The 115,343-nt window shown below is 40.4% G+C and carries 103 protein-coding genes, 2 tRNA genes and 1 riboswitch (1 of these 106 running past the window's edge); of the genes, 21 read left to right on the plus strand and 84 right to left on the minus strand.

All coding sequences use genetic code 11. The annotated features are described in order from the left end of the window. Window positions 1-832: 832 nt before the first annotated feature. A complete protein-coding gene (locus BLS16_RS10130) occupies window positions 833-1,708 on the plus strand; it encodes a hypothetical protein (protein ID WP_092332895.1) in 876 nt (291 codons plus the stop codon). Between the two features lie 1,292 nt (window positions 1,709-3,000). On the opposite strand, the gene BLS16_RS10135 is transcribed toward BLS16_RS10130, so the two are convergent. The 3 genes from BLS16_RS10135 to BLS16_RS10150 all read right to left on the minus strand — a co-directional run bounded on the left by BLS16_RS10135 (window position 3,001) and on the right by BLS16_RS10150 (window position 5,487). Further along, window positions 3,001-3,606, minus strand: a complete 606-nt coding sequence (locus tag BLS16_RS10135; protein ID WP_092332897.1) for a hypothetical protein — start codon at window positions 3,604-3,606, stop codon at window positions 3,001-3,003. A gap of 45 nt (window positions 3,607-3,651) precedes the next feature. Continuing rightward, window positions 3,652-4,146, minus strand: coding sequence for a hypothetical protein (locus BLS16_RS10140; RefSeq protein ID WP_176786127.1), 495 nt, complete (start codon window positions 4,144-4,146; stop codon window positions 3,652-3,654). Between the two features lie 459 nt (window positions 4,147-4,605). Next, entirely contained in the window at window positions 4,606-5,487 is an 882-nt protein-coding gene (locus BLS16_RS10150) for a VOC family protein (RefSeq protein WP_092332901.1), read from the minus strand. Between the two features lie 149 nt (window positions 5,488-5,636). Between BLS16_RS10150 and BLS16_RS10155 the strand changes: the two genes are divergently transcribed. Continuing rightward, window positions 5,637-6,098, plus strand: coding sequence for a hypothetical protein (locus tag BLS16_RS10155; protein ID WP_242876253.1), 462 nt, complete (start codon window positions 5,637-5,639; stop codon window positions 6,096-6,098). A gap of 50 nt (window positions 6,099-6,148) precedes the next feature. Then, the gene (locus BLS16_RS10160) at window positions 6,149-7,318 is read left to right on the plus strand and encodes an iron-containing alcohol dehydrogenase (protein ID WP_092332905.1); all 1,170 of its coding nucleotides are present in this window, start codon (window positions 6,149-6,151) and stop codon (window positions 7,316-7,318) included. Window positions 7,319-7,426: 108 nt separating this feature from the next. On the opposite strand, the gene BLS16_RS10165 is transcribed toward BLS16_RS10160, so the two are convergent. From BLS16_RS10165 to BLS16_RS10190, 6 genes are all read right to left on the minus strand, one after another. After that, complete coding sequence (locus BLS16_RS10165; RefSeq protein ID WP_092332907.1) at window positions 7,427-7,900, minus strand: potassium channel family protein; 474 nt, start codon at window positions 7,898-7,900, stop codon at window positions 7,427-7,429. Window positions 7,901-8,060: 160 nt separating this feature from the next. Further along, entirely contained in the window at window positions 8,061-9,140 is a 1,080-nt protein-coding gene (locus tag BLS16_RS10170) for a sensor histidine kinase (protein WP_092332909.1), read from the minus strand. Then, window positions 9,137-9,811 carry a response regulator transcription factor gene (locus tag BLS16_RS10175; RefSeq protein ID WP_092332911.1) on the minus strand — a complete coding sequence of 225 codons (675 nt, stop codon included), beginning with the start codon at window positions 9,809-9,811 and terminating at the stop codon, window positions 9,137-9,139. Before BLS16_RS10175 ends, BLS16_RS10170 begins: the two co-directional genes overlap by 4 nt. Window positions 9,812-9,884: 73 nt before the next feature. Then, window positions 9,885-11,057, minus strand: a complete 1,173-nt coding sequence (locus BLS16_RS10180) for an ABC transporter permease (protein ID WP_092332913.1) — start codon at window positions 11,055-11,057, stop codon at window positions 9,885-9,887. Beyond that, entirely contained in the window at window positions 11,058-11,741 is a 684-nt protein-coding gene (locus BLS16_RS10185; RefSeq protein ID WP_092332915.1) for an ABC transporter ATP-binding protein, read from the minus strand. Then, complete coding sequence (locus BLS16_RS10190; protein WP_092332917.1) at window positions 11,741-12,619, minus strand: efflux RND transporter periplasmic adaptor subunit; 879 nt, start codon at window positions 12,617-12,619, stop codon at window positions 11,741-11,743. Before BLS16_RS10190 ends, BLS16_RS10185 begins: the two co-directional genes overlap by 1 nt. Before the next feature lie 871 nt (window positions 12,620-13,490). Here BLS16_RS10190 and BLS16_RS10195 point away from each other — a divergent pair. Further along, on the plus strand, window positions 13,491-15,545 hold the full coding sequence (locus tag BLS16_RS10195) for a heterodisulfide reductase-related iron-sulfur binding cluster (RefSeq protein ID WP_092332919.1): 2,055 nt from the start codon (window positions 13,491-13,493) through the stop codon (window positions 15,543-15,545). 53 nt (window positions 15,546-15,598) lie between these two features. Next, window positions 15,599-16,009, plus strand: a complete 411-nt coding sequence (locus BLS16_RS10200) for a hypothetical protein (RefSeq protein WP_092332921.1) — start codon at window positions 15,599-15,601, stop codon at window positions 16,007-16,009. 80 nt (window positions 16,010-16,089) lie between these two features. Here BLS16_RS10200 and BLS16_RS10205 read toward each other — a convergent pair whose 3' ends face one another. The 3 genes from BLS16_RS10205 to BLS16_RS10220 form a co-directional block, all read right to left on the minus strand. Continuing rightward, window positions 16,090-16,665, minus strand: coding sequence for an NADPH-dependent FMN reductase (locus tag BLS16_RS10205; protein WP_092332923.1), 576 nt, complete (start codon window positions 16,663-16,665; stop codon window positions 16,090-16,092). A 598-nt stretch (window positions 16,666-17,263) separates the two neighbouring features. After that, entirely contained in the window at window positions 17,264-18,280 is a 1,017-nt protein-coding gene (locus tag BLS16_RS10215; protein ID WP_092332927.1) for a D-alanyl-D-alanine carboxypeptidase family protein, read from the minus strand. Between the two features lie 125 nt (window positions 18,281-18,405). Then, window positions 18,406-19,212 carry a M23 family metallopeptidase gene (locus BLS16_RS10220; RefSeq protein WP_092332929.1) on the minus strand — a complete coding sequence of 269 codons (807 nt, stop codon included), beginning with the start codon at window positions 19,210-19,212 and terminating at the stop codon, window positions 18,406-18,408. A 113-nt stretch (window positions 19,213-19,325) separates the two neighbouring features. Here BLS16_RS10220 and lexA point away from each other — a divergent pair, with 113 nt between their 5' ends. Beyond that, the gene (gene lexA, locus BLS16_RS10225; RefSeq protein WP_092332931.1) at window positions 19,326-19,940 is read left to right on the plus strand and encodes a transcriptional repressor LexA; all 615 of its coding nucleotides are present in this window, start codon (window positions 19,326-19,328) and stop codon (window positions 19,938-19,940) included. Between the two features lie 188 nt (window positions 19,941-20,128). Here the strand turns inward: lexA and BLS16_RS10230 are convergent, their stop codons facing one another. From BLS16_RS10230 to BLS16_RS10315, 18 genes are all read right to left on the minus strand, one after another. After that, the gene (locus tag BLS16_RS10230) at window positions 20,129-21,235 is read right to left on the minus strand and encodes a D-alanine--D-alanine ligase family protein (protein WP_092332933.1); all 1,107 of its coding nucleotides are present in this window, start codon (window positions 21,233-21,235) and stop codon (window positions 20,129-20,131) included. Between the two features lie 106 nt (window positions 21,236-21,341). Beyond that, window positions 21,342-21,887 carry a signal peptidase I gene (lepB, locus tag BLS16_RS10235; RefSeq protein WP_014903294.1) on the minus strand — a complete coding sequence of 182 codons (546 nt, stop codon included), beginning with the start codon at window positions 21,885-21,887 and terminating at the stop codon, window positions 21,342-21,344. A gap of 63 nt (window positions 21,888-21,950) precedes the next feature. After that, window positions 21,951-23,216 (minus strand): methionine gamma-lyase family protein, encoded by a 1,266-nt coding sequence (locus tag BLS16_RS10240; RefSeq protein ID WP_092332935.1) that lies wholly within the window; start codon window positions 23,214-23,216, stop codon window positions 21,951-21,953. Window positions 23,217-23,246: 30 nt separating this feature from the next. Further along, window positions 23,247-24,854, minus strand: coding sequence for a GTPase HflX (gene hflX / locus BLS16_RS10245; RefSeq protein WP_092333102.1), 1,608 nt, complete (start codon window positions 24,852-24,854; stop codon window positions 23,247-23,249). 49 nt (window positions 24,855-24,903) lie between these two features. Beyond that, the gene (locus tag BLS16_RS10250) at window positions 24,904-25,905 is read right to left on the minus strand and encodes an AAA family ATPase (protein ID WP_092332937.1); all 1,002 of its coding nucleotides are present in this window, start codon (window positions 25,903-25,905) and stop codon (window positions 24,904-24,906) included. 71 nt (window positions 25,906-25,976) lie between these two features. Continuing rightward, window positions 25,977-27,800, minus strand: a complete 1,824-nt coding sequence (gene typA, locus BLS16_RS10255) for a translational GTPase TypA (protein WP_034601876.1) — start codon at window positions 27,798-27,800, stop codon at window positions 25,977-25,979. A gap of 181 nt (window positions 27,801-27,981) precedes the next feature. After that, the gene (gene hfq, locus BLS16_RS10260; RefSeq protein ID WP_034601878.1) at window positions 27,982-28,239 is read right to left on the minus strand and encodes an RNA chaperone Hfq; all 258 of its coding nucleotides are present in this window, start codon (window positions 28,237-28,239) and stop codon (window positions 27,982-27,984) included. Window positions 28,240-28,276: 37 nt separating this feature from the next. Further along, window positions 28,277-29,218 carry a tRNA (adenosine(37)-N6)-dimethylallyltransferase MiaA gene (gene miaA / locus BLS16_RS10265; protein WP_092332939.1) on the minus strand — a complete coding sequence of 314 codons (942 nt, stop codon included), beginning with the start codon at window positions 29,216-29,218 and terminating at the stop codon, window positions 28,277-28,279. Between the two features lie 552 nt (window positions 29,219-29,770). Further along, entirely contained in the window at window positions 29,771-31,759 is a 1,989-nt protein-coding gene (gene mutL / locus BLS16_RS10275; RefSeq protein ID WP_092332943.1) for a DNA mismatch repair endonuclease MutL, read from the minus strand. Continuing rightward, window positions 31,756-33,090: a histone deacetylase family protein gene (locus BLS16_RS10280; RefSeq protein WP_092332945.1), complete on the minus strand. Its 1,335-nt coding sequence runs from the start codon at window positions 33,088-33,090 to the stop codon at window positions 31,756-31,758. The genes mutL and BLS16_RS10280 overlap by 4 nt, the downstream gene beginning before the upstream one ends. Next, window positions 33,087-34,754, minus strand: a complete 1,668-nt coding sequence (locus tag BLS16_RS10285; RefSeq protein WP_092332947.1) for a hydantoinase/oxoprolinase family protein — start codon at window positions 34,752-34,754, stop codon at window positions 33,087-33,089. Before BLS16_RS10285 ends, BLS16_RS10280 begins: the two co-directional genes overlap by 4 nt. A gap of 223 nt (window positions 34,755-34,977) precedes the next feature. Then, entirely contained in the window at window positions 34,978-37,530 is a 2,553-nt protein-coding gene (gene mutS / locus BLS16_RS10290) for a DNA mismatch repair protein MutS (protein WP_092332949.1), read from the minus strand. 145 nt (window positions 37,531-37,675) lie between these two features. Further along, the gene (locus BLS16_RS10295) at window positions 37,676-38,104 is read right to left on the minus strand and encodes a YlbF/YmcA family competence regulator (protein ID WP_092332951.1); all 429 of its coding nucleotides are present in this window, start codon (window positions 38,102-38,104) and stop codon (window positions 37,676-37,678) included. A gap of 76 nt (window positions 38,105-38,180) precedes the next feature. Then, window positions 38,181-39,515, minus strand: coding sequence for a tRNA (N6-isopentenyl adenosine(37)-C2)-methylthiotransferase MiaB (gene miaB, locus BLS16_RS10300; protein ID WP_092332953.1), 1,335 nt, complete (start codon window positions 39,513-39,515; stop codon window positions 38,181-38,183). A gap of 143 nt (window positions 39,516-39,658) precedes the next feature. Continuing rightward, window positions 39,659-40,921 (minus strand): D-alanyl-D-alanine carboxypeptidase family protein, encoded by a 1,263-nt coding sequence (locus tag BLS16_RS10305; protein ID WP_092332955.1) that lies wholly within the window; start codon window positions 40,919-40,921, stop codon window positions 39,659-39,661. 143 nt (window positions 40,922-41,064) lie between these two features. After that, the gene (locus BLS16_RS10310; protein ID WP_092332957.1) at window positions 41,065-41,928 is read right to left on the minus strand and encodes a DegV family protein; all 864 of its coding nucleotides are present in this window, start codon (window positions 41,926-41,928) and stop codon (window positions 41,065-41,067) included. 165 nt (window positions 41,929-42,093) lie between these two features. Then, the gene (locus tag BLS16_RS24555; protein ID WP_014903309.1) at window positions 42,094-42,216 is read right to left on the minus strand and encodes a hypothetical protein; all 123 of its coding nucleotides are present in this window, start codon (window positions 42,214-42,216) and stop codon (window positions 42,094-42,096) included. Window positions 42,217-42,764: 548 nt separating this feature from the next. After that, window positions 42,765-43,181: an acyl-CoA thioesterase gene (locus BLS16_RS10315; protein ID WP_092332959.1), complete on the minus strand. Its 417-nt coding sequence runs from the start codon at window positions 43,179-43,181 to the stop codon at window positions 42,765-42,767. Between the two features lie 212 nt (window positions 43,182-43,393). Here BLS16_RS10315 and BLS16_RS10320 point away from each other — a divergent pair, with 212 nt between their 5' ends. Both BLS16_RS10320 and BLS16_RS10325 read left to right on the plus strand, forming a co-directional pair. Further along, window positions 43,394-43,588 carry a DUF896 domain-containing protein gene (locus BLS16_RS10320; protein WP_242876254.1) on the plus strand — a complete coding sequence of 65 codons (195 nt, stop codon included), beginning with the start codon at window positions 43,394-43,396 and terminating at the stop codon, window positions 43,586-43,588. A gap of 168 nt (window positions 43,589-43,756) precedes the next feature. Then, window positions 43,757-44,044: a hypothetical protein gene (locus tag BLS16_RS10325; protein ID WP_092332963.1), complete on the plus strand. Its 288-nt coding sequence runs from the start codon at window positions 43,757-43,759 to the stop codon at window positions 44,042-44,044. A gap of 131 nt (window positions 44,045-44,175) precedes the next feature. Here BLS16_RS10325 and pyk read toward each other — a convergent pair whose 3' ends face one another. The 7 genes from pyk to BLS16_RS24560 form a co-directional block, all read right to left on the minus strand. Further along, the gene (pyk, locus tag BLS16_RS10330; RefSeq protein ID WP_092332965.1) at window positions 44,176-45,906 is read right to left on the minus strand and encodes a pyruvate kinase; all 1,731 of its coding nucleotides are present in this window, start codon (window positions 45,904-45,906) and stop codon (window positions 44,176-44,178) included. Between the two features lie 16 nt (window positions 45,907-45,922). Then, window positions 45,923-46,933, minus strand: a complete 1,011-nt coding sequence (gene gap / locus BLS16_RS10335) for a type I glyceraldehyde-3-phosphate dehydrogenase (protein WP_092332967.1) — start codon at window positions 46,931-46,933, stop codon at window positions 45,923-45,925. Window positions 46,934-47,559: 626 nt separating this feature from the next. Then, window positions 47,560-49,602, minus strand: coding sequence for a heterodisulfide reductase-related iron-sulfur binding cluster (locus BLS16_RS10340; RefSeq protein WP_092332969.1), 2,043 nt, complete (start codon window positions 49,600-49,602; stop codon window positions 47,560-47,562). A gap of 69 nt (window positions 49,603-49,671) precedes the next feature. Next, window positions 49,672-50,661: an electron transfer flavoprotein subunit alpha/FixB family protein gene (locus tag BLS16_RS10345; RefSeq protein WP_092332971.1), complete on the minus strand. Its 990-nt coding sequence runs from the start codon at window positions 50,659-50,661 to the stop codon at window positions 49,672-49,674. Between the two features lie 13 nt (window positions 50,662-50,674). Next, entirely contained in the window at window positions 50,675-51,442 is a 768-nt protein-coding gene (locus BLS16_RS10350; RefSeq protein ID WP_092332973.1) for an electron transfer flavoprotein subunit beta/FixA family protein, read from the minus strand. A gap of 26 nt (window positions 51,443-51,468) precedes the next feature. Beyond that, window positions 51,469-51,618, minus strand: coding sequence for a hypothetical protein (locus tag BLS16_RS23575; RefSeq protein WP_176786128.1), 150 nt, complete (start codon window positions 51,616-51,618; stop codon window positions 51,469-51,471). A 528-nt stretch (window positions 51,619-52,146) separates the two neighbouring features. Then, on the minus strand, window positions 52,147-52,275 hold the full coding sequence (locus BLS16_RS24560; RefSeq protein WP_282433732.1) for a hypothetical protein: 129 nt from the start codon (window positions 52,273-52,275) through the stop codon (window positions 52,147-52,149). Between the two features lie 193 nt (window positions 52,276-52,468). Here BLS16_RS24560 and BLS16_RS10355 point away from each other — a divergent pair, with 193 nt between their 5' ends. After that, window positions 52,469-53,185 carry a Crp/Fnr family transcriptional regulator gene (locus tag BLS16_RS10355; protein WP_092332975.1) on the plus strand — a complete coding sequence of 239 codons (717 nt, stop codon included), beginning with the start codon at window positions 52,469-52,471 and terminating at the stop codon, window positions 53,183-53,185. Here BLS16_RS10355 and BLS16_RS10360 read toward each other — a convergent pair. The 9 genes from BLS16_RS10360 to BLS16_RS10400 form a co-directional block, all read right to left on the minus strand. After that, the gene (locus tag BLS16_RS10360; RefSeq protein ID WP_242876255.1) at window positions 53,118-53,780 is read right to left on the minus strand and encodes a 4Fe-4S dicluster domain-containing protein; all 663 of its coding nucleotides are present in this window, start codon (window positions 53,778-53,780) and stop codon (window positions 53,118-53,120) included. The genes BLS16_RS10355 and BLS16_RS10360 overlap by 68 nt on opposite strands. Window positions 53,781-53,945: 165 nt before the next feature. Then, a complete protein-coding gene (gene phoU, locus BLS16_RS10365) occupies window positions 53,946-54,605 on the minus strand; it encodes a phosphate signaling complex protein PhoU (RefSeq protein ID WP_092332977.1) in 660 nt (219 codons plus the stop codon). A 117-nt stretch (window positions 54,606-54,722) separates the two neighbouring features. Further along, window positions 54,723-55,475 (minus strand): phosphate ABC transporter ATP-binding protein PstB, encoded by a 753-nt coding sequence (pstB, locus tag BLS16_RS10370; protein WP_092332979.1) that lies wholly within the window; start codon window positions 55,473-55,475, stop codon window positions 54,723-54,725. Window positions 55,476-55,507: 32 nt separating this feature from the next. Continuing rightward, window positions 55,508-56,353, minus strand: a complete 846-nt coding sequence (gene pstA / locus BLS16_RS10375) for a phosphate ABC transporter permease PstA (protein ID WP_092332981.1) — start codon at window positions 56,351-56,353, stop codon at window positions 55,508-55,510. Next, the gene (gene pstC, locus BLS16_RS10380; RefSeq protein ID WP_092332983.1) at window positions 56,350-57,234 is read right to left on the minus strand and encodes a phosphate ABC transporter permease subunit PstC; all 885 of its coding nucleotides are present in this window, start codon (window positions 57,232-57,234) and stop codon (window positions 56,350-56,352) included. Before pstC ends, pstA begins: the two co-directional genes overlap by 4 nt. Before the next feature lie 275 nt (window positions 57,235-57,509). Beyond that, window positions 57,510-58,388 (minus strand): phosphate ABC transporter substrate-binding protein, encoded by an 879-nt coding sequence (locus BLS16_RS10385; RefSeq protein WP_092332985.1) that lies wholly within the window; start codon window positions 58,386-58,388, stop codon window positions 57,510-57,512. A 95-nt stretch (window positions 58,389-58,483) separates the two neighbouring features. Beyond that, window positions 58,484-59,176 carry a response regulator transcription factor gene (locus BLS16_RS10390; RefSeq protein ID WP_092332987.1) on the minus strand — a complete coding sequence of 231 codons (693 nt, stop codon included), beginning with the start codon at window positions 59,174-59,176 and terminating at the stop codon, window positions 58,484-58,486. 150 nt (window positions 59,177-59,326) lie between these two features. Beyond that, complete coding sequence (locus BLS16_RS10395) at window positions 59,327-60,478, minus strand: MGDG synthase family glycosyltransferase (protein ID WP_092332989.1); 1,152 nt, start codon at window positions 60,476-60,478, stop codon at window positions 59,327-59,329. 62 nt (window positions 60,479-60,540) lie between these two features. Continuing rightward, window positions 60,541-61,296, minus strand: a complete 756-nt coding sequence (locus BLS16_RS10400; RefSeq protein WP_345788525.1) for a zinc dependent phospholipase C family protein — start codon at window positions 61,294-61,296, stop codon at window positions 60,541-60,543. A gap of 348 nt (window positions 61,297-61,644) precedes the next feature. On the opposite strand from BLS16_RS10400, the gene BLS16_RS10405 reads away from it, so the two are divergent. The 3 genes from BLS16_RS10405 to BLS16_RS10415 all read left to right on the plus strand — a co-directional run bounded on the left by BLS16_RS10405 (window position 61,645) and on the right by BLS16_RS10415 (window position 66,488). Further along, window positions 61,645-63,798, plus strand: coding sequence for a GGDEF domain-containing protein (locus tag BLS16_RS10405; RefSeq protein ID WP_092332993.1), 2,154 nt, complete (start codon window positions 61,645-61,647; stop codon window positions 63,796-63,798). A 14-nt stretch (window positions 63,799-63,812) separates the two neighbouring features. Then, entirely contained in the window at window positions 63,813-65,651 is a 1,839-nt protein-coding gene (locus BLS16_RS10410) for a methyl-accepting chemotaxis protein (protein ID WP_092332995.1), read from the plus strand. A gap of 327 nt (window positions 65,652-65,978) precedes the next feature. Further along, the gene (locus BLS16_RS10415) at window positions 65,979-66,488 is read left to right on the plus strand and encodes a CarD family transcriptional regulator (RefSeq protein WP_092332997.1); all 510 of its coding nucleotides are present in this window, start codon (window positions 65,979-65,981) and stop codon (window positions 66,486-66,488) included. A 107-nt stretch (window positions 66,489-66,595) separates the two neighbouring features. Here the strand turns inward: BLS16_RS10415 and BLS16_RS10420 are convergent. The 12 genes from BLS16_RS10420 to trxB form a co-directional block, all read right to left on the minus strand. Then, a tRNA-Lys gene (locus tag BLS16_RS10420) sits at window positions 66,596-66,671 on the minus strand. Window positions 66,672-66,796: 125 nt separating this feature from the next. After that, window positions 66,797-68,191 (minus strand): dipeptidase PepV, encoded by a 1,395-nt coding sequence (gene pepV / locus BLS16_RS10425; RefSeq protein WP_092332999.1) that lies wholly within the window; start codon window positions 68,189-68,191, stop codon window positions 66,797-66,799. A 75-nt stretch (window positions 68,192-68,266) separates the two neighbouring features. Further along, window positions 68,267-70,279 carry a penicillin-binding protein gene (locus BLS16_RS10430; protein ID WP_092333000.1) on the minus strand — a complete coding sequence of 671 codons (2,013 nt, stop codon included), beginning with the start codon at window positions 70,277-70,279 and terminating at the stop codon, window positions 68,267-68,269. Between the two features lie 181 nt (window positions 70,280-70,460). Next, window positions 70,461-71,405 (minus strand): rhomboid family intramembrane serine protease, encoded by a 945-nt coding sequence (locus BLS16_RS10435; RefSeq protein ID WP_092333002.1) that lies wholly within the window; start codon window positions 71,403-71,405, stop codon window positions 70,461-70,463. 13 nt (window positions 71,406-71,418) lie between these two features. Further along, complete coding sequence (gene larC, locus BLS16_RS10440) at window positions 71,419-72,162, minus strand: nickel pincer cofactor biosynthesis protein LarC (RefSeq protein WP_092333004.1); 744 nt, start codon at window positions 72,160-72,162, stop codon at window positions 71,419-71,421. Continuing rightward, complete coding sequence (gene larB, locus BLS16_RS10445) at window positions 72,159-72,938, minus strand: nickel pincer cofactor biosynthesis protein LarB (protein WP_092333006.1); 780 nt, start codon at window positions 72,936-72,938, stop codon at window positions 72,159-72,161. The genes larC and larB overlap by 4 nt, the downstream gene beginning before the upstream one ends. A gap of 14 nt (window positions 72,939-72,952) precedes the next feature. Beyond that, a complete protein-coding gene (gene larE, locus BLS16_RS10450) occupies window positions 72,953-73,759 on the minus strand; it encodes an ATP-dependent sacrificial sulfur transferase LarE (RefSeq protein WP_092333008.1) in 807 nt (268 codons plus the stop codon). A gap of 147 nt (window positions 73,760-73,906) precedes the next feature. Then, on the minus strand, window positions 73,907-74,188 hold the full coding sequence (locus tag BLS16_RS10455) for a ferredoxin family protein (RefSeq protein ID WP_034599116.1): 282 nt from the start codon (window positions 74,186-74,188) through the stop codon (window positions 73,907-73,909). Continuing rightward, window positions 74,185-75,477, minus strand: a complete 1,293-nt coding sequence (locus BLS16_RS10460; protein ID WP_034599114.1) for an FAD-dependent oxidoreductase — start codon at window positions 75,475-75,477, stop codon at window positions 74,185-74,187. Before BLS16_RS10460 ends, BLS16_RS10455 begins: the two co-directional genes overlap by 4 nt. Before the next feature lie 12 nt (window positions 75,478-75,489). Then, entirely contained in the window at window positions 75,490-76,821 is a 1,332-nt protein-coding gene (locus BLS16_RS10465; RefSeq protein ID WP_092333010.1) for an FAD-binding protein, read from the minus strand. After that, the gene (locus tag BLS16_RS10470) at window positions 76,821-77,654 is read right to left on the minus strand and encodes an electron transfer flavoprotein subunit beta/FixA family protein (RefSeq protein ID WP_092333012.1); all 834 of its coding nucleotides are present in this window, start codon (window positions 77,652-77,654) and stop codon (window positions 76,821-76,823) included. Before BLS16_RS10470 ends, BLS16_RS10465 begins: the two co-directional genes overlap by 1 nt. A gap of 188 nt (window positions 77,655-77,842) precedes the next feature. Beyond that, the gene (trxB, locus tag BLS16_RS10475; protein WP_092333014.1) at window positions 77,843-78,757 is read right to left on the minus strand and encodes a thioredoxin-disulfide reductase; all 915 of its coding nucleotides are present in this window, start codon (window positions 78,755-78,757) and stop codon (window positions 77,843-77,845) included. 214 nt (window positions 78,758-78,971) lie between these two features. Between trxB and BLS16_RS10480 the strand changes: the two genes are divergently transcribed. Then, a complete protein-coding gene (locus BLS16_RS10480; RefSeq protein WP_092333016.1) occupies window positions 78,972-81,722 on the plus strand; it encodes a UPF0182 family membrane protein in 2,751 nt (916 codons plus the stop codon). A 114-nt stretch (window positions 81,723-81,836) separates the two neighbouring features. Here the strand turns inward: BLS16_RS10480 and BLS16_RS10485 are convergent, their stop codons facing one another. The 10 genes from BLS16_RS10485 to BLS16_RS10530 all read right to left on the minus strand — a co-directional run bounded on the left by BLS16_RS10485 (window position 81,837) and on the right by BLS16_RS10530 (window position 90,053). After that, window positions 81,837-83,102: a hypothetical protein gene (locus BLS16_RS10485; RefSeq protein ID WP_092333018.1), complete on the minus strand. Its 1,266-nt coding sequence runs from the start codon at window positions 83,100-83,102 to the stop codon at window positions 81,837-81,839. 33 nt (window positions 83,103-83,135) lie between these two features. Continuing rightward, the gene (locus BLS16_RS10490; RefSeq protein WP_014903346.1) at window positions 83,136-84,101 is read right to left on the minus strand and encodes a phosphodiester glycosidase family protein; all 966 of its coding nucleotides are present in this window, start codon (window positions 84,099-84,101) and stop codon (window positions 83,136-83,138) included. 111 nt (window positions 84,102-84,212) lie between these two features. Next, entirely contained in the window at window positions 84,213-84,494 is a 282-nt protein-coding gene (locus tag BLS16_RS10495) for a hypothetical protein (RefSeq protein WP_092333020.1), read from the minus strand. Between the two features lie 258 nt (window positions 84,495-84,752). Continuing rightward, window positions 84,753-85,166 (minus strand): OsmC family protein, encoded by a 414-nt coding sequence (locus BLS16_RS10500; protein ID WP_092333022.1) that lies wholly within the window; start codon window positions 85,164-85,166, stop codon window positions 84,753-84,755. 49 nt (window positions 85,167-85,215) lie between these two features. After that, the gene (locus BLS16_RS10505; protein WP_092333024.1) at window positions 85,216-85,872 is read right to left on the minus strand and encodes a hypothetical protein; all 657 of its coding nucleotides are present in this window, start codon (window positions 85,870-85,872) and stop codon (window positions 85,216-85,218) included. 206 nt (window positions 85,873-86,078) lie between these two features. Then, window positions 86,079-86,792, minus strand: a complete 714-nt coding sequence (locus tag BLS16_RS10510) for a hypothetical protein (RefSeq protein WP_092333027.1) — start codon at window positions 86,790-86,792, stop codon at window positions 86,079-86,081. 86 nt (window positions 86,793-86,878) lie between these two features. Then, entirely contained in the window at window positions 86,879-87,610 is a 732-nt protein-coding gene (locus tag BLS16_RS10515; RefSeq protein WP_092333029.1) for a phosphatase, read from the minus strand. Between the two features lie 147 nt (window positions 87,611-87,757). After that, a complete protein-coding gene (locus BLS16_RS10520) occupies window positions 87,758-88,336 on the minus strand; it encodes a hypothetical protein (RefSeq protein WP_092333031.1) in 579 nt (192 codons plus the stop codon). 97 nt (window positions 88,337-88,433) lie between these two features. Beyond that, on the minus strand, window positions 88,434-89,240 hold the full coding sequence (locus tag BLS16_RS10525; protein ID WP_092333033.1) for an ATP-binding protein: 807 nt from the start codon (window positions 89,238-89,240) through the stop codon (window positions 88,434-88,436). Between the two features lie 45 nt (window positions 89,241-89,285). Then, window positions 89,286-90,053: a DnaD domain-containing protein gene (locus BLS16_RS10530; RefSeq protein WP_092333035.1), complete on the minus strand. Its 768-nt coding sequence runs from the start codon at window positions 90,051-90,053 to the stop codon at window positions 89,286-89,288. Window positions 90,054-90,262: 209 nt separating this feature from the next. On the opposite strand from BLS16_RS10530, the gene BLS16_RS10535 reads away from it, so the two are divergent. Then, entirely contained in the window at window positions 90,263-90,853 is a 591-nt protein-coding gene (locus BLS16_RS10535) for an HD domain-containing protein (RefSeq protein ID WP_092333037.1), read from the plus strand. Window positions 90,854-90,863: 10 nt separating this feature from the next. Here BLS16_RS10535 and BLS16_RS10540 read toward each other — a convergent pair whose 3' ends face one another. The 13 genes from BLS16_RS10540 to BLS16_RS10600 form a co-directional block, all read right to left on the minus strand. Beyond that, on the minus strand, window positions 90,864-92,600 hold the full coding sequence (locus tag BLS16_RS10540; RefSeq protein WP_092333039.1) for an MBL fold metallo-hydrolase RNA specificity domain-containing protein: 1,737 nt from the start codon (window positions 92,598-92,600) through the stop codon (window positions 90,864-90,866). 190 nt (window positions 92,601-92,790) lie between these two features. Then, window positions 92,791-93,429 (minus strand): response regulator, encoded by a 639-nt coding sequence (locus BLS16_RS10545; RefSeq protein WP_034599086.1) that lies wholly within the window; start codon window positions 93,427-93,429, stop codon window positions 92,791-92,793. Then, window positions 93,426-94,568, minus strand: coding sequence for a sensor histidine kinase (locus tag BLS16_RS10550; RefSeq protein ID WP_092333041.1), 1,143 nt, complete (start codon window positions 94,566-94,568; stop codon window positions 93,426-93,428). Before BLS16_RS10550 ends, BLS16_RS10545 begins: the two co-directional genes overlap by 4 nt. Window positions 94,569-94,678: 110 nt before the next feature. Continuing rightward, window positions 94,679-95,443, minus strand: coding sequence for a hypothetical protein (locus BLS16_RS10555; RefSeq protein ID WP_092333043.1), 765 nt, complete (start codon window positions 95,441-95,443; stop codon window positions 94,679-94,681). Window positions 95,444-95,821: 378 nt separating this feature from the next. Then, entirely contained in the window at window positions 95,822-96,616 is a 795-nt protein-coding gene (locus BLS16_RS10560) for a methyltetrahydrofolate cobalamin methyltransferase (RefSeq protein ID WP_014903360.1), read from the minus strand. 73 nt (window positions 96,617-96,689) lie between these two features. Beyond that, a complete protein-coding gene (locus BLS16_RS10565) occupies window positions 96,690-97,652 on the minus strand; it encodes an acetyl-CoA decarbonylase/synthase complex subunit delta (RefSeq protein WP_092333045.1) in 963 nt (320 codons plus the stop codon). Window positions 97,653-97,667: 15 nt separating this feature from the next. Continuing rightward, complete coding sequence (locus tag BLS16_RS10570; protein WP_092333047.1) at window positions 97,668-98,429, minus strand: ATP-binding protein; 762 nt, start codon at window positions 98,427-98,429, stop codon at window positions 97,668-97,670. Window positions 98,430-98,450: 21 nt separating this feature from the next. Next, window positions 98,451-100,361, minus strand: a complete 1,911-nt coding sequence (locus tag BLS16_RS10575) for an ASKHA domain-containing protein (RefSeq protein WP_092333049.1) — start codon at window positions 100,359-100,361, stop codon at window positions 98,451-98,453. Between the two features lie 93 nt (window positions 100,362-100,454). Next, window positions 100,455-101,780, minus strand: a complete 1,326-nt coding sequence (gene acsC, locus BLS16_RS10580; RefSeq protein ID WP_092333051.1) for an acetyl-CoA decarbonylase/synthase complex subunit gamma — start codon at window positions 101,778-101,780, stop codon at window positions 100,455-100,457. 115 nt (window positions 101,781-101,895) lie between these two features. After that, window positions 101,896-104,076 carry an acetyl-CoA decarbonylase/synthase complex subunit alpha/beta gene (gene acsB, locus BLS16_RS10585; protein WP_092333053.1) on the minus strand — a complete coding sequence of 727 codons (2,181 nt, stop codon included), beginning with the start codon at window positions 104,074-104,076 and terminating at the stop codon, window positions 101,896-101,898. A 16-nt stretch (window positions 104,077-104,092) separates the two neighbouring features. Next, entirely contained in the window at window positions 104,093-106,111 is a 2,019-nt protein-coding gene (cooS, locus tag BLS16_RS10590; protein WP_092333055.1) for an anaerobic carbon-monoxide dehydrogenase catalytic subunit, read from the minus strand. A gap of 68 nt (window positions 106,112-106,179) precedes the next feature. Beyond that, entirely contained in the window at window positions 106,180-106,944 is a 765-nt protein-coding gene (locus BLS16_RS10595) for an ATP-binding protein (protein ID WP_092333057.1), read from the minus strand. Window positions 106,945-107,410: 466 nt separating this feature from the next. Then, window positions 107,411-108,265: a DegV family protein gene (locus BLS16_RS10600; RefSeq protein WP_092333059.1), complete on the minus strand. Its 855-nt coding sequence runs from the start codon at window positions 108,263-108,265 to the stop codon at window positions 107,411-107,413. A gap of 334 nt (window positions 108,266-108,599) precedes the next feature. Between BLS16_RS10600 and BLS16_RS10605 the strand changes: the two genes are divergently transcribed. The 7 genes from BLS16_RS10605 to BLS16_RS10635 all read left to right on the plus strand — a co-directional run bounded on the left by BLS16_RS10605 (window position 108,600) and on the right by BLS16_RS10635 (window position 114,308). Then, a tRNA-Pro gene (locus BLS16_RS10605) sits at window positions 108,600-108,676 on the plus strand. Between the two features lie 452 nt (window positions 108,677-109,128). Further along, on the plus strand, window positions 109,129-109,668 hold the full coding sequence (locus BLS16_RS10610) for a GNAT family N-acetyltransferase (protein WP_092333061.1): 540 nt from the start codon (window positions 109,129-109,131) through the stop codon (window positions 109,666-109,668). Between the two features lie 68 nt (window positions 109,669-109,736). Further along, window positions 109,737-109,850: riboswitch (FMN riboswitch) on the plus strand. Between the two features lie 136 nt (window positions 109,851-109,986). Continuing rightward, entirely contained in the window at window positions 109,987-111,105 is a 1,119-nt protein-coding gene (gene ribD, locus BLS16_RS10615) for a bifunctional diaminohydroxyphosphoribosylaminopyrimidine deaminase/5-amino-6-(5-phosphoribosylamino)uracil reductase RibD (protein WP_092333063.1), read from the plus strand. 20 nt (window positions 111,106-111,125) lie between these two features. Further along, window positions 111,126-111,779, plus strand: coding sequence for a riboflavin synthase (locus BLS16_RS10620; RefSeq protein ID WP_092333065.1), 654 nt, complete (start codon window positions 111,126-111,128; stop codon window positions 111,777-111,779). 34 nt (window positions 111,780-111,813) lie between these two features. Continuing rightward, the gene (locus BLS16_RS10625; RefSeq protein ID WP_092333067.1) at window positions 111,814-113,016 is read left to right on the plus strand and encodes a bifunctional 3,4-dihydroxy-2-butanone-4-phosphate synthase/GTP cyclohydrolase II; all 1,203 of its coding nucleotides are present in this window, start codon (window positions 111,814-111,816) and stop codon (window positions 113,014-113,016) included. Between the two features lie 66 nt (window positions 113,017-113,082). Further along, window positions 113,083-113,544, plus strand: coding sequence for a 6,7-dimethyl-8-ribityllumazine synthase (gene ribH / locus BLS16_RS10630; RefSeq protein ID WP_034599066.1), 462 nt, complete (start codon window positions 113,083-113,085; stop codon window positions 113,542-113,544). A gap of 143 nt (window positions 113,545-113,687) precedes the next feature. Beyond that, the gene (locus BLS16_RS10635; RefSeq protein WP_092333068.1) at window positions 113,688-114,308 is read left to right on the plus strand and encodes a sigma-70 family RNA polymerase sigma factor; all 621 of its coding nucleotides are present in this window, start codon (window positions 113,688-113,690) and stop codon (window positions 114,306-114,308) included. Window positions 114,309-114,369: 61 nt separating this feature from the next. Here BLS16_RS10635 and BLS16_RS10640 read toward each other — a convergent pair whose 3' ends face one another. The 3 genes from BLS16_RS10640 to BLS16_RS10650 all read right to left on the minus strand — a co-directional run. Beyond that, window positions 114,370-114,567 carry a spore coat protein gene (locus BLS16_RS10640; protein ID WP_014903375.1) on the minus strand — a complete coding sequence of 66 codons (198 nt, stop codon included), beginning with the start codon at window positions 114,565-114,567 and terminating at the stop codon, window positions 114,370-114,372. Window positions 114,568-114,584: 17 nt separating this feature from the next. Then, the gene (locus BLS16_RS10645) at window positions 114,585-114,794 is read right to left on the minus strand and encodes a hypothetical protein (protein ID WP_014903376.1); all 210 of its coding nucleotides are present in this window, start codon (window positions 114,792-114,794) and stop codon (window positions 114,585-114,587) included. Window positions 114,795-115,049: 255 nt separating this feature from the next. Then, window positions 115,050-115,343, minus strand: partial view of a UbiD family decarboxylase gene (locus BLS16_RS10650; protein WP_092333070.1) — the 3' end only. Its footprint extends 1,476 nt past the window's final position; the window shows 294 of its 1,770 coding nt (coding positions 1,477-1,770); the start codon falls outside the window, past its right edge; the stop codon is at window positions 115,050-115,052.

The following is a 115,343-nucleotide window of genomic DNA, read 5'->3' on the forward strand; positions in this document are numbered from 1 at the left end:
AAAGGTGTTTTTCCTGTCAATAAACTAAAATATTTTGTTCTAAGCTAGATAGATACAGGGTTAGAGGTAACTTTCGCTATGCGAAAGTTGAGTAATATTATTAATGGGATTAGGGACGTTTTGATGCATACAGAAAATGAGCTTAATAAGACAACTGCGACAAAATACTTAGTTGTGACAAGAGAAGATATAAATAACAGTGAGCTTGCTTCTGAAAGATTCATTAATCACTTGGATAAATTCAAGGTAACATTCTCACCATAAACTGGTACGAGGGGGCTTTACGAATCTTAATTATAGAACCCAAGGAGTAAAATAAAGGTAAATAATACATGATGGCGAAATGATTTAGATGTGTCATAAAGGTTTTTTATACGTACTAGTTCGTATAAAGTCTATTACGAGTACAATTAACGAGTTAGTTAAATACCTGTTATCGGAAAGATGAGGCAAGGCCGCCGAGTCCTGTGGCGGATTAATTTGAAAGATTGCAAACTTTATTTTATATATTTAGATAGAGGATAATACTGATGAGATTTCAACCGCTAAGACCATGGATCAATGGGTTTAATAGTGTAACCCCAGAAATATTCTATGGCCAGAAAGATCCAGATCTATCAAAAGAAGCATTTATTGCATTAGATGTATGCGTCGCGCTTTTGAAATAGATGATCGTGGTTAGAACGTTGGGATACGTCGGCAATACTTGAGTCCTTCTCAGAAATAATGGGCAGAGGACTCGTCATCCCAAATCATTTGTTAAGGTGGTGCGTTGAGTCTGGGTTATTCTTAGAAATATATAATATAGTCCAGAAAGAGAATTGAGGATAGTATGAAAAAAATTCCTAATGATGATGAGATTTACCAAACGTTTTTATCATTTCTGAATTTTTCATTTGATTTGATAAATAAGATTGATTCAACTAATGATTATCTGAAATTTGCAGTTGTTAATATTCAAATTTCATTAGAATTATTTTTGAAGTATTATTTTATGAAAAAGGGGCAAAAGGATCTAATTATTGTAAAAAAGAATGGTCAAGAAAAAGAGTTTAAGGATTTCTCAGATATATTAAACTTGTTTTTTACTCAAAACAGGTGGTCATATGGAAGCAAGAAAGAATTAAGAAAAATTCTAGATGCGAGGAATTATATTGTACACAGTGGGTTAAAAGCAGGTTGGAATTATGAATTAGCAAAGTATTTGATAAAATGCATTTTATTTATGCAAGGAACTATGCAATCAAGTTTTGATAGTAATTCAATCAAAATTCAATTACAAGAATTCCATATTTCTAAAAATAAAATATGGAAGGAAGGTGTTGAGGAATTCGTAAAACTAAAAGGTTATTATGCTCTTACATGCCCTGAATGTGATACAAGATCTTTTGTGTCATGTGAAAATTTCCGTTTTATTGATTTTTTTGATGAAGATCTCAAACATTGTTTATGTTGTTTTACATATATAGATTCTGATATGGCAAAATTTATTGATTGTTATAATTGTGGTGAAGCAAGTTATATGATTGAACCTTTAAATAAACAAGATAATGATTTTTATGTTGGGATTTGCTTGGAATGTAATACGAATACTTGGGTTAAAAAATGTAATCATTGTGGAAAGTTTTATCATCCTAGCGTAGTTAGTGGATATTCTTACAAAGGTAAATCTTATTGTTGTAAGAAATGTGCAAGTTGGCATTTTTAATTTAAATCGATTACTAATAGATGAAAATAGGGGAGTTCTGCTGGGGTGACGCCGTCCTGGTGTCTCTGGCTTCGAATGGCCTCATCCTTCCGATAATAAAGACATTTACGATACGATAAAGTCCCCAAGTCCGAAGTGGGAGGGGGTTTAACATCCTTATTTATAGGCCCCCAACCACTTTATTGCTGACTGATCAGTGTCCCATTATCTATATACCGGTTAGGCTAATAATTGGAAGTGCTAGTACACCTAGGTTTAAAGAATATTGGTAGGATAGGACTAAACCGCTGGAGCGGTGGTTTAGTCTATATAATATGTGTAGACCTAAGTTCATGCATTTCTTATACATTTGCTTTACTGTGGGGAAGAGGGGAGTCACTACATGAATTAACATTATTAATTTTATAGTTAGGTAATGGGAGTAACAAAGATTGTTTATGAAGATAGGCATTTAACGATAATTATAAAAATAGGGGAAGGGTATAAATATTAGCTGAGAAATGAATATAAAGAGGTGTAATATCATACCTTGATAAGTATTGAGAAGGATTGGAATATCCAAAACTAGCAGAGATTTGATATTAATAACCAAAAGAAAAAAGTTAGGAAGAAAAGCATTATAACAACTCTTCACTAAATAGATATTTAACGCATAGTTGAGATAGCAATAGCAGCGGTTCCAAGTAAAAAGGTTAAATCGTTTCCTTATAGATGGAATTTCAATCGGCATAAACCGTTTATAACAAAATCGTTGAGGTTTTAGCAATGGCTCAGCCATCAATAAGTAATTTGTATCCTAACGCACATACGAACCCGTGTCACCATAGATTTCGTTAATTTAGATGATACATACTGGCCAAGATCCTTAAAGCATTCTAAAGGAATCTGAAACTGTTTCTCATGAATATAGTTCTGGAGGTTAACCTTGGTTCCGATATATAGTGATTCTTAGCGAATGGATAGTGTTACTGATAAACGAAATAATCCCGATTTATTTACTGTCTGCAATAATCCGAAGAACAGGAAACTCTAGACAAAACATAACCCAATCGATTGATCTGGTTAAATATCACTCAATGGTATTATATGGATACCCCCTTGCGGTAACTTATACTCTACTTTACATAATATCTATTATAGGACCCAAAATAAAATTTCTATAACCTTATAATAATCGCGTTTGACTGATGACGAAAAACCACAAAGAACTTTAAAACAATGATTTAGTTTATAACTCTTTCACAATTCTTTTGACACAAGACCTTTAAACCATTCTAGCCTTATTACATCGATCACCTTACTGTAACATCCACAAAAGAAGCTTCATCAAATACACTTCCATACCTTTGCAAATCATTCAAATCGCTCTGTAGTACATCATTATTGTCATAAAGCTCAACAACTTCAACATCCGCTAAAGATTGTGAAGTAATAATATAGCCTTTTTCCACTTTTTCGGAATAAACCTCACCATTTTTAAATCTCACTAAGATGTTTTGTATATCAACTGGTTTCTTTTTGTCAGGTTCAATCAACCAAGTTGAATCGTTGAAGTTCCCGAATATGATTTTGCAACCATCATATTCAATAACATTGACAGTAAAACACATGCTTAGTGGCGTCTGTCCTTGTGCTTTCTTAATAATTTTCTTGTTTTCATCCAGGAAAAACAAATTCGTATATGATTGCCCCTGTCCATCGTTTTTTTCGGTTAAAACTAAAGTGCCACCCTTAAAAACCTTTTGGGCAAAAATATGAGTCTTACCTTTATTAGATGGTTCATACTTTTTATAATACGACTCCACGATCTGTCCGAGGCTACCTCGGTTATTAACTGTATCACCCTTTGAGTCAATCTGTTGCCCCACTCCGGTATTTGAGCAACCAGACACCATCATTGCAAGGACAAGCGTATCTCATTTTTTTCACGGGCACACCTCCAATTATATATAGATTATTTGACTTTCCTGGGACATAGCTCTATCCCCTGTTGCTATGACATACCCTACTTTGGCATTTGGAAAACTGCAAAACTTTACTCTTACGCTGTCTAAGGTTTTGCTGATTTGTGATGTCTTCCAAGTGGTTCCCTTATCCTCTGAATAGGTAGCCGTCAGAGGGATTCCCTTTGTACCACCATAGACAAAGGCAGTTTTTTCTGAAGTTATTACATAGCTTTTTTCCTGCAGTTTATTGAAATAAGGTCTTCCGTCTCCAACCGCTGCCAAGGTCTCTACCGAAACGGGTACTGTTTCCCATGAAATTCCTCCATTATAGCTCACATAGCAAACTTTATTTTCGATCTTGTAAGTATTTAGATCATAGTGCGAAGATAAAGATATATAATTACGCAGCCAGCCGCTGCAATTAGCTTTAATGGTTTGCTTTTCTTCTCTATCAATGCCTCGATGAACAGTACCCCTGCCATTATAATCCATATTTTCTCAATTAGAAACAAACCTAATAATGTTGCTATAGTAAATTTAAATATCGGAATTACCACCAAAAACAAGGATATGATAGCAACTGTAATTAAGGAGATGAGTCTTGTTTTAAGCGAATATTGTTTATAATATGAAAGAACAATGAAACTTATAATGATAAATAAGACGATCCATTGTAAAATCATTCGAAATTCCTCCCAGTTAAGATGCATCATTAAAATCATCCAAATAATTCACCGAAGAAAAACCAGCAGCCAGGGGGAAAAACTTCTCCCTGACTAACTGGTTTTCTCATTTCTTTTTCGAAAGACCTTTTGTTCGGGAGTGAACCTTGCCTACAAAATAAGAGAACAACCAATTTCTAAAAGAAGGATAAGTGATCTTTCGAAATAGCAGGTACTTGTCGATTTATTGGTCACATCAAGTCCTTAGGCACTGAGTACAATTGCATAATTATTTCTCGTATGCCTCAATTAATTCACTAATCTCAAACTTTTTCATTTTAAGAAAAGCCTCTGTAACCTGAGCTAGTTTTTTTACATCCTTATTCTGCATCATCTCATCCATAATAGAGGGTACAATCTGCCAAGAAAAACCGTATTTATCCTTTAGCCAACCGCATTGCTCTGCTTCAGGAACGGCTGACAGCTTATCCCAATAACAGTCTATTTCAGCTTGGGTTTCGCATTTAACAACTAATGAAATAGCCTCATTAAATGTAAAGTTATGGTCATAAGCGCTGTCCATGGCAGAAAATAATTGGTTATTCAGAGTGAAGTCGACATGCTGAATCATGTTCGGTTTATTTGGAGCTCCGTCCTCACCGTATCTAAGGATATCACCCACACTTGAGTGCTCAAATATTGTTGTGTAAAATCTGATAGCATCTTCGGCATTGCCGCACTGATCTCCGACAAACATTAGCGTTGGGGTGATTTTTTGCTTAATCTCCATATCACCCATCTGCATTATCTGCCAAGATAGACCGTATTTGTCAATTACCCATCCATACTTTTGGCTAAAGGGATATTTATCTAAGGGCATTAGAGCAGCGCCCTTTTCAATAAGTTTTCCCCATAACCCCTCCACTTCCTCGCTAGAACTACAAGCGATGAGAAATGAAACAGCCGGTGTAAATTTGAATAATGGACCGGCTGACAACAGGATAAATTCCTGTCCTGCAAGCTCAATAGTGATCATATCCACCGAGCCAGAGGGTGTGTTGTTTAATATGGTTTTGTCTTTTAGACTGGATCCTTCAAATAGTGATAGATAAAATTTTGATGCCTCATCGGCTTCTTTATCAAACCATAAGTGCGGGATAATCTTTTGCATATTAGGTCTCCCCTCAAATTAAATTTTTTTAAATTATCGTCGATCAATGATAAATATTATTCCTTGAAAAGGCAAATCTTATATGTATCAAATTTGAACACCCTAAAGGAGATAGTATGCCTAAATACTTCGCTTATCCAATATTCACCATGGTATTTGCCTTAATTTTAGTCGCTACTGTTCCAAAAAGAGAGACTAGGCGTCTTGCAATTTACGGAATCATTTTTGGAGGAATGATGGACTCGCTGGTTCACTTATTTGGCTATATCACTGGCTTGTTCTCTTGGATAAATTATGGCCCTTTTGGTTTTCTAGGCGTGCATATATTCCCTGGTATATCATGGTCAATATTTTTTATCTTATATTATTATTTTTTACCTCAACAGAAACCTTTAAATTACGTATTCGCTGGTGCAGCAATCTTTTTTGCTACTTTATATTATAATTTGCTATCTGAATTAGATATCCTATATTCTACCAGTAAATTATGGTTGCCTCTGGCTGGGTTTGCTTTTTGGTTTTCAACGGCAACCTGGGGTTTTTATAAATTAAATTCTTTTATGGAACATCACTCTTTTAGCAGGAATCAAGAGGATAAGACGAAGGAATAAATTCAAATTATTATTGCTTGATATAAGCAACGATTATGGAGGTAACTTAGTTGGAGAACACTCACAATTTCATTTTACCAAAGACGAATTTAATAGGTGTTGGGGCTATCAAAGACCTTCCCAACGAGTTATTAGCCTGGAAGCTAAGCAAAGCCCTGATTGTTACTGATAAAAACATGATAAGTCTCGGATATGTGGAGAATGTAGAAAAGATCTTAAAGAACCTATTCATTTCATATGATATATTTGATGGAATACTGCACCCCAATCCTACAGTTTCCTTCGTAGAAGATGGCTTATCTTATTTTAAGAAAGGTCTTAATGTTTTACGCAACTATAAATTGATTATTTCCATCGGCGGCGGGACCAATCATGACTGTGCTAAAGCAATAGCAATAGTAGCTACCAACGGCGGTTCAATCATTGATTATGAGGGGTATAACAAAGTGACTAAACCACCCCTACCGCAAATTTCGATCAATACAACCGCAGGGTCGGGAGCTGAATTATCTATGTTTGCCATAATCGTGGATAATTCTAGGAAGGTAAAAATGACCATCGCTTCGCCATTTTTAACCCCCTATATTACAGTCAATGATCCTATATTTATGACAACAATGCCTAAAGAAGTTACCGCCAGCTCAGGTTTTGATGTTGTTTCCCATGCTATAGAAGCTTATGTGTCTACTGAAGCCTCTCCTTTAACCGATTCTTTTGCTCTTGATGCAATACGAATAGCATTTGAGTATCTGCCGAGAGCCTACGAGAATGGCAATGACTTAGAAGCTAAGGAAAAAATGATGTATGCCAATATGATGGCTGCTATGGCCTTTAATAATGCGGGATTAGGTTATGTACATTCAATGGCTCATCAATTGGGCGGATTTTATGGTCAAACCCATGGCTGTTACAACGGGATCTTGGTGCCTTATGTATTTGAGTTTAATTCCGTGTCCATACCTAAACAAAGAATTATGAAATTATGTGAAGCCATGGGGACTAGTACCCAGGACACTTCACAAGCTATCGACATAATTATTGATTCAATTAGAAGATTGACTGCCAAAATCGAAATTCCCGGTAAATTGCGTGAGATGGGACTCAAAGAGAAGGATATTGAAACTCTCTCTCAGAACGCTATGAAAGATATAACTGCTTTTACAAATCCTAGAAAAGGGTCTGTTGAAGATTTTATAAGCCTATTTATATCCGCTTTTTAATCGAAGATCCATACTTAACAACGAAAGCGACTTGTTGGTCGCTTTTATTGTTAAGTATGGATTTTGTTTAGAAATAATCGTTAACACTACTTGGTTAGTTTACCTATATCATTTATCAGCCTCGATAAACCTTATTACAAATGCAGCCATTATGATTGTGCTTAGTATATAGCCCAAAATCATTTCGCTTGCAACAAACATTTTAGCCGTGTTGGTTATTGGATATATATCACCATAACCTGTGGTTGTAAAAGTAGTAATACTAAAATATACACTATCTATTGCCGATAGAATCATTCCGTCTTTAAATGCATGAGAAAGATCTCTGGATAGTTTATAGTAAAAATTAGCATACCCTAAAATTAAGATGATACTTAATAAGATGATTTTGGGGAAAAGTAATTTCTTGTGCTCCTTATGAATTATCTTATTAGTTAAGAAGGCTAAACTTAGAAAAAAATAGGCAACAACAATAATTACAAAATATGTAGGCAATAAATTGTAATAGAAATCTATTAGGATAATACCGAGTAAAATCAGACTTAAATAAAGAAATCTGTTAAGAATTTTATGGGATCTCAATTAAATACCTCCACTCTCTCCAATCCTGAAACTAAATCCATATTACAACTTACGGATATTTCCTTAACCCCTATGGATTCACATCCACATATATTATTATTTAATTCCACATCTTCCTAAAAATCTCCTCCCTGACCAAAAACAATTTTTCTTTTCAAACCTAACCATCCCCATTGATAAATGGTAATTCCACTGTGAATGTTGTCCCTTTCCCTATCTCACTTGTAAAATATAGTTTACCTTTCGATAAATCCACGATCTTCTTTGCTATCGCAAGTCCCAAGCCATTGCCATCTTTAGAGCGTGATTTGTCAGCTTTATAGAAACGATCAAAAATACGTTCCTTATCTTCCTCAGGTATACCTCTCCCATTATCAGCAATATCTACTCTAATGCTTTCTTCGCTTCCATAAAGATTTACTCTAAGCAAACCATTCTGATTGGAAAACTTAATGGCATTTTGAATTAGGTTAATCCATACCTGCTGAAGTAGATGTTCATCACCCAAATAAGTTGTCTTTTCGAGGTCAATATCTAAACTAATATTTTTCTCCGTCCAATCCGACTCAAGGATTAAAATACAAGACCTCAATTGTTCATCAAGGGAAAAAATAGTTGCTTGTTCTCGGATACTTTTACTATCTAACTCTGAAAGCTTCAATAAATTAGTGGACAGCAATGACAGCCTCTCACTCTCATTCACAATAATCTCACTGTACTCTTGTAATTGATCTTCGGATAGTTGACCATTTCTGATTAACTTAGCAAATCCTCTGATAGAAGTAATAGGCGTTTTAAATTCATGTGAAACATTTGAAACAAAATCTTTATGAATATGATCAATGCTCATAAGTTCTTTAGCCATTAAATTGAAATCTGAGGCTAACTGCCCAATTTCATCCTCACTCTTGACCATTACTTGAGTATCGAAATTGCCTTTGGCCACCTGTTTAGAGGCCTCAGAAATTAGCTTTATTGGTTTTATGATTTTTCTCACAGTCAGCAGAATGATAATCGTTCCAATTACTGCGCTAAGTTGAAATGCTACTCCAGTTGCCATCCTTATCCTTTGAAATTCATTGTAAAATTCTTGTCGGTCAACGGTCAGCTCTGCAAAAACGCTATTTTTCATAATTAACATTATAACGCCAAAAGTTAGGGAATTTAAAAACCACCAAATACCTAAAAAGATTAGAGTAAATTTAGTATAGATTGAGTTAAATAATAATCGTTTTTTCATTGATACTTTTCCACCTTATATCCTAGCCCTCTAATCGTAATTATTTTAAATCCCTTATATTTGTCAAATTTCTCGCGTAGCCTTTTAATATGAACATCAACCGTTCGTTCGTCTGTGTCGCTATCGAATCCCCAGATTTCATCCATTAGTTCTTGTCTTGTAAAAATCCTTTTTGGATAATTAAGCAGTTTAAACAATAAGTAAAACTCTTTTTGAGGAAGTAGGATTGCTTCACTTTTTGTTGTAACTGTTAAGGTCTCATAATCGAGGGTAATGTCCCCCACAACAATTTTATGCTCATTAGAAATCTTAGCTCGACGAAGCAAAGCAGAGACTCGCAGGAGCATTTCATCAAAATCAATAGGTTTAACCATATAATCGTCGGTTCCCACCGCAAAGCCTTTTTTCTTATCTTGAATAGTTTCCTTAGCCGTTATCATTAGAATTGGCAGATTGAATTTTAATCCCCGTAATTCTTTAGTTAGGCTATACCCGTCCATGTTAGGCATCATAATATCTAAGATTATGAGATCAATATGTTCTTTATCTAATACGTCTAAAGCCTCTAACCCGTCTGTAGCTGCAAAGACATTATATCCATCACGAAGTAAATACATCTGCATTAGCTTGCGAATACTCTCGTTGTCGTCGACAATTAGTATATTTACCATTATTCTAACCTCCCTAGCCCCCAAAACTATGTTTTAGGGGCTTAATTCTTAGGGACAGAAACCATCACATCAATTATAAACTTCGCAGTGCGTCAATAGGATTAAGTTGACTTGCTTTTCTTGCAGGCATGTATCCAAACACAATACCGACTAATCCGGAAAATCCGACCGCCAGTAGAATAGTAGCAATAGAAAGCGAAAATCCGATCCCAATTAAAGCTGCTGCAGTATAAGCTATTAAGCCACCTAGAACCAAGCCAATGAGACCACCGACTAGAGAGAGGAATATTGACTCAATAACGAATTGCAGCTGAATTCTTTTGGGTGTCGCACCTAAGGCCTTCCGCAAACCTATTTCCATCGTTCGCTCAGTAATAGACACGAGCATCATATTCATGATTCCAATACCACCCACTACAAGGGATATTGCAGCAATTCCTGCCAGAAGAAGTGACATCATGGACATCATTGATTCAAAGGATTCGATCATATCCCCCATATTGAAAATTGTATAGGCGTTATCTTTGTAGTTAAAAGCCGGATTAAGCACCCCTTTAAGATCAGTTACAGTATCATCAGCTAATGCAGTATCTTCCAAGAATACATCTAGACTCGATATATCCTTGACTCCCAAGCTTCGCATTGCCGTTGTATAGGGGATTATGACAGACTCATTATTCGATCCCATACTAAATCCACTTGAGGGATTTAATGTGCCAATTACAGTATAACTAGTACCGTTTATGACAAGGTCTTTCCCAATAGGATCGACGCCATAATAAAGTTCCTTGATGATATCACTGCCAATAATTACAACCTGATTTTTACTGTTTAAGTCGAGAATATTTATTGGCCTCCCAGTCTTAAGCAGGCTGGTATCCATGTTGAAATACACATCGTTTTTACCCTGTACTGTCACATTCTCCATGAGCTTTCCCTCATAGATAATGCCGGTCTTTCCAGAAATTGTAGGGGATACACCCTTAATATTCTCCTCCTCTGAAATGTTCAGCATATCCTCTTGATTAAGCCCTTGTTTAAGAGGAGTACCCATAACATTCACAGTGATTTTATTGGCACCCAGCTCTGTGACTTGATCGCTGATACTATTTGTTGCACCCTGGACTATGGTGATTAAAGCAATAATCGATGCTACTCCTATTACAATACCCAGCATTGTCAAAAATGAGCGCAGTTTATTTCTAACAATATTTTCATAGGACATTTTTATACTCTCAAGCAGCATCTACTGAACCTCCTGTTCCGACAAATGTCCATCGAGAATGTTGACAACTCTCTTGGCGTGACGTGCAATCCCGATGTCGTGGGTTATCATAATTATTGTTCTTCCGTCATGATTCAGTTCCTCAAAAAGCTCCATAACTTGTGCACCTGTTTTTTGATCTAAAGCACCTGTTGGTTCATCGGCCAGCAAAATTGTGGGCTCAGTTACCAAAGCCCGAGCAATGGCAACACGTTGTTGTTGCCCTCCAGATAGCTGAGTTGGTAAGTTTTTTGTCTTATCAACTAACCCTACTCGATCGAGCATGTTCAGCGAACGTTCCTTTCTTTCCGCTGAGGAGACACCAGCGTAAATCAACGGTAACTCCACATTTTGAAGAGCACTTAAGCGTGGCAGGAGCTGAAAGCTTTGAAATACAAAGCCAATTTCCTTATTTCTAATAAAGGCAAGTTCAGTTTCATCCAGGTCTTCAATATCATTGCCAGAGAGTAAATATTTTCCTGATGTTGGCATATCTAGGCAACCAATAATGTTCATCATTGTGGATTTCCCCGATCCTGACGGACCCAGTAAGGATAGAAATTCACCGGAATTTACTGTTAAGTTTACCTTACTCAACACTTCTAGCTCTTCTTCCCCCATATAGTAGCTCTTAGAGATATTTTGCATGTTCAGAACTTCCGCCATTAATCATCACCACCTGTATTATTCATCCCACCTGAAGGAAAATTCGTTCCTTCCTTAGCTGCAGTCTTGGTGTAGTAAACGGTTTCTCCACTTTCAAGGCCACTTTTTACTTCTACGACAATCCCATCATTTATGCCGGTAGTAATTTCGGCTCTAGTCTCTGTACCACTCTCATCTTTTTTAAGAACATAGGGTTTGTTATTCTCGTCGAATTGAACCGCTGTTATAGGCAATGTGACAATTCCGCTAGCTTGATTGCTTATAATCTTTACTTCTGCAGACATTCCGATTCTTACACTTTCATCGTCCGCAAGATCGATTATAGCGGTAAAGAAAGATACTCCATTAATAATCTGCCCCTCTTTAGAGATTGAGCTGATATTGCCCTTTATTTCTTTGTTTATTGCACCTAATTTAACAGTTGCTTCCTTGCCTTTCTCAATCGCAGCAAGGTCATACTCATCGACTTTCACTTTGATTTGAAGATTATCATAATCCACAACTTCTAATAGTTTTGTACCTGCCATTACTTGTGCCTTTTCTTCTATATTGATATTTACAATTTCTCCTTGAATTTTTGACTTAATCTCTTCACCTGCCGTAGTTTTAATTAAGACTGTCCCTTCTTTAACAAGGTCTCCCTCTTTCACTTTGATTTCCGAAATTTGCATCATCTTTTCAGAAGTCACAGTTTGACGATCTGTAGTTTCAACATTGCCAGTGAAGGAGTAATAGGTGGTTAGGTCGCTTGTCTGAGCAACAACGCTTTCATACGGAAGTTGCGTAGGTTCCTTAAGAAAGGTTATGCCACCTACAGTTACCGCTACCGCAATCAATCCCAGGATAATCCATTTAACTCTAGACTTTTGTTTTTTCATTTTCTATAACCTCCAATTTTTTGGCTCCATGAACCACATCTTAAGCTGGTTATATGAATTCAATATGAACTTCAGTTTTGATTAGTTCTAACTTTAAATTTTGCACTGATAATTCCAAAAATATGTAATGGAATATAAATCAAATAAACCCTCAACATGGCATTTCTGCCGATATTGAGGGTTTACTACAAATATTCATTTTGCAGCTAGTTAAAGTCAGTTCCCTTATTGCTATTGTCAGGTTGAATTCCGCTGAATCTAATTAAGGATTAAATTAGTTGTAAGTTGGTAGCTTTACTAGATGGTTAAACACATAGTAGCATAAGTGTTATAATGAATATCCATTCATTATAACACTTTAGTTTTAAATAATTAATATATTTTGAATCAATTTGCTATAAAGAGATTATATTACAAAATGCAATATATTGTAACAGATTCCATAGGATGTCTAACGATATATTGAACTACCCCTCAAATTATTGGTATTTATTTACTAATATTAAATATTACTATCTAAATTAGGTTTTTGGCGGGTAACATCCATATATTATCTTAATATCAGAGATGTTGACATAATGCAACATTAAATGTTAGTCTTTGTCTATAAGAAAAGTGGAGAGTATTATTAATAATCTTAAAAAACGAGCTAATAGCTCGGGATTTTTTTGCACAATCAAGTTAAATTATTCACTAATATTGTATTATTTACAGAAAATTTAAAATTCAATTTAGGAGGATTGCTTATGGCAAAATTATTACCATCTAACACTAGGTTTTTATTTTTTTGGGCTTCTAAAACGTCCTAAAATTATCTAGTGATTCAAAATTATCTGTAAATTGTTATAAAAATTTTTTGGGAGGGGTTTAAATGCGTTTAGGATGGCTAATAGTTTTCGCTCTAATGACTGTCTTGGCAATTCTGTCCTTTAGTAAAGCTCTTAAGAAAAAAATCGGAATTTTGAGCTTAGGTGCCAAAGATGAAAGATTCGACAACCCTAATCAACGTTTTATGAACTTTGTTAAGTTAGTACTAGGTCAAAGTAAATTAATTAATGAACCATATGGAGTTGTTCACTTTATCATCTTCTGGGGTTTTATCTTTATTTGTTTAGGTGAACTGCCTTTAATATTTGAAGGACTCTTCCCTGCTTATTCTTTCCCTATCTTGGGAACAAACCGCTATTTTTATATGATTAAAGATCTTATGACTGCCTTAGTAATCGTCGGCTTATGTTTCGGTCTAATTAGAAGATGGGTAATTAAACCTGCTCATTTATCTCGAACACCCGAAGCAGCAATTATTGTAAGCCTGATCTTTGGCGTTATTGTCACAGAATGGATAGGAAGTGGAGCAAAAGTCGCTCTCGATCCTAGCAGTAGCGTATACTCACTGGCAATTATGTATCAAAGTTTTGCCACTCTCTTTAGTGGATTAAGCACACATACTCTCGAAGTAATTGAAAGTGCTTTTTGGTGGATCCATATGCTGATTGTATTTGGTTTCCTGGTTTACATTCCAAACTCGAAGCATATGCACCTTTTAGCTGTACACCCTAACACCTATTTCTCTTCCTTAAAACCTATTGGTGGTCAAATTGAAAAAATAGACTTAGAAGATGAAGAGTTAACCGAATTAGGGGTTAACCGGATTGAAAGCTTTACTTGGAAGCAACTATTAGATAGCTTTGCTTGCGGAGAATGTGGAAGGTGCATGAATAACTGTCCAGCCAACATTTCCGGCAAACCCTTGAACCCTAAGCGTTTAATCAGCCGCCAATTAAAAGACCATCTTTTAGAAAAAGGTGCCGTCCTGAATGCTAAAGGCTTAACTTCCACCAGCGATGAAAATGCGGACGCATTAGCAGAAATTGCCGAAAATGATCCTCAAGCAGCTGAAATTCTCCAAAAATCCTTAATTGGGGATATCGTTTCCGAAGAAGAGATTTGGGCATGTACGACTTGTATGTCTTGCCAAGTACAATGTCCGGTTGCCAACGAGCATGTGAATAAGATCATTAATATGCGTCAATCTCTGGTTATGATGGATAGTAATTTCCCACAAGAGTTACAAACATCCTTCCGTAACGTCGAAAATAATGCAAACCCTTGGGGTATCGGCTATACCGAACGTGCAAATTGGGCTTCTGATTTAGATGTCAAATTAATTAGTGAACAAGAAAATGTAGACTACCTCTTCTGGGTTGGCTGTGCTGGTTCTTTTGATAGTCGTGCCCAAAAAGTAACCGTTGCTGTCTCGAAGATTCTTAAAGCTGCGGGTATTAATTTCGCAATCTTAGGAACAGAAGAAAAATGTTGCGGTGACTTTGTTCGCCGATCAGGAAACGAATATCTATTCCAGACTGCAGCAATAGAGAACGTAGAAATCTTAAATAATTACAATGTGAAAAAAATCATTACAACTTGCCCCCACTGCCTAAACACTTTGAAGAATGAGTATCCTGATTTCGGCGGTAATTATGAAGTAATCCATCATACACAATTTATCGATCAATTAATCAAGGATGGTAAATTAGTTCTCAATTCAAAAGCTGAATTTGAACCGCAAAGAATTGTCTATCACGATTCTTGTTATCTTGGTCGTTATCAGCAAGAATTTAATTCACCTCGTGCCCTTTTCAATATGGTTCCTGGTGTTGAACTGGTAGAAATGGATCGTCATCACAATAAGAGCTTCTGCTGCGGTGCCGGTGGCGGTCGGATGTGGTTAGAAGAACAAAATGATCAAAGGGTTAATAATCTCAGAGTTGAGCAGGCGCTTGATAAAAATGCGGAAGTTATCGGTGCGAATTGCCCCTTCTGTATTACAATGATGGAAGATGGCATTAAAGACAAAGTTGACACCGAAAAACAAACTGTTAAAGTCCTAGATCCTGCAGAGCTCATTGCTAAGATGATAAGCTAGCTTCAAAGATATACACTTTAGCAGGCTAAGTTTCAATCCAAGGAGGCAATTCAATGGCAGAGTGTGAAGAGTTATTGAATAGATTTACTTCAGCAGGTCAAGATCGCAGCGTCAGAGAACTACGGAGTCATGAACTTGAAGAGTATAAATCAATATATAATGACCTAGTGGCGCAGTACAATGATACCAATGGAGAAATCCCCGTTGATATGGATATTCAAGTAATTAACAAAATCTATACTCAGAATGACATGAATACAACTCCATTGGGATTGGTTAACGTAAGCTTGGAGTACTTGGCCAGAATCCTGACCTTTGCTAAAGCTCAGGGAATTCAATGGCAGCTTGAGTGTAGAAAGTGTACAGATACTCACTTCAAGAAATTATCTCATTTTGAGGTAAAAGTCGATTGTGACAGAGACGTTTTTGTGACGATGGCTGTCGAGGCAGGATTTCGGTTTTGATCTAACAAAATTATTGACTAAAGGTATCCCACTAGGGATGCCTTTTTTTCTTATTACAAACCTTCTAAACTGCTTCAGCCCTAAAATCCTTCGGCTTTAGAAGAACTTAGTTCTTGTGTTTTAGCAACCAATTTGCGCATAAGATTAGAAATGGATTTTCTTGCGATATCATCAATTAGCTTTCCATCTTGATCAAATTTTTTGCTGGCGTTAGTGATTAATACTTTGCGGCTATTGATGGTTTGGAGTTCAAGTTTGCCGCAAACTCTACGAAGATGATGTTGTACATAGCCCCCACCAAGCACTTCCAGAGACGCACTTATCATCGCCAGGGGTTTCCCTCGTAATGGTAAATCACTCCCTCGTGAAGCCCAATCTAACGCATTCTTTAACACTGGGGGTATGGAATAATTGTACTCAGGTGTAGATATGATGAATGCATCTGCTTTCACCAGTTTCTCTTTCAAATCAATAACAGCTTGAGGTAATCCTTTGGCTTCTACATCCTCGTTAAAAATAGGGATCGGCGATAGATCTACGATTTCCATAAATGCGCCTTCCGGAAGTAAGTCTGCCGCCGCTCGCAGAGCTGCTGTGTTGTATGAATTGTTTCTTAAACTTCCAGAAATACCAATGATCCTAATTGCTTTTGTCATTAAAGCACCCCCTATTAATCTTAGCCTTTGTTTAAATGCGAGAATTAAATGGTGGGAATTATATTTCTGTTTAATATATTCCAAATATTCTACACTTTATAGGCAATTCCTGCTTGGAGTAGTATAAATATTTTGATAATATAAAATAGTATAAAATAATAACAAAATTATAGGTCAGACCGTACTAACGATCTGACCTTAGATATTTCCATATTTAAAAATGACTTCTTTTTGGCGGCACATAAATTTTATATTGCAATATCTATATGAATTATCTTGTTAGTCTTATTTAACTATAAGACTAAAGTAACTGGAAAATCACTGGTTTTTTATTCTAAATACTTTTTTCTTACCATCAAGCTTGCCTCTGCTAGTCTTTACTTCTGAATTTAATAAAATATCATCTATCTCAATCTCAGCGAAATCTCCCTCTAGAGAATTAATGCATTGGCAGCAATTATCACATTGTTTAAGCGGATCAAGATCACAAAGATTGCATTCACCACATTGGGTACAACTTCGATCTTGTAAAACACATGGATCTCCCATAGTATTCAAACTACTACTCCCCCCTATTATCTTGCAAATTGTGGACTTCCTAAAATATTCCCGGACTTAAGATTAAGGAGTTCAGTTCTTTCGTTAATCCTTTTAAGGCTGCAGCAGTACGCTGCTCACTCCAAGCTTCATCGAGCAAGAGAATAGTATCTCTGTAGCGTTGCTTACTTCCTAATAAAACAACTAAGTAGTCCCCGTCGGATCTTGTTACATAAGAAACCAGACATTGCCCCGCCTCTGTTGTTGTTCCTGTTTTTAGTCCTTGGTTTCCGGGATAAATCCCAAGGAGACGATTAGTATTCTGCAAATCAGCTTCTCGTAATTTCCCTTGTCCATCCGTCCACTGAACATGGGCATTTGTCAGTTTGACAAACTTCATCAGTTCTTTATTTTCAATAAATCGAACTGCAACTTTACTTAGGTCATTAGCTGTTGTGTATTGATCAGGATCTGGCAACCCATGAGGGGTTGTAAAGTGAGTATTTTGACACCCTAAAGTTGCAGCGTACTCATTGATTTCTTGAGCAAAAGCAGGGATCGAGCCGCTAACTTTTACTGCCAGAGCTGCAGCCGCATCATTGGAACTGTTAACATATAAGGCGGTTAAAAGATTATGTACGGATATTTCATCTCCCGGCTGGAGTCCCAGATGTGAGCCTTCTACATTCACTTCTGTCCCAACTCGGACAATATCTGATTCTTTTAAGGATTTTAAAGCCACAAGCCCTGTAATAAGCTTTAGTGTGCTGGCCGGAGCACGCTGTATATCGGCATTATGGGATTTGATTACCTTACCGGTTAAGGGGTCAATAAGTACATAACTTTCGTCTTCTGTTGATAGATCTTGAGAGGAAGATCCAGTCTTTGATGGTTCAGAAGATTGAACTTTTGCATCGGTCATCAATCCTGCAGTCTGTAAATTGGCAATGGCTGGACTAAAATAACTTAATCCCATCAACAAAAAAACACTGAGCAGCATGCTAAAGATTATTAGAGTGGCTCTTCTGGTTTTTCTTTTAGTTCTAGAATTAGAAACTCGATAATCTAATTTTTTCACAATAATCCCTCTTTTAAGCTAAGGCCTACCAGTCAGGTCTTATGATATTATAACATTCCTTATCACAGCAAACATCGCTATTATAACCAATTTAGTCCAAGCTGGCAAGTTTTGTTTGCAATACCCTAACTAGGATTCTTGGTATCCTCCCATAATTGCCATACCTTTAACAATGGATAAGGATTAATCCATTGTTCATTGGGAAGTTCTATACCAAAATGAAGGTGGTCCGGAGTTGTCAGGGCATCACCGGTGTGACCCATTCCGCCAATGAAATCCCCGGCTGCAATTCTTGCCCCTTTCACAAGATCCGGAGAAATATATTGCAGATGGGCGTAGTAATAATAATTCCCATCATCTCCACGTACACCAACTCGCTCACCACCTAATCTGTTCCACCCCAGTTGTTCGATTTTTCCACTACATACACTAACTATACTTGTCCCTTCTTTTCCAAAAAGATCCGTTCCCTCATGTCTGCGAATCCCTCCTTCTCGATCTGCTCCAAAACTATCCTCATACCAAGTAGTTCCATTAATGGGGAAGGTGTATTTATAAGGTTTATAATATGAATACTTGGCTAAAATTTCACGATGTCTTTTAAGCACCTTAAGCTTATCTGAGGAAAGCTTGCCCCAATTAAGATTTGCGAAGGAAACATCGGTTTGTAGTTGAGTAATAAGTGCTTGAGCTTCTATTTCAGGAATCGTTGAACGTATAGCTATGAGATCCTCAAAAGGGATTGTCGGGGTTCTGGAATTATCCTGTACACATTGTTTTACAAGGTCGGGAGTTATTGTTGATAAATAGGGATATACATCAGAATCAATTTTTGCTGGCCGATGCAGTACCTGCCAGACAAGGAATGAAGAAAGTATCAAAATAATTAACTGGATTACTGAAATCAAACTTTTTTTTGAGCTTACTCTCATAAAATCCCCTACTCTCTTAATTATCCAAGAATTCTTAGTTATTTACGAACATTTGTTTGCACTTTTAGCGAATGAATGGTACAATATTCCTGACTAGATGGGGGTGTTTTTTTATGTACCCGGATTTATCGCCAAGACAAACGAAGATTTTGGAATTTATTAAACAGGAAATCCGTAAGAAGGGTTATCCACCTGCCGTAAGAGAAATCGGCGAAGCTGTAGGGTTGTTATCTAGCTCTACTGTTCATGGGCATCTCCAGACATTGGAGGACAAAGGATACATTCGACGTGATCCCACTAAACCACGTGCAATCGAAATTTTGGATAGTTCCAGTGAGGCCCTTGAAATGAAAAAAGTAGTCCAAGTACCTATTGTCGGCCACGTCACAGCCGGTCAGCCTATCACGGCAATTGAAAACATTGAAGGGTCCTTTCCCTTATCAGCGGATTTTGTACGCCATGACAATGTTTTTATGCTTCGCGTCAAGGGCGAAAGTATGATAGGAGCAGGAATATTAGATGGGGATTACATTATCGTTCGACAACAAAGCGAAGCACGTAATGGTGAAATTGTTGTAGCCCTAATTGGTGATGAAGCGACTGTAAAACGTTTCTTTAAGGAAAGAACTCTGATCCGACTTCAACCTGAAAACCCATCCATGGAACCGATCTACTCCCAGGATGTTTCAATCCTCGGTAAGGTCGTCGGCGTTTTTCGTACTATGTAATTACTTAACATTCCTAATATCAAAGATATGCATAAGATGTATAAGATAACATCAATTTCTATTCAACTTTAACCAGAAGAAGTACAAGAGTAAAAAAGCGTTCTCTCTTCACTGTCCTTGACAGTGAAGGAGAACGCTTTTTGCTTGCTGTGCCAGTAGAATTCTGGGAACTAAGTTTCACAGGTATATTAGTCATTCTGGGATATTTTACAGTTTTGTTTATCCTGAAAACGTTCCATACCCAAGATAATTAAGCGATCGATCAATTCAGAGTAGGGAATGCCTGTAGCTTCCCACAGTTTAGGGTACATGGAGATTTCAGTAAAACCCGGTAGAGTATTTATCTCATTAAGAAATATTTCATTTTCATCATTCACAAAGAAGTCAACCCGACTTAAGCCGCTAGCTTCAACTGCTTGGAAGGCTTGAACGGCCATAAGTTGCAATTTCTGGACGAGGTCGTCTTCCAGCGCTGCCGGAATTAGAAGACTTGAGCCAATGTTGGAGTACTTTGCTTCATACGTATAGAACTCCTGGGCCGGTAGTACTTCCCCTGGAATAGAGGCGATAGGGCTATCGTTCCCTAAGACTGAAACTTCTATTTCATGCCCGGTAATGGACTCTTCGATAACAATTTTACGGTCAAAAATGGCTGCTGTCTTTAAAGACTCTTGAAGTTCTGTGCGATCATGAGCCTTGGAGATCCCTACACTCGACCCCAGATTGGCTGGTTTAACAAAGCAAGGATACCCTAGCTGAGCTTCAATCATATTCAAATAAGTCTCAGGTTCCCTCAGAAACTCTGATCGCAGCAGAGTTACATATCGTGCCGAAGGAAGATTTCTCTCGATGAACACAGCTTTCATTCGATCTTTATCCATCCCGAGAGAAGATCCCAGAACTCCGGATCCTACATAAGGAACATTAGCCATCTCCAGTAATCCTTGAAGTGTACCGTCCTCCCCATAGGTTCCATGAAGAACCGGGAAAACCAAATCAAACTTCCCATCGTTGGGCAGAGATTGACCATTGATGGCCAAGAAATGTGGTTGAGTAGGATCGATGACTAAAGTTACCTGTAACCCCTCTGAAGTTGTCGGGAAGCCTGTTTTCAAAATTTGATCCGGTATAACCCCCCAAAACCACTGCCCTTGTTTGTTAATTCCAATCGTTTCTACATTATAGCGACTTCTGTCTATCGCTTTGTAGATCGACCATGCAGAGTTTAAGGAAACCTCATGTTCCCCTGAACGCCCACCGAACAGCAGCACCACAGTTAGTTTGTGATCATTCATTATACCCCATCCTCCCTAAATATGTAGTTTACTTTCCCAACAAGACTGTCCTCAGTTAAAAGACCAACTATAAGAGTATATGCGATAAAAAGAAAAAAGCTCCTACCTAACGGTCAAGAGCTCCAATTTGATCTAGAGGCCAATATCGAAATAGAGTTCTTCCGGTAATATTCTCTACGGGTAAAAATCCCCATTCTCTTGAATCAGCACTGTTGTTGCGATTATCTCCCATGACAAATACGGAATCGTTGGGAACAACGATTGGACCGAAATCACTGTTGGCATTATCTACCACATAGGGTTCCTCAAGTCGTTGATCGTTTACATAAGTTTTTTTACTGCGTATTTCAACCTTATCCCCTGCTAATCCAACAACTCGTTTAATATAGTCATCCGTAGCATGAGCACTCGGTGGTGGATGAAAAACAATAATATCTCCATGATTAATATGATCAAACCTCTTAAAGAAGAACTTGTCCACAATGACCCTATCTTCAAGTTGAATTGTAGGGAGCATTGAACCCGTAGGGATTTTTCGCGCTTCAATCACATAGGTGCGCAATACCCAGGAAAGCGCGAAAGCAATTAGGACAATTTCAACAAGCTCAATTAAGAATCGAAAAGAACTTTTTGGAGTCTCCGAACTTTCCATAAGTCACCTCTTTCTACTCTTCATATTAACATAAATTCATGGATGTTTAAAACCACAATTCAGCTAGCTCAGAAGTCCTTGTCGCCAAAGATTCAGAGCAGCCAAGATATTGCCCATCTGTACATAAGTGTAGGATATTCCTCCTTGCTGATAGACAACATAAGGCTCTCGCAGGGGTCCATCTGCTGAGAATTCACTGGTAGAACCTTGGATGAAAGTCCCTCCTGCCATGATGACTTGATCTTCATATCCCGGCATGCCCGAAGGAATAGGCAAGACATGAGAATCTATAGGCGAACCTTTCTGTAACCCTTGACAGAAGGCTATCATCTTTTCCCGGGAACCTAATTTTACAGCTTGAATAAGATCTGTTCGATAGCTTTCCGGTTCAGGATGTACCTCAAAGCCTAAAGCCTGCCAAAAGGCAGCAGAGAAAACGGATCCCTTTATGGACTCGGAAACCGTTAAAGGGCTAAAGAATAAGCCTTGATAAAACAAACGTTGCCATTCCAGGGTAGCTCCCATATGCTCTCCAACTCCCGGGGCTGTTAAGCGTTGTGCGCTAAGCTCAACCAAATCAGCACGTCCGGCAACATATCCGCCGGTGGGGGCTAAACTCCCGCCTAGATTTTTTATCAGTGATCCGGCCATCAAATCTACACCAATATCCCCAGGTTCTTTATCTTCCACCAGTTCACCATAACAGTTATCTACAAAAATAATTAACTGGGGATACTGGGTTCTTACGAATTCGACCAGTTCTTCCAGTTGAGCTATCAGCAAGGCGTCACGCCACGCATACCCGCGAGATCGTTGTACCATCAACATTCGGGTTTTAGGTGAAATTTTTTCTTTGATTAGTGGATATTGAAGTTTTCCTTGAGCGTCTAAGGGAATTGTGTCATGAAGAACTCCAAAGTCCATCAGGCTTCCTTGCCCTTTTCCTCTGAGGCCGATTACCTCCTCCAGAGTATCATAAGGATTCCCACTTACTGAAATAACATGGTCTCCGGGCCGCAGAACCCCAAATAAAGCTGAAGCAATAGCATGAGTACCTGAAACAAATTGTCCACGGACAAGAGCTGCTTCTGCACCTAAGATACGGGCAACGATGCGATCAAGCACTTCGCGCCCCGAGTCACCCAGCCCATAGCCTGTTGTGCCCTGCAAATGGTAGGATGCAACTCGTTCTTCTTGAAAAGCATGTAAAACTTTTTCGTGATTCTTTCGGGCAATTTCTTCTAGTCTAGGTAACTGAGCTTTGAGAGATTCATCTGCTTTTGCCACAGCCTTATTTATTATTTCTGGCCATTCAGGGTTTGAATACAAGCCATTTCCTCCTAACATGGCTCATTAACTTTAATTCAATAATGAGCTGAGAACTTTCCAAACTGGTTTCAGGGAATCCCCTCGTTTGAGGGAAATCTTAACGGGATAAGGCAGGTAGGACGTTAACTGACTCAAATCTTCCTCGCCAACTTGGTCAATTTTATTTAATAGAGTAATCATTGGCTTATCGGCACTTTCCAGCTGACTAAGAACCTCATGAACTGTTTCGGCGTGGTGTACAGCTTGAGGATGGCTTGCATCAACAATGTGAATCAAAACATCTGCTTGTTTAACTTCCTCAAGGGTCGCCATAAAGGCACGCAGAAGTTGAGTTGGCAGTTTTCGGATAAACCCAACCGTATCACTTAAGAGGATCTCTAAAGATGAGTCAATTCTAATGCTTCGTACAATAGGATCGAGGGTAGCGAATAGTTTATTCTCTCCAACCGGCAGATCAGATCGACTTCCGGCTTGTTCCATGGCTTTGGTCATAAAGGTGGTTTTACCTGCATTGGTATATCCGACTAAAGCAATGAGCGGCAGACCGCTTCGGGTTCTTTGCCGGCGTAATACATCACGCTGCTGTAGGACTAATTTTAGTTCTTTTTCCAATTGGTTAATGCGATCTCGCATCCGCCTTCGGTCTAACTCTAACTTGGTTTCCCCCGGCCCCCGGGAGCCGACTCCGGCACCTAAACGGGAGAGAGCTAACCCCTGCCCCGTCAAATGTGGCAGAAGATGTTTAAGCTGAGCCAATTCAACTTGCAATTTACCTTCACGGGACTGGGCCCTCTGGGCAAAGATATCTAAGATTAAGCCGGTTCGATCCAGCACTTTTAATCCTGTTTCAGCCTCTAAGGTTCTTAACTGGGTAGGAGAAAGTTCATCATCACAAATCAAGACATTAGCATCCGTTTCCTGTAACCGATGGATTAGCTCTTCCAGCTTGCCACTTCCAAAATAGCTGCGTGTCTGACCGTAACGTCGAAGCTGAACAAGTTGCCCTACTACATCAACTCCCGCGGTGCGGGCCAGTTCTCGCAGTTCAAGCAAATCCTCGTTGGTTTCCGACTCACTGTCTTCGAGGGCGATCAAAAAAGCCCGTTCCTTGCCTGTTTGCCTGGATTCATTCTTAGTCTTCCCTTTACTCTTGGATAGGCCAGAAAGACCGGCATAATAATCAAACTCCGTCCAATTATGAGGAGTCAAGTTAACAATATAGGGTGATTGCTCCTCCGTACGAAATGCAATCTCAATACCTGTCAGACTTCCTTGGGAAACTCCAATTGAAGCCATGCTTTCCAGCCCTAAGGATTCTAAGGCGCTGTAGTCCAAGGAACTTAGCTTATGATTACCATTTGGATGGGTGTGGATGCAGCGCAGATGTTTTCCAAGGGATCGTCCTTTTACCGGCGGAAGCGTAACTGTAGCATGACGCCCTACAGCAGAAGCCAGCAGGTTACCATTACGGGCAAGATAGACAGCTATCTCACGGTTCCAGAGTTGAGTCAGACGAACTAACTCTTTAAGGATTTCAGGATGGATAAGCTCAGAGCGTTCTGTCTTAATTTCAGATAAGTTTTTAAGTTCTTGTATCTGACTTGCCCGAATCCCGGACAAGTCTCCCGAAATGTCCATCATCACTAATACCTCGTATTCATAGACTAAAAATGTTTCTTAATAATCATCAAAGATTGTCCATGTTTATATCGATGGGTAAAATTTGGATGAGTTCTTCACGGCTTGAGCTAGGCTTTTGAAATAAGCGAACAGCTTGTTGTCGAATAGTCTTCTCTACAAGATTACGAACAAGTCGAGCATTTCCGGCATAACGGTGAGAACTTAGTAAGGTCTGCAGATGAAACCGGAGAGTATCTTCAGCAGCCAAGGTTAACTCGTATTGCCGAAATTTGAACATCATTTTTCCGATTGCTAACAATTCTTCAATAGTATAGTCCGGAAAGTCAATATGTATAGGGAAGCGTGACCTTAGCCCCGGATTAGTTTGCAGAAACCAGTCCATTTCTTGACTATAGCCGGCCAAGATCAACACAAGATTGTCTTTATTATCTTCCATTGCTTTTACTAAGGCATCAATAGCCTCTTTCCCAAAATCCTTCTCCCCGCCGCGAGCTAAGGAATAAGCCTCATCAATAAACAGAACCCCACCTAAGGCTTTCTTGAGCTGATCACGAGTTTTTTGAGCAGTATGCCCGATATATTCACCGACCAGATCTGCACGCTCACACTCAATGATATGTCCTTTTTGCAAAACTCCCATTTCTTTAAATAGTCGACCGACTATGCGAGCCACAGTTGTCTTGCCTGTACCAGGGTTCCCTTTAAAAATCATATGGAGGACAAGGGGTTCAGCAATCAGCTTTTCCTGACTCCTTCGCCTTTGAATTTCCACAAAAGCTTGCAGGTCTCGGATTAAGCGCTTAACAATGACTAAGCCGATGAATGACTCTAATTCAGCTAATATCTCAGCAACTTTTTCTTTATCTTTATCTTTTTCTTTATCCCTGTCCTTCTCTTTATCCATGGAAGAAGGATTTGTTTTACGCAATCGTCCAATTCCCACCATGTCATTGATAGAACTATGTACCTTCTCTGTTCTGGGTGGTAAAGGAGTCTGAATAACCGGAGGGACTTGGTTGTCCGGGCCAAATTTTATTTTAATTGTCAAATACAGGCACCTCCCATCTTTATTACTATACGCAAGTAAAGATGAAAGGTGTCCTAAAAAACTTATTGTTATTATTTCCCTGTTAGAGTCTTAGCATAGCGGACACGAGCGGTGTGATCAAGATATTTTTTGCGCAGCCGGACGCTTTTAGGTGTGATTTCCACGAGCTCATCGTCGTTAATAAACTCTAAGGATTGTTCTAAAGAAAATTCTATGGGTTTGTCTAAACGAAGAGCCTCATCAGCAGAACTTGTACGCATATTGGTAAGTTGCTTTTTCTTACAAACATTGACTTCAATGTCTTGCTCACGCTTATTCTCTCCAACAATCATGCCTGCATACACATGAAGACCCGGGTCAACAAACAAAGTACCGCGATCTTGAGCAGCATATAAACCGTAAGCGTTTGTCTCTCCTTCTTCAAAAGCAATTAAAGCTCCACGACTTCTTCCCGGAATGTCACCTTTATAGGGTTCATAGCCTAAGAAGATGTGGCTCATCATACCTTCACCCCGGGTTTGAGACAAAAACTCGCCCCGGAAACCGATCAGTCCTCTGGCCGGAATCTTAAATTCAACCCGTAGTTGAGTTGTTGAGAGATTAGTCATATTGGCCATCTCAGCTTTACGTTTCCCTAAGAGTTCCATTACAGCACCCAGGGCGTTTTCCTGAAGGTCGCAAATTAAGAATTCCATAGGCTCGCATTTGACCCCATCGATCATTCTATAGATAACTTCGGGTTTGGAAACTTGAAGCTCATACCCTTCTCTTCGCATGTTCTCGATTAAGATAGAAAGGTGAAGCTCACCCCGTCCCGAGACTTTAAAGCAATCCGCAGACTCTGTCTCTTCAACTCGTAAACTAACGTTGGTTTCTACCTCTTTAAAAAGACGCTCCCGGATCTTGCGAGAGGTTACAAAATGTCCTTCACGCCCGGCGAAGGGGCTGGTATTGACCATGAAGTTCATGGACAGAGTAGGTTCGTCTACTTCAATAGTTGGTAAGGCCTCCGGATTTAAGGCACAGGCCACGGTTTCTCCGATATTGGCACTGGTAAGTCCTGTAAGGGCAACGATTTCTCCGGCTGAAGCCTCTGCAACAACCTCACGCTTCAGGCCTTCAAAAATCATGACTTTCCCGACTTTAGTACGTTCAAAACTTTCATCCCGCTTAATCAGCGTGACATTTTCATTCTGATGGATTGTTCCGCGCACAATCCGGCCAACAACAATTTTTCCCACATAATCGTCATAATCCAGTGTGGTTACCAACATCTGAAACGGTGCTTCCAGATCAACAACTGGTGCCGGAATATGCTCTATTATCACTGAGAAGAGAGGGGCCAAAGAAGTATCTAGGGACTCATGGGCCAGGCCTGCTATCCCAGTACGAGCTGAGGCATAAACAACCGGGAAATCTAATTGCTCGTCGTCAGCGCCTAACTCTATAAAGAGGTCTAAGACTTCATCGACTACCTCGTTCGGACGAGCATCCGGGCGGTCAATTTTGTTAATTACGACGATCGGAACCAGCTTGAGTTCTAAAGCTTTGCGTAAAACAAAACGTGTTTGAGGCATTGGTCCTTCAAAGGAGTCAACAATCAGGAGTACCCCATTGACCATCTGTAATACCCGTTCGACCTCACCGCCAAAGTCAGCATGTCCTGGAGTATCGATGATATTGATCTTTGTCCCTTCCCAATGCACAGCTGTGTTCTTTGACAAAATGGTAATTCCACGTTCACGTTCTAAATCATTGGAATCCATGACGCGTTCAATTACTTGTTGATTGGCTCGGAAGGTTCCACTTTGTTTTAACATGGCATCAACAAGCGTGGTTTTCCCATGATCTACGTGAGCGATAATAGCAATATTTCTTAAGTTGCGAGTTTCCATAGTAGGATTTTAGTTCCTTTCTTTCACTAATCTAATCATATCACTTTAAGATATCATAGTTGGGAAACGAATTCAAGCATGAAGAACTAAGTTCAGTTAAAGCCGAACTTAGTTCTTCATGCTTTGAGGTTATTCTTGTATTGCGAGGTCTAATTTAAGTATTACCCTATTCAGCCTCGATTTATCCTTTTATTGCATTAGACTCTGCTGCACTGGCAGCGGCTAGATTAATTGGACGTATCGGCATAACCGTAGAGATAGCATGCTTATAAACCATCTGCTGTCTGCCCTCAAACTCAATAACAACCGTGAAGTTATCAAATCCTTTAATAAGTCCCTTAAGTTGAAAACCATTTACCAAATATATGGTCACAGGAAGGTTTTCCTTGCGTACCTGATTTAAAAAAGTATCTTGTAAATTGATGGGCGATTTGTTCATTTATTTTCCTCCATCACCTTATTTTTCTATTCATTATCTATTTTACACGAGATTGTTGAGCTCTGCAAGCTTGAACCACAGACTCTAGTAGTTGGTTAAAGTCCGTCTGGATATCATACCAACTAATTCTAGGATCTCTGTTAAACCAGGTTAGCTGTCGTTTAGCAAAATGCCGCGTATCTCGCTGGAGCAGTCGCAGCATTTCAGGCTGAGTGACTAGACCCTGCAAGTGCCAAACAGCGTGTCGGTAGCCGATGCTCTGTAATGGCTTCAATGTGGGAGTATAGCCATCCTTAATAAGTGCTAAAGTCTCCTCTAGCAAACCTTGGGAAAGCATTTCCACGCACCGTTGATTAATTCGCTCATAAATAAGGCTGCGGGGTGCAGTCAGCCCAATATAGAGTACCGAAGGATCCAGAGGTTGGTATTGATCATCTTTAAATTGTCGTTGACTTGATTGAGGTTTTCCTGTCAATTCATAAATTTCAAGAGCTCGAGTAACTCTTAAGACATCGTTAGGATGAAGTTGCTCGGCAGTTTGAGGATCTCGTTTATTAAGTTCTTCATGTAGCAGTAAGTTTCCATGGGAATCGGCAAACTTCTTCCACTTCAAGCGAATTTCCTCACTGCCGTGTTGCGAGAAATCATAAGGATCAAGTAAGGACCTAATATAGAGCCCCGTTCCACCCACGATAATCGGAAAATGTCCACGTCCCCTTATTTCCTCTATCAGAGGAGTTGCTAACAATTTAAACTGAGCTGCAGTGAAGGGTTCTGCCGGATCCAGAAAATCAATCAGGTGATGAGGTACTAGTTGGAGTTCTTCCGGTGTAGGTTTAGCCGAACCAATATCCAGCTTCTTATAAACCTGTACAGAATCTCCCGAGATAATTTCTCCGCCAATTTTCTGAGCAAGAGCTAACCCCAAACCTGACTTACCAATACCCGTTGGGCCAATAATAATAACAAGTGGATACACCTAACCATCTCCAATGCCAAAGTAACTCGTACAATGTGTTCACTTCTGTGGATCGAAGCCGCCCTGTTTTTTGGGTCTCAGGTTTTACAGAGTAGTAGCCTTCCATACCGATGCGGCATCGCAGATGATGAAATACTAAATCTGTCTTTCTAACATGCTAAGGATTTTGCAAAGCCTTACGTGAGCCCCCCACCAAAGTACAGCATAAACTCCCATCAAACTGGCTGGAGGAGCGCTTTTCTGCTAAGCGGATGCGTCAGTGGAGCCGCGCTAAGGCGAGCACAGACGGTTCGCGTCCCCGTAGCGCGCCGCAGGTTCACATGCAGAAATACCTAGAGGTTCGGACGCGCTCGCGAACCGTCCAGCGAGCCAGCGGCGGAACTCGCAGACGCGTGCAGATCGAAGACACTGTCTTCGCACGGGTTAAAACAGCCAGCAAGCGCTCCCCCCAGAGACAGACAGAAGAACTGCCCCCCTGTTTCCCCAGGATGAGTTTCTCCGAGTAGTATACCCATTGTTCTAATGCCCACAAACTTACCGTCCACCTTTAATCTATGTTCGATAAAAGCGTTTTTCAAGTTCGGAGCGTGTCATAGTAACCATCGTAGGCCGTCCATGGGGACAGGTATAGGGATTTTCAGTCCGGCTTAAACTTGCTATTAGTTGCTCCATTTCCGGCAGGCTCAAGGAATCTTGGGCCTTAATAGATTCCTTACAGGCTAACATATAGATCCATTCCTCTAATATTTTATCAAAGGTTGGCGGGGAATCTTTCATGAGTACATTTTCGATGAACTGACGGAGCATTTCGTCAGCCTGAAATGAACCTGTTTGGACTGGTATCCCTCGCAGTAAATAAGTCCGAGAGCCAAACTGTTCAATTATAAAACCCATTTCATTGAGAATCCAGAGGTTTTCCAAAAGCACTTGTTCTTCCTGGAGGGTAAACTCCATAGGGATCGGAATTAGAAGTGTCTGACTGTATTGATCTGCTGCTTTAAACTCCTTGAGAAGTCGCTCATAGTTGATTCGCTCATGGGCAGCATGTTGGTCAATCATTATAAGAACTTTACCATCAGTTGCCAGAATGTAGGTGTTGAAAAGTTGGGTTAATGGCCACATATGGTTAAGGGATTCCCCAGCTGGCGTATTTGAATTGATATCCTTTTGATTCTGGATTTTTAGTGATTCAATATCAACAACTTTTTGATATTTCGCTCCAATTGGTTCAATTAGATCAACCTTTTGTTTATTTATGCTATCAAGACTAAGCATAGTCTCCTGGGGTAAAGCGCTCGGCTTTTTCTCAATGATGGGGAGTTGACGGGAGAAATCAATTTTCGGTTGTTCATAGGTTTTAGTTTGATTGGATTTTACCGATTGCCCAGAATTTATAACCGGCGGAATCGGCTGTTCCGATTCCCGTAGTTTTAGATCACTATAGGAGGATAAAGGCCGAGCCGGAGATTCCGGTCTTGAAAAACTTACAGGCGTGGGTATGTTTGATTTATTAGTCGGTGTCGGTTGAGTTTGCATAGAGGGTAAAGGTTTGCTATTAAGTAAAGTCTGATATACTGCTTCTTTAATAAATTGAGATAGAGCTTGTTCCTCTTTAAAGCGCACATCCATTTTTGTGGGATGAACATTTACGTCATAATCTCCAGGGGAAACCGTTAAATGTAGTACAACAATGGGGTGAAGCTTGACAGGAATTAACGTGTGATACCCCTCTGTCAGTGCCCGACTTAAGATGGAAGAGCGAACGGTCCGTCCATTGAGCATAAAATACTGAGATTGTTTAGAAGAACGGACTAAGTTCGGAGGGCTGATATAACCTTCAAGCTGCCACTTTTCATGCCGGGCTGTGATTGGCAGCAGTTGGCGAGCGATAGTATGCCCTAGAACCGCTGCTATTGCTTCCAGTAAATCTCCACGTCCCGTTGTTTGCAATACAACTTGACTTGGATGGGTCAGGGAAAAGGCGATTTCCGGGTGAGCTAAAGCAATCCGCCCAATTGTATCACTGATCAGACCAAATTCTGTTGGAGTGGATTTTAAAAATTTCAAACGGGCTGGTGTATTAAAGAAAAGATCTCGGACGGTAACCGCTGTACCAATTGGGCATCCAATTTCTTCATACTCCCCTTGCCCTGCATCGTTCAAGGTTAGGCTTAACCCGGCTACCTCATCGGCGGGACGCGAAGAAATCTGGAGGCGGGAAACGGAAGCGATGCTCGGCAAAGCTTCCCCTCTGAAGCCCAAAGTCTGTAGATGATCTAAATCTTCAATCGTGGTAATTTTAGAGGTGGCGTGACGGATCACCGCTAAAGGTAAATCCTTTGTTCCGATTCCACACCCATCATCCCGCACTCGTATCAAGGGAACACCATTACCTTCGATTGAAATATCAATATGTTTTGCTCCGGCATCAATGGAGTTTTCAACGAGTTCCTTAACCACTGAAGCAGGACGTTCCACGACTTCACCTGCGGCAATTTGATTGGCTGAGTGGGCATCAAGAATATGAATCACCGGTGTCAAAACTTCCTCAATCCTTCTTTCCTGTTCCAGACGTAATGTGAATCGTGAAGCTGATTCTGAAGAAAACCATAGGAGAAGCTTTCCTTAGAGTTTTGGAGATGCTCCCACAGGTCATAGCCTGCTTGCTCACAACTTGCGCAGGCTTGAAATGGAATCCGCACTAATATTGACTTTTCAGTGTACTTTCTGCTCTCAATGTATACTGTTCCTCCACAATCACTGCACTCACGAACGTAATCATGTCTTGTCTCTTGAAAACCCTCAGTATCATAATAAACAGAATGAGGGCTATAAATCCAGTTTCCACTAGGAAAAAAGGGCTTGCTCTGAAAGGATAGGCTGGGCTTAGCAGCTTCTTGCTGTCTTTTAAGTTCTTGAATATAGGGTTTCAAGGCTGCCAAAGTTACAGTATTGCGCTTTATTTTCTGCGGCTCCCGGACATGATGATAGTCTTCTCCGGCAAGTGCCAGTAAAATGGCCAAGTTGACATAAGGGAGTGCCCCCTCAATGGAATATCCTCCTTCGAGGACCGCTAAATCCGGCTGAAGAAGTTCTGTAATTCGACCATACCCTGCAGCTGTCAAGTTCATAGAAGCCAGGGGATCTGTAAAATGGTTATCCTGACCGGCAGAATTAATAATAATATCCGGAGCAAAGGCATGCAAACGCGGTAATACCCAGTTTTCCAAGACGTAATGGTAGCCTTCATCCCCTGTTCCAGGTGGAAGTGGAATGTTTAGAGTCAGATCCCAGGCATTAAAACCACCCTTTTCATTGACAAAACCACTTCCTGGATATAGTGTGCGCCCATCTTGATGCAGAGAAATAAAAAGGACATTAGGGTCATGATAGAAAATATCTTGAGTTCCATCGCCATGATGGACATCTGTATCGACAATTGCAATTTTCTTTTTTCCAAAACCGGCTCTCAAATAGTTGACCAGAATAGCTTCGTTGTTAAGAGAGCAGAACCCTCGATTACCCCATACAGTAGCGCCTGAATGATGACCGGGGGGGCGGGCCATTACAAAGCCATTATGAATTTCACCCTTCACTTGTGCTTCTCCCAGCAGAAGCGAACTGCCTGCCGAAATAAGATGAGGATCCAGACCCTCCGTATGGGCTTCCGGATTCGGGAATAAGGCTTGGGTTCTGAGAACATCTTTCAGAGAAGCAACTCGAGGAGAATACTGCTTGATCTGAGGCAAATCAAGAACCCCTTCTTCAAAAAGCTGTTCTTGGGTATAGAGGAGACGCTCTTCACGTTCCGGATGGGAGTCGCCTAATGACCAATCGAAAGCCGGGAAAAACAATATTCCTGTTCTTTTCATACTTGTACCCTCCCGATTACACCGGGCCGAACGTGTACAGACCCGCGGACGATTTGACCGACAGTTTGATAGTTTTGAACGATGGGAAAGAAATCAAAGGGTTCCTTCTCCATGTCTTGAACTTCAATACCATAGTCTGCAGCTTGCTGTTGAGCAAGTGCTTCGATAAAGCCTTCCACTTCCCGGTGGGGTCGGAGAGCACCCGTCCACTTCCCTTGTTCTCCCGTCTCTTCCACGCGATATTGTTTTATATATGTGTCTAGATGTAGAGTACAGTCAAAGGTGGGTTTGGAGAGAGCAGCCCCCAGAGCATTAGAAACTTCCGGAAAGGCTCCCAGCTGTACCGGTGTTTTAAGTCTCTTTCCCAGGGCTGTAGTAATTCCTCTTGCTCCCCCACCACTAACGATGGTTCGGAAAGTTTTGTTTTCCTGGGGATGAAGAACTTCCCAAACCTTGTAGGCCGGTTCTTCCTGCCATTCTCGTTGGAGAGAATCCACTGCTCTCGCTATTTTTTCAACCACGATATTGATGATGTCTAGAGCTAGCTTCTCAAGAGTCTCTGGGGTTCTTTGTTCCGATGGTAAAAGAGAGTATAGTCCTTCTTCTGCCAGACCTAAATCACCATAGTCAATCAGCTGCAGGTAACGCATGGCATCTGTAGGGGTTGGATTTGCTCCCCCCAGACAATATGCCGAACCCATCCGATAGTTTTCCAGCACAACACCCTGATCATTGAGGCGGACAACTGAGTCTCCCCCCACCGGAATAGATCGCACGGCAAGGGAGCGGACAAGGGTGGAAAACTCACCGATCTGAGCTCCTTTTGAACTAAGGAGCGGAACCCCTGATAAAGCCAGACCAATATCTGTCGTGGTACCGCCAATATCAACAATAATCGATGATTCATCAGGGGCTGTTTGAGTTAAGGCGGCTAAGACACTCGCTGCGGGTCCGGAATAAATAGAATCGATGGGTCGGATTTTGGCGAGAGGTAAGCTTCCTCCATCCGCCTTTAAAATGAAAATAGGGGCTTGAATGTTCCGGGCCCTAACCGCAGCTTGCAGTTGTTGAACAAATTGTTGGTAGAGGTCAGAAACACCTAGATTAAGATAAGTCGTTAGACTACGTCGATAAAAATTCGACTGGCCCCACTCATGACCGAGGGCTATTCTTATCGTAGGATTATGTTCTTTAAGATAACCTGCCAACTGTTCTTCGTGCAGAGAGTTGCGGTGGGAAAACTTCCCCACAATTGCTACATGGCTGTAATCATCCTCTAAATCGGCTAAGTTAAGTTTCTGCCATTCCTCTTCATCGGGTGACGTGATTTCTCTGCCCCGATAATCCATTTCCCCTCTAAGTTCTGTGTAATTAACCGGCCAAGGAAGTGCATCAACTTTCATTCCATTTCCAGAGTATAAGAATAATTTAACCGGAGGAATTCTGTTCTGGAGTATAGCGTTTGTAACTAGTGTGGTACTTACAGTGATCTGGCTGATCTCTTGTTCGTCTTGGATTTTCAAGTTGTCAAAAGCGTTCATAAGGGTTTCGACTAAGTTTTCAGACTGTGTGGGCACCTTGGCAGTGTGTCGGATCTGACCATTGGTAATATAAACGGCATCAGTATAAGTTCCTCCCACATCAATACCTATTCGGTTGAACATAAGTTACCCCCTTTATCGGTGTTCGAAGTTCAATGCAGGATCACAAACCTGCTAGGAAATATCGAACTGTTTTCCTGAACATAACTTTTACGGGACTTGAAAGTTCACCTTACCTGAACTGGGTCATCACCATAATTTTGCATCCTTCGATTTCCTTTTAAGAAGTCGCACCATACTCAGATTACCTTAAACTACGCCTTTCAGATTTCGAACCTCGAGTACCCTACAAGGTTTCTGTCGATTGGATACGCTCCCGCAAATCAAAGAGATATTGGAGAGCTTGACGAGCAGTCATATCTTCCAAAGGCAGCTTCTCAATCTCTTGCAGAAGCGGATGGACTTTCGGAACATCGAATAATGAGAATTGAGTAATAACCTCTGCCGACTTATCAGAAGCATGTACGGGTTCAGAGGATTCCAGATCCAAGAGTAAAGCTTTAGCACGAATAATCAGTTCCTGGGGCAGGCCGGCCAGCCTGGCTACTTGAATGCCATAACTGCGGTCTGCTCGACCGGGTAAGATTTTGTGCAAAAATACAATATCCTCTCCTCGTTCCTTAACTCCAACATGGAGGTTAAAGAGTCCGGGGAAGTTATCCTGAAGCTGAGTCAACTCATGATAGTGTGTAGCAAAGAGAGTCTTAGGGGTAAACTGAGGATTTTGCACAAGATGCTCGCTGACGGCCCAAGCAATACTAAGTCCGTCATAAGTGGCAGTTCCTCGCCCGATTTCATCCAAGATGATTAAGCTATTTCTGCTGGCATATTTCAAAATGTGTGCTACTTCATGCATCTCAACCATGAATGTACTTTGACCTGCCGCCAAGTCATCCGATGCTCCTACTCGAGTAAAAATGCGATCAACCAAGGCAATACTAGCCTTTTTCGCTGGGACAAAAGAACCTATGTGAGCCATTAATACAATTAAGGCCACCTGCCTCATATAGGTTGATTTACCCGCCATATTAGGACCGGTGATGAGCGCTAAATGTTGATTTTCGGACATTAGTGTATCATTAGGAACAAAGGTGCCTTGTTCAATCATTTTTTCAACGACCGGGTGACGACCTTCCGTTATCTGAATTTGTCCGTCGGTCTTGATCTGGGGACGAACATAATGATTATTAACAGCTACTTCTGCTAAGCTAACAAAAACGTCGATTTCTGCTAAGACTTGAGCAACGCTGATGATTTTTTTGGCATTTGCCCGAACCTGTTCTCGCAAGGCCAATAAAAGTTCGTATTCCAGGTCTTTTAGTTTTTCCTCGGCACCAATAATTTTTAGCTCATATTCCTTAAGTTCCGGAGTAATAAATCTTTCAGCATTAGACAAAGTTTGTTTACGTTGATAATCCCCGGGTACAAGATGAGCGTTGGCATGAGTTATCTCGATATAGTAACCAAAGACTTTATTATACCCTATCTTTAGGGAGCGGATTCCGGTGCGTTCCCGTTCCGCATTCTCTAACTGGGCCAGCCACTCTTTACCACCTGTTGCAATGATCCGTAATTCGTCAACTTCTTGTGAATAACCGGTCTTAATAAGATTTCCATCTCGTAGAGATAATGGTGGGTTAGGATTAATCGCCTTCTGCAAATTCTCAACAAATGAACCTAGGCCATCTAGCTTAGGCACTTTGACTTTTAGAGTTTCGGCAGTGCTTGAGGTTATAATTGTGGTAATATCAGGAAGAAGGGCTAAGGTTTGAGTCAATAATAATAGATCTTTAGCATTAGCTGTACCGTAAGATACTTTTCCCATTAATCGCTCCAGGTCATAGACCTCTGAAAGAAGTTTTTGGAGATCTTTCCGGAGAAAAGCGTCCTCTATTAGTTCTTCTATGGAGTTAAGACGTCCTTCTATCTCATCTTGCTTAAGCAAGGGCTTATCAATCCAATGCCTCAATAGTCTACCCCCGAAGGCAGTATGGGTGGCATCAAGAACAGAAAGCAGGGTTCCCTTCTTTCCAATACCTCTGAGGGATTCAGTGAGCTCTAAATTTCGTCGCGTCCATTGATCAAGGAACATCCAACGTTCAGAGCGGTATGTTTTGATTTCAACAATATGAGTAGGGTCAACCCCTGGCATAGTCTCTAATAAATAGCTCCATAAACCGGTAGCAGCAAGAGTTGCAATTGGGAACTCTGCAAATAATCCCTCTTGACCATGGAAATGCTCCCGCATGGCTGGGGTTTTAAAGGTTGTTTGTTCGCGAACAGTACAGTAATATTGCACCCACAACTTAGGGTTTTTAACGAGTTCAGGTGTTAGGAGAAGCTCCGCAGGATTTATTCGAGCAATTTCAGCCAGCAAAACATCCAGGTGAGGAGTTTGAAAAACTGTGAATTCACCTGTCGATAAATCCAGAAAGGCCAGCCCCCATTGTTCAGAGTAATAAACACTTGCCAAATAATGGTTTGATCCTTCGGCAACTGATTCTGTCAGTGTACCCGGAGATACGATGCGAATTATATCTCGTTTAACAATCCCTTTGGAAGCCTTTGCATCTTCAACTTGTTCACAGATAGCAACTTTATGCCCTGAACGAACCAGCTTTACTAAATAGTTTTCCACAGCATGATAAGGGATTCCACACATTGGAATCCTTTTTCCATCCCCAGCATCTCTTGCCGTCAAGGCTATTTGCAAAATAGGCGCTGCAGCTTCTGCATCTTCACCAAACATTTCGTAAAAATCCCCTAATCGAAAAAACAGAATAGCATCCGGAGCTTGTTCTTTTATGCTCTTATATTGCAGCATCATGGGGGTAGTCATTTATGCTTCTCCCCTTTAAGTTAATTTATCCAAAAGAGATTGATTAGATAGTCAATCATTCTTATAAATCCTTAAACCCCAAAAGGGAAGAGCTCAGATTAAAGCCCTTCCCTCTCGTTAGTTTTGTGATTGGTATTGAGGGGAATTAGATCCCTCCGCAACCACAGCCTGCACTTCCGCAACCTCCAGGAGTACATCCGCTGGGATCGCAACTGTCATCCGCGCAGGAACAACCTCCTGACGCTCCCGCAATAGCACCTGCTAGAATGGCATTAACACTATCCAACATTTCTGTGAATTTGTCTTGTGCATCCATATAAGCTGAAATGGCGTCATTGGCCTGAACTTTAGCTTCGATTTCGTCCACCGCAATTTTATCAGCTTCAGAAGGCTCTGCCCCATTTTGTTGAACTTCCATGAAATGTTCCTGAGCTTTCTGTAATTCTGCAATCAATTGTTGTGCTGAAGGATCAGCAGCCATTGCATCTTCCTTACTATGCAATTCAGCAAGTTCGGAGCTTCGCGCAATAGCGTCAGCTAAGAGTCGAGCATGTTCGATTATTTCATTTGTCATGTATCACACCTCCTCATATTACATTCTACATAGAATAGTATGATTCCTGCTTATATTATGCATTCTCAAACAAATTCTACATTTCTGGGTTTACAATTTCTCCAACCAGTGTCCAAGTTGCAGCTTCAGTAATTTGAATATTTACTAATGAACCAATAATGTCGGAATTACCTTTAAAAACAACTAGTTCGTTTCCGCGAGTTCGACCGGTAAAACGCTCAGGATTTGTTTTGCTCGGACCTTCGACCAATATCTCGTAGGTTTTCCCTAGCATACGTTGGCGCCATTCCAGACTCTGAGCGTTTTGAACACTCATTAATCTCTGTAATCTGCGCTTTTTGATATCGAGAGGAATTTGGTCTTCCATATCGGCGGCAAGTGTTCCTGAACGTTTGGAATACATAAACGTAAAGGCATGACTATACTGGATTAATGTCATAATTTCTAAGGTTTGTTCAAAGTCCGTCTCAGATTCCCCGGGAAAACCAACAATTATGTCCGTGGTCAAGCTCGCCTGAGGCAAGAGTTCACGTATCTTACTGATTCTACTGAGATAGTATTCCCTGGTATATTTCCGATTCATGCGTTCCAAAATAAAATTGCTCCCAGATTGGATGGGGAGATGAAAGTGTTCGCAAAGTTTCTCTCCTGAAGCAACGACGGCGATTAGCTTGTCGGACAAATCTTTAGGATGAGAAGTGATGAAGCGAACCCTCAAAAGTCCTGGGATCTGATCAACGTCCCGCAGCAAATCAGCGAAATCATAGTGGGGCGAAAACTCCTTACCATAGGAATTTACATTTTGCCCAAGTAAGGTGACCTCCCGACATCCACTGGCCACCAGGTCTTTAATCTCTTGAATTATTTCCTCAGGTTTACGACTTCTCTCTCGGCCCCGGACATGGGGGACAATACAGTAGGAGCAAAAGTTATTACAGCCATACATAATATTAACATTTGCCTGAAGCTTGCCTTTTTCAGCGAGGGGAGTTGATTCTAAGGTTTTTTGGGGTTCTTTCCACACTTCCGCTGCTTTTTCCCCTTGCTCCGCTTTATGCAATAGAGTAGAAAACTCATGAAGATTATGAGTTCCTGTCCAGATATCTATATGAGGGGCACGTTTTTGGAGTTTCTCTAAAGCACCCGGTTGTTGAACCATGCATCCACTAATGGCAATTTTTAAGTTGGGATTCTTTTCTTTTAGCCTTTTTAGCTCTCCGATTTTTCCCAATATTTTGTTCTCGGCGCTTTCTCTTACACAACAGGTATTTATTATCACTAGATCCGCACTGGCGAGATCATCTGAACTGGTGTAGCCTTCTTGGCGGGTTATTTGTTTTAGGGTCTCAGCGTCACGTTCTGACATCTGGCAGCCATAGGCTAAAGTAACTACTTTTTTTTCTTTTTCCAAGTAATGTTCAACTCCAAATCCCACTATTAAAATTATGCACTTAGTTTAAGATTACTGTTCCAAGCTTGAGTGCCTGATTATATAACTGCAAGAGATATTATGCACTTTCTCAGGCAATTTTATAATAATTCTTCTCTAAGCCATTATAACCCATCTCTTCTTCTCGACCGCCTGACCTGCCTTCGCCAATAAAGAGTTTTTCGTCGCTTCTTATACAAGGAGTTTAGGAAAAATATAGTGCCGGATAAAAGCAATGTTCCAATAATCCAAGTTGAAAACGATGAAACAGATCCGGCAAGGGATGCTTTAACCGGTTCCGGATGAACTGACTTAGCAGCTTTTAAAGGAAAAACATCTATTTGGGTCTCTCCCTCTAAAACCGCAACTTGCCCAAGGACTTGTCCCTCTTCAACAGATGTTAAGGGGTCTGTCGATAAGGGTGTTACACGGAGATTTAGAGTATTCTCCGGTGCATTAAGCTTTTGGGTTGAATAGATTGGTTGATCAAGGACAAGATCTACAGGTTCAGTATTGACTGTAATTGATGAAATAACAGCCCCAGCGGGTTTGATTATCGTATTGCTAAACTGAGTAAAGCCATAATCAAACATATTTTGCATATCTGTATAGATTTCTCGCCCGGGTGACTTAAGAATCACCCCAATCAGCTGACGTCCCTCTTTAGTGGCTGAGGCAACAAGGCAATTTTGGGCAGCGGCAGTATAACCTGTCTTTATGCCATCAACCGAAGAGTCTCTCCACAATAATTTATTCTCATTAACCATTAAGACCGGAACATCGGCCTTAGATCTGGAGATAGGCTGGGTCTTCGTGCGTACGAACTCAGCAAATATTGGATTTTGATAAGCCTCTCGGGCAATAAGGGCCAAATCATGAGCAGTTGTCAGGTGTCCTGTTTCTGTTAAACCACTTGGATTTACAAAATGTGTATTAGTTGCCCCAATTTCACTGGCCCGCTGGTTCATCATCTCCACAAAGTGGCTCATGTCCTTACCTACATACTCAGCCAGGGTAACTGCAGCATCATTGGCTGAATTTAACAAGGTTGCATAGAGAAGATCTTTAAAGAGTATTTGTTCTCCGGGTTCAAGGTATATTTGAGTACCATAAACTACTTTATTATTTAACATAGTTTTACTAACCGTCACCATATCGTCAAAGTTTCCATTTTCAATGGCTAGAAGCCCTGTCATTATTTTAGTAGTGCTTGCCGGAGCCAATTGTTTATCAGGATTTTTCACAAAGAGGGTTTGTCCAGATGATACGTCAATCAGAAAAGCACCTTCTCCACGGACATCCGGTGGAGGAGTATTTTCAGCATAAGCAACTGGTGAGGAGCTAATTATTATGAATAATGCCAGAAAAACCGATCTAAATAATCTCAAAAGTGTTCCCCCTATAACAGCTTGAATAGTTTAGTAAACATACCCATGTAAGGCAAACTTTCTAGCGGTGCACTAATCTCAAAAAATCAAGGTTAGTCTGCATCGCACTTGTCGGCCCTTATTCAACAGTCAAATGTCTTGATTTAGTTATTCTGAGTCGGATAGAAAAGAGCCAAGGTTCCGGGTCCGGTATGACTACCAACAACACATCCTATTTCACTAATCCAAATATCTTTAACTTGAAACCGTTGGCGAATCTCCTCAGCTAAGATTTGTGCATCATTAAAGCAGGTTGAATGAGATATTCCAATCACTTGCTGGTGGAGATTTTCCATGTGCTCCAAGTCATCTGCCATGATCTCAACCAATTTACGAATAGCTGAACGTCTGGTACGAACTTTAGCAAAGGGCTCAATCTTTCCTTCAGAAGTAAAGTGCAATATAGGCTTAACATCGAGCAGCCCACCAATAAATCCAGCTGGTCTACTAACTCTGCCACCTTTAACAAGATACTCCAAATTGTCTATCGTGAAAACGTAACGCATGTTTTTCCGATACTCTAAGATAGTTTTTTCAGCCTCTTCCCAAGAGGAAGCATATTGCAAAACAGTTTGAGCAAATAATGCTAATAAGCCATAACCAAATGAGGCACCTAAGCTATCGATGACGTGAACGCGCTCGGGAGCAGAGGTCATCTCACGAATCATTCGCGCGGTGGAAACCGTTGAACTTAAACCCGAGGAAAGATGAATTGCAACAACCTCATGACCTTCTGACAAAACTTTCTCATAGGCTTCCAAAAGGGTGTTTGGATTGGGTTGAGATGTTTTAGGTAATTCCTTAAACGTTTCAAATTTCGAATAGAAGTCATTAGTCTGTAAATTAATTCCTTCTAAAAATGTTTCACCATCAATTGTAACGGGCATGGGAACAGTAGTTATGCCTGCATTTGTTGCTTTGTCCAAAGGAATATCAGAGGAACTGTCAACAACTACTTTGAAGGACATTGCTACACCTCCTACAAAACGATACAAATCTATAACTCAATTTATATTCTGTGTAAACTGGGATTATCCTGCTATTTCAAAACAAAAATAAAAGCCCATCTAAAGATGAGCAAATTATTTGCCTAATTTAATTCTACACGAGACAGAAAGGAATTATCCGTAGTTCTATGATGCTATCTTTTGAATGATTGCGTGCTGACCAAGGATTGCCATTAGATTAGGAAGTTCTTGATTTTTAACAACCCGATAATTGACTTCTTCCCCTTCAATCCAAGTTACAAGAAACATAGGATCCCTTCTCTCTTTGTATTATGTATACATAATACCACATGGCAAGTTGGAATTCAAATATCCGTCATACGATTCTTTAATGTCGGAGTAGCCTACCATGCCGCAGCTAAGGCGGCACCATCAGGGAATGAAAAGCTAAAGGACTGTTTTCCTCTCACGCGAAGGCTTACCTGAGTCCCCAAGGTAATACTTACACTCCTAGCAAACTGGCTGGAGGAGCGCTTTTCAGCTAAGCGGATGCGTCAGTGAAGCCGCGGTAAGGCGAGCACCGACGGTTCGCGTCCCCGTAGCGCGCCGCAGGTTCACATGCGACGGAACACGATGTTCCTAGTGCCGCATGCGCCACGAACGGCATAGCATGCGGCCAGGAATACCCAGAGGTTCGGACGCGCTCGCGAACCGTCCAATGAGCCAGCGGTGGAACTCGCAGACGCGTGCGGAACGACGAAGACACTGTCTTCGCACGGGTTAAACCTTCTTGCAGCTCCGTCTTCGCACGGGTTAAAAAGTCTAAAAAGCGCTCCCCCCGGATTTCTACTTCCATTTTATTCCCTTTTGGCAAATAGAGGCTCCAAGCGACTCCATATGTCATATTTGCGAACATCGGCTAGACGTCCCTCTTGATTCAAGAAAACATGAACAGTCTTTCCTTCTGCTAATAGGGTTTGTTCTCGATATACATGGTAACTAAAAACAACTCTGCGTGTAGTCATGTTTTCGATTTCAGTAACAATAATAAGCTCATCATCATAGCGAGCGGGTTGACGATATCTGCAATTAGCCTCGATTACCGCTAAACCCAGTCCTTGTTTTTCAAATTCTGTATAAGGAAGGTTTAACTCTCTAAACAATTCTGATCGCCCTACTTCAAACCAGATTAGATAATTAGAATGATATACAATTCCCATTTGATCTGTTTCTGCATAACGTACGCGTAAAGTTGTTTTTGATGACAAAATCATTAAACCGCCTTCTTTCCTACTAAATATTGTGAGTTAGTACTTAATCACGGTTACTGGGCTAAATACCAGACCTAAAAATTATTAAACACAAACTACATAGAAGCAATTTGTAAGTGATTTCTCACTTATGCTATAATGAGCAGAAAATGAAGATAGTTCGGTAGTTTGTGATTCAAATGATAATGTATATCCCAAAAAAAGGAGGATCATCCTTGAGTACTTCAGCCATACAAATATTTATCGAACGAATTAATGAGTTGTCCAGAAAAAAACGGACAGTTGCTTTAGAGGAATGGGAAGCCGCAGAGCAAGAAGCCTTACGCCAAGAGTACCTGACTTTTATTCGTGAACAAGTTAAAGAAACTCTCAGCAATGTCCAAGTTGAAGAGGACTCCCCTCTACAATAACAAGAATTTACTCAAAAGCAAGTCAAATACTTATATTTTTAGAGCAAGCATTTCTTGCTCTATTTTTTTATGTCTCTCCATTTAACCCTTTCAAAAAGCGTATTTGTTTTAATCATAAAGCAAATAATAACAATGTTAGATAAACTTCATGTAAGGAGGAGATCATCTTTGCCCGAACGTATTATTAAGTATGGTGGAGTTAAATTCCGAAATCTTGTGCCCCCGGTGAAAATAAACCGCTTTGTCAATAGTTTACCCCGGGATAAACGGGATTCTTTATTTGAGATTGCCAGCGAATTACAGCATGCCGGCTTAATTCGAGTCTTTAATGACCGGGAGCATAGTACAATTGATAAAGATTTAGTTGATGATCAAATGACTAATACAGGAAATTATAATCATGATTTACAAAGTCTTAAAAGAAGTATGGATGATTCATTAACCCTCCCCAAATAATTGCAAAAATCTAGATTAAACGCGAATAGTCCAAGGACTATTCGCGTTTCTAAGGTTATGCCCGGCCTTAATTATTTTAAGTAGGCGATGGATTTTCAAATTAGATATGAAGGGTTAATACTGATACTGGGTTATAAAATACTAACTGACCCCTCATACATCATTCCAGTTAAGGCATCAACAGTCAAGGTTTGACCATCTTCAACCTTAGAAAAGGCACCCCCGGCACCAACAATCGTCGGAATTCCATATTGTAACCCGGTTATGGCTGCATGAGATGTTAAGCCTGCTTCTTCAACGACTAAGGCACCAGCCCGGGAGATTAAGGGTACGAATTGTGCATCCGTTGATTCCGCAATTAATACTTCCCCATCATTGAAAACCGCTTGTTCAGGATCTTGGACTTTACGGGCTATACCTGAATAGGATTTACGCCCAATCCCAATTCCCTTAGACAAAATATTACCCATTATTTGAACCTTAATCATATTTGTTGACCCGACTTTGCCAATTGGCACCCCGGCAGTTATTACGACAACATCACCGGCCTGGATGAGGCTTCTATTTAACGATGTGTTAACAGTTACTGCCAACATTTCATCCGTTCCGGGACTTTCCGGAACAATAATGGGTTGTACACCCCATAGAAGGGAAAGCTTTCTTGCGGTATTGTCAAAAGGGGTTGCCGCAATAATCATAGCCATCGGTCTGTATTTGGAAATCATACGTGCAGTTAAGCCTGAATGGGTAGGAGTGAGAATTGCAGCCGCCTTGACATCTTTGGCAATTGTGTAGCTGGCAAAGCTGATTGCTTCTGCAACATTGGCAGAATGCCGAGATGCTTGATCATTCTTACAAGTTTTTTCAGTTCTCTGAGCAATCTTGTCCATCATTTTGACCGCTTCAATTGGAAATAACCCCGCTGCTGTTTCACCTGAGAGCATAATTGCGTCCGTACCATCCAGAATGGCATTAGCCACATCACTGGCTTCTGCTCGTGTAGGCCTTGGTTGACGTATCATGGAATCTAACATTTGGGTTGCTACAATAACAGGTTTACCTAACAAATTGCACTTACGAATCATTTCCTTTTGTCTGATTGGAACTTCTTCGACCGGGATTTCTACCCCCAGATCTCCCCGAGCAACCATAAGCCCATCAGCAACCTCGAGAATATCATCTAAATTCTTGATTCCTTCTTGACTCTCGATCTTGGCAATAATGTGGACATCGGCACCCATTTCTTCCACTACTCTGCGGACATCAAGGATATTTATAGCCTTACGAGTAAAAGATGCAGCAATGAAGTCGATTCCTTGGGAGATGCCAAAGCGTATATCCTCAATATCCTTTTCAGTAACTGCTGGTAAATCAATCAGTGCATTCGGTGCATTCACACCTTTTTGAGACTTTAAAACCCCTCCGTTGCGAACAATTGTCCGAATAATATTCTCTTCTGTGGAAGTCACTTTAAGGTCTATCTGTCCATCGTCGATAAGAATGTGACTACCGGGCTCAATTTTACGCCATAAATTGGTATAAGTAATTCCTACCCGCTGCAGATTACCAAGGCTTAGATCTGTGTCTAAGATAAACTCCGTTCCATTGTTAAGGGTAATACCACCCTCAGGAACTTTTCCTGTTCGTACCTCAGGCCCTTTAGTATCAAGAAGTATTCCTAAATGTTTCCCAAACTTGGCAGCTTCCCTTCTTAAAATCTCAATTCTTCTGCCATGTTCTTCGTGGGTTCCATGGGAAAAATTCAGGCGTGCAACATCCATACCAGCGGCAAGCAGTTCCTGAACCTTCTCCGGAGATTCACTTGCCGGACCAATGGTACAAACAATTTTTGTCCTTCTCATATATTTCTCCTTCAAGTTATAAACCTTTTGTGACTATGAGTTTAACTAAATCCAAAACCCTGTTTGAATAACCCCATTCATTATCATACCAAGCTAGGATTTTAGCCATCCGATCCCCAATCATCATGGTCGATAAACCATCGACAATGGAACTGGCAGGGTTGCCATTAAAATCGTGAGAAACCAAAGGTAATTCTGTGTATTCCAGATACCCTTTCATCCTGCCAGTAGCTGCTTGCCTCAAGACATTATTTATATCTTCCCGATTTGTTGGCTTACTTAGCGAAACGACAAGATCAACTAAAGAGACGTTTGGAGTTGGAACTCGAACAGCCAGCCCTTTCATCTTGCCTTCTAGTTCGGGTATCACTAGGGAAACAGCTTTAGCTGCACCTGTTGTAGTAGGTATTATGGACTGATAGGCAGCTCTTGATCTGCGCCAGTCTTTGTGTTCCAAGTCTAATATCCGTTGATCATTCGTAACTGAATGAGTAGTCGTCATTAATCCTTGTTCAATACCAAATTCATCAAGTAAAACTTTGGCAACCGGCGCCAGACAATTTGTAGTACAGGAAGCATTAGAAATTATATGATGTTTCTCTGGAATATAGAGATTTTCATTGACTCCCATTACAATCGTAATATCCTCGTCTTTTGCCGGCGCTGAGATAATTACTTTCTTAGCTCCTGCAGTAAGATGCTGGGACGCATCGTCACGTTTAGTAAATCTTCCGGTGGATTCAATCACAATATCTACACCCAGTTTACTCCAGGGCAGATCTAAGGGATTCCTTTCGGCGAATATTTGAATTTCTTTTCCGTCTATGACCATTTTTTGGTTATTGATTTCTACATCCTTCTCCAGGACACCATGAACTGAATCGTACTTGAATAAATGAGCCAATAAATCCGGACTACCTAGATCATTGATGGCAACAATCTCGAATGGAAATGTTTTTTCAAGTGATGCTCGAAGTGTAAGTCTGCCAATTCGACCAAAACCATTAATCCCAACTTTTATACTCATACTAATTCCCTCCTCATGTTACCTTAAAGTACCTTCGCAATTAAAATTATTGCTTCTTTGAAATGTCTATTCTGTAGACAATCCAAAATCCCTGCTTTTCTTTTTGGAATACTTTACATATTTTTGCTTAAAAGAATAGTATTTGCCTCTAGATGGTAATATTTTCTGATTATGTAACTATAATTTATGATTCCCTAAAAAGAAAAAAACTTGCAACAATTTGGTATAAAGTTTTTGTGTAATAAATTCATAATGAAGTATATTATTCAAACTTTATATATTATTATTATCTCTTTCAGGCCTGTTCCAATATACAGTTCCTTCCACCTAGGGGTATTCACCTAGTAATTTATCCTGGGCCTAAGGTAGCAGGAATTTAGTATTTTTCGGCTTATCAGGGATAAAATAACAGTATCCTGGCAGATTTGAAACTGGGTCTGCTTCTCCTAAGCTTAAAACACTTCTCCAACTAATTGTATTCTTAGTGCTTTAATGTTATATTAAAAAACCAACTGATTTTAGCTCAGTTGGTTTTTTATATTTAGTCTTAATTAAATTATTTATTTTGTTTTAATTATTTAAACTTCATTGCACTATTAAAATTATTCTGAATATTTAAGTCAAATTTATAGGGCTTTTCCCAGTATTTCCGCTACATCTAATGCCTTTAGCTTTTCTCCAACTTCACGGGCCGCTATACCATCATTAATCATGGTTAGACAGAAGGGGCATGCAGTACCAACATAATCGGATTTAACTGCAATAGCTTCATCAGTCCGCATTTCATTAATTCGTTGACCTTCATGCTCTTCAAGCCACATACGGCCTCCGCCGGCACCACAACAGAAACTCTTCTCACCAGTGTGTGACATCTCTCTAAGACTCAAGCCTACTGCCTTAAGCAGTTCACGAGGCTGTTCATAGATCTCATTATACCGACCAAGGTAACAAGAATCGTGGTAAGTAACCGATTTTCTATCCGAGTTTGTTAGCTTAAGCTTGCCGGACTTGACTAGATCTAAGAGGAATACTGTATGGTGAATCACCTCGAAGTCTCCGCCAAGTTGTGGGTATTCGTTCTTTAAGAAGTTGTAGCAGTGTGGGCATTGGGTAACAATTTTCTTCACTCCATAGCCCTTCATAACTTCAATGTTTTCTGTGGCTAATGAATAGAATAAATATTCGTTTCCTAACTTACGAGCGGAGTCACCACAGCACTTCTCTTCATTTCCCAGTATTGCAAAGTGAACGCCTGCAGCTTGAAATAACTTAACAAGGGCAGCAGAAACTCTTTGATTACGAGCATCGAATGCTCCAGAGCAACCAGGCCAATATAGATACTCAGCGTTAGGATCTTCTTCATAAGTTTTAACTCCCAGCCCTGTAAGAAAATCCGCCCGAGTAGTCCAACCGATGCCCCAAGGGTTACCGTTATTCTCCATGTTGCGAAAAGCCAATTGAGCTTCAGCTGGGAAGCGTGTCTCCATGAGTACGAGATTCCGACGCATATCGATGGTCTTGTCGACGTGCTCTATGAATACCGGACATTGCTGCTCACAAGAACGACACGTAGTACAAGCCCATAAGTCTTCTTCAGGAATGACTTCACCAATTAACGCCCGACCAGTCCATTCTTCAATCTCTTCAGCTTCGCTTGCCGCAGCAGCTTCTTCATCAGCGGCTTGAACTAATACTTTACTCTTAGCTTGGAGTGCCTCACCCATTTCCTCCATGAGAACTCGCATATCCTGAATAATTCCTTTTGGATTCAAATGTTTGCCGCTTAAGTAGGCTGGACAGTTATCCTGGCAGCGTCCACAGCGCAAACATACATCTGTATTAAATAATGTCTTCCAGGAAAACTCGCGTAACTGGCTTTTTCCAAATGTTTCCAGGCTCTCATCTTCAAAGTCAATTGGCTCAGGAATACCTATCGGTCCTCGATTGCGGAAGAACTGATTTAGCGGGCCGAGTAAGACATGGAATAGCTTGGAATAGGGGAAATATGCTATGAAAGCCATGGCAAGGAAAAGATGGAACCACCAAAGGAAGACGTGCAAGGACAAGATTTGCGCTTCATTGAGCAATGCTTGGATTGGAATAGACATCCATTGCCCGACAAATGCATAGGCTGCCCAAGGATCTGGCAATACAGCAATACGTGCTCCCTGAATGATGAACCCTGTCAAAAGGATTGCAAATAATAAAGCCAGGGTGATGCCGTCATCCGCCTTATTATCTAAACGATCCGGTCGCTGAATATATCTTCGGTAAGCAGCGATGATTATGCCTATTAAGGCAGCGAGTCCAAACAAGTTGGCAGTAACCTTAATAAATAGATATAGCCAACCATGGAATAGATCAATGGAAAAATCTGCTTTGAGAGTGATGATGGCAGTTGCAAAAGCTAGGAATAAAAATCCGTAGAATATACCCGCATGCATCATTCCCGGGAAAATGTCTTTGAAAATCCGTTTATGAGCAAAGGTATAAACGAGTACATCTTTGATCCCCGGCCAAATGTCTTTCCAACGATTTTCGGGCTGTCCTAATTTCCAAAGCTTAACACGCTTATATACTCCATAAGCAAAGATAGCAAGTGCAATGATAAAGAATAAGTAAAGCCAATGATGTCCTTCAATATTCCAGTACACTTCACGTGTTGCCATTCTTTCCTCTCCTTACCTATTAAGGAAGCGCCTGGTTAGGCGCTTCACTTAAGTATTCTGTATTCAGTTTTATTCGTTGACAAGCTTTTTGAACTCTTCAGTTAGCAAGGGAACTACTTCAAAAAGGTCTCCAACAATACCATAGTCAGCTACATTGAAGATGTTAGCTTCCGGATCTTTGTTAATGGCCACAATGAATTTTGAGGAGCCCATACCTGCTAAGTGTTGGATTGCTCCAGAAATTCCGCAAGCAATATAGAGGGTTGGGGCAACTGTTTTTCCTGTTTGTCCAACCTGGAATTTATGCTCTTTCCAACCTGAATCAACTGCAGCACGTGAAGCTCCTACAGCCGCACCAATTACATCAGCCAAGTCTTCGAGAATGCTGTAATTCTCTGGGCCTTTCATACCCCGTCCACCAGATACAATGATGTTAGCCTCTGTAAGCTCTGGGCGTTTGGAAGCAGCGATAGCGACTTCCTTAAGAATTGCCGTTAAATCAGCTTGATCAATATCAGCAGCTTCTTTAACAACTTCAGCCTGACGAGCAGCATCCGGAGGTGTTACAGGGAATGTATTAGGACGAATCGTAGCCATAATTGGGCGAACGTTGGAAGTGAGATGAGCAAATGCTTTACCGGCGTAAATCGGACGTTTAAATGTTAAGAAGTTAGCGGAGTCAATTTCCATGCCTGTGCAGTCTGATGCTAAGCCAATTCCAAGACGTTGGGCCAAGCGTGGAGCAAGATCTTTACCAGCAGCAGTATTTCCGAGTAAAACAGCCTGGGGCTCTTCTTTACGAATGATCTTATTAAGCACAGAGGTATAGGCACCTGTGGAGTATTCTGCTAACTTAGCATCATCGATAACTATTACTTTGTCAGCACCACTAGCGGCAAGAGTTGGCGCAAGTTCATCAATGCCTTGACCAAGCACAACAGCTACTACTGACTCACCAGTTTGGTCTGCGATTTTACGGGCTTCACTAAGTAGTTCTAACGAAACTTTACGAACTTGCAGATTGCGTTGTTCAACAATAATCATAATTCCTTTAGCCATTTTAATTCCTCCTTTACAGAACCTTAGCTTCTTCACGCAAGAGTTTTGCTAATTCACTGGCAGCTTGTGCAGGTTCACCATCAATTTTGCGCCCTGCTTTACGAGGTGTAGGTAAACTATATTGATTAATAACCATTTTCAAATCTCCAGCGCTAAAACCAAGATCTGCAAGGGTTAAGCTTTTTAATGGTTTCTTCTTAGCTTTCATGATACCGGCTACGGATGGATAGCGAGGATCATTTAAACCTTTTTGGGCCGTAAATACTGCAGGGAAGCTAACTTCGATTAATTCAGTCCCGCCGTCAATTTCACGAGTTGCAGTGGCTTGGGTTCCGGCAACTTCTAGTTTAATAACACTGCTGACTGAAGGGATGCTTAACGCCTCTGCTAAACGAACAGCAATTTGACTTGCACCATCATCAATAGCAATACGTCCGGCTAAAATTACATCATGAGGAATATCGGCAACAACCTTAGCTAGTATTTGAGCTCTGCCGAATTCATCGGTATTCTCTAGTCCAGGATCGCTTACCAATACACCTTTGTCTGCACCCATTGCCAAAGCAGTACGGACTGCTTCTTGAGCACGTGAACCCCCCATGCTTACAACGGTCACTTCGCCGCCGTTCTTCTCCTTAAGTCTGATTCCTTCTTCAATGGCATATTCATCGTATGGGTTAATAATTAAATTAACCCCATTGGCATCGATTTTACCGCTAGCATCTAGTACGATTTTAGCCTCAGTATCGAATGTTTGTTTGATAAAAACGACAATATTCACACTGTTTCCCCCTTACTGCAACAAAATTAATCCTTTGAGAATATGACTTTTGATAATAATACCTTAAGACCGACAGATTCCTTAATCGACGAGGTAAGAGCATCATAATAGGATAACTTCGTCTCTGGTTCATAAAGCCCTTCTCCAGTAGACACCATAACAGTATTTCTTTTCATAACACCCCCTATAAAGCGTGAGAAGGAATTTATTTTCCAAACACAATATTATAACTCTGAGTAGACAAAAAGCTAAGCAGAGTTCCCAGCAAAATCCTAGATGCAGCTCACTAAATAAGATTTGTTTCACATAACCAAATTAATAGATTTACAATTAAGCCAATTACTAGAAATCAAAGTAACAAAATGCACAATCTATACTATTCTTCTCACAAATTAAGACTAGCATTGAGCGTTGAATAAGTCAATATGGCCATAATTAAGAAATTATATAGCAAACTTTTCCTTTTGCTTCCCCAAAATATTGCCAATCGGCCCTTGTTTATTTAGAATGACTATTTATCTAATACACCGGATATTATGATATGCAAATATTTATGTAATTCAGATTATTCGACTAATAAAAGAAATATCCTTCTTTACAGTCAATATTATTTCGAATTGATACATTATCAAATGTTATATCAAAATTTAATATTTTAGAGGAGTAGGCTGTAATACCTGCTCCTCACCTGATTTTTTTATTCTTTAAAACGAGTTTTTTGTGGGCAGCGGCTGTTGAATATTTCGTTCTTTATGCGTGTCATACTCTTGATAATGAGGATCTCTAACTGTAACTGATGCTTTGGCTCTTGATACTTTTTTGCGTGTTCCCATTGCCATCCATCCTTTCCAATAAGTAATCCAATCGAAGCTTAAAGTTAGCTTTCCCTACTAGAAAAACGGATATCCCACATTACTTTTGTAAAATAGTGTAAGCATGCCAATACTTTTCAAGAAATATCTCAAACTTAGGTAGCTAATGTTATAATGTATCTGAAAGATAACTTTTATAAGGTTTGGTGATAAGATGATCAACGATCAGCAACTACAGGATCTTTTATCTAAAGGATTTTTTTCAGGTAAAATGACACCTGAATTTATTAATTTTTGTCTCTCTCATGGAAGAATCCGACGTTATGCCTCTAAACAATATCTGTATTTTTCAGGAGATGAAGGTACTACTCTTTATTTTTTAATTAATGGTCGAGTCAGACTCTATTTAATGAGCGAATATACCGAAAAAATAATCCGGGTACTTAATGCTCCAGCTTTTTTTCCGGAGATTATTCTCGACGGTAAACCTTACCCCCATTCAGCTCTTTGCATAGAGGAGACAGAAGTATTGACAATTGATCGGCTAACATTTATGCGTTTTATAGAGAGTAATCCATCGTTAATTTGGTTATTGTATGATGATCTTGCTCTTGATTTACGACGTTCCTACCGACAAATTAGAAATCTATCCCTTGGGGATGCCCGCCTGCGCCTGGCTGCAAAGCTTTTTGCTCTTGCCCATGTACACGGTCAAAAAACAAAGAGCGGAGTTATGATTACCATACCTCTATCTGCCACAGAGCTTGCCGGCATGTGTAGTTTGGCTCGTGAATCTGTCAGTCGGATTTTAACGGAGTTAAAAGAAGTAAAAATCATTGAGATCAAGAAAAAAAACATAACAATTATGGATATGGAAAATCTTCGAATCTGGATACACGAGCGGGCTTCTCGCTCTCGAACTCTAGATTAAGCTGGATTTTCTGCTCAACAAAATGGGTAAACCTTTCTAGGGGGCCTCCATTATTAAGATAGTCTTGAATAGTCTCTATTACCCAGGCAATTACCTCTTCATCTGTTTTAGCTTGTTTAACGAAAGATGCAAAACGGGGATGTCGGCCCATTCTTCCACCTATGCGCAAGTTCCAGCCACTTTCCCCTGCTGCTAGTGTACCTGAAGGGCAAACACTCAAACAATTTCCACAAGAGAGGCATTTCGATTTATCAATGACAACTACTCCATTTTTCTCTATGGTAATCGCATTTTCCAAGCATGATCTAACACAAGCATGGCAGGCTATGCAGGGATCATCTGTAGTTTGGGGAGTGACATATCCAGAAATGCTAAAGTCTTTAATATCTGGTCGGGAGCAGCCATTTGGACAACCAGCCAAACATATTTTAAGCAGATGATGGTGATTAACCTGTCCGAACTTTTTTTGAAGAGTTTCCTCAATATTCAAAGCCGCTAAATTTGATGGTAATTCCTCTAAAAGCTCCCTCCATTCTCGGGTTGCTTTCGGACAATTTTGTCGGCAGTGCTCAATAATAAACCCCGGTTGTTTCATTTATATTCCCCCAGAATTAATTATGCTTGTATTTATAGCCTTCTGGGGTAGTTTAACAAATATGCAATCTATTAAGTGTGGTTTCAATCACAATGGGAACTATTGGATATAAAGATATCCCTATGGCTAAATAATCTTGGCCATAGGGATATCTTTATGTTGTTTCTATTCGTTAAGATCCATCCTCTTACCATTACATATATAAACAATCTCTTCGGCTATATTCGTACAATAATCTCCCAGTCGTTCCAAGAAACGGCTGGCAAACAGCAGATAATTGGCCTGTGACACATTATTAGGGTTTTCCATCATAATGGTTTTTAGTTCCCCAAAAACACCGGAATAAATCTTGTCAATCTCATCATCCATTAAGGACATTTCTGCAGCTGCGCCACAATCCTCGTCTACGTATGCCTTTAGACCAATTCTAATCATTTCTTGCACAATTCCACTCATTCGCGGAATGTCTACCAATGGTTTGATTAACTTTTCATGACCTATTCTGATGGACACTTTAGCTAGGTCAACAGCCAGGTCCCCCATTCTCTCAAGGTATATGGATATTTTGAAACCAGCTACTAGTTTGCGTAAATCACGAGCAAAGGGCTGCTGCGTTGCGATTAGGAGAATACATGTTTCTTCAATGTCTGCTCGCAAATCATTCAGTTCCAAATCTTTCACGACGATGGAATTAGCTAACTCTAGATCCTGGTTCATTAAAGAATTGACTGCAAGTGCTATTTGTTGTTCGGCCATCTTTCCCAGGGTTAAAATTTTTAGGCGCAGATCTTCTAGTTCATGATCAAATTTCTGGCGAGTAGGCATTTGTAGTCCTCCTCCCTTGCTTTTATTTCTCTAATTATACAACAATTTATATAGTATTAGGTACCAAAAAGTGCAGTGACCCCGTTCAGTCAAAACGGAACATTGAGTTGGAAAATATCAACCAAATCGTCCGGATATATAATCCTCTGTTTTCTTCTTTGCCGGTCGAGTAAAGAGTACACTTGTTATATCTTCCTCGATTAAATCACCGCTTAAGAAAAAGGCGGTTCTGTCCGAAACTCGGGAAGCTTGATGCATATTGTGAGTCACAATGATAATTGTATACTTGTCTTTCAGTTCTGCAATTAATTCCTCAATCTTCATCGTCGAAATTGGATCAAGGGCAGAGGTCGGTTCATCCATCAGCAGAATTTCAGGCCCCACTGCCAATAAGCGTGCAATGCAAAGTCTTTGTTGCTGACCACCGGAAAGTCCTAAAGCGGATTCATGTAAGCGATCTTTCACCTCGTTCCACAAAGCGGCATCTTTCAAACTGGTTTCAACGATTTCACTTAATTTCTTCTTGTCAGTTTCTCCGTGAATTCGTGGGCCATAGGCCACATTTTCAAAGACTGATTTTGGGAAAGGATTAGGATGCTGGAATACCATTCCTACCTTCTTCCTAAGTAAAACCACATCAGTGTCAGCTGCATAAATGTCCTGCCCATCGATCTTAACCTGACCTATGATTTTTACACCCGGTGTCAAATCTTGCATTCGGTTAAGCGTCCGTAAAAAGGTTGACTTTCCACAGCCGGAAGGACCAATAAGAGCAGTCACACTTCTCTCTTTCATAGCTATGCTGATACTATTTAAGGCCTGCTGTTCCCCGTAAAAAAGGTCGAGTTCCTTAACCACGATCTTATCCATATTATTTCTCCTCTATCTTTATATCCAGGGTATTACCCCCTATGTTTCCCTTGAAGTCGATATTGCAGCCAACGACTTGGTAATGATAAACAAATGTTAAAGACGATGACCATGAGGATTAACAGAGCGGCGGTTCCATCTGCAATCTGGTCAGAATTTGTGCCTGGTAAAGGATTTGACTTTACCGCAAATAAATGAACGGCCAGTGTCTCTCCCGCGGCTAGAGGGTTAACGTCAAAGAGGATTCGGGAGACATTCATTCCTGCAGTGAAGATCAGTATTGCTGTTTCCCCAAGTGCTCTGCCTGCAACTAGGGTTATTCCGGTAATCAGCCCAGGAAGAGCTGTCGGCAGAATAACCTTGCGCAAAGTTTGCCACATGGTTGCCCCTAAGGCTAAACTTGCTTCTCGATAACTTCTGGGTACTGCCCGTAAGGATTCTTCTGTAACCCGCACTAAGATCGGCAAATTGAGTAACGCCAGAGTAGCAGATCCTCCTAAGATAGTGAATCCCAAGCCAAACATATTGACAAAGACAATCATACCAAAGAGACCGAAGACTATAGATGGTACACTGGCTAAACTCTCTGTACTTAGGCGAATGAGGTCAGTAAACCTATTCTGAGGTGCGTATTCAGCCATGTAAATTCCAGCACCTAAACCAATCGGAAGGGAAAATATTAAGGACAGAAATAAAATATAGAAGGAATTAAATAATTGCCCCCTGACCCCATCTGAACCACTAAAGAACTCAGCCGTCAGGTATGGTAGACCACGACCTAAAATTAGAGTTAAAAAAGCAACTAATAGTGCAAGGATGGCAATAGCGCCAATCCAAAGCAGAATGCTGGCAAATCGGTTTGCTTGATGAGCTTTCAACGGACTGCCCCCTTTCGCGAGGCTGTTCTAACTAGAATAATCATAATCAACGCAATAACTAAAAGAATAAATGCCATCATAAATAAGCCATTATTCCAAGTTGATCCATAAGGTGTATTGCCCATTTCCATAACAATATTACTCGTCAAGGTTGAGGTAGGGCTTCCTAAAGAGTCTGGGAATCTTGGAGAATTACCAATAACCATCTGAACTGCCATGGTTTCCCCGATGGCTCTGGCCATGGCTAAAATAATCGCTGTTAATATCCCAGGAGAAGCAGCCGGCACAAGAATACGCCAAATGGTTTGCCAGCGTGTGGCCCCTAGAGCTAAGGATGCTTCTTTATAAGATCCGGGCAATGAACGCAAGGCATCTTCCGAAAGACTAATAACTGTTGGCAAGATCATTATAGCTAAGACAATACCTGCCGCCAACATACCATAACCGGTGGAAGAGTTAGTGATTTTGCGTGTAAAGCCTACTATCACCGTAATCCCCACGTAGCCATAGACTACAGAAGGGATCCCTGCAAATAAATCAGTGGCAGGGCGCATTATAGCCCTTACCCAGGGAGGAGCAATTTCTGCTAAAAAAACGGCTCCTGCCAGCCCTAATGGACCACCAAGCAAAATGGCAATTAGAGTAGTACCAATTGATCCTGCAATAAAAGTCAGTGCCCCGTATTGACCGGAATCCGGACTCCATTTACTGCTTGTGAAAAATTCAAGAAAGCTGACTTCTCGAAAGGTAGATAAACCCTGCATCCCAACAAACCAAATAATACATAAAATGATTAAAGATACTAGGACTGCACTGCTGATAAATAAGTAACGTGCTAAGCGGTCATTATAATATACCCATGACTTCGTAGGTTGAGGCAACCTGTACACCTCCAGATCTCTCTAAATTTAATGCTGGCTCTGCTATTGAGTCACTAGATTTCCTTGCTATAAGTTTACCTCATGTGTGTAAACTATAAATTAAGGGAATGTAAAGTTCAGGTTAACAATCCGACAAATATCCTTCCAATTTCACTTGTCTGTTAAGCTTAAGGATTGACGACACAAATTAGGGGCAAGAAATTTCTTGCCCCTAATTTAAGGATATGGATAAATAATTTTTTAAGAATCGTGCTTTAAGATTACAATGATCTAATTTATTTTTTCATTTTACTAACAGGTATAAATCCTGCCTTCTCTACATTCTTTTCTTGAAATTCTGTACTCAGAATATAATCCAGGAAAAGTTTGACGGTACCGGTAGGTTCCCCTTTAGTGTACATATGCTCATAAGAGTAAATTGGATACTGGCCGTTAATGACAGTTTCCGGGCTGTATGCTACACCATTAAACTTCAAAGCCTTAACTGTGTCTTTCAAGTAGGCAGCATCGACATAGCCTATGGCCCCAGGAGTTTGAGCGACACCAGTTAGTAGATTACCCGTTGAATCTTGAGCAGCTGCTGCATCAGTCATTTTTTTGCCATCCATTACAATCTTTTCAATATTTAAACGAGTTCCAGAAGATGCAGCACGACCAATAATTGAGATTTTAGCATCTTTACCGCCGACGTCTTTCCAGTTGGTGACTTTACCGGTAAATATATCTGCCGCTTGTTCTTTCGTCAAACTATCAACGGTAACATCCTTATTAACAATTAACAAGAAGGGAGCTACGCATACTTGATGATCCACTAATCCTGCACTTTTAAGTTCATCAGGGCTCACAACATCAGAGTTTCCGATCTCAATGGACCCGCTCGCTACATTGTTTAAACCTGTCATGGATCCACCACCGCTAAGGTTCACTTGAACGCCGGCATTTTTAGCCATGAAATCATCGGCTGCCAACTTAACGAGTGGTTGAAGAGCAGTTGAGCCTGCAGCAGATATGGTTTTCTTGTCAATTGTTGTTGTGTTGGTAGATGGTGCAGGAGTTGTAGTCGTTGGTGCAGCAGTCTGTCCACATCCCACCAGAGCGAGCATGGCTATTAGAGTAGTACTTACAAGTGCGATTTTCGATTTAGATTTAAACAATTTTATTTCCTCCCTTTATTTACTCAAGTACAAGATGATTATAATTGACGATTGTAAAGTGTTAATGAATACAATGTAAAGTTTGAGTTAAAAATTCAGTGCTTACGTCGGTGGGTGAATGTATATCCAACTCCACGAACGGAATCGAGAACCGGTCCTAAGGCCTTTAATTTATTTCTGAGGTGACTGATATGCACATCTAGTGCTCTGGTTCCGGAGCCGGAAAGGTTGCCCCAAACCTTTTGAATTAAATATTCTCGACTAAATACTTGGTAGGGATTTGACACGAAGAGAACAAGTAATTCAAATTCTTTTACTGTTAAGTTCAAAGGCTGTTCAGATAATCTTACAGAATAATTTTCTTTCCTAATCTCAAGTTCTCCCCACCTCAACAGGCTTTCTTGGGGATCAGCTTTACGGTGAACTTCTCTGAGTCTGGCTTTAATCCTAGCCAACAATTCTCGAGGACTAAAGGGTTTTGTTAAGTAATCATCCGCCCCTAGCTCAAGTCCGATTATTTTGTCTGTAATATCATCATTTACACTCAGCATTATTATTGGAATAGCTTGGGTATCTTCTAAGGAACGCAAGGTTTTAATGACATCAAATCCACTTATCAATGGAAGAGCTAAATCAAGAATAATAAGTTCAGGTCGGTTACTTCTGGCAAATTCGATGCCCAGTTCACCATCAGCGGAATTAAATACTGTAAACCCTTCAATTTCTAAGCTGGTTTTAATGACTTCTTGAATTTGCCTATCGTCTTCAATGACTAGAATACTGGCCATAAGAAAACTCCCCTCAATAAGGTCCCCCCTTTACTCGGTTCGCAACGTTGTTTTCGATACTCTTATCATAATTGACAAATGTAAAGTCTTAATGAACTGAAAGTAAAGTTCCCGTTAAATATTCTCCTCTTTAGGTAAACTGTTGACTTTTTAAGAAATCATCCTCTTCTTACGGGTACTTAGGATTAATTTAAACATAGCATTAACAGTCCCTTCCGTAGATCGGCCTGTTAATGCTATAGCTGCCTTTTCTCGCAGCTTGGTAATTTCCTGAGGATTTGTTAAATAGTACGTGATGAGCTGATGCAGATCTTGTTCACTATTAGCTACATTTCCAGCTCCTAGACGCTGTACAAAATCCGCATTTGCTTCCTCCTGACCCGGTAGTGCTCTGTAGATTAAGAGTGGCAAGTTTTTGCTAAGGGCCTCGGTAACTGTCAGTCCTCCGGCCTTCGTTATGAGTAACGAAGCAATTGACATTAGATCTTCCACATTATGAACGTAGGCCATCCTTAGAATAGGATTACGGGAGTGTTCAACTAACTCGTCTAAGGCATGAAAGAGTTGCCTGTTTTTGCCGCATACAATAATGGTCTGAACAGAAACATGAGAATTTGCCAGGCTTTCACAAATCCTTTTTATTCCTTTTGCCTCTTCATATGCCCCTCCCATCAGTAAAAATATGGGTAGCTTCGGATTTAAACCAAGTTTGTTAATGATGGTTTCCTTATCTTTGTCTAAATTGAACTTTGGACTAATCGGAATCCCAGTTGTAAAAATTTTCTCTGGTTTTATTCCCCAAGCTATCAGATTTTCCTTAACTTCATCACAAGCTGCCACATACCCATCCACACCCGGGTGTACCCAGTGACTGTGCACTGTATAATCCGTAATGATTGTGATCAGTGGTATATGCAGAATCTGTTCGATTCTGAGTTGAGCTAATATCGAAGAAACCGTTGGGTATGTGCAAACAATCAGATCAGGAGCAAATGACTGAATATATCTAAGAAATTCTTTCCGTCCTAACTGGTTTAAGAAACGTTGAGCAAGCGAATCAGGCTGAAATTGAGAAGTTTTATAATAGAACTTCCCCCAGAGTTTTGGGGTGTGTTTAACCATCTCCATATAAAGGTTTTTGGCCATACTATTAAACCGTTTACTAAGAAAATCACCAAAATCCAGATGATTGATGATGGCTTCAGGTTCCTTAATAAGTATTTCTTCAATGACTGCTTCTGCAGCTCGGTAATGACCATTGCCAAATCCAGCAGAAAATATAAGAATTCTCGAATGCTTCACAATTTATCCCACCTTCAATAATTACTCTTGCTTTCTTGGAAATAAGCGGTTTAAGTATGATCTCAACAATGATCACGAGCATCATTTCGTAATCGTCTGTCGTCGAATAACTTGACAGCAAACTCTAAAAATCCTGCTGTGGTGGAAATTGTCAAAGGGATTAGGACTTTTGAAGCTTTCTCGTAGCTTTCTTCTGAACACCCATCCTTTTGGGAAACCAAACTGAACAAGGGGAGTGATTGTTGCGCATTGTAGTCAATCCATTGAGCGGGGTGAGAAAAGGGCAGATACCTGCCACACTCGACAGGAAACCTGCTCCAATTTTGAGAGGCCCATGTTTCAAACTCCTTATGTCCGTCAAAAAGTATGCCCAGGGAATGGTGAGGTACGCACATGTCCTGCACTAGGTGTAGGGCTGCGCCAAAAAAGAACATTCCTTTGGCAATATCTCTAGGCACAAAGCTAATGGCTTTATTGAAATAGTATTGGCACTCCGCAGTCGCATCAGGCCACCCTGAGATTCCTTGCTTGTTTGGACGACTGTAAAAATGATTAATATTTTTCCAACCGCGATCAGCCCAATATAACCCCCCGGTAAGCTCGGTGTGATAGAGTTCAAATAAACTTGCCGTCAATTCTTTACCATCAGACTTCAATACTCTATAGGCTGCCTCAAGACAATGCACATGGGTTACACCGGGGGCGTCCAGAAAATATTGCAAGGGAATTGTTGGAGCAAGTAGGATTTTCGTCATTCTGCTAAGTGTTTGACCAATAATCCGTTCATACATATCAAATAACCTCTCCTTCTTGTTCATAGTAGAAATGCAGATTAAAGAAGCAATTATTCATTTTCTGATCTGAGATCAATTTTACGTCATGAGTGTAAAGAATATATTATTCCTTGGTTAAAATTCCATAGGATTTGTTAAATTTGAGTTATTTCCTCAAGATATACTGAGGATCTTACCAGAATAAGATAAAAACCGGAAACGGTTACTCTTCAACTAATCATAAACTAGTTAAGAATGCATATAGAGGATATATTTAACACTAAATTAATATTCAGTTCATCAAACCTTTACAATAAGACATTATTATTTAGTAAGGATATTTATAAATCATGCTCATATTAAGCAAGTGTTTGAATAAAAAGGAGTTTTCTAATGTTTAAGTCGGTAGATATGAGCCAACGAAAACTATGCCGTCTTTTAAGAGAAGACAAAACGATCTGGGTCTTATACCTGGATATTGTTAAATTTCAGGAGGTGGAATTTCGCTACGGCTATAAAATCTGCAGACAAATCCTCGACGAAATTGAGCGTGAAATCAATCAAACGATTAAACAGCAACGTAACCTCTACCTGTTTTCTCATTTCGAATCCCGTGGCGGGGACGATTTTGTCGTATATTTCGTACCTGGCAAGAACATTTCCTGGAATATTACAGAAGTTATAGAAAAATGGATAACTCCTCTGGAAGCAAGGTTTAACCATCGAATACGGAAATTAGTTAATGAGAAAATAAGTCTTCGCTCCGGACTCGCTCAGTGCAGCAATGAACCTACTCGTAGTCCCGATTATTTACTTTATGCTGCCGTAAAAGAAGCTTTTCTGCTTAATAAATCAGAGCCTGATCCAAATTTTTTTGCCCGCCGTCAAGAAATTGCCTACTTAATCGATGATCCGGGTAAACACTTGAAGGCAGCTTTTCAACCTATCATTGATGCGCGAAGTGGAGAAGTCTTCGGATTTGAAGCACTAGCTCGTATCCCTAACTCTACTTGCTTCAACAATATTGCCGACCTCTTCCCGTTTGCAGAAAAGATCGGTCTCCTCTATCCCATCGAAACACTTTGCCGCCGCCAAGCCATTACATCCTTCCCCCAAATTTCTCTGAATAAAGAACGTCTCTTTCTCAACATCAACCCTCTCGTACTTATTGATGCGGAATTCGGCTCGGGAAACACGAGAAAGCTACTCAATGAAAAAGGTTTAACTCCTTCGGACGTTGTCTTGGAAATCACCGAGAGAAGCTCCATCGAGGACTATTCTACCTTTCGGGATGCCTTAGACCATTATCGAAATCAAGGATATTTAATTGCCCTCGATGATGTGGGTGCCGGCTACTCATCATTGCAATCTGTCGCAGAACTTCACCCTGATTATCTTAAAATTGACCGCTCTTTGATCAAAGGTGTAAATGCCGATCCGATTAAATGGGCCTTATTGGAGACATTTGTAACTTTTTCTAAGCGCATAGGATGCCGCATCATCGCCGAAGGCGTAGAAACTGAAGAAGAAATGCGTACGGTTGTTCAATTAGGGGTGGATTACATACAAGGATTCTACATAGCAAAGCCTAGCTTTGAACGACCTATCCTCAATCCGCTTAAAGAAATATTAAGTCCGACACTTCGCCATAAATCTATCGAACAAAGCTCAATCCTTTCCATGGTCGAACCCTTACCTCTTTTCACTGTCCATACCCTGGTCAAAGAAGTTGAAGCCTATTTTCGTGAACATCCTCATCTCTGGTTAGTAGGGATTATTGAAGACTCTCGTTTAGTTGGCGTCATGCAGCGGGATAGGCTATTTGCTGCTTTGGGTACTCGTTACGGTGTTACACTTTATTTAGAACGAACTGTAACAATTCTGATGGATACCAATCCTTTAATTGTAGAAGACACCACTCCCTTAGAAGTGGTGTCTAGTCTAGCTATGCAACGTTCAGGTTCACAGCTATATGACGGGATCATTGTTGCTAATCAACGTAAGCCAGTAGGTATGGTCTCAGTAGCCAATTTAATTAAAACAATGGCCGAGCGACAAATTCAAATTGCCAAAGGAGCTAACCCTTTAACCGGATTACCCGGTAATCTTCTTATCGATCAGGAAATTAGACAACACTTAGATCGCAAGTCGACTTTTGGCCTAATTTATGTAGATCTTAATAAATTTAAATATTACAACGATAAGTATGGCTTTCAGCAAGGTGATGTAGCTATCAAAGTATTAAGTGAGGTTTTGGTTAATGCATCTCAAAATCTTGCCGAGGATTCCTTTATCGGTCATATCGGCGGCGATGATTTTATTGTTATCTCTTCACCTTCAGGTCTGGAACAGTTAGCAAAAGAAATCCTCCATCAATTTGAACAATCTTGCCTGCTGATGACTGGATCAGAGTATTTAAGTGTTGCGTTAGCTGGTCTCATCATAAATACAGACCATAGCTGGACACCCTTACTCGTTTCTGAAAGGGCCGCTCAGATCAAGAAAGAAGTAAAGGCAATAGGAGGAAACTCTTATATATTGCGCTAGGGGGAACAGTATCAATGAAGAAGTTTAATCTAAGCAAGTATAAATTCAGTTTCAATAACTATAGTCTAAAAAGCTTTGGACGGCTAAAATTTAAATTCCCTCATTTAAAATTGATAAGAACCCTAAGACCGAAATTTACTTGGTTTAAGAATTGGAAAACTTTTTTTAAAATCAATGCTTTAGTTGGGGTCATGATACTCTTTATGCTGGGATTAAGTTATATGGGTTATTATTATTATCGGCAAGCTAAGGTAGCCATGAATGAAATTTATTCAAATTCTCTAATCTCTGTAAAACTAATCAATGAGGCACATGCCAATGTGCGAATGATTCGTAGTGTTAACACTGAGCTGCTCTTAGCCCCAGTGGATCCTTCTCAAAAACAAAACCTTCTCATTCAGACCACGGTTTTACTGAGCTTAATTAATGAGTCACTGGATAACTATACCCCTCTGGCTCAGGAGTCCTTGGAAACTGTTAAATTAGCTAAGGTAAGAGAAAATCTTTTAAAATTTAGCGACCAATGGCTGCAGGTTGTCCTGCTGATCGATAGTAATGACAAGCAGGGCGCTTATTCCTACTATGTGAATAACCTAACATCAATTTTAGAAGAGATTGATACCCTCCTTCCTGAGATAGTTGAATTTAGTGCTCAGAAAGCAAAGAGTACCATTGTGCGTGAAAATCTAAATTTCCTTCATGCAGAGAAAGTATTATTCGGTTTCCCCCTTGTGGCTGCCTTATTGGCTGTTGCCATTGGAGCTCTTGTAGCAAGAGCAATCTCCAAACCTCTGCAAATAATGCTTACCAATGCCCAAGAACTGGCTGCCGGAAATCTGAGGGTAAACCAAATCAGTTCTGAATCTAAAGACGAAGCAGGACAATTAGCCCAGGCCTTTAATCAGATGACATCAAGTCTAGCGACATTAGTTCGAAGAGTCTCTGATTCCTCCGACGATGTTGCCTTATCTGCCAGTCAGCTCTTAAAGATTACTGAGCAAGGCTCAATGGCCTCCGGGCAAATCGCTGTGGTCGTTTCAGAAGTTGCCTGTGGTACAGAAAAACAAGCTGCTGCAGTCAGCGAGACTGTAGCAGCCATTGAACAAATAAACGCCAATATTCAAACCGTAGCTGAGGCAGGTCAGCATGTTACTAACCTAGCTTCCCAAACGGCTATTACTACGGAAAATGGGCAAAAAGCTCTCACTCAGGCCATAGAACAAATGGGAAACATCAGTAAAAGTACTTTACTTGTCAAAGATGCTATAAATCAACTGACTGATAGCTCAGAAAAAATTGCCAACATTGCTCGCTTAATTACCAATATTACGGAACAAACAAATCTATTAGCCTTGAATGCCGCTATTGAAGCTGCTCGGGCCGGTGAACACGGCCGTGGTTTTTCTGTAGTAGCGAATGAAGTGCGAAAGTTAGCTGAAAAAGCCAAAGCGGCAACCGGGCAAATAGCTGAATTGGTGGTTGTTAACAGGGAAAACATCTCTCAAGCAAATCTGGCAATGGTCGCTGAAGAGATTCACGTTAATGATGGAATTAAAGCAGTAAATAACGTTGGTCATGGTCTTGATGATATTCTTAAAATGGTTAATGAAGTTTCAGGACAAGTAGGAGGCATTTCCTCCTCTATCCAGCAAATGGCAGGAGGCAGCCAACAAATTGTCTCAGGTGTACAAGAAATCGGTGGGGTCAGTCAAGTCAATGCCAATCAGGCTTCCAAGGTTTCAGCTGCAATTGAGGAGTTTACAGCTTCTATTGATGAGATAAGCCTTTCTTGCCAGAGTTTAACAAACTTAGCTCAAGATTTGCAAATCGGGGTTAGCAGCTTTAGACTCTAGAAACACCTTCGGAACCATTTAAAACTAAGAAATATTTTTAATACAAGCTCAAAATGAGGTCTGCATTTAGCTAGGCCTCATTTTATTTGGTGTTTCCAAGTTGTTTTATTGTTAGATTGCGTTGTCGCCCTTCTTTGCCGAAAAAGAATAAAATTTTTGCATAGAATGGTTACCCTTAACTTTTATTAATACGCAGAAAATTTTGAAGTAACTGTTAAAAATGCAAATATACATATTGACAAAGTCTTATTTATTATGGTAATATATTATTTTGCCAATCAATCAATTTTATGTTATACTTATAAAGATCACTTAGGAGGTGGATTAATGTTTCAAATTAGCGACAAAGTTCTTTATCCAATGCTTGGTGTAGGTGTTATTGAAGCTATTGAAGAGCGAGATGTATTGGGAAAAAACAAGCTTTTCTATAAATTGAATATGCCTCAAAACAATATGCAAATTATTATACCGATAGAAAAAGCTTCGACTCTTGGTATCCGTCAGATAGTAGAGCCGGATATCTTAGAAAATATTCTCACAGATTTCCACATTGGAAATACAGATCCAAGTATCTATGAAGACCGTCGTTATTGCAGAGATCTCCATAAAAGCAAAATAAAAACCGGCGATATTTACAAAGGAACTGAAATCATACGGGACTTAGTGCGAAAAAACCAAAGAAAACAGCTCGGAGCAGAAGACAAGACTATGTTAAACAGTGCCCGTCGGATGTTTATCAGCGAGGTTATGCAAGTCAAAGGAATTGCGCAGGAACAAGCCGACCTTCTGTTAGATGAAGTTTTATTAACTTTTAAGCAAGAGACAGTTTTAGCATAATGTTAACTGTTCTTTTTTTTGTCTAATTTCTATTACAATATTTTGCCACTTCATGCAATCACGTATAATAAAAAAAACCGCAATTGCTTGCGGGAGAATCGTTTATTTGGTGCGCCACCCAGGATTCGAACCAGGGACCTGCCGATTAAGAGTCGGATGCTCTACCAGCTGAGCTAGTGGCGCACAAGCGACATTTAGAATTATACTCCTGCAGATTGTTACTGTCAATAACTTTTTAATTATGCTGTATAATTAAGTTTTGATTATGTTACTTAATCATACAGCAATAGTATTATTCTAGGGGTTATTTAATTAATGTCAGCAGCCAAATTCAGAATAGCTTGAGCATAAACTTTAGTTGTTAAAAGCAGGTTATCAATAGAAATAAATTCATCAGGACAATGAATTCCATCCGGTTCACCGGGCAGGACAGGTCCGAAGGCTACTCCTTGGGGAATGGCCTTAGCATAGGTTCCACCGCCAATTGCGAAGGCATATGGTTCCAGGCCTGTTACCTCTGCATAGGCCTTTAGTAAAGATTGTACCAAGGGGCTGTCTTTGGGAACATGATGTGCTTCTTGATGATTAATGATCTCAACACTAAATTGCTGGTTAAGAGCAATTTTTTCAATGGGCTGAAAAACCTCATCTCGCTGATAAGTTACGGGATAACGGATATCAATCACAAAACGCGTGTTAGTTGATGTCATATCTAAAATGCCAAGATTAAGTGAAAGTTTACCAGAGGGTTCATCACTTAAGGCTATCCCAAATCCTTCTCCGTGAAAGCCCGTTCCCGGATAGACCGAGATAAAATCAAGGGTTTGCTGCTCTTCGGCACTCAGTGGCAGTGTTTTAAGGAACCGTACAGCGTAAAGAGCAGCATTGTTACCATTTTGGGGGAGACTTCCATGGGCACTGGTTCCCTGGAAAAGAAGCTTAAGATCAGACTCGGATTTCTTGCTGATTACTGAGGCACTTACTCCTTCCGGAAAAGCATAATTAGCTAATTGCTGGGCAATATCATGAGAGAGCCCTTGGAGAAGAACATCGCAGCGATCCGGTACAACATTTGCTCGTTCTCCACCCCGAATACTAACAATGTGGGCAAAGGCTGGTGAATGGGGCTTTGAGATTTCTAAATGAAGTATTCCTTTTTCGGCGTGAATTACAGGAAACTCAGCATCGGGAGCAAATCCCATTTGCGGGGTTTCTTCTTTTTTAAAGTAATAATCCATGTCTGCCCAACCTGACTCCTCGTCAGTACCTAATATGAGACGAACCTTCATCGTGAGAGGGATATTAGCATCCTTAATAGCTTTCATGGCAAAAAGGGCCGCCAAAGAAGGTCCCTTATCATCTAAGGCTCCCCTGCCAAAAATCTTGCCATCTACAATCGTGGCACCATAAGGCGGCACTGACCAGCCATCCCCTTCCGGAACAACATCTAGATGCCCAAGAATACCTAACAATTCGCCAGTTCCCATCTCAATATGACCCGCGTACCCTTCGACGTTTTTGACCTGGAAACCAAAGGATTTCCCCAGATCTAAGGTCCACTCTAAAGCTTCTTTAACTCCCGGTCCAAAGGGCGCACCCTCAGCGCTATGTTCTTCATCTTTGACACTTTTGATTTGGATACAGGCTTGTACAGCGGATACAATTTCGGCTTTCATTAAATCAATCTGTTGGTCGAGAAGCATATTTTATTCCTCCGAATTAATAATTTCCTTAAGTCATCCTAGCTTACCCTGTTTAAGAAATGATAAACTTCTTTATCACTGAGATAAGGGCGAAAACTTTACCTCAACAGGTGAACCTCTTGTTACTATCTTCCCCGGTTGAGGGGATTGATGGATTGCTAATCCAGTCCCCGAGAAGTTAAAATGCAGTTCCGATTTAGCTAAGGTTTCCCCAACTTCCCTCATTGTCATCCCTGTAAGGTCAGGAATCACAATTTCTCCTCCAAGAGGTACTCGCTCAGGGACAACTTGTTGGGGGGTTGGTCTAAGAGCTGTATCACTGGGGGAAATAGTAACAGTACTCTGAGTATCATTGGCCACCGGCAGACCATAGTATTGCAGGGCACCCTCAATAATTGCTTTTGCCCTAGGGCCTGCCAAGGTACCCCCCTGATGTCCGTCCTCAGTGTTTGGAGTATCAATTATCACAAGTACTGCAATCTTAGGATCTTCAGCAGGAGCATAAGCTGCAAAGGAAGCAATGAAGTCTGTTTTTGAATAAGCCCCGGTTGCAGGATCTACCTTCTGAGCAGTTCCGGTCTTCCCAGCTACGCGAATGCCGGGAATATGGGCTGTATGGCCTGTTCCATCGGAGACAACTTCTTCGAGAATATTAGTCATCTGAGTTGCCGTCGATTGTGATATAACTTGCCGAACAGGAGTTGGTTTTTGTTGCTGAACAATTTGACCATCAAAGGAGGAAATCTTATCAACAATATAGGGACGGTAGAGAGTGCCGCCATTGGCAACGGCTGATATTGCCGTAAGCAGTTGGATCGGAGTGACAGAGTTGGCTTGACCAAATGACATAGTGGCAACATCAATATCCCGCACCCTCTCTGCGGGCAAGAGTAATCCACTTTCCTCACCTGAGATATCTATGCCGGTTTTTTGTCCAAAGCCAAAGGCCTTTAGGTAGGTATTAAACCTTTCTTTGCCTAAATTTCTTCCAACCTGTGCTAAAACAACGTTAGAAGAAAGCTGCATTCCTTTGGTAAAAGTAATGAAGCCATGGGCCTTTTGGTCAGAATCCCAGTTGGTTATATAGAGAGGAGGAATACTTAAAAAGCCGGGATCGTTAAAGGTTTCATCCGGTTGAATAAGGCCTTCTTCTAAAGCCGCAGATCCTGTAATAATCTTAAAGGTTGAGCCCGGTTCATAAGACATACTAATGGCTAAATTTCTCCGAACCTCAGGGGCAACCTTTGCGTAGTCAGTCGGATCAAAGGATGGACGTGAACCCATGCCCAGTACCCGACCTGTCTTTGGATCCATTGCAAGGATTGTGACACTTTTAGCATTCGTTGCTTTTTGAGCTTCATCTAATTGCTGCTCAATGTAGTATTGAATTGTTGAATCTATGGTTAAGGTAATTGAGTTACCGGGTCTTGACGGGTCACCTTGATTAAGGGCATCCAAGATTGAGCGGGCTCTTGTGTCTTGTTCTTTGGATTGAAACCCGGGTTTGCCAAACAACTCCTTATCATAGTAGTATTCAGCACCTTCTACCCCATGACCTTCTTGATTGACAATTCCAAGAACAGAGGAGGCAAAAACACCCATGGGATAAATACGCTTCTCTTCATCGGAACAACCAACTCCGGGTATCTTCAGTGCTAATATTTCATCAGCTTTTGCTACCTCCACTTGGTGAGCTAGATTTACCCAGGAGAGATCTTTGTTTAATTTATCCAGTATTTCTTGGGGATCTATCTCTAGTATGCCGCCCAGATCTTTAGCCACTTCATCCTTACTCTTTTTAAATTGTTTCTTTTCCAAAGCGTTATTGAGAGTCCTTGGATCAGCATAGACTTGTTTTACCGGGATGCTTTGCGCTAATACATTTCCTTGAGCATCAAAAATCACTCCTCGATCAGGCCTGAGGCTCTGATCAATAGTACGTCTCTCAATACCCTTAGCCTTTAAGTCAGATGCCTGTACAACTTGGAGAAAGACGAGCCTGCCAAACACTATTACGACTACACTCAGTAAAATCACTTGTACCCAACGATCTCGAGAAAAATATTTCACCTTTGACTTAGTTTTCACAGTGCCCCTCCTATGCCTAAAAGAACTTACGCTTTCTTAACTAACGATGACCCGTTACAAAGTCACCTTGCTAAGAAACCGCAAGCTCTTGATTCTATTTTGTCCCTTGAAAAGAGAATAATACACACCACTATAGAGGTATTTTTTTGAAACACTGGAACAATTAGCCCGTTGCACAGAGTTAATTTACACTTATTTTCGATAGGAGCATCGTCGTTAGAAAGCCAATAATCAGACCTCCCAGGTGGGCGTAATTATCAATCCCCGGTTGAGTAAGCCCAAATCCGAAATTGATAATTATAACTATGACTAAATTCATTCCTAACCCGGATTTCCAGAGGGATGGTCTTTTTAGACTATAATACAAAAGGGCTCCTAATAACCCAAAAATTGCCCCCGAAGCTCCTGCAGATAAGGCCGTTGAAAAGAAATAGCTGGCAATGGATCCCCCCAGACCACTCATAATATAAATGACCAAAAATCGCCAATGCCCAAAATTTCTTTCACAGATGGGGCCTAAAGACCAAAGTGCATAGAGGTTAAAGAGAAGATGTAAAAAACCAATATGGATAAAAACACTTGTCAGAAAACGCCATAGTTCGCCTGCCTGAATTAACGGGTTAACTTTAGCTCCAAAGGCAATCAGGACAGATTGATTTTCTGATCCCCCTGCTAAAGTCATTAGGATAAAGACAAGTATGTTAATACCGAAAAGAACGTAAGTTAAAAATGGTTTAAAGTTCTCAACATTAGGTTTGGCAAACCCAGATAGAGCATCCTTTCCACTGGCCACCTGTCGCAACCAGTTGGGAATCAAGGTATCATTCGTTGGTGGGAACGGAAAGAGGTTGCCTGTCTGAGTATCCCAATACCATAGCTGAAGACCCGCAAAATGATGATTTTTCAAATCAGATGAATCTATTCCCTTAGGACAAAAAACAATTACATCCCATTGTGATAAATCACTGCTTTGTAAGATCGGCTTAAAGTCTTGAGGAAGTTCACTAAGATTACCAAAAATCAGTCCCCTATTAACGGACTCATGAGTAGCAGATACCCAATTGCCCTCTAATGGGACGATTTTCCAGCCTGATTGTTGAAGAGTATTAAAAATTTGAGAGAACATATCTCACCTCTTTTCAATTTTCTCCCAAAACTGCTCTCAGCAGACTAGGTATGCCGTAATCATTTTTTCCGGAACCATATCCCACATTAAGCAAAGCCATTTCCGGAAAAGTAGATTGTTTTGCTAAAGCACGGATCAGTGCTGCCCCTGTCGGAGTAATCAATTCGCCGGTAATTCCAGATTCTCGGAATTTATAACCTTTTAAAAGCATTAGGGAAGCGGGTGCGGGCAAAGGTAACGTTCCATGAGCACATTTTACAAAACCATGTGACCAGGGCAAGGTCGATACAAGGATAGAATCTATGTTTAACTGATCCAGAGCAATACAGGTCCCTACTATGTCGACCAGGGAATCAACCGCCCCAACCTCGTGGAAATGAACCTTATCAATCGTCGTTCCATGAACACAGGCTTCAGCTTCGGCCAAAGCATTAAAGACTTTAAGGGCAGTATTCTTAGACCGTTCAGATAAATCCCCACTAAGAATCATAGTTTGAATATCCGGCAGGTGGCGGTGGGAATGGCTATGATGATCTCGATTGGGGCACCCCAACTCATGGGGTTGAAGTACAACATTGATATCTGTCGCTTGAATGCCGTGAACTTGGCGCTCCTTCACTTCCAATACAAATTCTGTTAAGCCAATTGAATGAAGCTGCTTAACGATGATTTCCGGATCAGCACCTAAGGCTATTAAAGACCCTAAGGCCATATCGCCACTTATGCCTGCAAAGGCATCCCAGTATAGTATTTTCAAGTTAGATCCCCTTTCTTCCCAGCTCTCATTATGCGTCGTACTATTGCAGAAGCTAAAGAGGCAGCCCCAAATCCATTGTCGATGTTAACTACTCCAACTCCTGAAGCACAACTGTTCAGCATACTGAGTAGTGGCGCAAGGCCTTGAAAATGCGCACCATAGCCAACGCTGGTTGGTACCGCAATAACCGGCTGTTCGACTAGACCTCCAACAACACTGGCTAAGGCCCCTTCCATTCCGGCAACAACGATAATAACCTCTGCTCTATCCATAAGTTCTTTCTGCCCTAACAACCGATGTATACCTGCAACTCCCACGTCAAACAAGGTGTCAACTTCATGCCCCATAAAACGAGCCGTCAGCAATGCTTCTTGAGCTACAGCTAAATCCGCAGTTCCGGCCGTCATAATGAGAATCTTACCGAGAACGGTTGGTTCTGCAAGTGGTCTGAGCAGAAGACAGCGGGCTTGTCGATCATACAAAGCATCCGGAAAATGAGGCAAGACTATTTCGGCAGTGGGTATATCAAGTCTGGTTGCCAATACATTAAGTTCTTTGTCGCCCAGGTGTCTTAAGATTTTGATGATGTGTTCGGGTTGCTTCCCCTGGCAGAAAATCACTTCTGATTGCCCTGTCCGCAGTCCTCGATGATGATCCAATCTGGCAAAGTCCAAGTTTTCATAAGGCAAATCCTTTAATTGCTGAAAGGCATTATCTGGGGAACAGGTTCCCTGATGTACTGAGTCAAGCAGGGCTTTAAGGGTTTCTTCATTCATAAGTAGTCCTCCAGTTAAATGGGATTGAGACTTCCCGAACGTAGTCCCATTAAATCTAATGTAACAAAGCGAAAACCCAGTTCGGATAAACGGGCTGTGATTTCTGTAGCTTCCAGGATAAATCTTTCAAATTCTTGACTGGGAATTTCGATGCGAGCCAGATTGCCGTGAACTCTGACCCGACATTCCAGGTATCCATTTTGCTTAAGGACAGCTTCTGCACGGGCAATACCTTCCAGTAATTCTCTGGTAATTGGATCTCCATAAGGAACTCTGGACGCGAGACAAGCCATGGCAGGCTTATTCCAAGTAGGCAAATTACGAAGTTCTGATAGAATTCGGATTTCAGGTTTTGTTAATCCCACTTCAAAAAGCGGACTAACAATTCCCAGTTCTTGAAGAGCTAGCCTCCCTGGGCGATAATCCAGAGCATCAGAGGCATTTGTCCCTTCAATGACTACCGTATCCTTTCGCTTACTCCATTTTAGAAAAGTCTCAAATAGTTTCTTTTTGCAGAAATAGCAGCGATTAGGCGGGTTATCCCGAAACTCTTTAATGTTTAACACATCAAAGTCAATCACTTGTACAGGATATTTATACCTCTCAGCTAAAGAAAGTGCTTCTATTTCTTCTTGACTAGAAACCATCGCTCCTCGTGCAAGAACTCCTTGGCAGTTTTGACCTAAGGTTTCTTGGGCGACGGCCAAAAGATAGGTTGAATCTACTCCACCGGAAAAGGCAACCAAAACAGTGTTTAAGGATTTTAATTTATTAATGAGCGCACTTTCTTTATTAAGTGCTTCTTGTAGTGTTCTATCCATTTAGGTCTTATCCCTTCCTTCGTTTATATTCTACCTATTGTAGAAATGACTGTCAAAGAAACTTTGTTCATAAGAAAGAGCAAAGAAGGTTACGAACCCCCTCTGCTCTTTCAAAAAATTACGTTTTCAGACATTTTCAGTAATTAATCAGCCATTTTTCCAAGAAACTCCGAATCCGCCTCTTGGATACTTCCAGTCAATATTGCCAAAGGGACACCCGATTAGGCAGGTTCCACACTCCAGGCAGCCTTCATAACCCACAGCAATACGTTTTTCTTCTTCATCCCAATCGTAGACATGGGCTGGGCAAAAACGTGTACAGGGTTTATCTTGGCACTGCTGCAAGCAAACACTTGGGTTAGCTATCTTAATGTGGTTTAGTTTATCTGTGTTAAACCTTACTAAATAAAGTTTATCATCTAATTTCATAAGAGCGCCCTCCATGCTCCATAGATATCCTTAAGTAAACCGCCTTTAGAACGGTGTTCGAAGGCCATTTTGATAATTTCTTTTTGACGTTCTTTCTTAGGGGTCCCGTCAGCTGTCAAATACATTTTGGCAGCTTTAGAGAACAACTTGGGATATATTTTTAAGAGATGGGTATTTTCTTCAAAGAATTTGCCCATATGACGATAGTGATGGAGGTCTTTAAGAACAAAGGAATCCCGCAGGCGGGTTTCGTATACACCCATCGCATGATCGCTCACGTCTCCGGCTCGTATTGCCTGAGCTGCAACTTCCCCAGCTATTTTACCCGATATCATAGCCAAGTTTGAACCCTCGCGATTCAGGGAATTCATGAGCATTGCCGTGTCTCCGACGACCATAACCCCTTGGCGATGAAGTTTCGGTACGTGGGTATATCCACCTTCTGGGATTAAGTGAGACAGATATTCCTTGGTTTCACCGCCTTGAAGAAGGCGTTTTACATAAGGTTTGGCTTTCATGTTCTCTAATAAATCATTGGGGGTCCAATTATTACGAATTAGCTGTTGAAGAATGGTTCCAACGCCGATTGAAATCGAATCCTTATTGGTATAGATAAAACCTACGCCCATCATTCCCGCCGTTGAATCTCCATACAATTCAATAGTAGCCCCCTGGCCTTCCTCAAGACAGAAACGGTCTTCGATCTTTTCTTTAGGTAAAGCAATAACCTCTTTGACCGTGACTGCGACTACCTCAGGTTTAAGTGGTTTGGCTAATCCGGCTTTAACCGCTATGAAGTTATTAACCCCTTCAGCCAGAATGACTACCTTCGCACCTAAATCTCCTTCAGCACGTCCTGTTCGAACTCCGACAACCTGGTCGCCTTTATATAAGAGATTTTCCACCAGTGTTTCAGTAATGATCATAACGCCGGCTTTTTCTGCTTGCTGAGCCAGCCAACGATCAAACTTCACCCTAAAGACTGAATGGGCATTGTAGGGCTCTTTCCCCCAGGCAGGATCACGGTAACCAGCCAAGATAGATTCGTCGCCACTTAACATGGCAATACGTTGTTCAATTATGGGGCGTTCTAGGGGAGCGTCCTTCCAGAATTCAGGTACAACCATATCGGTAGCCTTTGTATAGAGGATCCCGCCCATGACATTCTTGGTTCCCGGATAATCACCGCGTTCGATAACTACGGTTTTCATCCCGGCACGTGCAGCACTGAGCGCAGCAGATAGGCCAGCAGGACCACCGCCGATGACGATTACATCAAAGTTTTCCATGTTTGCCCCTCCTTAATTTGCCACGCCATGCTGAAGGCGTTTCTTAAACTCTGCAGTCAGTGCAGGAACTACTTGAAATAGATCTCCAACGATACCGTAATTAGCAACCTTTAATATTGCAGCTTCCGGATCGTTATTGATGGCAATGATAAAGTCCGATGTCTCCATTCCAACTAAATGTTGGATTGCTCCGGATATTCCTATCGCAATATATACTTTAGGACGAACCGTTACTCCGGATTGCCCCACTTGCTGATCATGTGTCAGCCAGCCTGCTTCTACAGCTCCACGGGTCCCAGCTATGGTGCCCCCTAATACTTCTGCTAATTCCTCAGCTATAACCATATTCCTTTTGGCTGCAATCCCTAAGCCTACTGCTACGATAATTTCAGCTTTATCTAAAAATGCGCTCCTAGCATCACTGCTTATAAACTCCAAGATCTTAGTGCGGAAGTTTTCTTCTTCGAGCGTAAATTCTTCTTGAATTAGTTCTCCCACACGTCCATCCACTCGTTCGGGCATTGCCATTACTCGAGGACGAACTGTCGCCATTTGAGGACGGCTCGTTCGACAAAGAATGGTTGCCATAATATTTCCACCAAAGGCTGGTCGAGTTTGTTGTAACAACTTTGTCTCCGGATCAATGCCCAGTACCGTACAATCGGCCGTTAAGCCTGTTTGCAGTTTGGTAGCAATTGCCGGGAATACATCTCGCCCCATCGAAGTTGCACCCATCAAGATAATCTCAGGTTGATATTTCTTTACGAGCCCGGTAATCGCCTCGGCATATGGTTCTGATCGATAATCCTTTAGAATAGGGTGATCGATGACATACACCTTTTCAGCACCGTAAGCAAAGGCTTCGGGTATGACATTCTCAACCTGATACCCAGTTATCACTCCACTCAAGCCACATCCAATGGCATCGGCAAGTTTTCGGCCCTCACCAAGCAATTCCCAGGAAACTGGTGCAACCTTACCGTTTGTATACTCAATGATTACCCAGACACCGCTCCAGACATCTCCACCGGCCACAGGAGTTACTTGAGACCTAATTGTTTTATTATTGTTATCTTGAGCATAATCCTTAACGGATTCAGGCAATGGATCTTTGAGGTTAAACTTAGACCCAGCCTCCTCATTAAGTTCATCGGAGGGTTTGGAAGGTTTCTTAACGACTGCCAGGGCATTAGTCGGGCATACTAAAGCACATTTTCCATGGTCTTCACATTTCTTAGGATCTACAACGGCTAAGCCATCAATTAGATCCAGAGCTTCTACCGGGCATTCCACGACACAAGCCCCGCACCCGATACACTTTGTTTTGTCAACAGCGACGGTCATTAGCGTTTCCCTCCCTTCGCTAGGGGACTAACCATGATTATGTTCTGTTGGAATATTTTTTGAACCACCGTTGCGGCGACACCTGAGGGATCATTCATAGCATCCATTATTTCTCCGCCACTGCGGCCAGGTGGTGCGAAAATTCTAGAAACACTAGTAGGAGATCCTTTAAGACCCATTTGCTTAGTATCAAAGGGTAGAGAGTTTACATCCCATACCTCAGGCTCATAAGTAGCAGCGTTCATCATATTAGGCAGAGTGGCATAACGCAAATCATTAAGTTCTTTCTCAACTGTCAACAAGGCAGGCAACTGGGCTTGAACAACCTGACGCCCGCTTTCTGTCTTGCGTTCTACTGTAATTGTAGTTTCAGTAAGCTCTCTAACCTTAATTACATAGGTCAACTGAGGAAATCCCAGTCGTTGCGCAATACCGGGGCCAGTTTGAGCTGTATCTCCATCTATTGCTTCTTTGCCGGCGAAAACTACGTCAATTGGTTCAGTCTCATGGATCTTTTGCAGGGCCATTGAAAGAATATATGCTGTAGCCAGGGAATCAGAGCCTCCAAAAGCACGATCACTAAGCAGAATTGCTCGATCAGCACCATAAGTCATCGCTTTTTTCAAGGCATCCTTGGCTTGGGGAGGACCCATACTTACTATAGTTACCTTCCCTCCGACTTTTTCCTTAAGACGAATTGCTTCTTCTAAGCCATGGGCATCATATGGGTTGATAATGGATGGTACACCCTCTCTCATGAGGGTATTCGTCGCCGGGTCAATGCGGACTTCGGATGTATCGGGAACTTGTTTAAGGCAGACTACAAAGTTCACTATAATTCCCTCCTTTGTAAACAACATTACATAGTTTTTGAAAGAAATATTCTAAATTGACTACTATTTTCTATATTTTATTATACAAATAGGAATATTACAATATTAACATATGTCAGTAAATATATTCATTCATTTTTATGGAATTATATTCAAACTTATGTGAATATTCAGTAGTATGTGTTTATTTACTTTGAATCTTCCAAATATTTTTCAACTTCTACTGCTGCTAAGGCCCCATCACCAACTGCAGTGGCTACTTGACGGAGAGGCGTATTCCGAATATCTCCAGCAGCATATACTCCTTTTATGTTGGTTTGCAAAAGTGAATCCGTTAGAATATAGCCACGATCATCAGTTTCAATTTCTTCACCGATAAATTGGGCGTTAGGATCAGTTCCAACATAAATAAAAACTCCGTCAGCAGGGATGTCCTTAGTCTCCTTACTTTGTACGTTAAGTATACGTACCCCTTCAACATGGTTAGACCCCAGGATTTCCTCAATAACTGCATTCAGTTCGAAACGGATTTTGGGATTCTCTTTGGCGCGATTCATGGCGATTTGAGAAGCCCTAAAACCATCTCGTCTATGGACAATCGTTACTTCATCTGCAAATTTCGTCAGGTAAGAACCTTCCTCAATGGCAGCATCCCCTCCGCCTACTACAACCACCTTCTTGCCTTTAAAAAAAGCACCGTCACATGTAGCACAGTAAGAAACTCCACTCCCCCTAAAACGATCTTCACCCGGAACCCCTAATAATCTAGGCTTGGATCCTGCAGCAATAATGATAGAACGCGCCTCAAGAATACGATCATAGGTTTGAACTTTTTTTATAGCTCCGTTGAGCTCTAACGTTTGAACTTCTTCAAAAATAAATTCTACACCGAAAGCAATAGCTTGTTTATGAAACAGATTCATAAGTTCATACCCGTTGACTCCGTCTGGAAACCCCGGGTAGTTTTCTATATTCTCTGTAGAAGCAGCCTGCCCACCAGGCATTGCTAACTCTATGATGGCTGCTTTTAATCCTCCACGTGCTGCATAAATTCCAGCTGTCAAACCAGCAGGACCTGCTCCCACAATAATAACGTCATACATGACTTTCAACTCCTCTTAATTACTAGCTTTAATACCCCTTTAGGGTATTAATCTGTTGTTAGTATATCATAGTTTATCCAGATTTAAAAAGAATTTGCCCTTGTATATAACAAAATATATGAAGGGATTTTCATTAATTGGGAAGAATATAATATTATGATTAAACATACATAATCGTTCGGTTAGGTCTTAGGCAATTTAAGGGGGAATACTATTGAATCGATTTATTAAAATTATTATCGGCTTCATGATTTTGGTGACAATTTTAACCGCATCAAGTGGCTTATATGAAGATTGGGCTTGGTTTACAAGCTTAGGGTACTCTCAATTATTTTGGACTCCATTACTAAGTAAAATACTATTTCAAGCAGTGAATGGAACGATACTTTTCCTTTTTATTGCCGGCACCCTCCTTTCCATTAGACATGCTATTGTGACATTTGTTAATGAAAGATTACGACTTCGTTTGAGATTGGTACAGGATATGAACCGCCCTGTTTTTAGCTTAAGCCAACGTAGAGTCACTGTCTGGTTACTTGTTATCTCTGGAGTCATCAGTTTTGGTATTAGTTTTGTAGCAGGGTTTACTGGCTGGTTAGATATATTATCTTTTACTCATGCAACTCAGTTTAGTCAGGCTGACCCGATTTTTGGGAAGGATTTATCATTTTACTTTTTCAGACTTCCCTTATTAAATACTATTTTTGATGCATTTTTTGGCCCCTTATTTTTACTAACCTTATTTACATCAATTTTCTATATTGTTACAGGAGTTATTCGCTTTAACTCTAGAAAACTTTGGCAAAATGGTGCAGTAACTATGGGCGCTTCCTGCCGTAAGCACTTAGCTTTTTTGGTTGGCATATTATTGGCCCTCAAGGCTTATGGCTACTTTTTAGACATCTTCAAATTACTCTATTCATCACACGGTCACATTGTTGGAGCAGGTTTTACAGACTTAAATATAACGCTACCGGCACTTAGAGTTTTAATTATTTTAAGTATTTTGGGATCGATCTTTGCTTTTATCTCTTTTGCATTTAAAGACACACGTTTATTAACGATGCCAGTCATCGGGATTTTTGTCGTCGGTATTGTAATGTATAACATTATCCCAACCATGGTTCAATCCTTTGTTGTTCTGCCTAATGAGTTAACTAAGGAACAACCTTATATTCAACATGAGATCGAGATGACTCGCTATGGCTATCAGTTAAACAACGTGAAGGAAGTTGAATACCCTGGTAATACTCCCATAACAATCGAAGCACTGAAGGCGGATCAAGGAACTCTTAACAATATCAGGCTTAATGACGCTCGGCCTATGTTGCAAACCTACAATCAAAAGCAAGGCATAAGACTGTATTACAAATTTAATGATATAGACATAGATCGTTATCTCATTAATGGGGAATCTCGACAAGTTATGATCGGTCCAAGAGAAATTTCTACCCCCGACTTAGATTCTAAGGCTAAAACCTTTGTCAACATGCGTTTTAAATATACTCATGGTTTTGGGGCTTCTGCTTCTTTCGCCAATGCTGTCACTTCTGAAGGGCTCTCTTCATTTGCTATTAAAGACGTCCCCCCAATCAGTGAGTTTGAAACCTTCAAAATGACTGAGCCCAGAATATATTATGGTGAATTGACGAAGGACTGGGTAGTTGCAAATACTTCTAACAAAGAGTTTGATTATCCCCTAGGTAATTCCAATGCGGAAAATTCCTACCAGGGAAAGACCGGAATTCCTTTAACCCCACTCAATAAACTCATGGTATCACTCCGGCACGGAACCCCGCGCTTTTACCTCGCTAGTGAAGTAACTTCAGAAAGTAAAATGCTAGTTTATCGTAATATAGATGAACGGGTTCAAAAATTAGCTCCATTCTTAACCTATGACAGCGATCCTTATATGGTTATAAATGCCGGTCGGATAAAGTGGATCATTGATGCCTACACAACTTCTAATTCTCTGCCCTATTCACATTTATATTCCAATGAAGATTTTAACTATATCCGCAACTCAGTTAAAGTTATTATCGATGCCTATGACGGAACTGTTGATTTTTATGCTGCCGATCCCTCAGATCCAATTTTAATGACCTATATGAAGATATTCCCTGGGGTTTTTAAAGACCTGGAAAGTATGCCTGCTAGCTTAAAAGCCCACCTGCGCTACCCAGAAACACTTTTTAGTGTTCAAAGTAATATGCTTAAAAACTTTCATATGACTAACTCCTCTGTGTTCTATAATAAAGAAGACTCTTGGGATATAGCTAAAGAACTCTTCGAGGCAACTCCCCAAAATGTGGAACCCTATTACACCATCATGAAAATTCCCGGAGAAAACAAACCTGAATTTGTGCTCATGCTGCCCTTTACGCCTGCTTCCAGTCCCACTAATACGCGTAATAATATGGTGGCCTGGATGGCTGCCAGGATGGATGGAGAACACTATGGTGAACTCATACTCTATAAGATGCCGAAGAATATCGAAATAGATGGGCCCTTGCAAATTGAATCCCGTATCGATCAAGATCCAACTATCTCTGAACAGCTATCTCTTTGGGATCAAAAAGGGTCAAGCGTAATACGGGGTAATCTCTTAGCTCTACCAATCGGAGGTAACTTCTTGTATGTTGAACCCATATATCTTCAGTCCGATAAGGGTGGTAGTATCCCAGAAATGAAACGAGTGATTCTCGCCTATCAGGATAAGCTAGTCATGACCGAGAATTTAGGGTCAGCTTTAACTCAATTATTTGGGGATGGAGCACCACAACCCACTACCCTTGGTCAAAGTACCGCACTTCCAGGCAAGTCAAATGAAAACGAAATTCAAGTCGACCCAAATTCACTAAACGTAACCTCAATAATTGAGCAAATGAATCAAATCCGAGCACTATTGGATAGTCTTGAAACTCAACTAAAGGGGGCTCAAAGCCTTCCCACTGAAGCTCCCTAGATCTTTAAACATAACCACAAAAAGAACACCATAAGGTGTTCTTTTTGTGGTTCCTGACTTATTTACCTGATTGTACTCTAAAAGATTTTTAAGGAATTTGTTACAATTACACATTTACTTTGAATTTAATGCTTGCAGCTCAACAAGGGTGGAAGTCCCTGATTTTTTTAGTTCTATAAGCTCCGCCCCATCATCAGAGATATAATTCTCATCACCGTTCAATGAGATCTCATTCAGTTCTCCTGATTTAATAATATAAGCAGTTTGTTGGTTGTAAATCACGACTTGCCCTTGAGAACCGATAAGGATGCTGACATTACTAAGTGGTATTGAGCCCTCCCATTCGGTTTTAAGGGATGGGTTATCACTTATCTCTGAACGATCCTCAGTTGTTTTTACTTTAACCAGTTCATTGTTTATGACTTCACCAATATATATTTTGCCATCTCGTATTCCTAAAACCTTGTCATTAGCATTCTTAGAAATGACATGTCGGTTACCAACTCCTAAAGAGACAACTTGTTTCGTTCCGCCAATCTTACTGTTGATATAAAGTGTTCCATACCTATCAGAGGCGGCCATGCCATCGACAATCTCACCTGTTCGATTTAAAGTACGGACATTTTTCATGACGTCAATTTCCATCAGCAGTTCTTTAGAGCCATCTTTAACCGTGAGGTATATCAGATTAGTAGAGGTTGAGAAGACTAATTCATCAATTTTTCCACCGGCTGGGAATTCGTTAATGGTTTGATTAAACCGGTCGTCTGGTTCAGTATCCTCATCTGCACCAGGTAGCTCAAGGGTATATAATTCAGTTATCTGAGGGTTATTATACCGAACTTCAGTTTTCGTCTGGACAGGAGTCTCCTTTTGTTCAACCTTATCAACGGTTTTTGCAGGTTTCTGATTAGGATCTTCTACTTTTGGATCGGTCTTAACATCGGTTTTTTGATCATTTTTAGGGTCAACTGTTGGTGTTGTCGGTTTAATCGGTACAGTTACGTAGGTTACCGGATTAGGATTCTTCTTGGCGTAAAAGTAAAGCAAGGTATCACGGTCTGGCAACCATTGATAGGATAAAACACCCAGGGATTTATCATTAGTCTTTTTTTCGAAGACAATCTTTTCTTTTTTCAGATTAAAAATCTTAAGGGTACCGTTTTCAGTATAAGCTAAATAGTCCTTCGCATAAGATACTTGAATATTTTCAAACTCTGTACCGGGTATTGTTGCTTGCAGTTCTTTAGTGATTGGAGGACTGACTTCATTAGGCTTGACGACTTGGGCCACTTTATTTTCTAAATAGGAATACGCGCCAAATTGCAATATAAGTGAAACCAAGGCCCAGACGAATATAGTACGCAGTTTCTTTTTCATGCGGTATTTTCTCCTTTAAAAACTGTTAGTAATTTATGGGGTGACTACAAAGGCAGTAGGAATATATCTCTCGCCAAAAATATTCCAAAGTTTATTCATAACCTTTCCATCATAAACAAGTTCTGAGGATGATCCTCCATCCAGATTAATGGCATTGACAGCACCGTAGTCTTTAAAGACGTTCATCAGGTCGCGTAAGTTTGCCCCTATGCTCCAAGTAGGTTGGCGACCGTCAATTACCACAAAAATCACCGTCCCATCAGCCTTTTGACCGATTCCCGTCCGCGGGGCAATTCCCCAACCTCCATCACCAGTAATCATTAATTTTCCATCCACAATTAGATTAGGTTCAAAGGTGACCGCTTCACGGACATTCTTCTCTTCTAATTGCTTGGCAGTCATCTTCCCAAGTACCATTTTTCCTTTGTCATTAAATCCAACAATGTTTACTGCCTTGTCCCCAACGTTATTGTGGACTATCTTGCCATCATGCATAGTTATTCCGTCCGGAAATGCTCCGTTACCTTTGCCATTAGGGTCATAAAACCCCCCTGCATTTATCCCGGCTACAGCATTCATATCTTTAACCAGATCAGTGACTCGTTCACCGGTAACGCCAATTTCCTTAGTAACGGCTAATTTAATTCGATTAGGATCTTTGATAAGCATAACTTTACCTTTAAAGCTTTGCCCTTTAATATCTTCGATTGTAATTCCTGAAGCCTTATCAGTAATTACTTCTGTACGTCCTAAAACCTGGCTAATACCGGTCCCCTGGGAATTGGTAGAATTCATAATACGACTTATCTCCTCTTCGGAAAGAAAAGCCTCTACGACCTGAGGATGCCGTGAGGTTGCTACTGCACCTACTGTTACGATCTTGAGTGACTCAAAGGGCCCCCAAAACAATATGAAGGGTACAAGAATTGTCGCAAAGACAATATTGAAAACCAAAAATATAACAATCTTTTTAATTCGAATCTTACCTCGTTTTTTCATTTTCAGCATAACTCCTTTAATATATTTATCACTAATTTGGTAATAAAGTCACAATCCCTAAGAGAGAATACACATAAAAACAAGCCGCAGTTTTTTGATTTGCGGCTACAACTATTTTGAATAACGACGTTTTTTTAACTCTCGAGAAACTTTCCATATTGAATAGGCAATAAGAGCAGCAAGAAATAAAATACTCAGCAATACAGAGTCTAATATAGAATTACCCATAACCACATTAACAATTTGAATTGCTAAACTTGATAACATTCCAACGATGACCGTTAACCACATTTGAATTACGACATCATTTTTTTTGCGTCGAGTAATATAGTAAATATAGAGAATTACGCATATGAGCAAAACACTTCTCAGAAACCCTAAAAGTAAAATCATTTAACATTATCCTTTATTTCAAGTTGTTTCGACTCTTAGTATAACAAAACATCCATATTCTATCAAGGATTGTCTACACAGTCCCTAGTCTTTATAGCTAATTATTGTTATATAATGTAAGTTAACTTCGATTATTTATTCACCATTTTTACTCGGTGTCTGACAGATGTGATTTAACTGTAGCGTCAGGTAACCATTAAATGTTAAAACATCAAAAGAGAGCTGCTTTTGAGCAGCTCTCTTTTACTTTAAAGATTCCTAAGGATTGATTTCAATACTGTAGGTAAGATTAGCAGCTTTATCAATCATATTAGCGATACTACAATATTTTTCCATTGAAAGCTGCACTGCACGCTCAAGCTTCTCTTTGGCAAGAGAATCTCCCCAAAACTTATAAACTAGTTCAATATCTTTAAAGACCCGGGGATGATCGCTGGCACGTTCCCCTTCGACTGTCGTTTCAAAGCGATTAAATTTAACGTTCATCTTTTCAAGAATTGTAACAATATCCATCCCACTGCAGCCAGCAATGGTCATCAATAAGATTTCTGTCGGACTGCTTCCCCGTCCGGTTCCTCCAGCAGTTACGCTAGCATCCATATTAGTCACAACTTTTGAACTACCTTCACCTTGAAAATGCATTCCCTTTATGTGTTTAACAGAAACTTTCATTGTAGGCAACTCCTTTCTGAAAAACCGTTGAAGTCAAATATTATTTAGATTATTTTGCAATTGCATCAAGCTGTTGCTCATCTTCATTGCTATATTCCGGATTCTTTGCAAGTAGAGATTGTACTGCTAAAGTCCCCTCTAACCTAAGTGGAAATATGAGGATTAATAATGCCAAACCACCAATAGCTAAAGAGAGATATTGCAAAGATATGACCGAAAATATCACTGAAATCAATTTAGTGGATGTGCCAATAGCATAACTAAATGGCTGAATAAGTTTCAAATTAGCATTTTGCCGTTGTTCAATTGATGTCTCAGCGCTTCCGTTTGAAGGATGGACCCAGACTTGGTCCCCATCAAAATCCACAGAATTAATTAGTTCTTTTCCATTCTTATAATAAGGGTCTAACGAAGAAATAAAAATAAACCCTTTAGTTGTATATATCTTATCTAACTCTACTTGTGCACCAGTCATTGAAGCTTTTGTATAGGTTCTTTCAATACGCAGGACATCTTCTTTACCAATATTAACAGGTCCTTTTTCAGTAATCACCGAGTATAAGCCACGATCAATTAATTCAATATTAGTGACTTTAACATTTAAAAACTGAATTCCAATCACTGTTAGTAATATCATAAATAGGCTTATGATTATAATTGCTCCCGCTATACGTTCACGATCAATCTGTCCACTTTTAAAAAGCACTACTACACGTCCTTTACTTTGTATGTTCTAATTCGTCATTTAAGGTCTAAACATAGTTTGTCCACAAAACACATTGTACTATAAATAATTTAGTGAAACAAATGAATTTATTCCTATATATTTCCTATAACCACTAAGGAAAGAACTTTTTACCTTTCCTTAGTGGATTATCTTCCATTCTTTGCTATCTAAGCCGATTATTTGCGTTAATTTGTGTTAAAGTGTTTGCCAAATTTAGTAAACATTTTTAACAGATCGTTTGGTGTAAAGGTAAGAGGATTTGTATTATTATTTAATGGGCTAGGTTTAGCAAGAGGTCTAGCCCCCGTCGATTCCGGTGGAACTACAGCTCTTACAAAAATCGTTGCGAGTAAACTTATAATCAAGATTGGTAGTGCTCCTCGCAAACCAGGAAATGTGAGGATCGGGACAATGATCTCTACAATAGGCGTATAGGGCTTATTAGAAAAGTTTCCTATAACGTAGATTGCAAGAACGAGAGGGGCTTCAGGGCTCTGTGGAGTTTGAAAGCCTCTGTCACCAATGGTGCCAGTAATTCCCAAGTCGACATTTGTATTTTGATTACTTTCCGTATTCGCCGAACTTAGGTTAGCAAAAGTCCCAGATCCGTTAGCCATCCACTTTAAAAAATCTTGCAGTTCGGAAAGAGGCATTTGGATGGTTTGATTATTCTTAGTGTCCATAATAGGGATGCTTTTATATCCAAAAAGGTGATGCGCAATGTAAAGAATGATTTGAGCTCCAATAATCACAGCGGAGGATTCAAAAATTTTTCCGGTCAAAAGAGGTTGAGTAAATATTAGAGTGGAACTTCCTGGAGTCGAGCTGATGGGGCAAAAGAATTCGATTCCTATAACAATAGGTTCTCCGCAACTTTCCTCTACCTGTTTATCGAACAATTCTACCCCCCCTTCAATACAATATATGGTAAAAAGGGGTTTCGTGTACCTTTTCTGTAGTATTTGGAGTTGTAACTGGGCTTACACTAAGAAATGCTAGGACGACTTTTCCGACGATCAGCTAAATAATTTAAAACTCGTTTGGGCGAACTATTGAAAATTTGCTCTTCAGCCAGTCCCACTTCTCTTACTAAACTGAGGGCATGACTGAAATCTCCCACTAGATCTGAAAAATGAGCATCGCTGCCCAAAATAACAGGCCCTTTGTAATGAACCATATATTTGGCAAATCGTCTGCAATTTCCCCAGGCCCCCAGTTTTTCGTTGGCTAGAGAACTATTATTGATCTCAACGGGAATACCTAACTCGGCTGACATGTAAGCAATTCGTTCGAGATCCAGTTCAAATTCAGGACGCCCTGGATGCACCATCATATCCGTATAGGGATTTCTCATAGCTTTAACATAAGCCTCAGTATTTTGCTCAGCGGTTCCTCCGGGGTAGCAAATACCATGCAAACCCACTAGAACCAGCTTCATTTGATCCAGATATCTGATAGGAATATCTAACTCTCCTTCATGGCTTGTGATATTAGCTTCCACACCAGGCAATATTTTAACTCCATGTAGTTCTTCGGGAATAATGCCTAAATTTCCAAAATGGTATAGATGTGGCGCACCTGGCATTGTCGGCCCATGATCAGTCATACCAAGTAATTCAATGCCGTTACGCGATGCTGCTAAGGCGTTTTCGGATAGTGTACTATAGGCATGTCCACTTGAAACGGTATGTGTATGTAAATCAACTTTAATTTCCATATTATCCACCTCACCTAGTCCAGTGTTTCCCCCTGCAAAATGGAAGAGGAGTTCTTCATTAGCATGGTGCTTATGTCCATTCTATTATATCCCTAATTCACTGAAAACAAAAATAAGTGCTTGACAGCACTTATTTTGATATTAAACTTACTGCTTTTTCACTGTTGGTGGTGCCTTTACAGTTGTATCTACATTAAAACGGAAACTTGCTTCAGTAGTCTGCTCTACTCCCCCCTCAGGATTAGCCTTAACTCTCAACGTAATTAAATGCTGACCCTCTGTGGCACTTTTACCTGAAGCATCCCCTAATACATTGATCTGACGAAATGCAACTCGTGCTGTAGCACCTGGTTCTAATACTTCCAGACTGCCTGGCGTTGTTACCTTTTTGGTGTCATCTCCAATTAAACTCATTTGCAATTCCACTGGAATATTTGTCATCTTTTTGGCGGTCATATTTTGTACTGTAATGACAAAATCAAAAGTTTTAGTTGTAATTACCTGGGCACCTTTTAATGTAACGCTGCCATAAGTGAGATCCTTAACAACTGACGCCGGCTCAACAGCAACTCCGATCATTTTTATCTCGGGATTACCCATGTTTTTAGAAACACCTTCATTCTTATTCTCCCAAAGAGAAAACCCAGCAAAACCAAGCAGACAAATCAGACAAACACTGGCGACCATGGCAATATACTTACGATTAATAGTTATAATTTTAGCCATAGCGGAACACCTCCTTATTTTTTTACTTAAAAAAACCTATGCGCATCCTCTTAAGGACATGCATAGGTCTCAGAAAATATTTTTCAACTCAACAAAACTACTTAGCTTTACTTTCCCTTTCCTGATAAATCTGTAAGCGAATGTCTTTTTGGACAGTTAACCGAAAAATTCTTGAAGATTGAATAATTCGAGAAGTTGTCCGCAATCCAAGAAAATCTTCCATTTCATCAAGAGAAAGATTAGACGTAATAACTGTTGGCAACTGTTCATTAAGGCGATAATTAATAATTGAATATAGTCTGTTTCTTGTCCACTCAGTATAATTATGAGCCCCTAAATCATCGAGGATTAAGATAGGTATACTTCGCGCAGAATCTAATAAATCCAGTTCATTAAGATCCGATTTGTACGTAGCTCTCAATTCATCTAGCAGATCCGGAACGATAAGAAAAAGAACCTTTAAATTATGTTCCATTAGCTCATTGGCGATTGCTGCGGCCAGATAGGTTTTACCCGATCCAACCGGCCCAGTAAACAGTAATCCCAAGCCATATGGGGAGCGCAAACAATCATCTACAAAGCTTTTAGCGGCTTTTAAGGCCTTGGCAGCTCCTTCGCGGTGTGACTCCGCTAGATCCGCTGAATAATAATCAAAGCGAAACTTATCTAATCGACAGTTCATTAGTTCCCGAGAAATTCGAGCATGCCGAAATTGATTTTCTAACTTTTTGGTTTCCATACAGCTACACGGATAGGCAATATCACCTTCCAGGACAATTCCCCGATCCTGACAAATAGGGCACTGACTCCCGTAAGAAGGAGATGCCTCTGACACTTTTGGTTTCTCATAATTGGGCCTTGAAGGTATGACATTGGTCGATAAAATATCTTTGACATTTTTCATAGTTGAATATCCTCCTATAGAAAACTTGGCCTAGTACCAAATATTCTAAAGATAAAAATTCTCATATTTATTAGAAGTAGTCTTTGTTGCACCTTTACTCTTAGACTTCGTAGCCTTTTTTTCCTGACGCGATTGAAAAAACGCATCTTCTGCTTCGATCTCAGCTCGTGTGCGAAGTCCCTTTTTTTCCCATTCTCTAAGAATCGAATCTAAATAACGAAAGTTGCGAATGCCTGCACTAACCCCTCTTCTTAAGGCCTCAATAATTAATTCCTCTGAAAAATGTGAAGATAGCCATTTGTCCAGATTTTCACATTCCAAGCGCGTAAGCAGGCGTCCCAACTCTTGCTCAAAAGTTTGAATTAAGTTTTCCATCGCTGGATTAGGTGAAGTCGATGGGATATTTAAAGGGACTTGTTGTTGTTTAAGGATTCGTTCTTCTTCTAATTGCTGCGATCTCTCAATTGCCCATAATTCTGCAAGCTCTTCGATTAAACCAACAAAACTATAACAATCTCCCCACTTTTGTTCAACTGGGTTCCAGTACCTTTCGATCGAAAGAAGTTTTCGCTCGACTAACCCTCCCAATTTCTCTTCTATCTCAGACGATGAAGCAGTCATTCGTCCAGCTAAGGTTGAAATCGAGGGATATGGATTCACTTCGGAGTCACATAATATCTGAATTAATACTAACATCTCGCTATCACAGATTCCGATTTTTCTATAATGGGTCAGTAAATATTTTGGAATAGAAACAACACCTGAAAAGAAAAGAGCTTGTGTAAAGCTCCCATAAACACTTACTTTGTTCATTGATAGTTCATCTCCCCATGTACCATCCGAAAATTATCTTTAAGTTTCTGTAGAATTTTACATATTTCTCTTTACTAAATGCTAAAAAAGTATATATAGACCATTTAAAACAAATAAAGTAAAAAGACTCTTAAAACTACTTCCATAAAATGGAAGGAAAACAGGAGTCTTTTGGCGTATATATAACTAAACGAAAAGGAGGCTAAAAAATGGATTTCAGGAAAGAGCTTGTTCAAATTGTGGAAAAGTCAGGAGCTCACTCTGCTTGGAGTGTCAAGCATTGTTTTAGAGTTTATCATCTATCAAAAGAACTCTCTAGTCATTTAACCTTGGATGACGAGGTTCTTTATGCAGCAGCTATGCTGCATGATACTGGCAAATCCCCTGCCTATGCCCTTAAGAACATGGATCATGCTTTACGTTCAAAAGGTGTGACTGCGAACCTTCTTCCCCAAATGTCATATCCTTCAGAAAAAATCTCTCTTGTTTTAGATGCTGTAGAAAATCACATGTATTACTCGGAACCCGGGCGCAGTGATGAGGCAGTCTACTTAAGAGAAGCGGATATTCTGGATAATTTAGGTAATATTGGTTTAATGCGATTATTTAGCATAGTTGGACAAGACGACTTGATACAAACTCCTGAAGATGCTATTGAAAGGGCACGTCTTTTCGCAGATGCTCTGCCAGATAAAGTCTCTACAAAAGCAGGGAAGCGTTTAGCTATCAAAAGGCGCGAAGAAACTCTTCGTTTCTTATCAGGGATTAAACGTCAAACCCTGGAATATGCTTGGCTTTAATTTTTAAGTCTTATCGTCTTGATTTTCGCTCTTGCTCTTCCAACAATCGCGTTAAGCTATCCAATATATTAACGACACGGTCGAAATCTCGAGTCCTTAATCCCTGGTCGATAACTCTCTTAAGATGATGTCGTAGCCTAATATATGCTCTGTTAACCTGTGAACGTGATGTCTTAGAGACGGTTGACTTTAATCTCTTATAAGAAGGAGCAGTTGGTTGTATTATTGTCTTGCTGATTAACTTTTCTGATGGACTTGAGGCAGTCTCCTTATCCATTTCATCCTTAGGAGCGATCGAAAGCCAGACTTTTTCAGGTGGATATTGTAGAACTTTTCCTTCAGTAAATTCAATTGTTTCTCCAAGCTGTGGTATAAGGGGAGATTTACCAAACTCCTCCAAAATCTTCTCTGCAAATTTTGTCTGTGATTCTAATTCCCCATGAATCAGAATAATCTGCTCTGCTTTCTTCCCAAGTAAGGAAAGCCAATGGATTAATTCTGCTTGATCTGCATGAGCAGAGAAACCATCCATATGAGTAATCCGAGCATTCACGGCAACCTTCTCACCGTGAATAGTTACGGTATCAACTCCATCCGATAACATTCGACCAATGGTTCCTTGAGCCTGATATCCTACAAACAGAACTGTTGCATTACTTTTCCATAGATTATGCTTTAAATGATGCTTAATACGACCCGCATCTGCCATACCGCTGGCAGCTATAATAATTGCCCCACCTTCAATATTATTTAAAGCCATCGAATCCTGAGCAGTTTGACTAAAATGAACATTGGGCATTGTTAAGGGGTTATTCCCCGTTTTTATTAGTTCACGAGTTACAGAATCAAAATTATCTGTATTTTCTTGAAATATTTTGGTAGCTGCAATGGCCAAAGGGCTGTCAATATAGATAGGTAGTGTTGGTATCCGATGTTCGTCCTGCAGTCGACGTAGATAAAATAATAAATCCTGAGTACGTTCAATTGCAAAAGCAGGAATAACTAAATTCCCACCGGCTTCATAGGTTGACCGGATTATTTGAGCAAGCTGCTCATAACGATCATTTTTACTGCCGTCACTATTTTCAGAATGGAGTCTGTTTCCGTAAGTTGTTTCCATAACAACGATGTCTGCTACACTGAGTATACTGGGATCTTGAATATATGGTTGGTTTACATTTCCTATGTCCCCGGAAAACACAACGGTTTTATTGTAATTGGGTTCTTTAATATGAAGTACAGCATGGGTTGAACCAAGTATATGACCAGCATCGTAGAACTGAAAGGAAACGGTTGGCGCTAATTCAACGATTTCTTTGTACCGTGATGCCCTAAAGTAGGAGATAGTATTAATGGCATCTTGGACAGTATAAATTGGTACCAGTGGTTCAAGCCCTGCTCTATTACGTTTTCGATTTTTTCGTTCTACTTCCATCTCCTGTATATGCCCACTGTCCGGAAGCATTATTGAACATAACTTAATTGTTTCAGGTGTAGCCCAAATTGTACCTTTGAAACCAGACTTAATCAGCTTAGGTAACATACCTGAGTGGTCTGTATGAGCATGTGTCAGAATAACAGCGTCAAGGCTTGCTGGATTATACGGGAATTCTCCATAATTTAACTCTTTGAGCGCTTTGGAACCTTGAAACATACCACAATCAATTAGGATTCTCGAATCCCCTGTTTCTACTAGAAAAGAAGACCCTGTGACAACCTGTGCTGCCCCAAAAAAGCTAATTTTCATCTAATCAATCCTCCAAAAATAGCGTCTCTATGCTTTTCTTGTCAGAATACTTCTCTGATAGAATAGCATTTGGACGCTTTTCTTTGAACAATGCTATTATATTTACCATTTTTACACTACTCTACAAACTTGTCTCAATTTATTTTACCTTTTTATTGGTAGTTTAGCAATCTATAATCATCCGTATAACCTAATCCAGCTGAAAAAGATTAAGTTTTACTGCCTTAAGAGCTGCTTGTGTTCGATCTTCAACAGCAAGTTTGCGATAAATACTCGACAAATGATTCTTAACAGTTTTTTCACTGATAAATAAAGAGGTTCCAATCTCACGATTTGAAGCCCCTTTAACGACATAATGGAGTATTTCCATTTCTCGATCACTTAGCCCACATGTATCCTTCATAGGGCTAGGTTGACTTAATTGGTCAAGTAGCTTCCCTGTCACACTTGGGGATAAGATCGGCTCGCCAGAGTAAACTTTCCGAATAGATTGGATAAGAGTCTTAGAATCAACATCTTTCAGCAGATAACCCGCTACGCCAATTTGAAGAACCTGAAAAACTTTCTCATCTGAATCATCAACAGTAAGCACTAGGATACCAACCTCCGGACATTCACGACGAATTACTTTGCCGGCTTCTAAGCCATTAACCCCGGGCATATTTAAGTCCATTAATAAAATATCGAATTTCATTGTTCGTGCAATATTGATGGCACCTTGACCATCTCCTACTTCTGCAACGACCTCAATCCCATCTTCAAATTCTAAAATGCGACGAAGCCCCTCTCGTAATAAGGGATGATCATCAGCAATTACAATTTTTATCAAGTTGTCGTTCCTCCCTCCTGGTTAGATGGAATTGAAAGTTCAATCATAGTTCCTTTGCCAATTGTTGAGTGTATAGAAAATAAACCTGAGAACATTTCGACACGTTCGCGCATTCCTACAAGACCAAAATGCTCGCCCGGAGAATTCATAGCAGATTTTACGTCAAAACCTTTGCCATAATCACGTATTTTCGCGATTGTCCAATCTTCACGATAAATCAAAGAAATGTCAACTTTATCAGAATGAGCATGCTTGGCAACATTCGTCATTCCTTCTTGTACCAATCTGAACAGAGCAACTTCCATTGCCGGAAGAAGACGTCGTTCTCTACCTTCGATAAGCAACTCACATTTAATGCCATAGTTTTCCTGGAAGTTACCCAAGTATTTAGAAATTGCCGGAACTATTCCTAAATCATCTAAGGCCATTGGACGTAAATCAAAAATAATTCTGCGAATATCTTGTAAATTTGCACGAACCAGATTCTTAAGGTCTTTTAATTCTGCTTTTACTCGACTCGGATCTAATTCTAATAGTCTTTCTGCAATTTCCAATCTCAAAACAATATTCGCAAGGGTTTGAGCAGGACCATCATGAATTTCTCTTGCGACACGACGCCGTTCTTCTTCTTGGGCTTTAATAACCCGCAGTCCCATCTCAACTCGTTGCTCATGATTCTGAGTCTGCAAGGCTTCAACTACCCCGCCTTGCAATAAGCTAATCGCCATGCTTACCTGAGTCATAAGATTTTGAGCCCGTTCTATTGTAACCTGCATTTGGGTAAGAGACCGCTCTAGGTCATCCCGTCGCTTGCGCAATTGAACTTCTTTTTGTTGTAAAAGCTGCAACTTAACTTGGGCATCTTTTGCCTCTGTATAAGTATCCATCATTTCTTTTTGAGTATATTTTTGATAAGAGCGATTTACTTCCATCAGCTTTTGACGCATACGCCGTTCAACCTTATCTTGACAATCAACTTGCGAAATGATGTCTTTAATATTAGTTTTTAGTTGAGAGAGTTCATTAACAAGCCGCTGGGTTTCAGCTCGAGATGTTTCAGCAATAAAAAAGATTTCTTCTTTCCCTGATTCAATTGCCTTTAATGTGTTCTTGATTATTTCTCCCAACTGATCCGTCAAAATTATTCCTCATTTCAATAGTTTGAATCCATCTTCACTTTACCCTTCTATATTGTTTTATTCGACACAGAAACAGTATTTCCTACTTCTTGATAGAAAAATAAGATAACTTATCTCCTTTTAGTATTTTTACCCTGCCGAATAGTATTTTTGATGTACCTTTCTAATCTTCGAGGATAATAAAGATCTTCATCATTTATGGTTAACACTATCCAACCTTCCTGTTGAAGTTTTTCTGCTTCACAAGGGCACATTGAATCGCTACGGCAGAATAGAATATCCTCTACCTGTGCAAATACTTTTTGTCCTGATATAGTAACATCCCACATAATAACAGCATCGACGAATACATAATTTAGAACTGTCTTAAGCCGGTCTATATAGTTAGGGATCAAGATATTAGGGTTTATCTCCATTTCTTCAATAATAGTTTGCTGTTCAATCGGAAGAATTTGATTATAGATAGCGCCTAGAGCAGGGATACAATCCTCGATTTCTACATTCTCTATCTCCGCTATATCAAACTTTAAATTATTCGTAGGGACCGTTGGGAAACTTTTCGAGGTATCCATTACTTTTAGCATACCTTCTTGTAACATTTTATTCATTATATCTTTAAATGAAGGAAAGTTACCAATAACACGTGAGTCTGGCAATTGCTGTTCAATGATTTGTTTAAGAACATCCGCTAAGTACTCTGAAGGAAATGTGGAAAAATCCTGTAATAATGAAGCCAGCTTAGTTACAAATTCGCATCCTTTTTGAAATTCTGCCTCTGAGTCAACTCCTGTCAACAAACACGTTGTGAAAATCTCTTCAATGATTTTTTCTACCCATTCTCCAATTCTTGGATCATTATGATAATATGCCTCCATAATTATCCCCTTCCAGTTTATTATCTGTAATAGCTATGCTTGTATTCCTGATGGTATGATAGGACTGAAGAGATTGTCTCTTAATTTGTCAATTTAGCATGCTACAAGTGGATAACTTTACTTACATGGATATTACCCTCTTTAGTATTTTAGGAATACATACAAACGCGTTCTTGAGTTATCAAGAAGGTATTTTTGTAATGTTTCGACCACGATGTTTTAGCTACTTATACTTAAGAGAGCTGCAGCAAACAAAGTTTACTGCAGCCCTCTTTCAAGGTGTATCAATATAAATTAGACAATCTAATTGTTCTGTTGAACATCAGGACTTAGAGGCCTAAAGGTTGCCCTCCACCTGAATTCCATGTTGTAGATATTTTAGCGAGCACGGAATACTTTTAGATAGGAGTCAGCATAGACACTTCGATTCAGGAGAATCTGAGCTGTTGCTGCAACGTCGACTAAGTCATCATCATTGGCATCCATGATAGCGGCATCAAGTCCACAAGCAATTGCCATAGCTAAATACGTGCGATTAATCAGGTTGCGATCCGGTGATTTCTGAGACACATTTGATAACCCTAAGACTGTACGTGGGGCTGGGTTCGCCAACATCTTCACTTGTCTTAAGGACTCTAGGACTTCTGGAGCATGCTCTTGAGCAACATTTACAGGAAGAATCAATGGATCAATATAGAGGTCCTCCATTGGTACTCCGTATTCGTCAGCGGCGGCTACAAGCTCCATGGCGAAGGCAACGCGATTCTCGGCGTCTTTAGGAATACCCTTCTTATCCATAGTTAACCCAATTATACCTGCATTATATTGAATAGCCATAGGGAAAACCCGTTCGATTTTCACTTGCTCAGCTGGGCAAGAGTTAATAATGGCAGGACGTTTGCAGACTTTTAAGCCTGCTTCAATGGCATTATAGTTTGTTGAGTCTAAGACGAGAGGTAACTCAGAAACTTCCTGAATGACATTAACCATCCACTCATAGGCTTCAACTCTCTCTTCGGAAGGAATGGCAGGGCCAGAGTTGACGTCTAGGTAGTGAGCGCCTCCTTCTTGTTGCTTTACCGCCCAATATTGAAGCGGTTTTGGATCTTTGTTGCGAAGTGCCTCTCCAATATCAGTAAACATCCCGTTAATCCGTTCGCCAAAAATAATCATTCAGTTCACGTCCTTTCATTTTTTGGAGAAATACAAAATGAAGGTGGTTGGATTATGCTGGTGATTTCGAGGATTATTTTCCCATCAAATCAGCAATGTTCTTTTTGACCAAAGCAACTGCTGCAGGGTTGCGCATTACCAGAATGCTAGCTCCGACTTGAAGAACGCCGGATGCTGTAACCGCTTCCCAAAGCACTCCACGATCTTCGAGATCCCCCCATCCGGGAAACTCCTCGACGGTTGCATAGGCTTCTTTACAACGATTAGCTTCATATCCTACTGTGCAGATAATAGGCATAGAAAGCATTTTATCATTAGCCAAAGCTCCCAAACGAGCACGTTCCATAATAGAATAAACGTACTCAATTCCAAATCCTAGACCAGCGACCGTAGGGTCAATTACGATTTTGTTTAAAGGAAGTCCCATTTCATGGATCAAGATATTTAACTGTTTACAGATGTTAATATCAAGAGGCGAACGAGCAATTAGGGTATGTTTGTGAACCATTGCTGCAGCCGCAATTGATTTGTAATTATCTTGTTCCGCAATACCTATTAAGAGGTTTTCCCCTGTAGAAGCTTCAGCAATTACAGCCATGATTTCATTATTTTTCTCAGCGTTGTCGCATCCTTCTACAATCAAGGGAACCCCAACTGCAGCTAAAACTTCTTTTACAATACGAGCACAATCTTCGGGAGAACGGTTTTCACCCTCTGGGTTCGCACCATCAAGCTTTAGATAGATGAGGTCAGCGCCAAATTCATCTACACATTTTTTAGCCCAGGCGGCGGGATTATTAATGACATCTCCGATTTGATTTTTTATTAAATCATTCCAGGAAGGCACAACATCTGTGACCTCCATAGCAATTACCGGACGGTTCTTTGTTTCTCCTTCAAAGTGGAGAAAAGGTAGGGCACTATCCCCTCCAACCGTAATTGTATGGGTCCTTGTTCCACCCTGTTCAGCAGTCGCGCCAAGTACTACCTCTCCAACTTTACTAGAATATTTTTCTTTTACTAACGCTACGGACATGAACTTCTCTCCTTTCTAGTTAAAGATTCCGGCACGGTTCAGAATAGCTTCTACTGCCTGTACCGAGACGGCATCATCGGGCAAATCAAATAATGGTTTGCCGGCCAAGTCATATTCCACAACTAAAGGATCCAACGGAATATCTCCGATTACAGTCAGACCAGTACGTTCAATCTCTTCTTTAAGCGATTCCATACTTCCCTCTGAAGTCTTGGTAACGATCAAATATATGGTTTTTACAGCAGATTTAAGTCCTTTAATAAGCTCATGAACCCTTCCTGCTGAACGAATACCTCGAGCCGAAGAATCACTGATGACAAACATGACTTCGATACGGGGAATCGTACGTCGGCTGATATGTTCTAATCCGGCCTCCGAATCCACGGCTACAAAATCATAGTTTTCTCCAATATTCTCGAGATGCTTGCGCAAGATATCATTAGGATAGCAGTAGCAACCAGCTCCTTGAGGCCCTCCCATAACCAGCAGATCAATATCTTTCGATTCAACTAAGGACTGCTGAAGTTTGTACTCTATAAATACATTTTTAGGCATACCCTGGGGAATGGCTTTAGGATCTTTGCTTTGCTCGAGCAATTCTGAGATTGTCGAGGTAGCCTCCAAGCCTAAAGCTTCACCAAGATTGGCATTGGGGTCTGCATCGACTGCAAGGATCGAAGTCCCTTTTTTTTGTCTAACCATTTGCCTTAGTAATAAAGCGGTGAATGTGGTTTTTCCTACTCCACCTTTACCTGCTACAGCTATATATTTTGACATAATAGACCTCCATAACAACGTTTATTGAAAAGATGGAAATAGTGACATATCCGTATGGGGCAAAAACAACGCGGCCATATATTCGTCCATATAGGTTACTCCGACTGAAAGTTCAACATAGGTCATTTTTTTTCCTAATTCTTCTGCTTCACGCCATGCATTTTGAGATAGCAAGGCCAGTCGTGCTCCTTTAACAGATGCATTTCCAACAAACTCAAACCGCTCCGGTTCAAGATCTGGAAGCAGCCCAATTTGGACTGAATCATGGATATTTAGATAGTTGCCGAAACCACCTGCGATAATTATTCGGCTAATCATTTCAATATCTACTGCAACCATGTTTAATAATGAACGAATTCCAGCATAGATCGCACCTTTGGCTCGAATAACATTCTTAATATCGTTTTCAGTGATGACCACATCTTTCTCTCCACCGGCTTGATGAGCCCAGGCTAGAACAAACTCCTTATCATCGGCAGTCGCTCTTAAGCGTTGCGAACCCGACTTATGCTCTAACTGAAAATTACCGGCACGGTCAATAATACCCGCGCTCAAAAGTTTAGCTATACAATCCACAAGCCCCGATCCGCATATTCCTACAGGTGTCTGGTTATTGATAACTTTAAGGGATACATCCAAAGTTTCCGGATCCACAAAAATTCGTTCTATTGCCCCCGGCATAGCTCTCATTCCAAAGGTAATTCCTCCGCCTTCAAAACTGGGCCCTGCCGAACAGGCGCAAGCAACTAGCCAATCTTGGTTGCCAAGTACAATTTCACCATTGGTGCCAATGTCGATAAAAAGTATAATATCTTCACCATTGGCTAAATCCGTCACCAAAGTTCCTGCTACAATATCCCCTCCAACATAACTCGCTACTGAGGGATAGGAATGCACCAGGGCTTCGGGCAACATATGAAGCCCAAGCTCTCGAGCAGGATATGAGGGAACAGTTGTCATTGTAGGAATATAAGGTTCCAAGCGAATGTACCGTGGATCTACGCCTAAGAATAGCTGAGTCATCGTAGTATTCCCGGCCACAACTGCACTTGAGATATCCTTACTACCCAAGGATTGACGAGCAAAGATCTTATCAAGCAGACCATTGACGGTTCCAACAACAGCATCCCTGATCTCCATTAAGTTCTGCTCTTTTTCAACCGCATAGACTATACGTGTTATTACGTCATCCCCATATTTAGCCTGCTTATTATAAGTACCTTGTTGATCGACGATTTCACCCGTAATAAGATTTATGAGGTAAACAACAACCGTCGTAGTACCAATATCAATAGCAACTCCATAAGGGGGGATATCATTCCCCTGTTCGATATGAGTAATCGTTAAACCAGCTTCAGTGTCAGTTATTGTGATGGATACATCCCAATTAGCTTTGCGAAGTAATTCCGGAAGATGTTTGAGTACAGATAAAGGAATATGGATGGGCTTTTCTCCTGTTTGTAAAACTCGACGGAGTTCTATACTCAGGCGAGACCAATCACTTGAATTTTCCGTCAAGGTTGGCTTAGAAAGTGAAATTCTCTGCTTTCTTGCTAAAGGGTGACGTCCAAATTTATCGAGTAAATCATGTTCGCTTTCCTGTAAGAGTCCTTTTTGTACATCCCCTAATAAAACTTGATGTTCTTGTAACCGTGACTCAGGAGGTACCTCAATGGTCATATCTCCTTGAATCAGTGTTTTGCAAGCCAGCCGTATCCCTTTAGAGAGTTGCTCAGGAGTGAGATTTCCGGTTCCATCAATAATGGGATCTCCACTTAACACGACAACTTTACAAGCACCACAAGTTCCCTTGCCTCCGCATCCGGATTTAACCGTAATACCGGCTTTTGCGGCTGCACTGAGCAGAGATGTACCATGAGTGACTTCTATAACGCGATTTTCGGGCATGAATTTAATTTGATACTGGGACATCGCATTCACTTCCTTACTTTACCAAGAAATCCCATTAGTGTGATCAATATTATAAAAACATCTTTCTTCCCTCTCATAGCCTATTACAGAGTCTTAGGACAAAGTTTTAGAGAATGATACAATTCCGCTGGATTCACGTGGCCCGACAACTACTTTCCAACCGGATAGTTCAGATAATTTGCCTGATATTACTGCCACATAGCCCGGAATTATGATGTTACGATGTTTTACTTTATCTGCGATACCACTGGCATTCATTGCTTCAACGATTTTTTCCGGTTCAAATTTACCTGCCGCATAGGCAGTAAGGACTGAGGTGCCATCCGTATCTATTGGAAGTATATAACTTGGAATCTTGGAAGTTTCCACTTCACCTTCAACGCTATAGTAGGTCAGGGAGAAGTTAGTAGTAATGTAGAATGGTGAATTTTCATCAACATTACCTACAGAGTGTAATTTTGGTTCTACTTGAATTGGCTTTTGAGGATCAGTGTAAATGTTTTGTCTAAGTGTCATTAATGGTAGCAGATGAGCTTTCTTACTGGTTTTTAACACAACAGCACTAGCGTATTTTGCCACATAAACTGTGGCTTCCATTATTTCCTCCATTGGATCCTGGTTAACGGTAAAGGCAATGACTGGGAAGCCAAAGGGGCGGAATTTCTTCTTAATAGCTAAACGCCGGAATTGGGTAAGATTCTCAAGGGTATTAACCGTAGTTCTTGAGCCGGGATCTAAAACAAATTCTTTATACCCTAAAGCTTGTGCTTTAGTAACAAGTTCTTCGAGAGCTTCAAGACCTTCTGCCTTGATGATCACAGGAACAGAGTTATCTTTAGCCAGGTTAACCACAGCCTCATAATTATCCGCGGTCGCAGAACCGATAAGTGGTTTGCGGGATGCCAAAGGCTCTAAAGCTGCTTTTAAAGCAGCTACATCGTTGCTTAATAAGAGCAATGACTTATCAGTAGCTTCTGCAACAGTAGCGGCTACCTTAGCATAGCGTGCAGCATCTCCCGATTCTTGAACGATAGCTACACCGTCGATAGAGTATTGTAGTCCGACCCGTTCAAATTCTAAGCCTTTGATTTCTTGAATCTTGGCACTTAACTCATCATCACTAAGGGAATCGGAGACATGAATCAGCAAAGTTGTAGGATGATAAAATGTCTTATCATGACGGAAAAGAACAGTCTCATCACCAAGAACAGAGTCTTTACCAAATTTTATAGCTTTGATAGGGGGGGCTGCTGCAGAGTCTAAGTTTTCTCTGGCTGCCTCGGTTACATATGGGCATGAATCTAAAGCAGCTTTTCCCGAAGCCAATGCCATAGCAAATGCTAAACAAGTTGGCACTCCACATTCTCCGCAGTTTTTCTTGGGTAATTGTTTATAGATTTCTAAACCTGTTAGAGCCATTTTAAATCCCCTTTCTAATAGATCTCGAATAAGAAGCAGACTTGCAAGGTCATTAGAAACTTGGCTAGCGCCTAGTTCTAGACATAGGCGATAGCCATAGTTTCAATAATGCTGTTTACATAAGAGGGTCAAGGCCAAAGCATGGATGTCCATTTTCCTCAAGGAAAGGAATGATTTCTTCTGCAGTTGTACCTACTGACTCATCCGCAATTTTATCAATGAAGTCTGCACCCAAACCTTCATCAATTGAGCGTTGAACAAAGTCTTCACCCAAGAAATCTTTCAGCTCTTTAGGCATCCAAACAATTCTCGCGATTCCACCATCGGCAGGAATGAACTTTTTACTGAGCAGGTATGTTCTTCCAATTCCCATAAAGCCTGGAGTCTGCATTCCACCGCCACAGGTTCCGGCTAGTGAGGAGAAGGTCATACCACAAGGAGTCATTCCAGAATGCTCACGGGTTGTTAACATAAGTCCGTTTGCTTCGGGAACAATAGCCATGATAGCTTCAAAACATCCGCAGGATGTCATTGGCCTATCCATTAGAGTATAGAGATTGACCTCTTCTAAGGTATTGTTAGAAGCTTTATATAGATAGTCATTGCATGATTGCCACATACCTTTTAATTCATCAATTGCTGGTCCCTTAGGAATTGGCTGGTTCGGTCCGTTGGGAGCTATCTCATGAGATGCTTTAGCATCTAACCAGCTTACGGCACCGCATAGACCAACCCGTTCCGGAGTAGTAATACAAACGTGATTTGGGGCAAAGGACTGGCAAAGCAAGCAAGAGTAAAAGTCTTCAACAGACTCGTCAGTCAAGCTCCTCATGCGGTCGTCACGAGCTCTATAACGTTCACGTGCAATAACAATGCCTTCATCAACCGCAGCTTGGTCAAGCATGATAGTAACCTCGACACGGTCGATAATTGCTGGGAATTCTTCTTTTAACTTAGCAATTAAGAGATCACCAAAGTGTTTCATTAAGAAACCTTTGGCTCTGGCATCTTTAGATATCCGTACCCAGCACAAGTCACGTTGAGCCACGTGCCAAACGCCTTCACCATAGTTCGCAAAATAGTGAATTCGACGTTCAAAAACTCCTTCAAAATCTTCCTGCATCTTACGTCCGTAAATATCGATTTTAAGTCCCAAGGGAAGTTTGGTTCCTTCCGGAACGGTATCAATATCGGGACCAATTACCGTGACCTGACCGTCTACGATATTATCGGGCCCAACCATTCGGACTAGTTCAAAAGCGGTGGTTCGTCCACCACCAAATTCGACGTAGGTGTCTCCTTTGCGGATCGTCTCACCCTCAAACGCCGGCCCAAAGTTAATCGGAATCGGTAGTTCGATATTGGTTAACTTAATTCCGCGAACTTCCATAGCCAAGGGGACTATTTTCTCATAATCGGGTTCGGATATATACCAATCTGGGATTTGCATGTCTTCAGACAGGGTTTGATCCGTCAAAACTGGGAAGCCCATGAAAATTGCGCCCATTGATGCAGCAATCTTGACATCATCCAATTCGCCAAGATTGAGAACGAAAGCCCGGACTCTACGACGTTGATAATCACGATGGTTTTCCCGTTCTCCCGCCGGAATCCCACCGAAAGCAAGCCCTGCACGGAAGGCATAGTTCACAGCATGGATAATTTGAGTAAAGTTTCCTACAGGGAAAGCGATGTAGTCTTCTCCGATTTTAACGTTTAATTCAAGCAATTGCTCGATGATCTCATCGCAGAGAAAGATCATGAACCCTTTTCCCATTAGGTTATCGACGATTTTCTTAGCGGCCTGAGAATCTTTTGCCCGTCCTAAAATAACTGCAACTCCGGGAATCGTCCAGTCAACCATCTTAATACCATGTTTCCGAACTATCGGGTCACCAAGGAATCCTGTCCAAGGTTTAACTTTTGGTTGCTCTCCACGCAAATAATTAAGTGTCTCAATAATTTCCGCAGCATAGAGTACAGACTCACCCCATAGCCGAGCATTATCAAACGTTAAATCTGTGCGAATTTGACTGCGCATGCGATTCAGAATCGGAACCAATTCACCTAATTTGGTAACCTTTTCTCCAGAAAGGCAGGTGATAACCGGAAGGTGATATGCTGTATCTGGATAACCAACTTCTTGCTCTGTACCATAATCTTTAATTGCCCGATTTAATAAGATTTCCGCATAGGTCATCGCAATGGTAGTACCATCGTAGGCTCTGCGTAAGAGTTTTTTAGGCTGATTATTGGGGTCCTTAATTGCGTCTGCGTAAATTTCCTCCATAGACATATACATTCCTCCTTTCTTACCAACCTTGGGCTAATGCTGTCTCATTTTTTTCCGCTGTTTGCTTATGAATGCCTAATTTCCAAGTTCTATACTCCAAAGCATCGATTAGCTTTGATGCTCCAAGGACAGGATCAACTTCAAATATGAAATTGCCGCCAAAAACATCATGGGCAATTTGGGTTGTAATACCATAGACTAGGTCACTGCCTTCAACAGGAGGCAAGGAACCAACATGAGTAGGCAGTCCCATAGTGACACACCAAGATCCAATCGCAACTGCTTTTTCATGCATGGCCTCAGGAGCAGATGCAACAAACGGAACTTTAGGTATATCCACTCCAAGTTCATTGGCCATAGCGACAGCTAAATCAACAGCACGACTGTTATCTACACAAGAGCCCACATGGAAGACTAGCGGCAGGCCTGTTGCCAATTGGGGATTTGCTGCTTCTAAGGTTTGAATAAAGGATTTTAATCCTTCTCCGGCGTAAGTATCCACGGCAGATGGCGACATTAAGCCAAATTTGGCAAACGCTCCTGATGAACAGCCGGTAGAAATAACAAAAACGTCATTTTTCACAAGCTCTTTTAGAACAATATTGTGGGATTCATCTTGGGCACGTTTAAGGTTGTTACAGCCAGCCATTAGTGCAACCCCTTTGATTTGGCCACTCAATATTGCATTAGTGAGCACTGAGATCGGACGCTCGGGATTGATTTTTGAGAAGATTTCAGTAAGGGCTTCTACACTGAAACCTGCAACAAGCTTATGTTTTTCATTAGGTATAGAAATTTTCTTAGGATCACGATTTTTGTAAGCTTCAATTGCTATTCTGATAAGCTTCTTAGCATCATCCATGGCCGAAGTGGTATTAAAGGCAATGTGTTGAGCACTAGGAACTTTCATAATTGCTTCTGTTGTAACTACCTTTGTATGGTAACATTCAGCAAGGGTTTGGACAGCCGGATAGATACATTGAATATCTACAACCATTGCGTCAAGAGCACCAGTAAGGATAGCCATTTCTTGAGAAGCAGAAGAGGTAGCTAGGTAAACACCTTCCCTCATGAGCAATTCATTTCCAGTACAGCAGATCCCTACGATATTAACGCCTTCAGCTCCTGCCTTTTCGGCATCAGCCTTCATTGCCCGTGCCGCGGCAACTACCATTTCACTTAACACAGGATTGTGCCCGTGCACAGCAATATTGACCATTTTAGGATCAATTACCCCTAAGTTAGCTTCTGAAACAATAGGTTGTGGGATTCCAAACAACACATCGCTTAGGTTTGTTCCGATATATTCTCCGCCAAGGTCAGCAAGAGCACTTTTTAGTCCGCCAAAGATGATATTTACTGGGTCACTGTCAACACCCATAGCTGTTTGAGCTATAAGTTCTGTAATAGATCCATCAATATTTCTCGGCATAATATTGGTGTGTTGGAATTTCCGACGCCGTCCTTCTGTCATGAAAGAATCTAGGAAGGCCAAAGGGCGATCCTGATAGCGCCCGAAGTCTGCATACCCAATTTCTACAACATCTCTAAGAATGTCCTTATCTTCACGATCTAAAGTTTCTACTCCCAACTTCTGTGCTAATTTACGAAGCTTTTCAGGAGATTTAATTTCATAATCGCCAGCATGTCCGTCGACTAAGGCATGAGCTGTATGCAATACATGACGTGCATGTTCGGAGTGAGATGCAGCTCCTCCGGCGATCATTCGAACTATATTACGCGATACAATAGTATAGGCAGAAGCTCCACAAATTCCACGACTGCCAGGACCATCATCCTTTTTAACCCGACAAGGCCCAGCAATACAGATACGACAGCAAATTCCTTTGTATCCAAATGCGCATTGAGGTTGTTGAGCAACTACTCGATCATAAACCGTCTCAATATTTTTATCCTTAATCATGTCCAACATTTGAAGGGCACCTGGGTCGGTTGTACGAATGGGATTCTTCGGATCTACAACTCGTGGTGCATCGGATGGTCGGGCGGTATGGGTTAAATCCCGATATCTAGGCATATTACACCCTCCTCTTTTCTAAAATCTTGTCTCAGACAAATACTCACATCTTTACTACGAAACCTCTGTCATCTCCCTTCGTCAACGATTTTTTGATAAATTGTATTGAGCTCAACTCCCAGAGACCCGCCAGGTAATTCTAGATTACCTGTATTTAAGGACATTTCCAACAGCTCGTCACTGTAAGGGATGATGCCAATAAGCTGTTCTGAAGGAAAGTGGTCTCTAAGAAAATTTTCATCTTTAGGATTACGAACTTTATTGCCGACGACAAGGACTCGAGGTATACCTAGCTCTGCAGCAAGTTTTTGAATAACTTTTACAGTCTGAACACTAACTTTACTGGGTTCAGTAACAATAACCAAAACATCGACACCCAAAGCCGTTCCCCTGGTAAGTTGTTCGATTCCTGCACCCATATCTAAAATAACAGTATCTTTTTCACCAAGGATCAGTGAATTAACCAAAGCACGCAAAAAGCTGTTTTCTTTGCAATAACAAGAAGTTCCTCCGCCCTTTACATTGCCCATGCGAAAGAATCTAAGATCACCTAAAGAAACACTGTAATCATCTAAAACATCATCTACATTAGGATTCAGGGGATAATAGGTTCCACTCCCCCCCATACGCTCTTCAATTAGTTCTTTCATATCAACAATAGGTTTTAAATTTGCCAAAGTATCATCAGGTATTCCTAAGATAGTTCCTAAACTAGCATCCGGGTCAGCATCAACCGCCAAAACGGAAATATCTTTATGGGATAGCCATTGGGCAAAATTAGCAGCAAAGGTAGTCTTACCAACGCCGCCTTTGCCAGAAATTGCTATTTTCAAAAAGCCTCCACTCCTTTACAGCGAAAACACAAATCATTATCAAAATCTTGCGATTTTATTAATTATGTATTCTTTTTTTGTTGGCTAAATCCTGCAAACTTTCTGAATATATTTTTTATTTTATATAATTTTTCAATATTACAATATTAATCATACTAATATCAAGGTAATCATTGCGGAAATTTAGTATAATATTCAGTATATTTTGAAATCTATTTTTTAAACTGATATTTCTGTTAAGTCATGTGTTTTAACTCTAACTAATACTGACACACCAGTTCATTTGTTTTTTGGGTTTAGAACAAATGACAATAATTCTATCTTCGTTATTTCAGATCTTAATTCCTTACGAGTTCTAAATAATTCAGATTTGAGAATCCCTATTGATTGAGCCTATCATTCATGGGTTAATCTCAGAGGTTCACCTCCTTTTTAGAAACCGTAATAGATGAATAATATTCATATTCTAATAAGGCCACGGATGGAATGTTAATCCAAACGCGCCTGCTCCAACATGTGTAGCGATGACAGGACCTGCCTCAAACAAACGAACTTCATGCTCTGGATAACGTTCCTTAAGTTCGTTAAGCAATATTACCCCTTCATCAGGTATATTGACATGCATTACACAAATCCTATAGCGTTTTCCTGAAGATAAAGCTCGTATCAATTCGTCTAGTACACATTGCCATGCCCTGGAACGGGAACGAACTTTGTCAAAAACATCAATATGAGCACTATCATTAAAGTAGAGAATCGGCTTTATCTGAAGTAAAGTCCCAACCAATGCAGCTGCTCCACCAATTCGACCACCTTTTCTAAGGTTATCCAAAGTATTGACTATAAAATACAACTCTGTTTCATGTACAAGGCTTTTTAAACGCTCCATAATTTCAATAACACTAAGACCCTGTTGGGCCCATTCAGCAGCAGCCCAGGCTAAAACACCCAGTCCTAAAGCCGATGATCTAGAATCAAAGATATGAATATCTGACTTAGAAGCTAACTCTTTTGCCATTTGAGCTGAATGGATAGTGCCACTGATGGCCGAAGAAATATGAATACTTATGATATCTTCGACACCCTCTGCAAACATCGCTTCATAAGCTTCTAAAAACTTGCCAACAGAAGGTTGAGATGTTGTTGATAGACCAGATATCCGACTTAACTTTTCGAAATAAACACGATTGCTTAATTCTGTTTCAGGATATGTTTCATCCCCAATATTTACATTAAGGGGTACAACGCAAATCTGAAATTGATCTAAGATATCCTTTGATAAATATCCCGTAGAGTCCATGACAATCCCTATTTTCCTCAAATCTTTTCTCTCCTTATGTATAAACCATTGGAAACATCTGTATTTATTGCTTGACTAAAGTATATCTTAAAATAATAGGTGTAGCAATCTCAACTCATAATTAATAACCTAACATATTCCATTTCAAAGCTTATATTTAACAGTTTTGGAAATAGTGGTAACGCTATGCTATAGAGGTATTCTATTATATAAGGATGAATTAATCAATGAATTGTCATTCATTTAATTGTGTATTGCTTGAAGTTTCAGTTTTTTCAGTAACTTAAACAGTTTTATAAAATAATGTTGACAGATAGAATTTCATTTGTTAAGATGATAATCGTTCTTAAAAAGTCGGGGCGTAGCGCAGTTTGGTAGCGCGCTTGGTTCGGGACCAAGAGGCCGCAGGTTCGAATCCTGTCGCCCCGACCATCTATTTTTTCAATTCAATTAAAAATAATACTCTTAATTAAAATATTTATTTTTAATACTCATAGGGGATTTGATAAAAACATAGTTTTTGTCAAGTCTCCTATTTGTCGCTTAAACCATAATACAAGATTTTAATAACTCACTATTTTAATGTGCATCTTAAAGTACTTTTGATCTTTAAACTAGTTAAACTTAATTATTTAAATTGCTACTAAATATCTACTTAAGATCTCTTTATTCTAGAACTTCTCAAAGCACAAAATTTATAACTATTCATTGCAAATTTGCAAATAGTTATTATATTTTAAATATTACACATATTTAATTTTACTTAGATTAGATAAATAGCAGAATGTTTTACCTATCACTGTTATAGAGGATATAAAGGGTATATACTATAGAAGAATACTGTAGCCTATCTATCTATATTTATATATAAGGAGTCGTTAATCATGCTACATGGTTTAAAAACTTCAGTGCGACCGGTTGAGGAAGATGACATTGATGAAATATACCAATGGTATAATGATCAAGAAGTCAATCTGTGGTCTACAGGTGCATGGCCTTTGAATACTCTCTTAAATAAAGAGCAGTTATCGATTAAATTCCTTGACGGTTCCTCTGATGGTTACAGGTATTCTATACTTGATGAAAATAATTATCTTATTGGAACAATTGGTTTTAAGGAGCTTAATATACCCAGTCGATCAACGACCCTCTTCGTTGTGATCGGTAATAAATCCTTTTGGGGAAAAGGTTATGGTACTGATGCCTTGATCGTATTTGCACGATATCTTTTCACGCAATGGAACTTACACAGAATCTCGTTGGATACTTGGGATGGCAATCTCAGAGCTATTAAGGCCTACGAAAAAGTCGGATTTAAAATTGAAGGTCGTCTACGCGAAGCACGCTATGTATTAGGAAGCTATCATGACGCTATTCTAATGGGCTTGTTAAAAAGTGAGTTTTTAGTTATGCATGGTAACTAAAGAAAATTGTTAAGAGGGTTGCTAAAATCAGAGGCGTGGAGTAAACTATAATAAATTCAATAATCGTAATACTCCTCTGGGGTTGGGTGAGATTCCCTACCGGCGGTAAAGCCCGCGAGCCTTATGGCAGATCTGGTGTAATTCCAGGGCCGACAGTATAGTCTGGATGAGAAGAGGAACAGTCTAATTGCGTACATACGCTTTATTTGAGCTGTATCTTATTCAACACCTAGAGGAAGAGGTGTTTTTTTTGTTTTTCCCCCCTTAATTTTTAAGGTTTTGGAGACACTAAATGAAATATTAAGAAAGGAAATTTCCATGCAAAAAGTAAGTTCTTCAACTTCCGGTGACGAACAGTTTATGAGAAGAGCTCTTGAACTAGCAGCCAAAGCGATGGGCAGAACCAACCCTAACCCCTTAGTCGGCTGTGTTTTAGTTAAAGATAACCAAATTATCGGAGAAGGTTTTCATCATAAGGCAGGAACTCCTCATGCTGAAGTCCACGCTCTATTAGCCGCAGGAGATCAAGCAAATGGTGCAACGGCTTACGTAACCTTGGAGCCATGTTCCCACTTTGGCCGAACGCCGCCCTGTGCTGACGCCTTAATTCATGCCAAAATCAAACGAGTTGTTGTTGCTATGATGGATCCAAATCCACTGGTCGCCGGTCAAGGTCTTGACCGACTGCGCGAGGCAGGTATTCAAGTTGATTTAGGATTAATGAATCAAGAAGCACAACGTCTCAACGAAGTATTTATAAAAGCTATCACTACAGGCCTCCCTTTTGTTATTTATAAATCGGCAATGACTTTAGATGGGAAAATCGCTACAGAAACCGGAGACTCTCGTTGGATAAGTAACGAAGCCTCGAGAAATTTTGCTCATCAACTTCGTAATTGCTGCGATGTTATTTTAGTAGGAAGTGAAACTGTCCATAAAGATAACCCCGCTCTTACATGTCGTAGTCTAAACGGAAAGGATCCTATCAGATTAATAATAGACGGCAGCTTACGTATTAATGAAAATGCAAAAGTTCTAACTTCTTCTCCTGTCAGTCACTGTATAATAGCCACTACATTGTCAGCCTCGAAAGAAAAAATTAAACGTCTTGACTCTCTACCTCGCGTAGATGTGTGGCAATACGATACCGAACGTTATGTCCCCTTAAATAAGCTTATGCGAGATCTGGTACGAAACGGCTGGACATGTGTTCTTCTTGAGGGTGGCGGCGACTTAGCGGGTGCAATGCTGCAAGAGAATTTGGTCGACAAAGTAGAATTGTTTATCGCACCTAAACTGGTTGGAGGCAATGGGCCTTCTCCCCTCACAGGTCTTCATATTGAACGCATGGCTGAGGCCATAAATCTCAATGACCTTAGTGTTGATATGTCCACTGGCGACTTGCATGTTACAGGGTATATCCAACCAAAAGTTTGATGGTTAGGGAGGATATTGATGTGTTTACCGGTATTGTAGAAGAACTAGGCATCGTCCGTGGTCTTCGACTTTTGCCTGATTCTGGTCAACTTACGCTTGAAGGTACTAAAGTACTGAATGGCACTCAGATTGGTGATAGCATTGCTGTCAATGGTGTCTGCTTAACTGTTATTCATCTTAACAGCCATGAATTTACCGTAGATGTAATGGCTGAAACCCTGGCAAAAACCAATTTAGCTGATTTAAAAAGTGGCAGTCGTGTTAATTTAGAAAGAGCCTTACAGCTTCAAACACGGTTAGGTGGACATCTAGTTAGCGGGCATGTAGATGGAGTCGGCAGCATTCGTCGAATTGTCCCATGGGGAATCGCACAAGTCTATGAAATCAATGCTCCGCCTGCACTTCTCTCATTTATGCTCCCTAAGGGTTCAATTGCTATTGATGGGATTTCTCTAACAATAATCGATGTAGAAGCAGACTATTTCACAGTTTCACTTATTCCACATACTTCTAAAGAAACAACTCTAGGGATAAAAGGAATTGGTGCCGGTGTTAACCTTGAGACAGACTTGATTGGAAAATACGTTGCTCGTTTTATGGGCCTAAACACTAACCAAAGCACTAAGAAGCCAGACCTTTCGCTGGGTTTTTTAGCAGAGCATGGATTTATTTAAGAATATACTTATTTGAAAGTAAGGAGTGAGTGCTATGTCATTTAATACAATTGAAGAGGCTTTAGAGGATATACGTCTAGGAAAAATGGTAGTTATGGTTGATGATGAGGATCGTGAAAATGAAGGGGATCTAGTCATGGCCGCTGAAATGGCTACTCCTGAAGCAATTAATTTTATGGCTACCTATGGACGAGGGTTAATATGTGTTCCGTTGACAAAAGATCGAATACACTCCCTCCAGCTAGAGCAGATGGTTAATAATAATACAGATCCTCATGGTACAGCTTTTACTGTAAGTGTTGATGCAATAACTAGCTCCACGGGGATCTCTGCTTTCGAAAGAGCCGAGACCGTTAAAGTTCTAGTGAATCCTCACAGCAAACCCAGCGACCTACAACGTCCAGGTCACATCTTCCCACTTCAAGCTCGTGAAGGAGGAGTACTGGCTCGTGCTGGTCACACAGAAGGCTCTGTTGATCTGGCTCGTCTCGCCGGTCTTCAGCCTGCTGGTCTAATCTGTGAGATTATGAATGAAGACGGTTCAATGGCCAGAGTACCTGACCTTCAATTATTTGTGAAAAAACATAATCTTAAATTGATTACTTTAAAAGATCTTATCAGCTATCGACGCCAGTCCGAAAAACTAATTGAAAAAGTTGAGAGTATTCAGCTTCCTACCGGATTCGGTGAATTCCGTGCCGTAGGATACCTGAGCATCTTAGATAACGAAGAACATATCGCCTTAGTTAAGGGGACTGTCGATGATGGGCAGCCAGTTCTTGTCCGAGTACATTCTGAATGTTTGACTGGGGATGTTTTCCATTCTAAGCGGTGTGATTGCGGTGATCAATTGGCCGCAGCTATGGAAGAAATCGAACAGGAAGGTCGCGGCGTTCTGCTCTATATGCGCCAAGAGGGTCGCGGTATAGGTTTGTTAAATAAATTAAGAGCTTACAAGCTTCAGGAAGAAGGAAAAGACACCGTCGAAGCAAATCTAGCCTTAGGTTTTCCGGAAGATTTGCGTGACTATGGTGTCGGTGCTCAAATTTTAGCGGATCTTGGAATTTCCAAAGTTCGCTTAATGACTAATAATCCTCGCAAAATTGTTGGTTTAGAAGGTTATGGTTTAAATGTTGTAGAACGGGTGCCTTTAGAAATTTCAAGTAAACCAGAAAACACCAAATACCTTTGTACTAAAAAACAAAAAATGGGCCATTTTTTATCAGAAGTACGTTAGTACTTAAATTATTAATAGTAAAGTCTAGTCTATGCTCTTGATGGTACAGAAAGGATGATATTTATTATGAAGACTTATGAAGGAAACCTTATCGCTCAAGGATTGAAAATCGCAATTATCGCTGCACGTTTTAACGAGTTTATAACTGGCAAATTAGTTAGTGGAGCCATTGACGGCTTACACCGCCACGGTGCTCTGGAAAGTGACATTGAAATTGCTTGGGTTCCCGGAGCATTTGAAATTCCTTTAGTTGCTCAGAAAATGGCACTATCTAAAAAGTATGATGCAGTCATCTGCTTAGGTGCAGTGATTCGTGGAGCTACTCCACATTTTGATCTTGTTAGTAATGAAGTTAGTAAAGGAATTGCTCAAGTCGGCTTACAAACCGGGGTACCGATAATTTTTGGAGTTATAGCAACAGATAGCATTGAACAAGCTATTGAACGGGCAGGAACAAAAGCAGGCAACAAAGGCTTCGATGCAGCTATGACTGCCATTGAAACTGTAAATTTGTTAAAATCCTTTTAACAAATCTTATAACATAGACTGCTTCAAGTATTCTATTGGCAAATCATGGAGTATTGTCCACTAAATTGTCCTTGTCAAATCGCATTAACTTTATTAAACTCTGATAGATGAGTGCAATTTATTGACAAGGAGTTGAGAGCGCCATGACTTCGAACATTTGCAACCAGAATAAGGAGACTGCCATGCTTGAAGCAGCGCGCTCCGGCAATAAAGATGCTTTAAATGAGCTTATACTTTATTATGAACCAGAAATTCGTATGATTGCAGCAAAATATTATTTACCTCGGGCAGATTATGAGGATTTATTACAAGAGGGCAGAATTGCTATTTATCGAGCAATAATGTCTTATGACCAAGATACTACTATTCCCTTTCTTCATTTTTTAAGAATGGTCATAAAACGCAAACTAATTGATAGCCTACGTAAGTATACACGCCAAAAACACTCTAATCTTAATGATGCTTTTTCTCTAAATAATGCAATTTCCGAGTCTGATGAAACAAGTTTTTTGGAGTTATTGCCCAATGCTGAAGACCCTGCTTCAATGGTTATCGCCAATGATGAAGTCAATTCAATGATTGATGATCTAAATAAAAATATGTCTAATTTAGAACGTTTAGTGTTTGAACACTATTTTATACAGGGATTCAAACAGCGTGAAGTATCAAAGAATTTAGGACTTCATCCAAAATCGTTAGATAATGCTATTCAACGTATTCGTCATAAGACAGCTCTTTATCGTTCACGCAAAGTTGCTGGCTAAATATAAAAGCAAAATAAAGAACCGGGAATTTTTTGATTCCCGGTTCTTTATTTTACGCTTACTAAGCAATTCCACCACTTTGGCTAATTAATTTGCTGACTTTACTATGGGCATTAGTTGCTTCATTAGCTAAACGTAAGTATATGTCTCTTAAATTTGCATGATGTGCACGTGTAGCCAATGTCATGTAACCCATTGCAGCAGCCGCAGCGTCTTTTTCATAATCATATAACATATCTAAATCCGAAAATTGACTCATAATAAATCCCTCCTTTTCTATTGAAGTTCTACCATTCCTTTTTTAAAATAACCAACTACATCCTCTAAGCCTTTAGCCTGTTCTTTAAAAAAACCCTTAACTGCAGCGTCTTTTGCCATTTCATTATACATCTGACACTTTTTCATGGCGGTTTCATTTTCAATTAAACTTCTGGTTAACATGCCTCGGTCAAGGACTTTCTTTACTTCCATATCACTTAGTTGCATCTAAATCCCTCCTTTTAAAAAACTAGTTTACATAACAGTCTCAGGATGTGTAAATATGCAATAAATTATTCGCAGTTCAAACAAATAACTCAAACTTTTTGAAAAAACCTGCTTACTAGACATGTAGTCAGGCTAATGAATATTTAGCATGATAAAGGATCAATTTAAATAAAACGAATCCTCCAAAGATTAAAGGCAGAACTCCTTGTTTACAAGAGTTCTGCCTTTTAGCTTCGAGTAAGTTTTTGGACTTAACTAACCGATTTTAATTCCATACTCTTTCCAGCGCCGGTCTACAAGTTTGACAGTCGCTTCATCCGGGACTACTTCACCGGGATAGCCCGGCTTCATACGAGCATCAATAAGAATAGGACCACGATATACTAGGCGATGGTTAAGAATTTCTGTATGGGCATAAATGTCATGGGCAGGATCAAAGCGGGTAAAGACCTGCCATAAAAAACCCGAAGTCTCTGATGCAAGCTCTAAATCATCAACTAAAATTGCCAGAGGCCAATTATTAAGAACCTCGTTTTGAAGATGCCCCAG

The organism is Desulfosporosinus hippei DSM 8344 (genome assembly GCF_900100785.1).
Classification (GTDB): Bacteria; Bacillota; Desulfitobacteriia; order Desulfitobacteriales; family Desulfitobacteriaceae; genus Desulfosporosinus; species Desulfosporosinus hippei.

Excerpts from the sequence above, each read along its gene's own strand:
- larE (WP_092333008.1), bottom strand. The coding sequence starts at position 73,759 with ATGGATAGAACACTACAAGAAGCACTTAATAAAGAAAGTGCGCTCATT.
- lexA (WP_092332931.1), top strand. The coding sequence starts at position 19,326 with ATGTACCCGGATTTATCGCCAAGACAAACGAAGATTTTGGAATTTATT.
- pyk (WP_092332965.1), bottom strand. The coding sequence starts at position 45,906 with ATGAGAAGGACAAAAATTGTTTGTACCATTGGTCCGGCAAGTGAATCT.
- BLS16_RS10500 (WP_092333022.1), bottom strand. The coding sequence starts at position 85,166 with ATGAAAGTTTCTGTTAAACACATAAAGGGAATGCATTTTCAAGGTGAA.
- BLS16_RS10155 (WP_242876253.1), top strand. The coding sequence starts at position 5,637 with ATGGTATTTGCCTTAATTTTAGTCGCTACTGTTCCAAAAAGAGAGACT.
- ribD (WP_092333063.1), top strand. The coding sequence starts at position 109,987 with ATGCAAAAAGTAAGTTCTTCAACTTCCGGTGACGAACAGTTTATGAGA.
- BLS16_RS23575 (WP_176786128.1), bottom strand. The coding sequence starts at position 51,618 with ATGAAAAGAAATACTGTTATGGTGTCTACTGGAGAAGGGCTTTATGAA.
- BLS16_RS10400 (WP_345788525.1), bottom strand. The coding sequence starts at position 61,296 with ATGAACAAGAAGGAGAGGTTATTTGATATGTATGAACGGATTATTGGT.
- hflX (WP_092333102.1), bottom strand. The coding sequence starts at position 24,854 with ATGGACATTTCGGGAGACTTGTCCGGGATTCGGGCAAGTCAGATACAA.
- larB (WP_092333006.1), bottom strand. The coding sequence starts at position 72,938 with ATGAATGAAGAAACCCTTAAAGCCCTGCTTGACTCAGTACATCAGGGA.
- BLS16_RS10315 (WP_092332959.1), bottom strand. The coding sequence starts at position 43,181 with ATGATTTTGTCATCAAAAACAACTTTACGCGTACGTTATGCAGAAACA.
- BLS16_RS10295 (WP_092332951.1), bottom strand. The coding sequence starts at position 38,104 with ATGACAAATGAAATAATCGAACATGCTCGACTCTTAGCTGACGCTATT.
- gap (WP_092332967.1), bottom strand. The coding sequence starts at position 46,933 with ATGAGTATAAAAGTTGGGATTAATGGTTTTGGTCGAATTGGCAGACTT.
- BLS16_RS10150 (WP_092332901.1), bottom strand. The coding sequence starts at position 5,487 with ATGCAAAAGATTATCCCGCACTTATGGTTTGATAAAGAAGCCGATGAG.
- pepV (WP_092332999.1), bottom strand. The coding sequence starts at position 68,191 with ATGCTTCTCGACCAACAGATTGATTTAATGAAAGCCGAAATTGTATCC.
- BLS16_RS10435 (WP_092333002.1), bottom strand. The coding sequence starts at position 71,405 with ATGTTCTCTCAAATTTTTAATACTCTTCAACAATCAGGCTGGAAAATC.
- BLS16_RS10180 (WP_092332913.1), bottom strand. The coding sequence starts at position 11,057 with ATGCTGCTTGAGAGTATAAAAATGTCCTATGAAAATATTGTTAGAAAT.
- BLS16_RS10535 (WP_092333037.1), top strand. The coding sequence starts at position 90,263 with ATGGATTTCAGGAAAGAGCTTGTTCAAATTGTGGAAAAGTCAGGAGCT.
- BLS16_RS10130 (WP_092332895.1), top strand. The coding sequence starts at position 833 with ATGAAAAAAATTCCTAATGATGATGAGATTTACCAAACGTTTTTATCA.
- acsB (WP_092333053.1), bottom strand. The coding sequence starts at position 104,076 with ATGTCTATGGAGGAAATTTACGCAGACGCAATTAAGGACCCCAATAAT.
- BLS16_RS10205 (WP_092332923.1), bottom strand. The coding sequence starts at position 16,665 with ATGACAAAAGCAATTAGGATCATTGGTATTTCTGGAAGTTTAAGAAAC.
- BLS16_RS10465 (WP_092333010.1), bottom strand. The coding sequence starts at position 76,821 with ATGACCGTCGCTGTTGACAAAACAAAGTGTATCGGGTGCGGGGCTTGT.
- BLS16_RS10405 (WP_092332993.1), top strand. The coding sequence starts at position 61,645 with ATGTTTAAGTCGGTAGATATGAGCCAACGAAAACTATGCCGTCTTTTA.
- BLS16_RS10175 (WP_092332911.1), bottom strand. The coding sequence starts at position 9,811 with ATGGTAAATATACTAATTGTCGACGACAACGAGAGTATTCGCAAGCTA.
- phoU (WP_092332977.1), bottom strand. The coding sequence starts at position 54,605 with ATGCCTACTCGCCAGAAATTTGATCATGAACTAGAAGATCTGCGCCTA.
- BLS16_RS10570 (WP_092333047.1), bottom strand. The coding sequence starts at position 98,429 with ATGTCAAAATATATAGCTGTAGCAGGTAAAGGTGGAGTAGGAAAAACC.
- cooS (WP_092333055.1), bottom strand. The coding sequence starts at position 106,111 with ATGCCTAGATATCGGGATTTAACCCATACCGCCCGACCATCCGATGCA.
- BLS16_RS24555 (WP_014903309.1), bottom strand. The coding sequence starts at position 42,216 with ATGTTTCTTGTAACTTGGATTGAAGGGGAAGAAGTCAATTATCGGGTT.
- BLS16_RS10610 (WP_092333061.1), top strand. The coding sequence starts at position 109,129 with ATGCTACATGGTTTAAAAACTTCAGTGCGACCGGTTGAGGAAGATGAC.
- pstB (WP_092332979.1), bottom strand. The coding sequence starts at position 55,475 with ATGGATAAGATCGTGGTTAAGGAACTCGACCTTTTTTACGGGGAACAG.
- BLS16_RS10280 (WP_092332945.1), bottom strand. The coding sequence starts at position 33,090 with ATGAAAAGAACAGGAATATTGTTTTTCCCGGCTTTCGATTGGTCATTA.
- BLS16_RS24560 (WP_282433732.1), bottom strand. The coding sequence starts at position 52,275 with ATGGGAACACGCAAAAAAGTATCAAGAGCCAAAGCATCAGTTACAGTT.
- BLS16_RS10560 (WP_014903360.1), bottom strand. The coding sequence starts at position 96,616 with ATGATTATTTTTGGCGAACGGATTAACGGGATGTTTACTGATATTGGA.
- BLS16_RS10635 (WP_092333068.1), top strand. The coding sequence starts at position 113,688 with ATGACTTCGAACATTTGCAACCAGAATAAGGAGACTGCCATGCTTGAA.
- BLS16_RS10555 (WP_092333043.1), bottom strand. The coding sequence starts at position 95,443 with ATGGAGGCATATTATCATAATGATCCAAGAATTGGAGAATGGGTAGAA.
- BLS16_RS10490 (WP_014903346.1), bottom strand. The coding sequence starts at position 84,101 with ATGAAAAAACGAGGTAAGATTCGAATTAAAAAGATTGTTATATTTTTG.
- BLS16_RS10540 (WP_092333039.1), bottom strand. The coding sequence starts at position 92,600 with ATGAAAATTAGCTTTTTTGGGGCAGCACAGGTTGTCACAGGGTCTTCT.
- trxB (WP_092333014.1), bottom strand. The coding sequence starts at position 78,757 with ATGTATGACGTTATTATTGTGGGAGCAGGTCCTGCTGGTTTGACAGCT.
- BLS16_RS10310 (WP_092332957.1), bottom strand. The coding sequence starts at position 41,928 with ATGTCCTTCAAAGTAGTTGTTGACAGTTCCTCTGATATTCCTTTGGAC.
- BLS16_RS10415 (WP_092332997.1), top strand. The coding sequence starts at position 65,979 with ATGTTTCAAATTAGCGACAAAGTTCTTTATCCAATGCTTGGTGTAGGT.
- acsC (WP_092333051.1), bottom strand. The coding sequence starts at position 101,780 with ATGGCTCTAACAGGTTTAGAAATCTATAAACAATTACCCAAGAAAAAC.
- BLS16_RS10345 (WP_092332971.1), bottom strand. The coding sequence starts at position 50,661 with ATGGCTAAAGGAATTATGATTATTGTTGAACAACGCAATCTGCAAGTT.
- BLS16_RS10220 (WP_092332929.1), bottom strand. The coding sequence starts at position 19,212 with ATGAGAGTAAGCTCAAAAAAAAGTTTGATTTCAGTAATCCAGTTAATT.
- BLS16_RS10515 (WP_092333029.1), bottom strand. The coding sequence starts at position 87,610 with ATGGAAATTAAAGTTGATTTACATACACATACCGTTTCAAGTGGACAT.
- lepB (WP_014903294.1), bottom strand. The coding sequence starts at position 21,887 with ATGGAAAGTTCGGAGACTCCAAAAAGTTCTTTTCGATTCTTAATTGAG.
- BLS16_RS10355 (WP_092332975.1), top strand. The coding sequence starts at position 52,469 with ATGATCAACGATCAGCAACTACAGGATCTTTTATCTAAAGGATTTTTT.
- BLS16_RS10530 (WP_092333035.1), bottom strand. The coding sequence starts at position 90,053 with ATGAACAAAGTAAGTGTTTATGGGAGCTTTACACAAGCTCTTTTCTTT.
- BLS16_RS10410 (WP_092332995.1), top strand. The coding sequence starts at position 63,813 with ATGAAGAAGTTTAATCTAAGCAAGTATAAATTCAGTTTCAATAACTAT.
- BLS16_RS10460 (WP_034599114.1), bottom strand. The coding sequence starts at position 75,477 with ATGGAAAACTTTGATGTAATCGTCATCGGCGGTGGTCCTGCTGGCCTA.
- BLS16_RS10525 (WP_092333033.1), bottom strand. The coding sequence starts at position 89,240 with ATGAAAAATGTCAAAGATATTTTATCGACCAATGTCATACCTTCAAGG.
- BLS16_RS10360 (WP_242876255.1), bottom strand. The coding sequence starts at position 53,780 with ATGAAACAACCGGGGTTTATTATTGAGCACTGCCGACAAAATTGTCCG.
- BLS16_RS10575 (WP_092333049.1), bottom strand. The coding sequence starts at position 100,361 with ATGTCCCAGTATCAAATTAAATTCATGCCCGAAAATCGCGTTATAGAA.
- BLS16_RS10645 (WP_014903376.1), bottom strand. The coding sequence starts at position 114,794 with ATGCAACTAAGTGATATGGAAGTAAAGAAAGTCCTTGACCGAGGCATG.
- BLS16_RS10185 (WP_092332915.1), bottom strand. The coding sequence starts at position 11,741 with ATGGCGGAAGTTCTGAACATGCAAAATATCTCTAAGAGCTACTATATG.
- BLS16_RS10495 (WP_092333020.1), bottom strand. The coding sequence starts at position 84,494 with ATGATTTTACTTTTAGGGTTTCTGAGAAGTGTTTTGCTCATATGCGTA.
- hfq (WP_034601878.1), bottom strand. The coding sequence starts at position 28,239 with ATGAACAAATCGCCCATCAATTTACAAGATACTTTTTTAAATCAGGTA.
- BLS16_RS10140 (WP_176786127.1), bottom strand. The coding sequence starts at position 4,146 with ATGGATTATAATGGCAGGGGTACTGTTCATCGAGGCATTGATAGAGAA.
- BLS16_RS10485 (WP_092333018.1), bottom strand. The coding sequence starts at position 83,102 with ATGAAAAAGAAACTGCGTACTATATTCGTCTGGGCCTTGGTTTCACTT.
- BLS16_RS10230 (WP_092332933.1), bottom strand. The coding sequence starts at position 21,235 with ATGAATGATCACAAACTAACTGTGGTGCTGCTGTTCGGTGGGCGTTCA.
- BLS16_RS10390 (WP_092332987.1), bottom strand. The coding sequence starts at position 59,176 with ATGGCCAGTATTCTAGTCATTGAAGACGATAGGCAAATTCAAGAAGTC.
- BLS16_RS10195 (WP_092332919.1), top strand. The coding sequence starts at position 13,491 with ATGCGTTTAGGATGGCTAATAGTTTTCGCTCTAATGACTGTCTTGGCA.
- BLS16_RS10135 (WP_092332897.1), bottom strand. The coding sequence starts at position 3,606 with ATGATGGTGTCTGGTTGCTCAAATACCGGAGTGGGGCAACAGATTGAC.
- ribH (WP_034599066.1), top strand. The coding sequence starts at position 113,083 with ATGAAGACTTATGAAGGAAACCTTATCGCTCAAGGATTGAAAATCGCA.
- typA (WP_034601876.1), bottom strand. The coding sequence starts at position 27,800 with ATGGAAACTCGCAACTTAAGAAATATTGCTATTATCGCTCACGTAGAT.
- BLS16_RS10640 (WP_014903375.1), bottom strand. The coding sequence starts at position 114,567 with ATGAGTCAATTTTCGGATTTAGATATGTTATATGATTATGAAAAAGAC.
- BLS16_RS10455 (WP_034599116.1), bottom strand. The coding sequence starts at position 74,188 with ATGAAATTAGATGATAAACTTTATTTAGTAAGGTTTAACACAGATAAA.
- BLS16_RS10565 (WP_092333045.1), bottom strand. The coding sequence starts at position 97,652 with ATGTCCGTAGCGTTAGTAAAAGAAAAATATTCTAGTAAAGTTGGAGAG.
- BLS16_RS10170 (WP_092332909.1), bottom strand. The coding sequence starts at position 9,140 with ATGAAAAAACGATTATTATTTAACTCAATCTATACTAAATTTACTCTA.
- BLS16_RS10285 (WP_092332947.1), bottom strand. The coding sequence starts at position 34,754 with ATGTTCAACCGAATAGGTATTGATGTGGGAGGAACTTATACTGATGCC.
- BLS16_RS10340 (WP_092332969.1), bottom strand. The coding sequence starts at position 49,602 with ATGGCAACACGTGAAGTGTACTGGAATATTGAAGGACATCATTGGCTT.
- mutS (WP_092332949.1), bottom strand. The coding sequence starts at position 37,530 with ATGACTACCCCCATGATGCTGCAATATAAGAGCATAAAAGAACAAGCT.
- BLS16_RS10625 (WP_092333067.1), top strand. The coding sequence starts at position 111,814 with ATGTCATTTAATACAATTGAAGAGGCTTTAGAGGATATACGTCTAGGA.
- BLS16_RS10200 (WP_092332921.1), top strand. The coding sequence starts at position 15,599 with ATGGCAGAGTGTGAAGAGTTATTGAATAGATTTACTTCAGCAGGTCAA.
- BLS16_RS10520 (WP_092333031.1), bottom strand. The coding sequence starts at position 88,336 with ATGGCTAAAATTATAACTATTAATCGTAAGTATATTGCCATGGTCGCC.
- BLS16_RS10190 (WP_092332917.1), bottom strand. The coding sequence starts at position 12,619 with ATGAAAAAACAAAAGTCTAGAGTTAAATGGATTATCCTGGGATTGATT.